This is a genomic window from Ornithinimicrobium pratense (assembly GCF_008843165.1).
Classification (GTDB): Bacteria; Actinomycetota; Actinomycetes; order Actinomycetales; family Dermatophilaceae; genus Ornithinicoccus; species Ornithinicoccus pratensis.
Genome location: NZ_CP044427.1, coordinates 2797595 through 2912020, shown reverse-complemented (window position 1 = coordinate 2912020; position 114426 = coordinate 2797595). Strand labels below are relative to the sequence as shown.

Here is a 114426-nt window from a genome sequence, read left to right as displayed (position 1 = left end):
GGGGCCCAGATCATGAGCCCGGGCCTGGAGGGCTACGTGAGCCAGAACGTCGGTGAGTGGACCGGGATCTACCTCGACAGCCAGCTCGTCGCGGCGTTCGTCATCGAGGAGATGGAGCTGCTGGGGGACTGCCCGAACGACCGTGCCGAGCCGGAGAACGGCTACTTCCTCGCACTGCAGATCGCGGCCGAGACCGGCGCGGACATGGAGGAACAGGGCCTGGCCCAGTTCCCCCTGACCGCCCAGGACTTCCAGGTCCGGCTGCGCGACGGGGGCCTGGTGGAGGGGCTGCTCGGCAACGCCGCCGACTGCCTCCCGGAGGACGAGCGCCTCCCGGAGGCGCTCGGGCCGGGGGAGGAGGCCAGCGGTGTCGTCGTGCTGGACGTGCCTCTGGACTTCGAGGCGGTCGTGCTGGAAGGCCGGCGCTACGCGTTGTCCGGTGCCTGGGAGTGGCCGAGGTCGCAGACCTCAACGCAGTAACGGCCCCAGCCAGCGCTCGGCCTCCGGCACCGTCCAGCCCTTGCGCCGGGCATAGTCCTCGACCTGGTCCTGACCGATCCGGCCCACCGCGAAGTAGCGCGCCTCCGGGTGGCCGATGATCAGCCCGGAGACCGCGCTGTTGGGCCACATCGCGCCGTGCTCGGTCAGCCGCAGGGCAGCCGACGCCTCCGCGTCCAGCAGCTGCCACAGGGTGAACTTCTCCGTGTGGTCCGGCTGCGCGGGGTATCCCGGCGCGGGCCGGATGCCGTCATAGCGTTCCTTGATCAGGTCCGCCATCGGCAGGTCCTCCTGCGGGGCGTAGCCCCACAGCCGTGTGCGCACCTCGCGGTGCGCCCACTCGGCGAAGGCCTCAGCCAGGCGGTCCGCCAACACCTGGACCATGATCGCGCCGTAGTCGTCGTGCTCGGCTCGCAGCCCGTCGGCCAGCTCCTCCGCGCCGTGAATCGAGACCGCGAACGCCCCGACGTGGTCGCGGGCCCGCCCCTGCTCGTCCGGCGCGGCCACGAAGTCGGCCAGCGCCGCATACCCGCCCTGGCGGCGCTCCCGCTGCTGCCGGAGGGTATGCAGCACGGTCGCCGTGCCCTCTACCTCCAGGACGATGTCGTCCCCTTCGCGCCGGGCGGGCCACAGCCCCACCACGCCCCGGGCCCGGAGCAGCTGCTCGTCCAAGATCCGCCCCAGCCAGCGCTGCCCGTCCTCCCAGGTCGCGCGTGCCTGCTCACCGACCTTCGGGTCCTCCAGGATCCGCGGGTAGGACCCGCGCAGCTCCCACGCGGAGAAGAACGGGGTCCAGTCCACAACCCCAACCAGCTCGCTTAGCGTGGGCTCCAGGACCTGCGTGCCCAGCAGCGCCGGAGATGTCGCCACCGGCTCGGCCACTGCGCGGCTGTCCTGGCGGGCCTGCTCCAGGGGCACCAGCTGCACCTCCTTGGCGCCGTGCCGCTTGCGCAGCTCGGCGTAGGTCCCGGTGACGCGGTCGCGCAGCTTCTCCTCGTGGTGGATGGCGTCGGAGACGACCCCGACGGCGCGAGAGGCGTCGACGACGTGCACCACCGTGCCCTCGTAGGCCGGGTCGATCTTGACCGCGGTGTGCGCGGCTGACGTGGTCGCGCCACCGATGAGCAACGGGGTGCGCAGCCCGCGCCGCTGCATCTCGCTGGCCAGGGTGACCATCTCGTCCAGGCTCGGGGTGATCAGCCCGGACACCCCGACGATGTCCGCGCCCAGCTGGTCGGCGGCCTCCAGCAGCTTCTCTGCCGGGACCATGACGCCTAGGTCGGTGACCTCATAACCGTTGCAACCCAGCACGACCCCGACGATGTTCTTGCCGATGTCATGGACGTCGCCCTTGACGGTGGCCAGGACGATCCGTCCCTTGGTCCGCCCTCCGGTGGCGGCGGCGTCGGCCTCCAGGTAGGGCGTCAGGTGGGCGACCGCCTTCTTCATCACCCGCGCCGACTTCACCACCTGGGGCAGGAACATCTTCCCGGCGCCGAAGAGGTCGCCGACCACGTCCATCCCGGCCATGAGAGGGCCCTCGATGACCTGTAGCGGGGAGCCCAGCTCCTGGTAGGCCTGCTCGGCGTCCTCGACGACATAGGCGTCGATGCCGTGGACCAGCGCGTGCCGCAGCCGCTCGGTGACCGGGGCCTCGCGCCAGGTGAGCTTGGCCGCAGCAGCGGCGGCCCCGGCGGCCGAGCCGCCGGAGGAGTCGCCGGCGGCCTTGATCCGCTCTGCCAGCTCGATCAGCCGCTCGGTCGCATCCTCTCGGCGGGCCAGGATGACGTCCTCGACGGCCTGCCGCAGCTCGGGCTCGATGTCCTCGTAGACGCCCAGCATGCCGGCGTTGACGATGCCCATGTCCAGCCCGGCACGGATCGCGTGCAGGAGGAAGACGGTGTGCATCGCCTCCCGCACGGTGTTGTTGCCGCGGAAGGAGAAGGAGACGTTGGAGATCCCGCCGGAGACCAGCGCGCCCGGCAGGTGCTCCTTGATCCACCGGGTGGCTTGGATGAAGTCCAGGGCGTAGCGGTCGTGCTCGCTCATCCCGGTCGCCACGGTCAGGACGTTGGGGTCGAAGATGACGTCGTGGGCGGGGAAGGGGTCAGGCAGCCGGGTCGAGGCCTCGGTCAGCAGGCGGAAAGCCCTCTCGCACACCGTGATCCGCCGCTCGTAGGTGTCGGCCTGGCCGGTCTCGTCGAAGGCCATGACGACCACAGCCGCGCCGTAACGGCGCACCACCGCCGCCCGGCGCAGGAACTCCTCCTCGCCGTCCTTGAGCGACAGCGAGTTCACCACGCCCTTGCCCTGCAGACAGCGCAGCCCGGCCTCGAGCACCTCCCACCGGGAGGAGTCGACCATCACCGGCACCCGGGCGACGTCCGGCTCGACCGCCAGCAGGTTGAGGAAGTGGGTCATCGTCGCCGGCCCGTCCAGCATCCCTTCGTCGACGTTGACGTCGACCAGCTGCGCCCCGGCCTCCACCTGCTGGCGCGCGATCGCCACGGCGGCGTCCCAGTCGCCCTCCAGCACGGCCCGGGAGAAGCGGGGGCTGCCGGTGATGTTGGTGCGTTCACCGATGTTGACGAAGTTGACGTCGGGGGTGAGGGTGAAGGCCTCCAGCCCCGAGGTACGCAGATATGGGGTGGGCTCCACGGGGACACGCGGGGCCACCGTCTCCACGGCCTCGGCGATGGCCCGGATGTGCTCGGGGGTGGTGCCGCAGCAGCCGCCGACAATGTTGAGCAGCCCTTCCCGGGCCATCTCACTCAGGACCTGCGCCATCTCCTCCGGTGTGTCGTCATACCCCCGAAGGCGTTGGGCAGCCCTGCGTTGGGATGCACCGAGGTGAGCGTGCCGGCGGTCGCGGCTGCCCCGAGCTCGCGCAGGTGCGGGCGCATGGCCTCGGCGCCCAGTGCGCAGTTCAGCCCCACCGAGAGCAGGGGGGCGTGCTCGGTGGAGACGGCGAAGGCCTCAGGCGTCTGTCCCGACAGGGTCCGCCCGGAGGCGTCGGTGATGGTGCCGGAGAGCAGCACCGGGACCGGAGTCGCGCCGGTGCCGGCCCGCCGCTGCTGCACGTCGGCGATCGCGTGCAGGGCCGCCTTGGCGTTGAGCGTGTCGAAGACCGTCTCGACCAGGAGCAGGTCGGCGCCGCCCTCCAGCAGGGCCTCGGTCTGCTCGGCGTACGCCTCCCGCAGCTGCTCGTAGGTGACGGTCCGCAGCTCCGGGCGCTCGACGTCGGGGGAGAGGGAGGCGGTGCGGTTGGTCGGGCCCAGCGATCCGGCCACCCAGCGCGGGCGGCCGGTGGCGGCGGCGACCTCGTCGGCCACCTGCCGCGCGACCCGGGCTGCGGCCAGGTTCATCTCCCGCACCAGCGCCTCGGTGCCGTAGTCGGCCTGGGCGATCGAGGTGGCCGAGAAGGAGTTGGTGGTGAGGATGTCGGCGCCGGCCTCCAGGTAGGCCCGATGCACCCCCGCGATGACCTCGGGCCGGGTCAGCCCGAGCAGGTCGAAGTTGCCCCGCAGCGCGGTGCCCCGGTGCGCCTCCCACTGCGGCCCCTCGCCGTGGAAGTCTTCCTCGGTCAGCCCCTCCTGCTGCAGCATTGACCCGTACCCGCCGTCCAGGACGAGGATCCTTCGGTGTGCTGCGGCACGCAGCGCATGCTCCGAGGAAGATGCTTCGGCAGGGGCGGTCACAGGCGGCACCCGTCCACTGTAGGTGGCGAGCTGATCGGCACCAATCTGCGCGGTGGGTTCAGCGACCGGGTGTGTCCTGCTCGAGGCCGCCGTCCGGACCGGGCGCCTCGGGCAGCTCGCTGGCCCGGACCAGCCGCAGGGAGGTGACGAAGACCAGGCCGCCCAGGACATTCAGCGGGACGACGTACCAGAACCAGCCCAGCCAGTCGGCATAGCTCACCGCGGCCCCGGCGTGGATGGCGCCAAAGATGAGGATGGAGTCCAGCACCGAGTGGAAGAGGCTCAGCCCGGCCAGGAGGAAGCCGGCGGAGAAGGCGGCCACGACCTTGACCCCGTCGGAGTCGGTGCCCTGCTGCATCCTCGTCAGCACGGTGATGACGAAACCGCCGAGAAGCGACAGGGCGACGGCCTGCAGGTCCAGGGGTGCGTCGACGAAGTGCCGGGCGGTCTCGGCCAGCAGGTCGGAGAACTCGGGGAAGGCCTGGACCACCAACCACATGAAGACCCACCCACCGGCAAGGTTGGTCAGCAGGGTCACCCCCCATAGCCGCATCAGCTGCAGCACGGTGCCACGGCCAGCGAAGATGGCCATGATCGGCAGCAGGAAGCCCTCGGTGAACAGCTCGCTGTGCGCGAGGTAGAGGGCGACGAAGCCGATGCCGAAGGCCAGCCCGGCCAGCAGGTGGCTGCCGGTCCCGTGCAGCACCGCCAGGTAGGCCAGGATGCCCAGCCCGATCTCGAGCCCGCCAAAAATACCGGTTGTCAGCAGCGCCCGCCAGGTGCGGTGCAGCCGGTCCGCACCCTTCTCGGCGCTGCCCTCGAAGGACTCCACGACCTCGGGCTCGGGCCGGTCGGCAGCCGGGTCGACGTGGCCGTCCCGATCTTGCGCAACGACGTCGTCGGTCGGACGGGAGCCGCCCTCGCTCATGATGCCTCCTGGGTGCCGGTGGGCCCATGCTAGGTCCGGGACGGCCGCGGGCCCCCCTGCCGGATGGCGGCGGGCTTCTCGGAGTGGTCGAGGGACGATCCTGCTGGGACACTGATCCGGACATGACGAACGCCGACACCGCCGAGCCCCGTCCCCTCACCGCCACCTACCGGCTGCAGCTGCACGCCGAATTCACCTGCGCCGACGCGCTGGAGGTCGTGCCCTACATCCACGCCCTGGGGGTCAGCCACGTCTATCTCTCCCCGGTGCTGACGGCCGTCCCCGGCTCCGAGCACGGCTACGACGTGGTCGACCACACCGAGATCAACCCCGAGATCGGGGGCCAGGAGGCGCTGGAGGAGCTGGCCGCCGCCTGCCACGAGCGCGGGATGGGCCTGATCGTCGACGTCGTGCCCAACCACATGGCGATGGTCGCGCCGTTCTGGCGCAACGCCCCGCTGTGGGAGGTGCTGCGGGAGGGCCGCACCGCGCCCCGGGCGCACTGGTTCGACATCGACTGGGACCACCTGTCCGGCCGCCTGGGGCTGCCCGTGCTCGGGGACACCCTGACCGAGGTGGTCGCCCGCGGGGAGATCAGCCTCGACACCGGCCGGGAGGACGAGGGCCCCGCCGCCGGAAAGCCGGTGGTGCGCTACCACGAGCACGTGCTGCCGCTGGCTCCCGGGACCGAGCAACTCGCGCAGGAGCACCCGGACGGGCCGGAGAGCCGGGCCGCCCTCACCGTTGTGCTCGACGCTCAGCACTGGCTGCTCGGGTCCTGGCTCGAGGGGGGTGAGCTGCTCAACTACCGCCGCTTCTTCGAGGTCGACGGACTGATCGGGGTGCGGGTGGAGGAGCCCGACGTCTTCGCCGAGACCCACGAGCTGTTGCTCGACCTGCACCACCGCGGCGTCGTCGACGGCTTCCGCATCGACCACCCCGACGGCCTCGCCGACCCGACCGGCTACCTGGAGCAGCTGCGTGCCCACCTGCGGGCCGGCACGCCGGTGTGGGTGGAGAAGATCCTCGAGGGTAACGAGCGGCTGCCCAAGGGGTGGGCATGCGAGGGCACGACGGGGTATGACGCGAACGCAGCCCTGTCCGCCGCACTGGTCGACCCGACGACGACCGACGTCGTCACCAACGCCTGGGTGGCCACGGGCGGTGAGCCGGACATCCACGTGGAGATCGAGCGGTGCAAGCGGCTGGCCGTCGACCGGCTGCTCGTGCCCGAGGTCAGCCGGCTCATGCGCAGGGCGCGCGAGGCGCTGCCCCACCACGACCCAGACCGGCTGTGCGAGGCGCTGACCGAGCTGCTGGTCTCGGTCCACGCCTACCGCGCCTACGTCCGCCCCGGCGCCCCGCCCTCCGCCCACGACGAGGCGATGGCGGCCCCACTGCGCGAGGGGCTGGCCCGGGCGGTCGCCGCCCGGGAGGACCTGCGGCCCGAGCTGGAGGCGCTGGTCGGCGTGCTGCTCTACCCCCAGGGCTGCGTGAGCGACCCCGCCGCGGCGATCGACCTGTGCGTCCGCTTCCAGCAGACGACCGGCCCGGTCATGGCCAAGGGGATCGAGGACACCGCCTTCTACCGCTGGCACCGGCTCGTCGCCCTGAACGAGGTCGGGGCAGACCCTTCGGTGGGGCTCACCCCGGACGGCGGCGTGGACCTCCTGCACGCCTGGGCCCGGCACCAGGCGGAGCACTGGCCGCTGGGGATGACCACCTTGTCCACCCACGACACCAAGCGCAGCGAGGGGGTACGGGCCCGGATCCTGGCCGTGGCCGGTGACTGGGAGGCCTGGAGCAGGCTGGCCAACCTCGGTCGGGACGCCGCGGAGCAGCATGGGGTCGACCCGCCCACGGCGCACCTCATCTGGCAGACCCTGGTCGGTGCCGGCCGGGTCAGCGAGGAACGGCTGGGTGACTACCTCACCAAGGCGATGCGGGAGGCCAAGCAGCACAGCACCTGGGTGGAACCGGACGTGGACTACGAGGCACGGGTGCTTGCCCTGGCCGGCGAGATGGTCTCCGAGGGTGAGGTGGCTGAGGCCATCGGGGCGGCGATCCGGGACAACGAGCTGACCATCCGCACCCTCATGCTGGCGCAGAAGTTGCTCCAGCTCACCCTGCCCGGCGTGCCCGACACCTACCAGAGCGCCGGCCGGGTCGACCTGTCGCTGGTCGACCCGGACAACCGCCGCCCCGTCGACTATGACGAGATGGTGGAGCGGCTGGAGCGGCTCGACTCGACCGGGTGGCCGACGGACCTGGACGACGAGGTGCTCTGGGTCACGACCCGGGCCCTGCGGCTGCGGTCGTGGTTGCCGCAGGCCTACGGCCCCGGCGCCGACTATCAGCCCGTTGAAGCCGGCCCGCACGTCCTGGGCTTCGTGCGGGGCGGGGTCGCCGCCACCTTGACGATCCGGGCCCCGCGCGCGCTGGGCGCGGCGGGCGGGCTGGGCGAGACCCGGGTCCCGCTGCCCGCGGACACCTGGATCGATGCCCTCACCGGCGCCGAGCACCACATCCAGGACGAGGGCGGCGGCACCGGCTCGGTGCTGGCCGCCGACGTCTTCACCGACCGCCCCGTCGCCCTGCTGGTGCGGGCCCACGACCTTCGGGAGGGTGGACGATGAGCCACGGATCCGTTCACGCCGGGGCGGGCAGCCACCGGTTCACCCTCTGGGCGCCGGAGGCCGAGGCGGTCGACCTGCTGCTGGGCGCCGATCCGGAGGCAGCAGAGCACATCGCGATGTCCCGGACCGAGGGCGGGTGGTGGGCGGTCGAGGCGGACCCCACGCCGCACGACGGGCGCTACGCCTACAGCGTGGACGGCGGCATCCCCGTGCCGGACCCGCGCTCACGCCGCCAGCCCGACGGGGTGCACGCCCCCAGCCAGCTGGTAGACACCGCCGCCTTCACCTGGAGCGACCAGGACTGGGCCGGGGTCACGCTGGAGGGTGCCGCGGTCTACGAGCTGCACGTCGGGACCTTCACCCAGGAGGGGACCTTCGAGGCGGCCATCGAGCGGCTGGACCACCTGGTCGACCTGGGGGTCAGCGTCGTCGAGCTGATGCCCGTCGCCGCCTTCCCGGGCGAGCACGGCTGGGGTTACGACGGTGTCGCGCTCTACGCCGTCCACGAGCCCTACGGCGGCCCCGAGGGCCTGGCCCGCTTCGTCGACGCCGCCCACGCCAAGGGTCTGGCCGTCTGGCTCGACGTGGTGCACAACCACCTGGGGCCCAGCGGTAACTACCTGGGTCTGGTCGGGCCCTATTTCACCGACCAGCACCACACGCCCTGGGGCCAGGCGGTCAACCTCGACGCCCCGCACAGCGACGGTGTGCGTGCCTTCCTGCTCGGCAACGTCCGACACTGGCTGGAGGACTTCCACCTGGACGGCCTGCGCCTGGACGCCGTGCACGCGCTGCGCGACGACCGCGCCACCCATGTCCTGGAGGAGATGTCCGCGCTGGCCGACGAGATCGGTGAGCGCACCGGCATACCCCGCACCCTGGTGGCCGAGTCCGACCGCAACGACCCCGCCACGGTGGCCCCGCGCGGCCAGGGGGGATCGGGTGGCCTGGGGCTGCACGGGCAGTGGGCCGACGACGTGCACCACGCGCTGCACGTCCTGCTCACCGGTGAGACCCAGGGCTACTACGCCGACTTCGCCGACCCCGACGCGCTGGGCAAGGTGCTGGCCCGCACCCCGTTCTTCCACGACGGGACCTTCTCCACCTTCCGCGGGCGGGTCCACGGGCGGTCGGTGGACCCGGCGACCACGCCCGGGTGGCGGTATGTCGTCTCCCTCCAGACCCACGACCAGGTCGGCAACCGGGCCATGGGCGACCGCCTCCACCACGGGAGCAGCGCCGGCCGGCACGCCGTCGGGGCGGCGCTGCTACTCACCTCGCCCTACACGCCCATGCTCTTCATGGGTGAGGAGTGGGGAGCCAGCACGCCGTGGCAGTACTTCACCGACCACGAGGAGGAGGAGCTGGCTGAGTCGATCCGGAAGGGTCGGCAGGCCGAGTTCGCCGAGCACGGCTGGGGAGGAACGGTGCCAGACCCGCAGGACTCGGCCACCGTCGAGGCCTCCACCCTGCGCTGGGCGGAGGTCGACTCACCGGGGCATGCCGAGGTGCTGGCGTTCTACCGCGACCTGCTTCGCCTGCGGCGCGAGGAGCCCGGCCTCCGGTCCACCCCGTTGGGCCAGGGCTCGCTGACCAGGGAGGCCCTCACCGGAGGGGACGGTGCCGAGGGCGGGGAGCTGCTGACCGTGACCCGGGGCGAGGTGCAGATGGTGGCCCTGCTCGGGGGTGGGAACACGCACGAGGTCGCGCACGGTCCCGGGGCACGGGTCCTGGCCAGCTTCGGTGGCGTCGAGCAGGCGTCCGGCGCTCTGCGGCTGCCGCCAGACAGCGTCGCCGTGCTGCGCGTGGGTGAGAGATGACACGATGACCGCGGCCCACCACCAGGTCCACCAGGAGAGCCACGACGACACCCAGCACGCGGGAGGTGCAGCATGAGCGAGGAGCACCGCCGTCGTCCCTTTCACCGGCCGACCCTGCGGCCGACCGAGCTGCTCGAGGGCGTCGCCGGCGGGGTGGACCCGCTGGAGGCGGCGGAGACGGCGCACCGCACCGCCGAGCTGGTGATCGGACGCGGCCGCGAGGAGGGACGTGATGACCCCGAGCTGACCCGGCGGTTGATCCGACTGGTCGAGGAGCTCGGGTTATCCACCGTGGCCGAGATGTGGGCCGACCGGCCGGCCCGCACATTGCCCGGCGCCCTCTGGCGGCTCTACCTGCTGCACGAGTGGGTCCGGCGCCAGCCCGAGGACGTCGGCCGGCAGTTCTCCTCCGGCGCCGCACACGCGGAGGTCTACCGCGCGATCGCGGGTCTCGTCGAGCCCCCGCAGCCGGAGGACCTGCGCCGGCTCACCGAGGAGATCCTCAGCGGGGTCTTCACCGGCGACCTGGCGATCGCGCTCGAACGTGCCTCGGCCTTCTGCCAAGTGATGGCGGTGGGTCTGGTCGACCCCTCGGCCGCCGAGGTGGCCCACGACCAGGTTAGGCGGGCCGCCCGGCTGCGTGACACCGCCGACGACCTCACCGCCTGCGCCCGGCTCTGGCGCCTGGGCGAGCTGCACTGAGCGCCCGCCGCAGCCGGCGCTGAGCACGCCCGCAGGCACCCCCTACTGACCGGGCGTCACCGCGGGATCTGAGCACGCCGCCACCCCGCGTGGGCGGACTGACGCGGCAGGCCGGGGGAATACCTTCCGGGAGGTTCTGGTTAACTCCCAGTGCGTGCCGGGCCGCGGCAGCCCCGGGCTCCAAAATACGCCGCTACGAGCGGCCTCGCGCCGAGAGGCGCTCCCGGTCCGGCACGCACTTTCTTTCCCCAGGCCGTGCCGTTCGCCCCGGCGCCATCATGACGGCGCCATCGTGATCGGCGCCATCATGATCGGCGCCATCGTGATCGGCGCCATCGTGATCGCCCTGCTCCGGCTCACCAGGACCGGGGCCGACCGCCTCAGCTGGGACGGTGCCGCTCGACCGCGACGACGCGGGCGTCCTCGCCCCGGCCGGCCATGGTGCACGCCAAAATCTCGCCCTTGTCCATCGCCGCGTCCCGCAACCGCCGCAGCATCCGGTGCTCGCTGTTGTCGAGGTGCACGTGGGCGCGGTCGGCCAGCCGGGTGAGCAGCGTGGGCAGCACCGGGCCGTGGGTGCACAGGGCTGTGGCCTCGCCGCGGGCCAGCACCCTGTCCAGGTGCTTGTCGACCTTGCTGCGGTCGGCCGCGAAGCCTTCTTCGGACAGGCCCTTCCTGGTGCTCACCTCGACGCCCGTCTCCCTGCTGAAAGGCAGCACGCTGTCGGTGCAGCGCACGGCAGGGCTGGACAGGACCAGCTGGGGTGCGTAGGCGGCCAGGACGGCGGCCATGCGACCCTGGGCCCGGCGGGTGCCGGACTTGCTCAGTGGCCGCAGCTCGTCAGGCCCGGACCAGTCGTCGCGGGAGAGGGCGTGCGCGTGGCGGACGACAAGCAGGGGCCAGGCGTCCAGCAGACCGGCCGTATGGCGGGCGACGACCCGCTCGAGCAGCTCCCGGTCGCGCTGGTAGGTCAGCCGTGCGGCTGCGCGCTCGGGCGTGAGCCATTCCACCTGGTCGACCTCGTGCTCCAGCTGGCCCGTGCCCCCGGCCACTTCCGCCGTCCAGTAGCTGACCAGCTTGGTGCCCCCGCTGCGGAGGGGGTAACGCACCTGGGGCAGGGGTGCCACGAGACGGACCCGCAGCCCGGTCTCCTCCCACGTCTCCCGCACGGCAGCGGAGACGAAGTCCTCGCCGTGGTCCAGCTTGCCCTTGGGCCAGGACCAGTCGTCGTACTTGGGCCGGTGCACCACGGCCACCTCCAGGGTGCCCGGGCGCAGCCGTACCGGGATCACCCCGGCCGCACGCACCTCCCCCCGGGGGCTCACGCCTCCGTGATCCCAGCGGCGTACATGACGTCCACCGCTGAGCGCTCGAAGCCCAGCCGGTGGTAGGTGGCGATCGCGGCCGGGTTGTCCCCGTCGACGTAGAGGGTCGCGGTCCGGACACCGCAGGCACGCAGGTGCTGCAGGCCGAGCAGGGTGACCGCCTTGCCGAGCCCGCGGCCCTGGTAGTCCGGGTCCACGCCGACCACGTAGACCTCCCCGGTCGAGGGGTCCTCGGGCTCGACCTTGGTCCAGTGGAAGGCGGCGATGCGGGCCCGCCCGTCGGGCTCGGGCGCGGTGGTGTCCTCGATGATGAGGAAGCCGTGCGGGTCGAACCACGGCTCGCGCTGCCGGTCGGCGAGGTCGGACTGGGTCATCCGGCCCTGCTCGGCGTGGTCGGCGAAGGCCCGGGCGTTGACCCCCAGCCAGGTCCCTTCGTCCGCCCCGACCTGGAAGGGGCGGACCGCGAAGCCCTCGGGCAGTGCTACCTGCTCGGGCAGGTCAGACCATTCCCCGGCCAGCGGGCGCGACATCTGCCACAGCTCGCGGACCACGGACAGCTGACGCGAGGTGTAGAGCCGGCGGGCGTCCTGGAGGTCGCCATGCGACCACAGGCGCGCCTGTGGCCAACGCAGCAGGACGTGATCCAGCAGCGCACCACCGAGGCCCTGCCGGCGATGTGCGGGGTCGATCACCAGCTCGGCGGAAGGTGCCTGCGGGTCACCGAGGTCGACGTAGCCGTAGCCGAGCACGACCGGGTTCTCACCGGGGCCGGGCTCCAGCGGGCTGCCGCTAGAGCGTGGGTCTGCCTCGATGACGAGCAGGTGGACCCCGCTGGGCGAGCGGTCGTGGTCCTCGGGCAACCGCTGGGCCTGCAGGATGGTCTGTTCAGACAGCGGCCGGACGCCGTCGTGGTGGCTGGCCCGCACCGCAAGGGCGAGCACGTTCCCAGACAGGTTCCCAGGGAGCGCAGACAACTCTTCGACGACGATGTTGGGGCCGGGCATGGTGCCAGTCTGGCATGCAGGTCACCGCGGCGCGCCGCGTGGCGGGCTGAACCGATAGCCGACGCCGCGGATGGTGCCGATGAGCGTCTCGCGCTCCGGTCCGAGCTTGGCCCGCAGCCTGCGGACGTGCACGTCCACCGTGCGGGTGCCGCCGTAGTAGTCCGACCCCCACACGTGCTGCAGGAGCTGGTGCCGGGTCAGCACCCGACCCGGGTGGCTGACGAGGTAGCGCAGCAGCTCGAACTCCTTGAACGTCAGGTCCAGCACCCGACCGCCGGCCCGCACGGTCCAGCTGGCCTCGTCCACGACGATGTCAGCGACCCGGATGGTCTCGGGCTCATCCGCTTCTGGCTGCGCGGCCGGCGCTGATCCACCGGCCCGGCTGCCCCGGGAGAGGGCGAGCCGCAGGCGGGCCGCGACCTCGGCCGGTGCAGCACCCGCGAGGACCAGATCCTCCATCGGCCACTGCTCGTCCACCACGGCCAGCGCACCCTCACCCACGACCGCCACCACCGGCAGGCCCAGCTCCATGGCGGCCACGGTGCGCAGCGTGGCCCGGGCCCGGACCAGATCGTGCACAGCGTCCACGAGCACCAGCTGGCAGGCGGGGCGGGAGAGCAGCACGGCCGGGTCGGGTCCCACCACGCTGACCCGGTGCGGCAGGAGGGCGAGCCCGGGCAGCACCTCGATGGCCGAGGTGTCCTCGGCCGTGCGTGGGGTGAGCAGGACCAGGTCGGCCACGACAAAAGTGTGACAGACGCCTGCCCGCAGTCGGTGGGGCAAGATGGAGGTATGCCGCACGCCACCCGTCACCGTGTCCAGCTGACGCTGGAGGTGCTGGCCGTGGCGCTGACGCTCGGGATCGCCGCGGCGGCGTCCCCCGTGCTGCTGGCGGTCGGTCTGGCGGCCTGTGCGAGTGTCATCGCCTGGGGTTGGGCGGGGGCGTTGGCGCTGCCCACGCCGAGGGGCACCTTCGGGGTGCTGGCCCTGGGCGGCCTCGCGCTGCTCGCGGCGGTGGTGGGCCGCGACGCCTCCCCGTGGCTGGGCTGGCTTCCGGCCGCGGCGGCGCTGTCGATGATCGCTGCCTTCCTGCACCAGCTGTTGCGGCGGGACGGCCGGCCGCGCGTGGTGGAGTCGGTCAGCGCGGTGGTGCTGGCCCTGGCGGTCGTCGGCACGGGGGTGTTGCTGGTTCCCGCCAGTCGCACCGACCTCGGGATCGCACTGGTGGTGGGCGCCCTGGCCGCGGCGGCCGCATCCGCCCTCACCGACCTGCTCGGCTCGCTGCCCGCTGCCCGCCCGTGGCTGACGCCGGTGGCGCTCCTCGCCGGGGCCGGGGCGGCCTCCGCTGCCGCCTGGCTGCTGGGGGCCCCCGTGCTGGTCTGGGTCCTGGTCGGCGTGGCCAGCGCCGCGCTCAGCCACGCGGCCCGGGCCGTGCTGGGGCACCTGCCGACGATGGCCCACCCCCGGCCGCGTCTGGTGGCGGCGATTGCCTCGGTGCTGGCTGTCGGGCTCGTGCCCTACCTGGTGGCCCTCACCTTCGTGCCGGGGGCGCTGCCCGGCTGAGCCGGCCGCTGAGCACCGGTCGTCCTGCACTCGGCTGCGCAGCCGGACCCCGTGGCCGCATGCCTGCGGCTGCCGGTGCGCCTACCATGGGGCGGTGCCTATCGAGATCGACCCCACCATGCACCCCGACTGCGCCCCCCTGGCCTGGATGCTCGGCTCCTGGGCCGGCGCGGGGGTGGTCGGCTACCCCTCGATCGAGTCGCGCAACTTTGGCCAGGAGATCGACGTCACCCATGACGGGCGGCCGTTCTTCATGTGGACCTCCCGCGCCTGGATCCTGGACGCGCAGGGCAACAAGGAGCGGCCGGCCGCGGTGGAGACGGGCTTCTGGCGGCCCCAACCCGACGGTGAGGTCGAGCTGCTGCTGACCCACCCGACCGGCATCGTGGAGATGTACTACGGGCGGACCAGCCCGGCCAAGGTCGAGGTGGCGACCGACGGGGTGATCCGCAGCCCGCACGCCAAGGAGTACAACGCCGCGTCCCGGCTCTATGGCTACGTCAACGGCAACATGATGTGGGTGATGGACATGGCCGCCACCGGCCACGCCATGCAGTCCCACCTCTCCGCCGAGCTGCGCCGGGTCTAACCCGGGTCGCAGCCGGGTCTGACCTCGGGCACCCGCCGGGGTTCACTCGCGCCACCCCGCCGGGCGGGGCGGCATGCCCAAGGGTGGTCAGCCGCCGAAACCCTGCCGCGGCGAAACGTCGTCGACGTAGGAGTCCATCGTGTCGTTCTGCAGGTGCTGGGCAAGCACCTGCATCTGCTCGGGTGCCATGACCACGATCGAGCCGGCCACCGGGTGCATGTCGATGCCGCTCCACGGCCCGGTCCAGAAGTGGATGTCGTCGCCGCGCACATTGCGCATGGCGAAGGCCAGGTCGCGCATGTCGCCGACCCGCAGGTCCGCATCGACGGTGAGGTTGGTGGTGGCGGCGTCGACGAAACCGGCCAGCCGGCCCGGGTTGGTCAGGGTCTCGCGGGACAGGGCCTTGTTCATCACCCCCTTGACGAACTGCATCTGCCGCTCGCCGCGGGAGATGTCACCCTGGGACAGGCTGTAGCGCTCGCGCACGAAGCGCAGACCCTGCTCGCCGTCCATCCGGTGGGTGCCGACGTCGAACCCGCCGCCGGCCTCGGTGACCTGCACCTGCACCCCGCCGATCGAGTCCGTCATCTCCTTGAAACTCTCGAAGTCGGTGATCGCGACGTGGTCGATCGGCACGCCGACGAGGGGCTGGATGGTCTGCACCAGCAGCGGTGCCCCGCCGTAGGCGTAGGCGGCGTTGATCTTGGAGGAGCCGCCGGTCCCGGCGATCGGCACGAACAGGTCGCGGGGGAAGTGGACCAGGTCCACCCGTGTCCGGTCGTGGTTGACGTGGGCCAGGATGATGACGTCCGAGCGACCCCGCTCGAGGGCCAGGTCACGGCTGTCGGTGCCGATGATGAGGAAGTTCAAGGCGTCCCCGGCGGTCTCGGGGCGGGCCGGGTTGGTGGTGGGGACCGTGCTTCCGTCCTCGACCGACAGCTCTTCGCCGTCCTCGCCGACGATCGGCGGGAGGCCCTCGTCGTTCTCGACCCCGTCCTCGACCTCGACCCCTCCGTCCTGCCCGGCGTCCTCGTCACCAGGCCGGTGTCCGCCGAACTGGTCGGGGGAGAGGGTGATCTGGGAGTTGTCGTCGGCCTTGAGCTCCTCGTGGACGATGTTGTTCTCCACGGTGCGCTGCAGGAAAAAGGCGAAGCCGACCAGACTGGCGACCCCGAGAAGAGCCAGGACAGCCACACCGACCACCAGGGTCCGCAACGGTCGCCGCCGACGGGTGTCTGCAGGCCGGTCGGTGCGGCTGTCCTGGTCTTGATGCGCCATAATCAGCGATTCTACGGTCGGATGGTGGGCGTTCCCTGCACGCGGGCTACCGTGGGATGAAACCACGCACCACCTCAAGGACCACCGAGAGAGGACGCCATGAGCACCCTGCTGGATCGCCCCGGGGCCGTCGACGGCAGCGGGATCGACGCCGGTGTCGCGGCCCACTACGGCAATCCGCACCGCGAGCAGCGCCTGCTGCAGGAGGGCCTGGCCGTCGTCGACCTCTCCCACCGGGGCGTGGTCACGATCACCGGCCCGGATCGGTTGAACTGGCTGCACTCGCTGACCACCCAGCACCTGACCGACTTGCCGCCCCGCACCGGGGTGGAGACGCTCATCCTCTCGCCCAAGGGGCACGTGGAGCACGCGCTCCACGTCGTCGACGACGGCACCACCACCTGGCTGACGACCGAGCCGGGAGCGGCCGAGGTGGTCAGCGGCTGGCTGGACTCGATGCGGTTCATGCTGCGGGTCGAGGTGGCCGACGTCTCTTCGGAGTACGCGGTGCTGGGTGAGCCGATCGCCGCCGAGTCCGTCGAGGGCGAACCCCTCGCCTGGGTCGACCCGTGGCCCCGGACCGTCGGGGACACGCACGCCTACGGACCCCAGGGTGAGGCGCACCCCGGGCACGGCCGGGCCTGGCGCGAGCTGATCGTGCCCCGGTCGGACCTGGAGGCCGCGGTCGGTGACCGTCCGCTGGCCGGCACCTGGGCCGCCGAGGCGCTGCGCGTCGCCGCCTGGCGGCCCCGCGGCGACGTGGACACCGACCACCGCTCGATCCCGCACGAGCTCGACTGGCTGCGCACGGCCGTGCACCTGCAGAAGGGGTGCTACCGCGGCCAGGAGACCGTCGCCCGGGTCAAGAACCTCGGCCGCCCGCCGCGCCGCGTCGTCTTCCTCCACCTCGACGGGTCCGGGCACGTCAGCCCCGAGCCCGGCACCGAGCTGGTCCCCTCGGACGGTGGTCGCGCGGTCGGCACGCTGAGGAGCGTCGCCCGCCACTACGAGGACGGCCCGATCGCCCTGGCGCTGGTGAAGTTCACCACGGACCCGTCCGCCGTGCTGCTCGCCGGTGACGTGTCGGCCTCCCAGACGACGATCGTGCCGGTCAGCGCCGAGCGACCCGCCCAGCGTCCCCGCATCCCCCGCGCCTGAGCCACCGGCCCTCGGTGCGGCGGGGCCGGCTCGGACTGGCAGGATTCCGGACATGGCATCCACGTTGATCACCGTCGCGCCCACCGGGGCGGAGACGGCCAAGACCGACTTCCCCCAGCTGCCGACCACCCTCGAGGAGGTCGTCGAGACGGCGGTCGCGTGCGAGCAGGCCGGGGCCGGCCTCATCCACGTGCATGTGCGTGACCCGGAGGCGGGTCACACGCCCACGCTGGACCCGACACGCCTGAAGGACACGGTCCAGGCACTGCGGGAGGCGACCGACCTGGTCATCCAGCTCTCCACCGGCGGCTCGGTGCGCGATCCGCTGGAGTCTCGGCTCACCGTGCTCGACGCCGAGCCCGACTCCTGCTCCCTGACCTGCGGGACGGTCAACTTCGGCGACGACGTCTTCCTCAACCCCTACCCGTTCATGAGCGACCTCTACGTGCAGGCCCAGGAGCGGGAGGTCGTGCCCGAGTTCGAGCTCTTCGACCTCGGCCACGTCGCCGCCCTGCGCCGGCTCATCGACCAGCACGGCCTGCCCTACGGCGGCCAGGTCCACGTCGACTTCGTCACCGGCATGCCCGGCGGCATGCCTGGCACCGTCGCGGCGCTGGCGGCGGGCGTGCAGGCCCTGCCCGAGGAGGTCACCAGCTGGTCGGCCACCGGGATCGGACGCGCGCACCTGCCGATCGCCGCCGCCGCGCTGGCGATGGGGGGCCACCTGCGGGTGGGGATGGAGGACAACCTGATGTATGCCCGCGGGCAGCAGGTGCAGCACAACGCCGAGCTCGTGGAGCGGGCGGCCGGCTTGGCCACGACTATGCAGCGCCCGCCGATGTCGACGCAGGGCGTCCGCGCGCTGCTCGGGGTCAAGGACCGGAGGACCCGATGAGCGAGCAGACGATGTCGCACTCCCCGCTGACGCAGGCCCCAGTCGTCGCCGAGGTGGTCCGCAACGGTTTCGTGGAGTCCGTCCACCACGGCGTGCTCGCCCTGACCGCGGCCGACGGCAGCACCTCCCTGGCGGTGGGGCCGGTCGACGCGCCGGTGTTGCCCCGCTCCTCGCTCAAGCCGCTCCAGGCGGTCGCGATGCTGCGCGCCGGTGCCCAGCTGGAGGGAGAGCTGCTCGCCCTGGCCTGCGCCAGCCACTCGGGCGAGCCCTTCCACCTGGAGGGCGCCCGCCGCATCCTGGCTTCGGTCGGGCTGGCGGACTCCGCGCTGCAGAACACCCCCAGCAGCCCGATCGACGACGTCGAGCGCGCCCGGTGGGTGCGCGAGGGTCGGACCGACTCCAGCCTGGGCCAGAACTGTTCCGGCAAGCACGCCGGCATGCTCGCCGCCTGTCGCGCCGCCGGTTGGGACACCACGACCTACCTGGACCCCGAGCATCCCCTGCAGCGGCTCATCATCGAGGTGGTCGAGGAGCTGACCGGCGACCGGGTCAGCGCACTGACCGTCGACGGCTGTGGTGCCCCCGCGCTGGGCGTCTCCACGGCCGGGCTGGCGCGCGCCTTCGGCACCCTGGCCGCCGCGGACCCCGACACCCCCGAGGGCCGGGTCGCCGCAGCGGTCCACGCGCACCCGGCCTGGCTGGGCGGCACCGGCCGCGACGTCACCGCGCTCATCCAGGCCGTGCCGGGCCTGATCGCCAAGGACGGGGCGGAGTCGGTCTACGCGGTCGGCCTGGCCGACGGTCGCGGGCTGGCGGTGAAGATCACCGACGGCGCCGAGCGGGCCCGGGTGGTCGTCACCACGGCAACCCTCCGCGCGGCCGGGGTGGAGACCCTGGCCCCGGGCGTCGCCGACGCGCTCGACCAGCTCGACGCCCGCGCCGTCGTGCGCGGACACGGCCAGCCGGTCGGCGCGGTGCGCGCCGTCGTGCCGGGCCTGGCGGGTATGCCGTCGGCAGGCTGCCCGTGAGGGCGGTCCTGCAGCGCGTCATCCGCGCCAGCGTGAGCGTCGAGGGTGAGGTCGTGGGAGCAATCGACCGGCCCGGCCTGCTCGCCCTGGTGGCGGCCACCCACGACGACGGCCCGAGCGACGTGGCGACCATGGCCCGCAAGATCGCCGAGCTGCGCATCCTGCCCGAGGAGCGGTCGGTCGCCGAGGCGGAGGGTGCGGTGCTCGTCGTCAGCCAGTTCACCCTCTACGGCAGCACCCGCAAGGGCCGCCGGCCGTCCTGGACCGCGGCCGCCCCTGGCGAGGTGGCTGAGCCGCTGGTCGACGCGGTCGTCGCCGACCTGCGCGGCCGCGGGATCGAGGTCGCGACCGGTGTGTTCGGCGCGATGATGCAGGTGGAACTGGTCAACGACGGGCCGTTCACGGTGATCGTCGACACCTGAGGCTCGCGGTCGTCGAGCTCAGCCTCTGGCGTAGTCGTCCTGCAGACGCTCGATGTCGTCCTCGTCAAAGTGCCCGAACCCCAGCTCCAGGACGCGCACGCTCGACCCGCCCGGGTTGGTCAGCCGGTGAGGGGCACCCAGCGGCACCCAGGCCACCTCGCCCCGGCGCATCGTCCAGGTGAGCCCGTCGACGCTCGCCTGCACGCCCTCGTCCAGGGCCTGCCACAGCTCCGCCCGGTGCTCGTGGCGCTGCAGGGAGAGCCGCTGACCGGGCGCGATGGTGATGACCTTGACGGTGGTCGGCTCGTTGAGGCAGAACCGCTCGAACCGGCCCCAGGGACGCTCGACGACGACGGCCTGCTCACGGCGGTCCTGCTCAACCACCGGTTCCGTGTTGGTCGCCATGGTCCCTCTCTCGGCTGGTCCTGTCGCTGCTGACGCGGGGCGCGCCCGCTCGATGGTGCGCGGGTCACGGCGGCGCGGGGGCGCTGCGCGCCCCACTATGCCATCCGGGGGCGGTCCTGTCGGGGCGTGGCGACGTGAGCCCGCCCCCGTGCACGCGTGGGCCGCGGTCGGTTCACCAGGGCCCGTACGGACCCATGTGGCTCCCCCCGCCGCGGCCCTGCACCGCGCGCACCGCGGGCTTGACGTCGGTGTGGTAGACCGCCGCGGCGATGATGGCGGCGAGGTTGAAGATGTTCAGCGGCGCGAAGATCGAGACGAAGCCGATCGCGGTCGCCACCCCGGTGAGCAGCAGCCAGAACTGCTTGCTGCGCTTGCTGGCCGCGGGAAAGGCATCGGCCCGCACCCGGAGGCAGTCGACCAGCGCCCAGGCCATGAGCGCGAAGGCGACGACGCCCAGCACGAGCGTCACGGTGTTCTGGGCGGAGATCAGGACCGGCGACATCCCACCAGCGTACGTGCCGAGCCTGGGCGTCTCCTCGGGAACCGGCGGGAGTCAGGTCAGGCCGTGCGGCGCGACGGCGGCCCAGTCGAGGGTCAGCTCCCCGAAGCGCCACCGGGCCGGCCCACCCCGCACCGGCCAGCCGGCGGAGCGCAGATCACGCGCGGTCGCGACGAAGCGTTGGCGCGCGCCGTAGGAGGCGAGCGGGGCGTTGCGTGCCCAGGCGTCGTCCAGGGCCCGCATCAGCTCGTGCACCCGCTCGCCGGGCACATTGCGGTGGATCAGCACCTTGGGCAGGCGCTCGGCGACCACGGAGGGGGTGTTCAGGCCGGCCAGCCGCCAGGCCAGGGTGAGCGAGCGCGGGGCCGGTGCGGCGTCCGGCCCCCGGCGGACGTCGACCCACGCCGCCAGCCGCCCGGGCTCGTCGCAGGTGCCCTCGACCAGCGCGCCGCCGGGCGCGAGCCGAGACACCACCCGGGCCCACGCCGCGGGCACGTCGTCCTCGGCATACTGCCGCAGCACGTTGAAAGCCCGTACCACCGTGGGTGCCCCGCCGCTGCCGGCAGGCAGCGGCACCTCGAACCCCCCGAGCACGAAGTCCACGCGCGGCGGGTCGGCGTAGGGCAGTCCGCGGGCGACCCGCTCGGGGTCGATCTCCACGCCGACGACGCGGATGTCCTCGCGCACCGCGCGCAGCCGCTGAGCCAGCTCCAGGACGGTCACGGGCGAGGCGCCGTAGCCCAGGTCGATCACCACGGGCGGCTCGGCCGGGGCCCGCAGCTCGTGGCGCAGGGCCGCCGCGATCCACCGGTCGACGCGCCTCAGCCGGTTGGGGTTGGTGGTGCCGCGGGTGATCTCGCCGACCGGGGCGAAGCGGCGGCGCGGGGCGGGGCTGGGCACGCCTCCAGGGTATGAGGCTGGCACGCCCGCAGGGTATGAGGTGCCGACCCGGCGGGCGGTCCTGGCCACCGTGCCAGACTGGCCGGATGAGCAGCAACGACCGCCGTGCAGGGCTCCCGGTCCGGGTCCTCATGGTCTCGCTGCACACCTCGCCGTTGCTGACGCCCGGGACGGGAGACGCCGGTGGGCTGAACGTCTACGTCCTGCAGACCGCCCTGCACCTCGCCCGGCGGGGGGTGGCCGTGGACGTCGCGACCCGGGCCACCGCACCGGAGGAGGTCGGCACGGTCCGCCCCGCCCCAGGCGTCGAGGTCCACCACCTCCCAGCCGGTCCCCTCGCCCCGGTCCCGAAGCAGGACCTGTCCGCGCACGTCGACGCCTTCGCCGAGGAACTGGCCCCGCTCCGCGCCCGGGTGGCGGCTGACGGTGGAGTGGTGCACAGCCACTACTGGCTCTCGGGGGCGGCGGCCCTGCGCGCCGCCGAGCTCACCGCCGTCGAGAGGCGCCCGCCGCTCGTGCACACCATGCACACGATGGCCCGGGTGAAGAACCAGCGACTGGCGCAGGGTGAGCGGCCCGAGCCTGCGGCGCGGGTCCGCGGCGAGGACGAGCTGGTCACGCGCGCGGACCTGCTCGTGGTCAACACCGCCGACGAGAGGGACGCTCTCGTGGCCCTGCACGGCGCCGACCCCGGCCGGGTGCGGATCGTCCCCCCGGGCGTGGACCTGGAGACCTTCCGGCCTGGCCCGCAGGAGTCGGCCCGCGCCGAGCTCGGCCTGCCGGCCGAGGCGCTCCTGCTGCTCTTCGTCGGCCGGATCCAGCCGCTCAAGGCCCCGGACGTGCTGCTGCGGGCCGCCGGCGAGCTGGTCCGCCGTGACCCCCAGCTGCGGAACCGGCTGCTGGTCAGCGTCCTGGGCGGGCCGTCCGGCTCGGGCCTGGCCCGCCCGAGAGCGCTCGCCGCGCTGGCGGAGGAGGAGGGCCTGGGAGGGGTCGTGCGCTTCGGCGAGACCCTGCCGCGCGCGGAGCTCGCCCGGTGGTACCGCGCCGCCGACCTGCTCGTGGTCCCCTCCCACCACGAGTCCTTCGGCCTGGTCGCGATCGAGGCGCTCGCCAGCGGGACGCCCGTGGTCGCGGCCCGTGTCGGCGGTCTGCCGCACGCCGTCGGCGAGGTCGGGGTGCTCGTGGACGGGCACGACCCCCACGACTGGGCGGATGCCCTGGCTGCGGCGCTGGCCCGCCTGGAGGTGGAGGGTGCGCGCTGGCCGGCCCGGGCGGTCGAGCACGCGCAGGGCTTCTCCTGGGAGCGCACCGTCGACGGACTGCTCGACGTCTACCGCACCGCGGCCTCTGCCCGGCATCATCCCGACCACCCTCTGCCCGACCACCCTCTGCCCGACCATCCTCTGCCCGACCGCCTGCCCTAGGAGCACTGATGAGCTCACACACCACATACCTGGCCCGGCTGCGCGAGCACCTGGACGCGCTCGAGGTGCCCTGGGAGCAGGGCGCGCACGAGGGGGAGACGGTGGCGACGCTGCCGGGGGAGCGCAAGCTGCGCACCGTGGTCTCCCTGCTGCTGGGGGAGCGGGCGCTGGAGCTGCGCGCCTTCGTCATCCGCAACCCGGACGAGAACCACGAGGCGTTCTACCGCCACCTGCTGCGGCGGACCCTGCGGCTGCCCGGGCTGGGGTATGCCGTCGACGCCAGCGGCGACGTCTACCTCACCGGCCGGGTGCCGCTGGCGGGGCTGAACGAGATGAGCCTGGACGAGCTGCTCGGCGGGGTGCTGACCGCCTGCGACGAGCCGTTCAACGACCTGTTGCGCCTGGGCTTCTGGACCTCGATCCAGCGCGAATGGGCCTGGCGGGTCGACCGGGGCGAGACCACCGCCAACCTGGAGGTCTTCCGCGCCGAGCTGGAGGAGCAGACGCCTTCCGGGGCACCCGATAGTGTGAAGCCATGAGCACGGCTGCCTACACCCTCATCCTGCTCCGCCACGGCGAGAGCGAGTGGAACCAGAAGAACCTGTTCACCGGTTGGGTGGACGTCGACCTGACGGAGAAGGGTCACGCCGAGGCACGGCGGGCCGGCGAGCTGCTCACCCAGGAGGGGTTGGCGCCGGACGTGCTGCACACCTCTCTGCTCCGACGGGCGATCACCACCGCCAACAGCGCCCTGGACGTGGCCGACCGGCACTGGATCCCGGTGAAGCGGTCCTGGCGTCTCAACGAGCGGCACTACGGCGCGCTGCAGGGTCTGGACAAGGCCGAGACCCGGGAGAAGTACGGCGAGGACCAGTTCATGCTGTGGCGCCGTTCCTTCGACACCCCGCCGCCGGAGATCGAGGACGACAGCGAGTACTCCGAGGCGGGCGACCCGCGCTACGCCGAACTCGGCGAGGACCTGCCGCGCACCGAGTGCCTCAAGGACGTCATCGCTCGGATGCTGCCCTACTGGGACAGCGACATCGTGCCCGACCTGCAGGCCGGGAGCACGGTGCTGGTCGCCGCCCACGGCAACAGCCTGCGGGCCCTGGTCAAGCACCTGGACGGCGTCAGCGACGAGGACATCGTCGGGTTGAACATCCCCACCGGCATCCCGCTGCTCTACGAGCTCGACGCCGACCTGCGCCCCGTGGAGCGCGGCGGGCGCTACCTTGACCCCGAGGCCGCCGCCGAGGCGATCCAGCAGGTGGCCAACCAGGGCAAGAAGTAGCGCCCCGCCCTGGGGGTTGCGGTGGGTGCTGCGTCAGCCGCGCCGGCGCAGCAGCCGCCGGCGCGGGCTTAGACGGCCTCGAACTTGTAGCCCAGGCCGCGCACGGTGACGATGTGCTGCGGCTTGGACGGGTGCGGCTCGACCTTGGCGCGCAGCCGCTTGATGTGCACGTCGAGGGTCTTGGTGTCGCCGACGTAGTCGCTGCCCCAGACGCGGTCGATGAGCTGGCCGCGGGTCAGCACCCGGCCGGTGTTGCGCAGCAGCATCTCCAGCAGCTCGAACTCCTTCAGCGGCAGGGTGACCGGCACCCCGTCGACCCGGACGGTATGCCGTTCAACGTCCATCCGGACAGGGCCGGACTCGATCGTGGAGGGCAACAGCTCCTCGGGCTCGGCCAGCCGGCGTAGTACCGCCTTGATCCGGGCCAGGAGCTCACGACCGGAGTAGGGCTTGGTGACGTAGTCGTCGGCGCCGATCTCCAGCCCGACCACCTTGTCGACCTCGGAGTCCTTGGCGGTCAGCATGATGACCGGGACGTTGGAGCGCTGACGCAGGGCTCGGCAGACGTCGACCCCCGACAGGCCCGGCAGCATCAGGTCCAGCAGGACCAGGTCGGCGCCGTTGCGGTCGAACTCGGCGAGCGCGTCGGGCCCGGTGGCGGTGACGGCGACGTCATATCCCTCCTTCTCCAGCAGGTAGGACAAGGGGTCGGAGAAGGACTCCTCGTCCTCGACGACCAGGATGCGGGTCATGGGCTCACCTTTCGGGCAGGGCTGTTGTCGTGCAGGGTCAGGGGCTCGGTGATGATGTCGGGGGCGAGGGTCAGGTGTCGGCCCGGGCCGTCGGCGGGGGAGCCGATCGGCCGGTCGTCGCCGACGACCGCGGGCAGGCGCAGGGTGAAGGTCGAGCCCTGGCCCTCTTGGCTCCAAAGGGTGACCTCACCGCCGTGGTTGGCGCAGATGTGCTTGACGATGGACAAACCCAGCCCCGTGCCGCCGGTGAGGCGGGAGCGGGCTGTGTCGACCCGGTAGAAGCGCTCGAAGACCCGTTCCTGGTCTTCCGCGGAGATGCCGCGCCCCTCGTCGGAGACCGAGACCTCGACCACGTCGTCCACACGCCGGGTCACCACCCCGACCTTGGTGCCGTCCTCGGAGTAGTTGATGGCGTTAGTCACCAGGTTGCGGATGGCGGTGGTCACCAACTCTGGGTCGCCGTAGACCCGCAGCTGCGCCGGGTCACCGGTCGGGGTGGCGACCACCTCGCGCAGGCCCGCGACGAGGCGCGTGTGCTCGACCGCCTCAGCGGCGCAGGCCGCGACGTCGACGATGACCATGTCCGCCAGCGGGTCGGTGGTCTGCAGCCGGGACAGGTCGATGATCTCGCTGACCAGGCGGGTCAGCCGCTCGGTCTCCAAGGTCATCCGACCGGCGAACCGGGCCACCGCCTGCGGGTCGTCGGCAGCGTCCTGCACGGCCTCGGCCAGCAGCTGCAGCCCGCCGACGGGGGTCTTGAGCTCATGGCTGACGTTGACCACGAAGTCGCGGCGGACCTCCTCGACGCGCCGCGCCTGCGTGCGGTCCTCGACCAGCAGGAGCACGTGCTCCTCGGCGAGGGGGGCGACCCGAACGGCCAGCAGGATTCGCCCGCCCGCGATGGGGCTGAGCGGGAGCTCGAACTCGGCCTGCCGGATGATGCCGTCGCGCAGAGTCTGGGCCGCGAGTCGGCGCAGCTGCTCGTGCGCCAGCCGGTCGCGGCGCACCAGGCCGTAGGCCAGGGCGTTGGAGCTGACGGTCTGGACCCGCCCCTCCCGGTCCAGCACGACGCCGCCGGACCGCAGCACGGTGAGGACGTCCTCAACCCCCTCGGGCACGCGCGGCCCGGCCTCGGACGGCTCTTCCTCCGCCGCCGGCGCGGACGCCGTCCTGCCGAGGCGGTGCGACAGCCACCACGCCAGGCCGGTCAGGAGGGCCCCCAGGACGCCACCCAGGAGGCCTGCAGCGAAGGGGGTCACGGGGATAGCCTAGGCCGCGGGGAACGCCGGTCCGGTGCAGGTGGACGCGAGGTGCGGCGCAGGTGGCGCGAAGTTCATCCCACCGTCGCCTCACGTTCATGAGAGCCTGGGACTCTCTGAGACTGGCGTCCCCTGCCCCGGGTGCGACCCAGATCGACCCCGGAGGGGAAGCAGGCGTGTTGCGCAGTCACTACCAGGAAGAGCTCGGACACATCAACGAGCAGCTGGTGCAGATGAGTGGCCTGGCGGCCACCGCCCTGGAGCGGGCGACTCGCTCGCTCATGGACGCTGACCTCGACCTGGCCCAGGCGGTCATCTCCGACGACGCCTTCCTGGACGCGCTGCGCCGCGATGTCGACAACCGCGCGATCGACATGCTGGCCCGTCAGCAGCCGGTCGCCACCGACCTGCGACAGATGGTGACCACCCTGCGGATGAGCTCGGACCTGGAGCGAGCGGGGGACCTGGCCCGGCACGTGGCCAAGCTGGCGCGGCTGCGCTACCCCGCCCCTGCCCTGGACGAGCAGCTGCGCCCGATCTTCGTGGAGATGTCGACCATCGCCATCCAGATGGTGCGCCGGGCCGGCGAGATCGTCGCAGCCAGCGATGCGCACGGCGCGGCCGAGCTGATGGGCGCGGACGACACGATGGACCGGCTGCACCGGGAGGTGTTCCGGATCCTGCTGGACCCCTCGACCTCGATGTCGGCGCAGGCGACCGTCGACGCCACCCTGCTTTCGCGCTACTACGAGCGCTTCGCCGACCATGCGGTCTCGGTCGCACTGCGCGTGGTCTACCTGGTGACGGGGGTCTGGGCCGACGAGCAGCTGCCCGGGGCGCACGAGCACTTCCTCAGCGACGTCCCCCGGCCACACCACTAGGCGGCCGCGGGCGGCGGAATCGAGTTGTCGCCGCCCGCCCGGCTACGCCCCGCGTCGCTGGCTCAGTGGTCGGCTTCGCCGGCGGGACGCGGCTCCACGGTGCCGCCCGCGTCGTCGGCGAACTGCTCGTACGGGCCCTGGGGCAGCAGCACGGGGGCGTGGGCGGTCAACGTCTCCCCGGTGGTGACGATGCGGATCTCCATGCCCTGGCCGGAGGGGCCGTCCACCGCCGGGATGGTGACGGGCTCGCCGGGACCCTCGGTGGTGTAGCCGTCCAGGCGGACCACGCCGCCCGGGTCGATCTCCACCTGCGGGCTGAGGTCGTTGCCGGCGGCGGTGATCGTGACGGTCACCGGCTCAGCGGTGCGGTTGGACACCGAGCCGAGCACGACGCCGGGTGCGCCTTCTCCGTGGCTGATCACCAGCAGGTTGCGCACGTCCACGGACTCCCCGTCGATCTCCACCCCGTCGGCCGGGGAGTAGCGGATCATGGACGTGGTGGGGGAGGTCAGCGAGCAGGCGGACAGCCCCAGTGCGGCGAAGGCGGCGGTCAGCACAGCGGCACGGCGGCGGGCGCGGGAGGCGGGTGCAGTCGTCACGGGGCACAGCCTACCGGGCGGGCCTGCCGGAGGCTTCGCGGAGGCGTCGGCGAGCCCTCTGACCTGCGACGGGGCGGGCTCCGGGCGAGGAGCCGAGATGCGTGCCCGGGCGGTGCACGGCATACCGGAAACCCTTTGTCAAGCCCCTGACCTGCACAAATGTCAATCGTGTTATTCCGTGACCTGCGCCACGCGTGGTAAACTCGAGGTCCGCGAAAGGGGCAATTAACAAGATGATGTTCAAGGTCGGAGAGACGGTTGTGTACCCCCACCACGGGGCCGCTCTCATCGAAGAAATGAAGACCCGGACCATCAAGGGCGAGGAGAAGCTCTACCTCAAGCTCAAGGTCGCCCAGGGAGATCTCACCATCGAGGTGCCCGCTGAGAACTGCGACCTGGTCGGTGTGCGTGACGTCGTGGGCAAGGAGGGCCTGGACAAGGTCTTCGCCGTGCTGCGCGCCGAGCACACCGAGGAGCCGACCAACTGGTCGCGCCGGTACAAGGCCAACCTGGAGAAGCTCGCCTCCGGCGATGTCATCAAGGTGGCCGAGGTGGTGCGTGACCTGTGGCGCCGGGACAAGGACCGTGGTCTGTCCACCGGCGAGAAGCGCCTGCTGTCCAAGGCCCGGCAGATCCTGGTCTCCGAGCTCGCGCTCGCCGAGAAGACCAACGAGGACACCGCCGAGGCCACCCTGGACGAGGTCCTCGCCTCCTGAGCACGGAACCGGCGCCGCCCGCCACGTCCTCGTCGGGTGTCGGGCTGGTCCTCGTCGCCGCGGGCCAGGGCACCCGTCTGGGTGCTGGCTTGCCCAAGGCGCTCGTGCCCCTGGGCCACGGCCCGCAGCAGGCACCGATCGTCGTCCACGCCCTGCACGCCGCCCTGGCCTGCAGGGCGTTGACGTCGGTGGTGGTGGTCGCCCCACCGGACCCCGAGGGTATGCAGCAGCTCACCACGGCCGTCCGCGCTGCGGTCGCCGCAGCCTTCCCCGACAGGACACGCGACAAGGCCCGACAGGACACGCCAACAGGTTCGACAGGACACGTAGAAAGTCCCGACCGGACACGCGAAAGGCACCCACGGGACACGCCGGGGGTCAGCATCCAGGTCGTCGCCGGTGGAGCGGAACGCTCCGACTCCGTGCGCCTGGGCCTTCGCGCATTGCCCCTCGGGGTGTCGGTCGTGCTCGTCCACGACGCGGCCCGCGCGCTGACCCCCGTCGGGGTCTTCGACCGGGTGGTCGAAGCCGTGCGCTCCGGCCGCGCCGCCGTCACCCCGGCGCTGCCGGTCAGTGACACCGTCAAGCAGGTCGTCCTCGGCCCTGACGGCCTGGCCACGGTCGTGACCACCCTCGACCGGTTCACGTTGCGCGCCGTCCAGACCCCGCAGGGCTTTTCCCGCCCGACGCTGGAGCGGGCCCATGAGGAGTTCGAGCGGTCGGGTCCGGGGGTGGGTGGTGTCGCGAACGCCACCGACGACTGCAGCTTGGTCGAAGCGTGCGGCGGCCAGGTCACCGTGGTCGAAGGCTCGCCGCGGGCGCTGAAGATCACCACCCCCCACGACCTCGAGCAGGCCGCGGGTTGGCTGGCGCAGGCCGCGTCCACGAGCGCGGCCGGGACGGCCGCCGCCGCCCCCGACGGCGAGGAGGTCTCGTCATGACCGATCTGCCCCGCACCGGGATCGGTGTCGACGTCCACGCCTGGGCGCCCGAGGGGGACAGTCGCGCACTCTGGCTCGGCTGCCTGGAGTGGCCGGGAGAGCGTGGGATCGAGGGTCACTCCGACGGCGATGTCGCCGCGCACGCCGCCTGCAACGCCCTGCTGTCCGCAGCCGGGCTCGGTGACCTGGGCGCGGTCTTCGGCACCGGACGACCCGAGCTGGCCGGCGCCTCCGGGTCGCGGCTGCTCGAGCACGTCGCCAGCCTGCTGCAGGCGCAGGGCTGGACGATCGGCAACGTCGCAGTGCAGGTGGTGGCGCCCCGGCCCAAGATCGGGCCGCGCCGCGGGGAGATGGAGGCGGCGATGTCCGCTGCCCTCGGGGGTGCAGCCGTCTCGGTCAGCGCCGCTACCACCGACAGCCTGGGGTTTGTCGGCCGCGTCGAAGGGCTGGCCGGCCTGGCGACGGCGCTGGTCGCGCGCAGCTGAGTCTCGCCGGGCCGCAACCCCTTCGCCCTACTCCGGCTGGCCCTCCTGCGGCTGGCCCTCCTGCGGCTGGCTCTCCTGCGGCTGGCCCTCCTGCGGCTGGCCTGCCTGCGGGCCCAGAAGCCGCTCGCGGACGCGCCGGCGCAGCACCTTGCCCAGCTGGCTGCGGGGCAGGTCCTCCAGCAGGTGCACGGCGCGGGGCACGGCATACCGGGAGACGCGCCCGTGCAGCCACTCGCGCAGCGCAGCCAGGTCCACCGCTGCCCCCTGCTCGAGGACAAGAGCGGCGACGACGTGCTCGCCCAGCGAGGTGTCCGGCAGCCCGACCACGGCCACGTCAACAACGCCGGGCATGCCCCGGACAGCCTCCTCGACCTGGGTAGGGTAGATGTTGAAACCGCCGGAGATGATCAGCTCCTTGCGGCGGTCGGCCAGGGCCACGAAGCCGTCGTCCGGGTCACGCCGGACCAGGTCACCCGTACGCAGCCAGCCACCGGGCAGCAGGACCTCCGCGCTCTCCTCCGGCGCGTCGAGGTAGCCGCCGAACACCTGCGGGCCGTGGACGAGCAGCTCGCCCACCTCCCCGTCGGGCACGTCGGGCGCGTCGGGGTCCTCCTCGACCAGGTCGGGATCGACGACGCGGATCCGGGTGCCGGGGAACGGGACGCCGAGCGTGCCAGGTCGACGCTCGGGCCCGAACGGGTTGCCCAGTGCCACGGGAGAGCACTCGGTCATGCCGTAGCCCTCGATCACCAGGCCGCCCGTCGCCTCCTCCCAGCGCTGGGCGACCTTCGGGTCGAGCGACATCGCCCCCGAGATCGCGTAGCGCAGGGGGCGCAGGAGCGTGGGGTCCGCCGCGGTGGCCGCTGCGGCGAGCCGGTCCAGCATCGGCGGGACGCCGGCGAGGAAGGTCCAGGGCCGACGCCGGATCGAGGCCACCACCATGTCCACGTCGAAGTTGGGCAGCACCACCTGGGTGGCGCCCTTGGACACGGCAAAGGTCAGCGAGAGCGTCATCCCGAAGGCGTGGAAGAAGGGCAGGACCGCACCGAAGGTCTCCTCGCCCTCCCTCAGGCCTGGCACCCACTGCTGGCCCTGGGCGACGTTGGCCATGAGGTTGGCCTGGGTCAGCGGCACCAGCTTGGGGGTGCCGGTGGTGCCGCCCGTGGGCAGCAGGACCGCCACGTCGCCGGGGGAGGGGGTATGCAGCACGTCCTCTGCTGTCCTCGCCGCTGGCTCGGACCGAGTCGTCGAGAGCCTTGCCGTCGCACGGTTCACCCTTGGCCTGCTCGTCGACCGGCTCGCCGCGGCGACGCTGCGGTCCCATGAACCCACGCCCGGCGGGACGGTTGCGCGCAGCTGGGCCCGCTTGGCCCGGGCAGCCTTGAGCGGCAGCCGCAGCAGCAGGCGGGTTCGGCGCGGCATACCCGCGGTCAGGTCGACGGCGAGCACGGTAGAGCCGCTGCCCCCGCCTCCGCCCTCCAGCACGGCGGCCAGCGAGTGTTCCCAGGCGAGCACCACCCTGGCCCCGTGCATCCGCAGCTGGGCGCGGATCTCCTCCGGGGCCGCGAGCGGGTTGTGCTCGGCGACGGTAGCTCCCAGGGAGGTGATCGCGTAGAAGGCGACGACGTGCTGGGGGCTGTTGGGCAGGATGACCGCCACCCGGTCGCCTGGCCCGACCCCGTGCTCGCGCAGGACCTGGGCCGCGGCGCTGACCTGTGCCGCGAGCTCGGCGTAGGTCAGCTCGGCACCCAGGAAGTCGATCGCGACCCGGTCCGGCCAGCGTCGGGCAGCGTGGGACAACAGCTCGGTGGTCGACCCGGCTGGCGTCACGGTCAACGGGATGAGGGGCTCTGCGCTCGTCACCTCCCCAACCTACGCTGCCGTAGGTTCGTGGGCGACCGGGTATGTCACAGGTGTGCTCCCACTCACGCATGTGCAGGAACGGTGTGTCACCTGCGTGCTCCCACTCACGGATGTGCAGGAACGGTGTGTCACCTGCGTGCTCCCACTCACGGATGTGACGCCCCGTTCGTGCACCAGAGTGCCGACCATGTGGGATGCCCTCCCTGCCCTCCCTGCCCTCCATGCCCTCCAGGCCCTTCAGGATCGGTCGGGGCATCACTGCCCGCTCTGGGCAGGACCGCGGGGAGGCGCCGGGACGACCCGGACGGCGGGCATGGGGGACGCGGGGCCCAGTGCCACCGTCTGGCGGAGCCGGGTCAGGAAGCGGCGGGGCTGGGAGTACAGCGTCCAGGGGGTGACGCCGAGCAGCCGTGCGCCCACTGCCACGTAGGCCGAGTCCTTCTCCACCGTGCCGGCCCAGCGGTCACCACCCTGGTCGTCAACCCCCTGGTGGTGCTGCCGGGAGTGCACCTGGATCACCAGCCCAAGATCGGGGAAGAAGCCGTCCGGGTATCCGACGAGCTCTCTGTCCGAGACCCGTTCCAACCGGATGTTCGTGAGCATCTGCGGCAGGTCCGGCTCGAGGTCCACGACCCGTCGCAACGCCGCCTCGGGGCGTGACCACGCCCCACCCAGAAACCCCGCCAGGCCCACGCCGATCCCGGCCACCTTGCGGTGCGGCCGCTGCCACAGCTCCAGCTCCATCTCCTGGGCGGTGCAGAGCCCCCGCTGAAGCACCGCGATCGCCAGGGCCTCCAGATCCTGGGCCGCCACTGCCTCGTAGACCGCGGCATCGGCGAGGGCCCGTGCTGCCGGGGCCGCCTGGACGATCCCCATTTTCTGGACCCCGGGGACCTCCCGGGCCGAACGGACCACGCTGGCGATCCCGTGACGTCTGGCTCGGCCGGTCGCCGGGACAACGTAGACGAAGCGCAGCCTGCCCGGCACGCGAAGTCCGAGCAGCCGCAGAGCCGAGGTCCCGGACAGGATCGCCCGCGGTCCAGCCCACAGCGTCGCCGCGATGAGCTGGGTCGTGGCGTCCACGGGCCCACGGTGCGCGGCGACGACAGACGGGAAGGGGCACTGCCAGACGGTGCTCCTCGCGTGCCGGATCTGCCCCTCGCTCCATCCCGCCTGGCGCAGCTGGCGATAGGTGGCCAGACCGTGCTGGCCCACGATGCTGGGGAAGTCGGGTCGCGGCTGCGGGGCCCCACCGTGGGAGGTGCGTGGCGCAGTGCCCAGCAGATCGCTCATGCCCCCAGCGTCCTGCAGGTGGCTTGCTCCTCGCCCTGATCCAGGGGCTGCCCTGTGGACAACGACGGTGGTGCAGGAACGGAGTGACACATAGGTCACGCTGGCGACGGATGTGACACCCCGCTTCTGCACATGCGTGGTCAGAGAGCCTGGACCCCCCTGGAGCGCACCCCCACGCGCCTGGAGGGAACGGTCCGCCTACGGTGGAGGCAACACCTGCACACCTGCCCAGGAGGGTCCTTCATGTCCCAGATCGTCAAGGGCGTCATCGCCCGCAGCAAGGATGCCGACGTCGAGGTCGTCGACATCGTCGTGCCAGCCCCTGGTCCGGGGGAGGCGGTGGTCAAGGTCGAGGCCTGCGGCGTCTGCCACACCGACCTGCACTACCGTCAGGGCGGCATCAACGACGAGTTCCCCTTCCTCCTCGGCCACGAGGCCGCAGGGACGGTCGAGGCCGTGGGGGAGGGCGTGACGGAGGTCGAGCCCGGTGACTTCGTCATCCTCAACTGGCGCGCCGTGTGCGGCCAGTGCCGGGCCTGTGCCAAGGGCAAGCCGTGGTACTGCTTCGCCACCCACAACGCCACCCAGAAGATGACCCTGGCCGAGGGCGACCCGATGGCCGGGGCCGAGCTGAGCCCGGCCCTGGGGATCGGCGCGTTCATCGAGAAGACGCTGGTCGCCGCCGGCCAGTGCACCAAGGTCGACCGTGAGGCCTCCGCCGTCGCGGCTGGCCTCCTCGGCTGCGGCGTGATGGCCGGCTTCGGTGCAGCAGTCAACACCGGCGCCGTCACCCGCGGCGACTCGGTGGCCGTCATCGGCTGCGGCGGGGTCGGCGACGCCGCCGTGGCCGGGGCCGCGATCGCCGGTGCCACGACGATCATCGCCGTCGACATCGACGACCGGAAGCTGGAGACGGCCAAGCGCTTTGGCGCCACCCACACCGTCAACAGCAAGGAGAACGACCCGGTCGAGGCCATCCAGGCCCTCACCGGTGGGCACGGCGCCGACGTCGTGGTCGAGGCGGTAGGCCGCCCGGAGACCTACAAGCAGGCCTTCTACGCCCGCGACCTGGCCGGCACCGTCGTGCTCGTCGGGGTGCCGACCCCCGACCTGGAGGTCACCCTGCCCCTGGCCGACGTCTTCGGCCGCGGCGGGGCGCTGAAGTCCAGCTGGTACGGCGACTGCCTGCCTTCCCGCGACTTCCCGATGCTCATCGACCTCTACCGCCAGGGCCGGTTCGATCTCGACGGCTTCGTCACCGAGACAATCGGGCTCGGCGACGTCGAGTCGGCCTTCACGAAGATGCACGGCGGCGACGTGCTGCGTAGCGTCGTGGTTATCGACAGCCAGACCGAGGCGCCCGCGGGCGCTCCCGAGACGGAGGAGAGCAAGGCATGAACGTGCGGATCGACCATGGCATCACCACCGGCGCCTTCGAGCTGGACGGCGGCACCTGGGAGGTGGACAACAACATCTGGGTGCTGGGCAACGACGAGGAGTGCGTGATCATCGACGCTCCCCATGACGCGCAGAAGATCGCCGACATCGCTGCGGACCGCAAGGTGGTCGGGATCCTGCTCACCCACGCCCACAGCGACCACGTCGACGCGGTCTTCGACCTGCAGGAGTGGGTGGACGGCCCCATCTACCTGCACCCCGACGACAAGCCGGTCTGGGAGCTCACCCACCCGGGCCGCACCTGGGACGAGGACCTGGCCGACGGGATGACGATCGAGGTCGCGGGGCAGAGCCTGCACGTGCTGCATACCCCCGGTCACTCCCCGGGTGCCTGCTCCTTCTACGTCCCGGGCATGGCGACGGTGTTCACCGGTGACACCCTCTTCGAGGGCGGGCCGGGCGCGACCGGCCGCTCGTTCAGCAACTTCGACACCATCATCGAGTCGATCACCGACAAGCTGCTGGCCCTGCCCGAGGAGACGGTGGTGCGCACCGGCCACGGCGGCAGCACCACGATCGGGGACGAGGCGCCGCAGCGTCAGGAGTGGATCGACCGGGGCAGCTGACCGGTATGCCGTAGGACGGGGGCGGGTGATCACCCGCCCCCTTCCCGTCTCCTGAACCTTCTCCGACCATGGCGCGACTACCTGACGAAGGTGCTCCGCCGGAGCGCCCCAGAAGGGCAGGGGAAGATCATGAGAAAGACCGTGGGGACGACCCGGAGGGCGGCGGCCACGCTGACTGCGCTCGTCATGCTGGGCGGGGCCGTGCCCGCCGCGGCCGCGGTGCCGACCGGTGCGGCGAGCGCCTCGGTCGGCGCAGCGGGCATCAGCTGCGGGGTGACCTGGGGGTCACTGGAGAAGGCGCGCAGCGACAGCCATGTCGGCGACGGGACGATCAGCAACGTCCGCTCGGGGCGGCATGCCTGTTTCGACCGCGTGGTCGTGGATATCGCCGGGATCGCGGCCGGCAAGGTCGGCCACCGGGTGCGCTACGTCGACACGGTCACGCAGCCTGGGTCCGGCCAGCCCGTGCCGCTGGCCGGTGGGGCGCGGCTGCAGGTGGATGTGACCGTGCCGGCCTACGACTCCTCCGGCCGCCCGACCTACTCACCCAAGGACCGGAGCAAGGTGGTCGACGTCACCGGCTACGACACGCTGCGGCAGGTCGCGGTCGCCGGGTCGTTCGAGGGCCAGACCACCTTCGGTGTGGGCGTGCGCGCCCGGCTGCCGATGCGGGTCTTCGTGCTCGATGGCCCCGGGAGCGGCTCGCGCCTGGTCATCGACGTCGCGCACAAGTGGTGACGGCGCGCAGCTGAGCCAGGATCCCGGCGGCGGCGGATCGTCCGCCGCCGCCGGTGGTCCGGGGCCTAGAAGACCGGCTTGCCGCCGGTCACCCCGAGCACCGTGCCGGAGACATAGCTGGCGTCGCGCGGCGAGGCCAGGAAGACAAAGGCTGGGGCCACCTCCGAGGGTTGGCCGGCCCGCCCCAGCGGGGTGTCGGCGCCGAACTCCTCCATCGCCTCGGCGGGCTTGGTGGCCGGCTGCAGGGGCGTCCAGATCGGTCCAGGGGCGACCGCGTTCACCCGGATGCCCCTGGGGCCGACCTCGGCCGCGAGGTTGACGGTGAAGTTGTTGATGGCCGCCTTGGTCGCCGCGTAGTCCAGCAGCGTGGTCGAGGGCTCCCAGGCCTGGATCGAGCTGACGTTGATGATGCTGGCGCCCTTGCCGAGGTGCGGCAGGGCGGCTCGGGTCATCCACATCAGCGCGTAGAGGTTGGTCTTGAAGATCCGGTCCATCCGCTCCGAGCTCATCTGCTCCAGGCCCTCGTCCCGGGCCCACTGGGCGCCAGCGTTGTTGACCAGCACGTCCAGCCCACCCAGCTCCTGCACCGACTTCTCGACAACCTGCTCGCAGGTTGCCTCCGCCGTGAGGTCACCGGGGCACAGCACCGCGGTGCGCCCGGCCGCGCGGACCAGCTCGGCGGTGGACTCGGCGTCCTCCTGCTCATCCGGCAGGTAGGACAGGGCGACATCCGCACCCTCACGGGCGAAGGCGATCGCGACCGCGCGGCCGATACCGGAGTCGCCACCGGTGACCAGGGCGCGCAGGCCCTCGAGCTTGCCGCTGCCCTTGTAGGTCTCCTCCCCGTGGTCGGGCACAGGGTCCATCGCGCTCGTGCTGCCGGGCGGCTCCTGCTCCTGTGCGGGGAAGCCACCCTGGTCGTTCGTCATGCTCTCGGCGCGCTGGCCGACGGTCGACTCGGTCATCGATCTCGCCTCTCTGCTGCAGGGGTGGGGACGTCCACCACGCTAGGCGGGCCGCAGGTGGGCTGCCAGGTGAAGGCGGGCCGGGCTGAGGCGGCGGTCGGGCGTGGAAGAGGCGGAGATGGCGTGAGGGCACAGGCTCACCGCCCCTCGGCGGTCAGCACCTCCACCAGCGCACCCAGCAAGGACGGGTCGAGAGGGAGTGAGGTCAGCTCGCCCACCAACCCGGCGCGGGGGGCCGACAGGTCGGACCGGGTGAGCAGACGCCATACCTCGTCCTTGGTGGCGTGCTCGACCTCCGCGGCGTCGAGGATGGCGAAGCAGGTGCTGAGCTCATGCTGCTCGGGCTCGGACCCCCTCAGGTCGATGCTCACCTGCTCACCGACGGGGATGTCCGCGTGGACGCTCGCGGGAGAGCCAGAGCCGGCCACCCGCACGGTCCAGGTCCGCTTCGCCGGCAGCGCGGTCAGGTCACCCTCGGCGGGGCCAACCGTCAGGGTCCCGCCGCGCAGCCGCAGCGGCGTCCGGGCCACCCGCCGGGTCGGTTCGGGTCCGTCGTCGTCCTCGACCAGCAGGTGCTCGCCGTCGGCGCCGGGGTAGACCTGCAGGTCCAGCGCGATCGGTAGCGGGACGCCGTTGCCGACCTCGTCCTCCGCGACCAGCGGCAGCACGGTGCCGGCGGCGGCGAAGACCGCGGTGTGCGCCAGGTCCCGGTAGGCCGCCACCGTGCGCCCGTGGTCCCCAGCCTCGTAGCGCCGGCCGGTCTCCAGGTCGAACCAGGCGCCCGGCGGCAGCCACAGGTCGACCCGGGCCAGGCCGGTGCGCCGGTCGCGGGGCTGCACGACCGGCGCGCAGAGCAGGTCGGCGCCGAAGAAGTAGGTGGCGCGGTGCGCGTAGGCCTCCTCGCGTGCGGGATGGCGGTGGTAGACCGGCTCGACGAGCGGGACGCCCTCGGCGCTGGCCCGTTCGGCCATCGTGGCCAGGTAGGGCAGCAGCCGATGCCGCAGCCGCAGCGCCGCACCCATCAAGGCCTCGGCCTCCGGGCCGAACCGCCACGGCTCCTTGCCCTGGAAGGGGCTGGCCGTCGCGTGCAGCCGGTTGACCGGCGACCACACCCCGAGCTGCCCCCAGCGCACCGCCAGCTCCACGTCCTTGACCCCGCCCCAGTGCCCGCCGATGTCGTGGCTCCACCAGCCGTAGCCGATGTTCGCCGCGGTGGCGGTGAACTCGGGCTGGAAGCGCAGGCTGTCCCAGCTGATCACCGTGTCGCCGGAGAAGCCGATCGGCGTGCGGTGGCTGCCCGGCCCGGCATAACGGCTGAAGACCACCGGTCGGCGGCCGGTCGCGGCGAGCTCGGCGAAGTGCACCTCGTTGAGCGCCCGCAGCGGGTCCAGGCCCGGCAGCCGGGAGTAGGGGCCGGACTGCCAGTCGATCCACCAGAAGTCCACCCCCTGCTCCTCCAGCGGGTGCGCCACGTGGTCGAAGAAGGCCCGCAGCCAGGCGGGGTCGGTGACGTCGAAGGCCAAGGGCGCCTCGGTGGCCGGGTCCACGCCGAGGGCCCGCGCCATCGTCGGGTATGCGGTCTCGAACGCCCGCACCCCGTCCGCCGGGTGGTCGTTGAGGGTGACCTTCAAGCCGCGGTCGTGCAGCTCGGCCAGGAACGCCCCGGGGTCCGGGAAAAGCCGGGGGTCCCAGGTGTAGCCGGTCCAGCCGCTGCCGAACCGGCTGTCGAACTGGCTGTCGGTGATGTGCCAGTCCATGTCCAGCACCGCGACCGAGAACGGCAGCCGGTCGGCGGCGAACCGGTCCAGCAGGGCGGAGTACTCCTGCGCGGAGTAGGGGTGGTAGCGGCTCCACCAGTTGCCCAGCACGTAGCGCGGCACCCGCGGCACGGGGCCGGTCAATCGGTAGAAGTCGCGGAGCGCGCCGCGGAAGTCCAGCCCGTGGGCAAAGACGTAGAGGTCGACCGCACCCTCCTCCCGGGGCTTCAGGTCGGCGACTCCGGGACCGGTGCGGACCAGGCTGGCCGAGTCGTCCAGCACCTCGTAACCGTCCCGGGAGATCACGCCCGGCTCCAGCGGGCTGCGCCCGTCGACCTCGTCCAGGGTGCGGGCGGTGCCGCCCAGCCGGCTCTTGGGGCGCACGGGCACGCCATACCGCCACACCGAGTGGTAGGTGGTCACGCCGCCCCTGACCTGCAGCGAGAGGCCGGAGGGGGTTGGTGGCCCGCCGTCGTAGACCAGCTCGAAGCCGTCGGTGACGACCTCTACGCCGCTGCCCACCGGGGTTACCGTGGCCGGCACCGGCCCCAAGTCACGGTCGAGGACCACCTGTGTCGGCTCGTCGGTGAAGGCGCCGGACGGCGACCACTCCAAGCGCACCAGGTGAGGGGTGAGGACGCTCAGGCGGGCATGGTCGGACTCGTGGACGACGGGCATGCCCACCACGCTAGGCGGCCCGGGGCACGGGCCGCAGTGCAAGGAGACGGTGCGACCGCCTGGCCGGGTGGCTCAGCTGGAGCCGGCGCCTGCCGCAGCGGTGACCGCCACCATGGCGGCGGCTGCAGCCTCCTCGACGGCCTTGGCGACCGCCTCGGGGGCCCAGCGGCCCTTGAGGACCTCCTTGCCCCGACGCTTGACATCCCGGTTGGTCATGCCCGGTCGCAGGTCCTCGGGCACCACGGTGTGCAGGGCGCCTACGGCGTGCAGCAGGGAGATCAACGCCCCGGTGCGGGAGTCCGCGTCCCGGGCCCCGGTCAGCACCTGGGCCAGGTCGATCAGCACGGCCTGCCTCGGGCCGTCGACGACCACCGGCCAGCGGGTCCACAGGGTCAGGCCGATGACCGAGACCGGCTCGGGCCGGATGAGCTCCTGGGTGGCCAGGCTCTCCAGGACGGGCTCGAGGAGGTGCTTGCCGACCTTGTCGAGGACGTCCTTCGGTTTCTTGCCCTCGAGCTTGGCGAAGCGGACCAGGGCGTCGTCGAGGAGGTAGTCACCGGTCGGCCCGGGGTCGTGCACCCGGAGCTTCTTGCCATCGACGGCCAGGCGCTCCAGGACCGCCAGCTCGGTGAGGAAGGCCCCTGCCAGGACCAGGTTGCGGCTGGTGCCCAGCAGGTTGCGCCCCTCCACGCTCGTCCCGACGAGCACCAGTTCCTGGGCGATATGCATACCCACAGGGTAGGCCGTGGCACCGGCCCCCGCCCCTCACCTGAGGCGGCGTGCTGGGACAGGCAGGGTCTTGCACCGCATGCAGCCTCGTCAACGCGGTGTGCGGTGCAGGACGTTGTCTGTCTGCTGCAGCCGCTGGGGACGCCGCGACCAACTGCACGTGCAGGGACGTTGTCTGTCTGCTGCAGCCGGTGGGGACACCGCGACCAACTGCACGTGCAGGGACGTTGTCTGACTGCTGCAGCCGGTGGGGACACCCCGACCAACTGCACGTCACCCCGTCGTGGCGGCCCGGGCCTCCGCGCGGGCGATGGCGGCCAGGATGCGCTGACGGACCAGGTGCGGTCTGGCCAGGTCCGCCCACCGGAGTCTGACCACCTCATAGCCCAGTGCCCGCATCCGGTCCTCGCGGTCCTTCTCGGCCAGCAGCGTGCCGGGGCCGGTGTACTTCCCGGTCCCGTCGAACTCGATCAGCACGTCCCAGCGGTCCAGCTTCAGGTCCGCCAGACCCACCAGGACCGCACCGTCGCGCACGGGGAACTGGAGGGTGGTCGGGCCGAACCCGAGGAGGCGCAGCAGCCAACGGCTCCGGCTCTCACCGGCAGACTCGCTGCGGCCGTCCGAGAACTCGGCGACGAGCCGGACCACCGGAGTGCCTGGTCCCCAGGTGAGGGTCAGCGCCGACGCGATCTGTCGGTGGGCCGCTGCCGTCGCGGGCCCGTCCGAGCGGCCGACCTCGTCCTTGTCCCGCAGCCGTGCCTCGTGCAGCACGCCGTCGAGGGCGACCAGACCGGCCTCCTCACCATGCGTGGCCGCGACCTGCAGGGCAGCCAGCACCGGCCGCATCACCCGGAGGCCCTCGACGGCCACGACCCAGCTGGGATCGACCGGGCTGTGCACCCAGACCGTGTCGTCACGGCGACCTCGCAGCCCGTCGGTCCGGACGAGATGGACCAGCCCGTCCTCACCGAAATAGGGGAGCCCATGGACCATGAGGGCGCTCTCGTGGCTGAGCGCATGGACCGCTGCGTCCCGGGCTCCGTCGGTCGCCGGGGCGAGGCTGAACCCGACCGCCCTCGCCTCCAGCGCCCGCCTGGCCCACGGCGTGGCATCGACCAGTTCGGCAGCCAGGACCACGGCGTCCCTGCGGACGCTGACCAGCTCTCGGCGACGCACCATCGCCTCCACAGTCCGGCGCGAGAACCCGGCTTCCTGCAGCTGGCGTCGGCTACCTGCCCCGCCCTGCGCCTCGAGCAACGAGATGATCCCCTCCGCAGACATGGTTCGAGTCTGCCGGGGCGCGCAGCCCGGGGTCCGAGCTTGTCCACAGCCAGGATTGTCCACAGCCAGGACAGGCAACGTTCTGCACCGCCTGCAGCGTTGACGACGTGGTCTGTGGTGCAGGACCTTGCCCGTCCCGGGGAGAGGGGCGATCTGCGGGGTGGCGGGCGGCGCGGCATACCCCCGGTAGCCTTGACCGGGTGAGCCTGCACCTGTATGACACCGCCTCCCGCGAGCTGCGGCCCTTCGAGCCGCTCGAGCCCGGTCGCGTCGGGATCTACATCTGTGGCCTCACCACCCAGGGCAGCCCGCACATCGGGCACGTCCGGTTCGCGGTCGCCTTCGACATCCTGCGCCGCTGGCTGGAGCGGGGACACGGCTACGACGTGACCCTGGTCCGCAATGTCACCGACATCGACGACAAGATCCTGGCCAAGTCCGAAGAGGCCGGCCAGCCCTGGTGGGCCTGGTCCTACCTGCACGAGCGGGAGACCACGCGCGCGCTGGAGCTGCTCGGCGTCCTGCCGCCGACCTACGAGCCGCGGGCGACCGGCCACATCACCGAGCAGGTCGAGCTCATCCAGGTCCTGATCGAGAAGGGCCACGCCTACGCCGCCGAGGACGGCTCTGGCGACGTCTACTTCGACGTCCGCTCCTGGCCGGCCTATGGCGAGCTGACCCGGCAGAGGCTCGACGACATGGAGCCAGCCGGTGACGCCGACCCGCGTGGCAAGCGCGACCCGCGCGACTTCGCCCTCTGGAAGGGGCACAAGGCGGGCGAGCCGGAGACCGCGTCCTGGCCGACCCCCTACGGCCGCGGCCGCCCCGGCTGGCACCTGGAGTGCTCGGCGATGGCGCGCAAGTACCTCGGGGACGCCTTCGACATCCACGGCGGCGGCGTCGACCTGCGCTTCCCGCACCACGAGAACGAGCAGGCCCAGTCGCGTGCCGCCGGCCTCGACTTCGCGGGCTTCTGGCTGCACAACGCCTGGGTCACGGTCAAGGGCGCCAAGATGGGCAAGTCGCTCGGCAACGCGCTCGCGGTGACCGAGCTGACCAAGACCGTCCGCCCACTGGTGCTGCGCTACTACCTCGGCGCCGCGCACTACCGCTCCACGATCGAGTATGGCGAGGGCTCGCTCGACGAGGCGCTCGCGGCGGTGGAACGGATCGAGGGGTATGTGGCGCGCGCCCTGGAGGTCGCCGGGGCCTCGGCGGAGCAGGTGGTGCAGGAGGCGCATGCGCTCCCGGTGGAGGAGGCCTTCCCGGCGCAGTTCCGGGCGGCGCTGGACGATGACGTCAACGTGCCTGAGGCACTGGCCGTAGTCTTCGGCGCGGTGCGCGAGGGGAACAAGGCGCTGGAGAGCGGCGGGGAGCAGGCTGCGGTGCGGCATACGCTGCAGCAGCTGGTCGCCATGCTCGACGTGCTCGGCGTCAACCCCCTGGACCCGCGGTGGGGCGGCGCGGACGAGGGAGGCCAGGCGGGCGAGGTGCTGGCCGCCCTGGTGCAGGAGCGGCTCGCGGCGCGGACACAGGCGCGGGCCGACAAGGACTTCGCGGCGGCGGACGCCATTCGCGACCAGCTGACCGCGCTCGGCGTGGTCATCGAGGACACCCCGGCCGGCGCCCGCTGGTCGCTGGGCTGAGGAGACGGAAGCGACATGGCAGGCAACCAGCAGCGACGTGCGGCACGCACGAGCAACAAGAAGGGCATGACCGTCGGCTCCGGCGGGCAGCGCCGCAAGCAGCTCAAGGGCCGGGGCCCGACGCCCAAGGCCGAGGAGCGGGTGGGGCATCCGGCCGCCCGCCGGGCAGCGCGGACCACGAAGGACGGCGGGGGGCGGCAGCCGGCCCGACGCTCCGGGCCGGGCCGCGGCGCGGCGACCGAGGTGGTCGTGGGACGCAACAGCGTGCTCGAGGCGCTGCGGACCGGTGTCCCGGGCACGGCGTTGCACGTCGGCACCCGGATGGAGAGCGACGACCGGGTCAAGGAGGCGATCACGCTGGCGACCGAGGCCGGGATCGCGCTGCTGGAGACCCCGCGCGGGGAGCTGGACCGGATCACCGACGGCGCGGTGCACCAGGGGCTCGCGCTGACCGTGCCGCCCTACGACTACGCCCACCCCGATGACCTGCTCTCCCAGCAGCTGCCCGGGGTGCCGCTCATCGTCGCGCTCGACGGCATCACCGACCCGCGCAACCTGGGCGCCATCATCCGGTCGGCCGGCGCCTTCGGCGGACACGGCGTGGTGGTGCCGGCCCGCCGCTCGGCCGGCGTGACCGCGGCGGCCTGGAAGACCTCCGCCGGCGCCGCGGCCCGGATCCGAGTGGCGCAGGCGACCAACCTGACCCGGACCTTGGAGGACTACCGCAAGGCCGGCTTCTTCGTCATCGGCTTGGACGCCGACGGCGACGTGGAATTGCCCGGTCTGGCGCTGGCCGACCAGCCGCTGGTCGTCGTCATCGGCTCCGAGGGCAAGGGCCTGTCCCGCCTGGTGCGGGAGACCTGCGACCAAATCGTCTCGATCCCGATGGCCGGCGTGACCGAGTCACTCAACGCCGGGATCGCCGCGGCCGTGACGCTCTACGAGATCGCCCGGGCTCGGGCTCGGCGCTGACGAACGCGGGTCTGCGACGTCAGTCGACGGGACCGCGGCGGGAGGCGCTGCCCGTCCCGTGGTAGCAGCGCGACCGGGTCGCTCAGTCGGGGTAGGTCGGGGCGAGGTCCGCCACGGCGGCGACGGTGACGTCGTCCAGCTTCCAGTCCAGGTCGCGGATGTCCTCGGTGACCTGGTGCAACTGGGCGAGGTCGACCTCCCCGCCGCGGGGGATGACCCGCACCTCCACGTGGAAGACGTGGCCCATGTCCCGCACCCGGGTGCGGTGCGCGGCGACCCAGGGTCGGGAGTCGAGGTAGTCCTCGATCCTGTGGACCAGCGGGTGCTCCTGGGTGTCGTCGACGGTGCGGGCGGTGGTGTCGGTGAGCCCGGCGACCGCGGCCCGGACGTTGGTCACGCCGTCCTTGAGGATCGACATCGAGATCACCAGAGCCGCGGCGGCATCGGCCCACCACAGCCCCACACCGATGCCGAGGATCCCGACGATGCCGGCGCCGGCCGTCATCCAGTCCGCCTTGTTCATGTCAGCGTCGGCATGCAGGACCTTGTCGTGCAGCTGCTCGGCAAGCGGCTTCTTCATCCTGCCCAGGATGATCGGGCCGATGCCGCTGTAGGCCAGCGCCGCGATCATCAGCCAGCCGGCCCACACCGTGTGGCCCAGGACCTGCATGGTGCCCACAGGGGGGTGCTCCCGGCTCAGCAGCCCGGAGGCGGACTCCCAGGACAACAGCAGCCCCATGAAGAGCAGGGCGACGGCCGAGACGAGGTGGCCGACGGCCACGGCGCGGTGCCGGCCGTAGGGATGCTTGCGGTCCGGCTTGCGGGCCGCCACGCGGGCCCCGACCAGGAAGCACAGGGGCGGGATGAGGGCCAGCAGGTCCTCCACCCAGGCGGCCCGCATCGCCTGCGAGTTGCCCATGACCAGGTAGATGACCGTCACCACCGAGAGCATGTAGCCGATGGTGAAGATCTCCAGCCGTCGGGCCCTGCGCAGGATCCGCTGTTGCTCCTCGGGCAGTTCGGTGCCGCCGAAGAAGGTGCCGTGGCGGGTGCCGCCGGCGCTCACGGCTGCTCCCCGTCCAGGTAGCGCTCCAATGCGCTGAGCAGGGCATTCTCCCCCGGGACGACCGCCATGACGTGGTCGGTCTCCTCCCCATCCTCGACGGTCACCAGGTAGGGCCTGGTCAGGGCCACGTCGGTCCCCCATGGCGACTCCGCGGTGAGCCCGCCAACAACGACATCCAGCTCACCTTCCTCCAGCGCCCGCATCAGGCTCTCCTCGCCCCCGACCACCCAGGTCGGCTCGGCGGACAGTGACTGTGCGAAGCCGGTGACCAGGTCGATCTCAGTCCCGGCCGGGGGCTCGTCGATCCCGTCCGGCAGCGTCGTGAACGGCGGCTGGGGCGAGACGCCCACGCTCAGCTCGCCGGAGGAGCGGATGGATTCCAGCGTGCCGTCGGGATCGGCCGGGATGTCGAGGGCACAGCCGGCCAGCAACAGCGGGCCAAGCAGGGTCGACACGAGGGAGGTGCTTCGCGCGGACATGGCGGCAGTATGACCCGAGGGTCACCTCCTGCGCACACTCCCCCCAAAGGGTGCACCCGGTGCGCCCCGGCAGGGGTCGGACGGCATACCTTTGCTGGTCAGGGACGCACAGGCCGCGCCCGGATCGGGATCTCCTCGGTGTCCACGCCGAGCACGGCGGCCTCGTCCGGCTTGCCCGGCAGCACGGTCTGCACGTAGTCCTGCACCGCGTCCTCGATCAGGGTGTCGTGGCCGGCCCGCTCGGACAGGTACCACCGGTGCTCGAGGATCTCGTGGAAGAACTCGGCCGGCTCAAGCTTGCCCCGCAGCTCAGGGGGCACCGACCTGGTGACCGGCTCGTAGATCTGGGTCACCCAGTCGTGGGCGACCAGGCTCTCGTCGTCCCCCTGGCGCTCGGTGGCGGCCCGGTAGGAGTCGAGGTCGTTGAGCAGGCGCCGGGCCTGGTTCTCCTCCACGTCCAGGCCGGTGAGGCGCATGAGCCTGCGGGAGTGGTGCCCGGCGTCGACGATGCGGGGCTGGATGCGCAGGGAGGCACCGTCCACGTCGGTCGTCATCTCCAGCTCATCGACGTCGAAGCCGAGGTTGTTGAGGCGCCGGATCCGTTCCTCCACGCGCCACCGGTCGCCCTGCTCGAAGCGCTCCTCGCTGGTCAGCTCCCGCCAGAGCAGGTCGTAGCGGAACATGATCCGGTTGGCGATCTCCACCGGGTCCTCACCCTCGTCGAGCAGCCCGGCGGCCTCCAGGTCCATCAGCTCCCCGGCGATGTTGCCGTGCGCGATGGTCAGGTCGTGCTGGCGCTGGCCGTCGGAGAGCTGGGGGTGGATCTCCGCGGTCTCGGCGTCGACGAGGTAGGCAGCGAAGTCGCCGGCGTCGCGGCGGAAGAGGGTGTTGGACAGCGAGACATCCCCCCAGAAGCAGCCGGCCAGGTGCAGTCGCACCAGCAGCACCGCCAGCGCGTCCAGGGTGCGGCGGGCGGTGTCGGGGCGCATCCGCTGGCTGAAGACCGCGCGGTAGGGCAGGGAGAAGCGCAGGTGCTGGGTGACCAGGCAGGAGTCCAGCGGTTGTCCGGCGGCACCGGTGCGCCCGGAGACCACCGCCAGGGGCTTGACGGCGGGCAGGTCCATGCGGCGCAGCGTGCGCAGGGTCTGGAACTCGCGCCGGGCCAGGTGCTCGGTGATCTCCTTGATCGCGACCACCCTGCCCGAGAGCCGCACGAAGCGGACCACGTGCCGGCTGATGCCGCGGGGCAACGCGGCCAGATGGCTGTCCGGCCAGTCCTCCAGCGGCTGGCTCCAGGGCAGGTCCAGCATCGCCGGGTCGGGGTTGATGGCGCTGATGTCAAGCGGCATACAGACCAGAGTAGGTCCGTTCACGCACTCACCGGCCGAGATCGTGCTCTGCCCCAGGAAAGATCACGGGGGCAGCACGATGTCGGCCGGTGAGTTGAGCCGGTCTGGGATCAGTTGCTCAGGCGCTCGCCGGTCTCGGCGTGGAAGACGTGGATGTGGTCACCCTTGGGCTGGAAGTGGACGACCTCGCCCTTCTTCGGCGGGGTGCGGCCGTCGACGCGCGCGATGAACGGCTTGTCCACGGCGCCGTGACCAGGCAGCTGGCCGTAGATGTAGGCGTCGGCGCCCAGCTCCTCGACCACGTCGATCTCGATCGGCAGGCCGCGGCCGGAGTCGGAGAGCTCGACGTCCTCGGGCCGCACGCCCAGGACCACGTCGCCGCCGGCGTCGACCAGCCAGTCGCGCTGGACCGGGTGGGTGTAGTCACCGAGCTTGAGGCCGCCGTCGGTGACCGGCACCGTCATGAGGTTCATCGCGGGGGAGCCGATGAAGCCGGCGACGAAGACGTTGTTGGGGTGGTCGTACATCCGGCGCGGGCTGTCGACCTGCTGCAGGATGCCGTCCTTGAGCACCGCCACGCGGTCACCCATCGTCATCGCCTCGACCTGGTCGTGGGTGACGTAGACGGTGGTGACCCCGAGCCGGCGCTGCAGCGAGGCGATCTGGGTGCGGGTCTGCACCCGCAGCTTGGCGTCCAGGTTGGACAGCGGCTCGTCCATCAGGAAGACCTGCGGCTGGCGGACGATGGCGCGGCCCATGGCCACGCGCTGGCGCTGACCACCGGAGAGGGCCTTGGGCTTGCGCTCCAGGTAGTCGGTCAGGTCCAGGATCTTGGCTGCCTCCTCGACCCGCTCGCGGATCTCGGACTTGGGCTTGCCGGCGATCTTCAGCGCGAAGCCCATGTTGTCGGCCACGCTCATGTGCGGGTAGAGCGCGTAGTTCTGGAAGACCATGGCCACGTCGCGGTCCTTGGGCGGCATGTGGGTGACGTCGCGGTCGCCGATGAGGATGCGACCGTCGTTCACCTCCTCCAGCCCGGCGAGCATGCGCAGCGAGGTCGACTTGCCGCAGCCCGAGGGCCCGACGAGCACGAGGAACTCCCCGTCCGCGATCTCGATGTTGAGCTTGTCCACCGAGGGGGTCTCGGCCCCGGGGTAGATGCGTGTGGCCTCATCGAAGGTCACCGTTGCCATGATCCATCTCCTTCACCGGCAGGTACGTGCCGGACGATCCGTCGTAAAGGACCCACCCGCGGGTGCGCGTGGAGGTGTCGCTTGCGGCGACGTCGAGGTATGGCGTTCCCGGCGCCGTTGCAGGTGACGGATCTCACCGTAGCACCCACCGCAAGAGGCGTTGCAAGAACTTGCAAGAGACTGCAACCACGTCCATACTGAGGCAATCATCCGGCAACCGGCAGTAAGGATCGGTTGCTCAGCGGGGCCCCCTGCACCATCGGGTGCCGCCCCCGGTTCGAAGGAGAACGCATGAAGCGCACCACCGGCGTGATCGCCTCAGCTGCCGTCGCAGCCCTGCTGCTGGCCGCCTGCGGCGACACGGACACGGACACGGAGGAGACTCCGGCCGCAGCCGAGGAGACGGCCACCGAGACCGAGGCCACTGAGAACGAGGCCACCGAGACCGAGGCCCCCGCCGCCGAGGACGAGGAGACCACCGAGGACGCGGCTCCTGAGGATGAGGCGACCACCGAGGACGCGGGTGAGGAGCCGGCCGCCAGCGACGGCACCAGCCTGGTGATCTGGGCCGACGACCTGCGGTCCGCCGCGCTCGAGGACGTCGCCGCGACCTTCGAGGAGGAGACCGGCGTGCCGGTCACCCTGCAGGTCGTGGCCAACGAGAACCTGCGCGAGCAGTTCGGCGACGCGGTCAGCGCCGGTGCCGGCCCGGACATCGCCGTCGGTGCCCACGACTGGCTCGGCGAGCTGGTCCAGAACAACGTCGTCGCCCCGGTCCAGCTGTCCTCCGACCTGGTCGGTCAGTTCTCCCCGGAGAGCGTCGAGGGCTTCACCTTCGAGGGTCAGACCTACGGCGTCCCCTACTCCGTGGAGTCCCTCGCCCTGATCCGCAACGTGGAGATGGCGCCGGAGGAGCCGGCGACCTTCGAGGAGCTCGTCGCGACCGGTCAGCAGCTGGTCGAGGACGGTGAGGCCGAGCTGGTCATGGCACAGGAAGTGGGCCAGGAGGGCAACGCCTACAACATGTACCCCTACCTGGCGGCCTACGGCGGCGGCATTTTCCCGCTGCTGGACGAGGGTGGTTTCGACGGCAGCCAGGCCATCCTGGACAGCGAGGAGACCCTGCAGGGCGCGGAGAAGATCGCCTGGCTGGCCGAGCAGGACGCCCTGACCGTCAACCTGGACGGGTCCAACACCATCCCGCAGTTCGTCGAGGGCAACACCGCCTTCCTCGTCTCCGGCCCGTGGGCGATCCAGCAGGCCACCGACGCCGGGATCGACTACGCGATCAGCCCCCTGCCCGACTTCGAGGACGGCGGCGACCCCTCCCCGTTCCTGGGCGTCAACGGCTTCTACGTCTCGGCCAACTCGCAGAACCCGCAGATTGCCCAGACCTTCGTGCAGGAGTACGTCTCCCGCGTGGACGTCCAGGTTGCGCTGTTCGAGGCTGGCGACCGCCCGCCGGCGCTGACCGCAGCCTACGACGAGGTCGCGGCGGCCAACGAGGACATCGAGGCCTGGGGACTGGCTGCCGAGGGTGGCACCCCGATGCCGAACATCCCCGCGATGAACGCCGTGTGGGGCCCGCTGGGCATCGCCACCGCCGCCATCGTCAACGGCCAGGACCCGGCCGAGCAGATGGACACCGCGCAGGCCGAGGTCGAGACGGCGCTCTGAGCTTCGAGCTGGACCGCTGACCGCAGCGGGCGGGTGGGCACCCACCCCGGGTGCCCACCCGCCCGCCGGTCTGCCCCGGCATACCTGCTTCCTTCCTCATCAGGAGACATCGATGTCACAGTCCGTCATCGACCCACCGGGCAGCACCGGCGAGCCCCCGGCTCCCGGCACCGGCGACGGGGTCCGCACACCCGCCGGGGTGCACGCCGCCAGGTGGGCGCTGATTGCCGCCGCCCTGCTGGGCCTGGGGTATGCCGCGCAGCAGGCCATCGAGGCCGGCTCCTGGCTGATCGTCACCGTGGTGGCCTTCATCGCGATGTCGATCCTGGTGGTCTACTCCACCCAGCGGTTCATCCCCGCCAAGTACCTGCTGCCCGGCCTGATCCTGCTGGTGCTCTTCCAGATCTGGCCGATCGTCTACACCGCCGCCACCGCCTTCACCAACTACGGCGACGGGCACACCCTGTCCAAGGACGAGGCAATCGTGGCCGCCCAGGCGCAGTCCGTGCGCCAGGACCCCGACGCACCGCGCTACGGGATGTCGGTGGCCGTGCCGGAGGGGGAGCCGATCGAGACCGGCGAGCTGTCCTTCCTGCTCACCGCCACCCCCACCGCCGACGCGGAGGAGCTGGAGGAGGGCGCCGAGGAGACCGGTGACACGGGGGAGAACGTCACCGCCGACGGCTACCAGCTGTTCGTCGGCACCGAGGAGGGCCTGGAGCCGCTCGCCGCCGAGGGGGTCAGCGTGCGGGCCAACGGCACGGTCGAGACCGCGCCCGGCTACCGGGTGCTCAACCTGCTGGAGGCCAACCAGCGCTCCCGGGAGGTCACCGACCTCGCGGTGCCCGTCGGAGAGAGCGGCTCGGCTGTCAAGGCCGCCACCACCTCGCAGGCCTTCGTCGGGCAGCCGACGATGGTCTACGACGAAGAGGCCGACACGATGACCAACGCCGAGGGCAAGGTCTATGTCGCCAGCGAGACCGGCAACTTCGTGCCCGAAGACGGTGAGGGCGCAGCGTTGCCGGCCGGCTGGACCGTCAACGTCGGCTTCGACAACTTCCTCACCATCTTCACCGACCCCGCCTTCCGGGGCGGCTTCCTGAAGATCTTCGCCTGGAACCTGGCCTTCCCGATCATCTCGGTGGCGAGCACCTTCGTCTTGGGCATGCTGCTGGCGATCCTGTTCAACGACCCGAGGTTGAAGGGCAAGGGCATCTACCGCTCGCTGCTGGTGCTGCCCTACGCGTTGCCGGTCTTCGTGACCGGTCTGATCTGGGCCGCCATGTTCAACCAGCAGTTCGGGCTGATCAACGACATGACCGGGCTCAACGTGAACTGGCTCGGTGACCCGTGGGCGGCCCGGCTGGCGCTGATCATCACCAACCTGTGGCTGGGCTTTCCCTACATGTTCTTGATCTGCACAGGGGCGCTCCAGTCGATCCCCACGGACGTCAAGGAGGCGGCCGCGGTGGACGGCGCCGGGCCGCTGCGGACGCTGGTCTCGGTGACCATGCCGCTGCTGCTGGTCGCGGTCGGGCCGTTGCTCATCGCCAGCTTCGCCTTCAACTTCAACAACTTCACGCTGATCTACCTGGTCACCGACGGTGGGCCGTTCGTCGACGGCAACAGCCTGGTGGGCAGCACCGACCTGCTAATCAACTTCTCCTACCGGATCGCGTTGGAGTCGGGCAACCCCAACATCGGGCTCGCCTCGGCGGTCAGCATCGTGATCTTCATGCTGGTCGGCGCCATCAGCTACGTCGGCTTCCGCCAGTCCAAGGCTCTGGAAGAGGTGAACTGACATGACTCAGTCCACGACCGCCGCCAACACCGCCGCCGCGATGGCCCCCCGCCCGCGCCGGCCGAAGCGGCACACCAGCACCTCGACCGTGACCAGGCCCCGGTCCGGCGTGTGGTGGCGGCACGCGCTCGCGCTGGTCGCGGTGGCCTGGGCGCTGTTCCCGGTGCTCTACATCCTGTCCGCCGCGCTGAACCCGGTCGGCACCCTCAGCGCGACCTCGCCGCTGCCGCAGACCTTCTCGACCAAGAACTTCACCGACCTGTTCAACTCCGGGACGTTCCCGTTCTGGACCTGGTTCCGCAACAGCCTCATCGTCGCCGGCGTGGGCACAATCTTCCAGGTCTTCATCGGGGCGATGGCTGCCTACGCCTTCTCCCGGCTGCGGTGGGCCGGTCGACGCCCCGGTCTGATGGCCCTGCTGCTGGCCCAGATGTTCCCGGTGATGCTGGCCTTCCCGGCGCTCTACATCATGTTCCTGCGCATCGGTGACGTCATCCCGCAGATCGGCCTGAACACCATCTGGGGCCTGCTGCTGGTCTACCTGGGCGGCGCGATGGGCTCCAACGTCTGGCTGCTCAAGGGCTACTTCGACACGGTGCCCAAGGAGATGGACGAGGCGGCCAAGATGGACGGCGCGGGGCACGCGCGAATCTTCTTCACCATGACCCTGCGCCTGGTCGCGCCGATCCTGGCCACCGTCGGGATCCTGGCCTTCGTCACCCTCTGGGGCGAGTTCATGCTGGCCAGCATCTTCCTGCTCGACCAGGACCAGCGCACCCTCGGCATCGGCCTGTACTCGCTGAACATGGCCGACCGCAACACCTACTTCGGGATGTTCGCTGCAGGCGCGCTCATCGCCTCGATCCCGCCGGTGCTGGTCTACCTGAGCCTGCAGAGGCAGCTCATCGGCGGGCTCACCTCCGGCTCGGTGAAGTGAGCACCGTGAGCGCTGCCACACCCCGGCTGGCCGACCTCGCGTCCTATGCCGGGGTCAGCGAGGCGACCGTGAGCAGGGTGCTCAACGACAAGCCCGGGGTCGCGGCCGCCACCCGGCAGTCGGTGCTCACCGCCATCGACGTGCTGGGCTACGAGCGGCCCAGCAAGCTGCGGCGCAGCAGCGCCGGCCTCATCGGGCTGGTCGTGCCCGAGCTGACCAACCCGGTCTTCCCGATGTTCGCCCAGATCGTCGAGACCCAGCTCGCCGGAGCTGGTTACACCCCGGTGCTGTGCACGCAGACCCCGGGCGGGGTGCACGAGGACGAGTACGTCCAGATGCTCCTGGACCGGGGCGTCTCCGGGATCGTCTTCGTCAGCGGCCAGCACGCCGACACCCGCGCCGGCACCCAGCGGTATGCCGAGCTGCGTGAGCGCGGCCTGCCGATGGTGCTCATCAACGGCTACCGGGAGGACGTCGACGCGACCTTCGTCAGCCATGACGACCGGGCCGCGATGCAACTGGCGGTGCGCCACCTGCGTGACCTGGGGCACACCCGGGTCGGCTTCGCCACCGGCCCGGCCCGCTACGTCCCGGTACAGCGGCGCGCCGAAGCCTTCCATGAGCTGATGGCCGACGTGCCTGGCTTCGACGGTGACGAGATGGTCAGCACCACGCTGTTCACCGTCGAGGGCGGCGCCGCTGCCGGCAAGCAGCTCATCGAGGCGGGCGCGACCGCGATCATCGCCGGCTCGGACGTGATGGCGCTGGGCGTGCTGCGCGCCGCGGACCAGCTCGGCTGCGCCGTCCCCGGCGAGCTGTCCGTCATCGGCAGCGACGACGTGCCCTTCATCGGGTTCGTCGACCCGCCGCTGACCACCCTGCGGATGAACGTCAACGCGATGGCGGAGGTTGCGGTGGGGGCGGTGCTCGGCGAGATCGCGGGCGAGGAGGTCGAGCACCGGGAGTACCTCTTCGCCCCAGAGCTCATCCTCCGCGGCTCGACGGCCCCGCCGGGTTGAGGCCGTCGCGGGCAACCGCCGGCGCGGGTAACCGCCGGCGCGGGCCCGCTCAACGGCGGGCGTCCAGCAGCGCCTGGAAGACCTCCACCAGCTCGTGCTCGTCGGCGACCCGGTGCTGCGCGGCGGTCTCGCCGTCGCCGACCCGGACGGTCAGCCGGCGGGCGGCCCGCTCCTCGCGGTCGTTGGCGGCCAGCGCGGCGAAACCGTGCTCGTCGGTGACGTCGTCCCCGGCGTAGAAGACGGCGTCCACCCCGAGGTCCTCGGCCAGCCCGAGCAGCGCCGCGCCCTTGCCGACGTGGGCGACGGCGAGCTCGACGACCTCCTTGCCGGGGGTGGCCACCAGCGCGGTATGCCGTGCCCCCAGGGCGGACGCCGCGTCCAGGGCGGCGGGTCCGGCCACGGGGTCCATCCGGCGGGTGTGCACCACCCGGCCGGCGGGCTTGTGCTCGACCCAGGCGCCGGGGTGGTCCTCGACCAGGGTGGCCAGCTCGTCATCGAGCGCGGCCAGCAACGCCTGCTGCGCCTCGGTGAGCGCGAGCCCTTCGCGGTGCCGGGAGTCTTCCGCGCCGTGCGAGCCGAGCAGCACCATCTCCGGCGTCGCGCCGGAGAGCACGGCGAGGTCGCGCAGCGCACGTCCGCTCACCAGGGAGACCGTCACCCCGGGCAGGGCGGCGAGCTCGGTGAGGCGCTCCATACCCCCCTCGACCGGGCGGGAGTCGCTGGGGTCCGGCACCAGCGGGGCCAGGGCTCCGTCGAAGTCGGTGGCGACCAGCAGCGTCGGACGGCCGGCGAAGGCCTCCACGGCGGCGAGCAGATCGGGGGAGAGGGGCATCAGGACTCCTGGAGGCGGGACGAGCTCTTGGCGGGGCGGTCGGGTGCGGCGGCGAGGGCGGAGAGGAACTCCCCGGCCCAGGTCTGGACGTCGTGGTTGTGCACCCTGCGGCGCAGCGCGGACATCCGCCGACGCTTGGCGGCCGGGTTGTCGCGGATCGCGCGCAGGATGGTCTCCTTGAGCCCGGCAATGTCGTGCGGGTTGCACATGTAGGCCTGGCGCAGCTCCATGGCGGCCCCGGTGAACTCCGAGAGCACCAGCGCGCCGCCGCCGTCGTGCCGGGCGGTGACGTATTCCTTGGCGACCAGGTTCATCCCGTCGCGCAGGGGAGTGACCAGCATGACGTCGGCCACCTGGAAGAAGGCGGCGATCTCCTCGCGGCCGAAGGACTGGTGCAGGTAGTGGACCGCGGTGTCGCCCAGGTGGGAGAAGTCGCCGTTGATGCGGCCGACCGTGCCCTCGATCTCCTCGCGCAGCAGCCGGTAGGCTTCGACCCGTTCGCGGCTGGGGGTCGCGATCTGGACGAAGACGACGTCCGGCGGGGCGATCTCCCCGTCCTCCAGCAGCTCACCGATGGCGCGCAGCCGGTGCCGGATGCCCTTGGTGTAGTCGAGCCGGTCCACGCCGAGCAGGACCACCTTGGGGTTGCCCAGCGAGGCGCGGATCTCGGTGACCCGGTCCTGGACCTCGGGGCTCCCGGCCAGCTCGCGCAGGCCCTGGGCGTCGATGGAGATCGGCACCGCGGCTGCCCGGACCCGTCGGGGTGCGGCACCCAGCTGTGCGTCGTCCGCGCCCGCCCAGGTCACGACGTCGCCCTTGGCGGTGGCGCGCAGCACGGAGCGGCAGGCGCGCATGAAGTTGCGGGCGTCATCGGCGCGCTGGAAGCCCAGGAAGTCGGCCCCCAGCAGGCCGCGCAGGATGGCGGCGCGCCAGGGCAACTGGGAGAACAGCTCCACGGGAGGGAAGGGGATGTGGTTGAACCAGCCGATGCGCAGGTCCGGACGCCGGTCGCGCAGCAGCGCCGGCACCAGCTGCAGCTGGTAGTCATGGACCCACACGGTTGCGCCCTCGGCTGCGACCTCTGCGACGGCCTCGGCGAAGCGCTCGTTGACCCGTCGGTAGGCGTGCCACCAGGAGCGGTGGAAGGTGGGCGGGACGATGACGTCGTGGTAGATCGGCCACAGGGTGTCGTTGGAGAAGCCCTCGTAGTAGTCGGCGACCTCCTCCGTCGACAGGGGCACCGGGCACAGCCGCAGCGCACCGTCGTCGAACGGCTCCGGCGCCTCACCGGCGAAGCCCGCCCACCCGACCCAGGCGGCCTCGCGATCCTGCATGACCGACTCCATGGCGGTGACCAGGCCACCGGGGCTGGTGCGCCACTCGACGCTGCCGTCGGGGTGCACGTGCCGGTCGACCGGCAGCCGGTTGGCGGCGACGACGAAGTCGAAACCCGAGCTGCTGGATGCGGGAACCATCTGACCCCTTCGTTCGTCAGGCTCTGGAGCGAATCTGCCTTGCCCACCCTAGAGGTAGGCCGCTCCGGGTGACGGCTCGCCCGTCACCTTCTCACCCCCGACTCATGGAGAGCGCATACCGTGGAGCCCGTGACCACCGAGCTGCCCCGATCCTCCCGCCCGGCAGTGGGCGGGACCCGGCCGGTGCCCATGCCGGGGACGGGTGAGCCGGGGGAGGGGCAGTACGCCGCGGACGGGCGCGCGGCCGCTGAGTACGCCAGGGAGCGCCCCACCGAGCAACCCACCCAGCACCCCACCGAGCCGGTGTCGGTCGTGGTGCCGCGCCGGCTGGGCCGCTATGAACTGCTCGAGCGAGTCGGTGAGGGAGGCATGGGAGTGGTCTGGCGGGCCGCGGACCGGCGCCACCCCGGCCGCGAGGTCGCGATCAAGGTGCTGCGGCCGCACATCGCCCACGACGAGGGGGCTCGTGAGCGGTTGCGCCGGGAGGTGCACACGCTGGCCCGGGTGCATCACCCACAGGTCGCGGCAGTCCTCGACGCCGACGTGGACGGGCCCGCGCCCTACATCGTCACCGACTTCGTGCCCGGCCCGCCCCTGGACGCAGTGGTGGACGAGGAGGGCCCGCTGCACGGCGAGGAGCTGCTGGGTGTGGCCCGGGGGCTGGCCAGCGCGCTGCACGCGATCCACGAGGTGGGGATCGTGCACCGCGACCTCAAGCCCGGCAATGTGCTGCTCGTGGGGGAGCCCGGGGCGCGGGAGCCGGTCGTCATCGACTTCGGCATCGCCCAGCTCGCCGACGACGTGCGGCTGACCTCGACGGGGCTGGTCATGGGCACCCCGGGCTACCTGTCGCCGGAGATCGCCGAGGGGGGAGCGGTCAGCCGGGCTACCGACTGGTGGGGCTGGGCGGCCACCTTGGCGTATGCCGCCTCGGGCCACCCGCCCTTCGGTCGGGGGCCGATCACCGTTGTCCTGGACCGCGTGTCCCGCGGGCGGCTGCAGCTGGACGGTGTCGACCCGGGGTTGCGTCCCCTGCTCGCCGCGGCCCTGGACCCGGACCCGGCCCGGCGCCCCACGGAGGACCAGGTGCTGGATGGCCTGGAGCGGTATGCCCGGCACGAGGACGTGACCGGGGCGTTGCCGGTCCTCCCCCCGGATCCCGAGTGGGGGGCCGGTGCGGACCAGACCCACCTGCACGAGCTGACCGACCCGACCCAAGTCGCGCCGCAGCGGACCGTCGCCCGGACCCGGAGGACCCCGGTGTCGCGGCCGTACGAGGAGGAATCCCGGGCACAGGACCCCGGCCCCGGCTGGCGCGAACCCGCACCACGGCCGGAGCACTATGGCCCGGCCGGACACGAGGGGTATCACGACGGGTATGCCGAGGATCCCTACGGCTTTGCGGAGGATCCCTACGGCCCGGAGCAGCCTGAGCTCGACCCGCGCATCGGGCGGCGGGCCCGGACCGGGACGTTGACGGCGATGCTTGCGGCCTTCGTCGGGCTGGCCGCCGTGGTCCCGCTGGTGGCGTGGGGGTTATATGCCCTGTGGGCCGTGGGCGCCCGCACCGTGGACCGCACCGTGACCGGGCTGGTCCTGCGCCGCCACCGGGCAGGCAAGCGAGCGACCGACGTGCCGGTCACCGTGCTGGCCTCCCCGGTCCACCTGGTGGTGGCCACGGTGTCCACCGCGTTCTCGCTCCTGCTGCCGGTGGCCATGGCTGCGGTCGTCGCGCTCGTCTTCTCCGGGTTGGTGACGAGCACGGAGCTGCTCGCCGGCGTCGGGCCGGAGCAGCCCCTGTCGATGGCCGTCGGGGCACTCGTCGGTGGTGGGCTGAGCTGGTGGGGCCTGGCCAGCACCTCACTGCGCCGCGGATCGCGCACCACGGTCCGCGCCACCGTCCCCGAGGGTGCGGCCACGGTCGTCCTGGTGGTGGGGTGCCTGGTCGGTGCCGCCGTGCTGGGGTTCGCTGCCTACCAGGGTGGTGACCGCGTCTCCTGGTGGCCGCTCCCTCCGGGCACCACACTGCTCGACCTGGTCCCCTTCACCCTGCCCTGACCACCGGTGCCCATGGCACCGCCGAGGCGGGCACGGTATACCGCCGATAGCGCACCCAAGTGATGATCTGGGGGAAGGCGCGACGTGACCCTGGTCACATTCGCTTCCCCGCAGCGGCGGTGATGGCCTAGTTTGGTGCGGGCGTCAGTCCCAGACGCCTCACGCATCACACATCTTCGCCGGAAGGACCTCCATGGCCCGCCCCGCTCAACATCGCGCCCCTGCGACCCGCGCCCGTTCCGTCGTCCGCCGGGCAGGCTATCTCGGCCTGGCCAGCGCTGCCTCCCTCGCCACCGTGGGCCTGACCGCCCCTGCCGCCTCGGCCCACAACCACAATGTGTGGGACCGCGTCGCCCAGTGTGAGTCCACTGGCAACTGGCACATCAACACCGGAAACGGCTACTACGGGGGCCTGCAGTTCTACCAGCCCACCTGGGTCGGCTTCGGCGGCCAGGAGTTCGCGGCCTACGCCCACCAGGCCACCAAGCTGCAGCAGATCCAGGTCGCCCAGCGGGTCCTGCAGGTGCAGGGCCCGGGCGCCTGGCCGGTGTGCTCGGTGCGCGCCGGACTGACGCTGCAGAACGGCAGCCAGCCCTACCCGGGCACCGAGGACCCGGCGCCGCCGACCCCGCCGCCGGGTGAGACGGGCACCTGGTGGGTGTCCGCCGGTGCCGGTGCGAACATCCGCTCCGGGCCCGGCACCCACTTCGCCGTCGTCGGCAGCGCCGCCCGCGGCACCCAGGTCGTCGGCACCGCCAGCAACGGCTGGGTCAGGATCTCTGACGGCCGCGGCTGGGTCAGCCTGACCACGCTGACCACCAGCAACCCGGGGACACCGACCCCGCCGCCGGCGCCGCCGACCCCGCCGCCGTCCGACCCGACCCCGCCGCCGGGGGAGACCGGCACCTGGCAGGTGTCCGCGAGCGTCGGCGCCAACATCCGCTCCGGCCCGGGCCTGAACCATCGCGTCGTCGGTGGCGCGGCCCGCGGCACCCAGGTCACCGGCGCGGCCAGCAACGGCTGGGTCAAGCTCTCCGACGGCCGTGGCTGGATCAGCCTGACCACGCTCGCCCCCGTCGGGTCCCCCACGCCGCCGCCGTCCCCGGCCCCGCCCGGCGAGGCCTCCACCTACCGGGTCTCCGCTCCCGGCGGCGCCAACATCCGCTCCGGCCCGGGCACCAACCACTCGGTGATCGGCGGCGCCGGCCACGGCACGCAGCTGCGTGGCACGCCGCAGAGCAACGGCTGGATCAAGCTGGCCGACCGCAACGGCTTCGTCTACAGCGGGATCGTCAGCAAGGTCGGCTGACCCTCTCCGATCGTGCGCCTGAGGCCCGGCACCCGCTCCTGTTGCGGATGCCGGGCCTCAGCCTCGGCGCAGGTAGCATCGCAGTCGCCGGCCCTGCGGTCGGTTCCGCTGGCGTGGCGCAATTGGTAGCGCACCTGTCTTGTAAACAGGTGGTTGAGGGTTCGAGTCCCTTCGCCAGCTCTCGTTCTGACCAGGCATTGTAGGCCGCTGACCTGCAAGTATGCCGGATCCACCGCGTTCGCGGCCGTGGTCACGCGTTGACAGAAGTGAGCACAAAGCCCCACTCTTGTTGCACGTATGTTGCACGCTGTTGCACGAGATGGGGTGGCCGATGGCGACGAGACGAGGCTTCGGGGCACTGCGCCGGCTGCCGAGCAAGCGGTGGCAGGCGAGCTACACCGGGCCAGACCTGCAGCGGCATACCGCGCCGCACACCTTCTCCTCGAAGGGTGACGCCGAGGCCTGGCTGGGCCAGGAGTGGGCGCTGGCCAACCGTGACGACTGGGTCGCCCCCATGCGTCGGGCCGAGATTGCAAAGCGGCTGGCGCCGCCCACCTTCGACGAGTACGCCCGGCAGTGGCTGGCCGACCGGTCCCTCAAACCGCGGACCCGGGAGGGCTACCAGCATCTGCTGCGGCGATACCTGGAGCCGGCGTTCGGTGAGCTTCTCGTCCCCGACCTCACGCCGGCTCTCGTGCGTCGGTGGTGGGCCGGACTGTCACCGAAGCACCCGACGGTCAACGCCCGCGCCTACGCGCTGCTTCGAGCCATCCTCAGCACCGCCGTCACCGACGAGCTCCTCGCCAGCAACCCCTGCCGGGTGCGGTCCGCGTCCAACCCCCCGACCAAGAAGGAGATCCACCCGGCGACGCTTCCCGAACTGGACGTGCTCGTGAAGAAGATGCCGGACCAGCTCGGTGCCGTTGTCCTACTCTGCGCCTGGTGCGCACTCCGGGTGGGGGAGGTGCTTGAGCTGCGCCGGCGCGACCTCGACCTGAACCGTGGTGTCGTCAAGGTCACCCGGGCGGTGACATGGGTGAAGGGCCAGCCGATCGTCGGCACACCGAAGTCGGCCGCCGGGACTCGAGAGGTGAGCGTGCCGCCGCACATCGTCCCCGCCCTGGAGCAGCACCTGGAAAAGCACGTCCGGTCCGAAGCGAATGCGCTGCTTTTTCCTTCCATGCGCGACAACCAGCGTCATCTGCAGCCGACGGTGCTGCACACGGCCTGGCGCAAGGCACGAGCCGCTGCCGGCCGCGAGGACCTCAGGATCCACGACCTGCGGCACACTGGCGCCACCATGGCCGCGATGACCGGAGCCACCCTCGCCGAGCTGCAGGCTCGCCTCGGACATTCGACTGTCGCTGCCGCACTGCGCTACCAGCACGCCGCCCAGGGCCGCGACGCCGAGATCGCCGCCAAGCTGTCCGACCTCGCCCGCCAGCCCGAACTATGAACGCGCCGCAGCCGATCTGGTCGCGCAGAGGGCACGACAGGGGCGACGGTGGACCCGTCGGCGTGGCCTAGCGCTGTCCCCCCCTTGGCCCGCGGGCCTGACGGCGCCATACTCCCAAGCACCCGCCATCCTCGAAATCTTCTGCGCGTGTCGTCTGCTCCCCTCTCGACTCCGAGAGTCGGATTCACCTTGACCAAAGAGCACGTGTGCCGCCCGAGGGGCGCCACGCTGAGGTTTGCAACGGTAGGCACAGAAGCGGACCGGCTCTGAGAGAATCGGTCGGTGCCGCTGAGGGTCAGCGTTGGGAGGAGGTGCGCCGTGGAACGCTTCTCGTCGGATGACGTGTGGCCCGAGCACCCGAAGCCTCACTGGAGGGAGACCCTGCGGTACGCCCAGACCCACGGATGGTCTCTCGAGTCTGGAGGTCATTGGGGGACCATCTTCTGCCCGACCCGCGAGTGCTTCAAGCCCATTTACGCAACGGGGACGGGCGGGGAGACGGTCGCGAAGGACACGAAAAAGTTGGTTGACCGATGCCCGCACTACACAGGTCCGCCGGGGGTGCTGGCCGGAGCGGAACTGAAGTTGAATCAAGCGGAGCGGTTGATCACAGCGGCGGAGGCCCTGTACGAGCGGGACGAGACGGACAAGGCGTTCGAGCTCCTGGCCGGGGCCGACGAGCTCCTCAACGACGGCGAGATGGATGAGGCGACCTGGGATGAGGCAGGACGCCTGATTGATGCGCGCGACGCACTTGAGGCCGAGGCTGCGGCTGCCTTCGTCGAGGCTGCGGTAGAGCCCATCGAGGCGCCCCTCGCCGTTGCGCTCGCAGATGAGAGAGTCGATGATGCGAGGCGAGATCTGCGGACCAAGCACTTGCCCACCGACCGCGTCCGGGAGCTGCGCGATCAGGCCAACGCGCTGAGGCGCCGCACAGACGCGCTCCGTGCCCGGATCGTTACCTGATCTGACTGGGCGCCCCTAGAGGAACGCGGCACAGTGTGCGACAGTTAGCAGGGTCGGTTGTCATGTGTCAACCGTTCGGGTCTAGGATGTGCGGATCGCCGTGCAGATGGGAGGAGACGTCATGACGACAGCTGTGCGACTTCGGGTCACTGGGGTGGACCTTCACAGTGAAGCGACTAACGATCTGATCGCACGTTACTTCCCCGACTACTCGTGGGCCTCGGTCGATGGCCAAGTCACCGTGACCATCTTTGTACCAGGTGGCGACGTGGTGGGACATGTTGTCGAGGCCGCGAACGAGATCAAGAATCGACTCCCCGACGCCAAAATTACTCGAGTCCACCGTGACTTCGTAACGATGAGCGACGTCGCAGCACGTGTGGGCTTGTCACGAGAGGCCATCCGTAAGTGGACCCACCGCAAGGGCGACGACGCGTTTCCTGCGCCAGTTGACACTGTGGGCGGCCCGCCGTCCGGGGCTGTGAAGATCTGGGATTGGGCCGAGGTTGTGCCGTGGCTCGAGAAGGTCTACGGACTCGCCATGGACGAAAACCTTCCGGACCATCTAACTATCGCCCACATCGACGCGTGTTTGGCCAATGTTCGGGACTTCCTTGACCGAGACTGGCAGCAGGTGGGGTCGCAGACCGCACGCGGGGCGCGCGTAGCCCTGCTGGCGCCGCGTACGTCAATCATGAGCACGGTCATCTTCGGATTCGCGCAGGAAGACTTAAGCGTAGGCAAGTGCTCTTTGCGCGACCCATTCGATTGGACGCCATCCCCGGCCGCTTGGCGTTCGAGGGACTATGTCTAAGGCAGCCGAGCCTGGCACTGATAGCATTGCCGAAATGGAAGATCTCGTTCCGCGAACGCGCATTCGGGACGTGCTTGTTCAGCGTATCGATGGGGAGCTGCGGCGCACACCCCCCGCCGACGTGGATGTGCGTCTAACGACGACTCCCCCGTGGTACCACGTTGAGGCGGCCGAAGGGGTCATCTTGGTGCGGTTCGCCAACAGGGCCGAATACGTGTTGCCTGAAGCGGAGGAAGAGGAGCCGGTGCTGGTTGGCTACCTAGAGGTTGCCCACATGGTCGAGATCGAGCTGGAAGGCGACGCCGTCCCCTCCGATGAGTCGATCGAATATTTCATACAGCAGAACGTGCTGTTCATGGCGTACCCATATTTCCGAACGGCACTGCATCGCCTGCCCGGTGAGTTCGGACTGCCCGCTGTGGTCATGCCGTTCTTGCGTCGGGAGCCTAACTCCGCGCCTTAACGGGTCAGTGCACTGCTGCTTGCGGTTCACCTTGTCCCCGGGCTACGACCTCTGACTTCTGGGCGCCCGGCCTCTGCTTGGCAGCGATAGTTTCCCGTAGTTGTCGAGCCGATGCATGACCGGACCTGTTTGACAGTCGCCCGCCCAGACCGGTTAGGGGTTCAGGTGGGCCGCCTCCGGTGCAGCTTGTTGCCTCGATCGGAGAAGGAGATTGGGACCCAGGGACAGCGCAGGTTCGAGCGCGGCGAACCGCCGCTTGACAGAACCAGAACTTGGGATGTCTCCGCTGTAGGACGGGCGTCAATGGTCGGTGGCAGCGCGGGCGAGGGTGCGACTGCTGCGCCCCTGAGTCGTCGGAGTTCGAGGAAGTCATCGGCCCTGCGGTCGAGCGTTACTCCTGGACGCTCCTCGCCCGTTGCCAGTCGATTTTCCGGGCCTGTTCGGTTGTTCCGACTCCTCCGGGCCGTCTCGAGCAGGAGTAGAATTCTTCTGGCTGCGGCCCGTTCCCTTGGTCAAGGTTCTTCGCGTCGGTCGGGCGCCTTAGGGTGGCGAGAAACTCCGGCCGTGGCGTCACGAGTGTCCTCAGAGACCTCAAAGTCAAGGCCATCCCGATCAGGCAGACGCCCAACGACACCAGCGCGATTACCGCGTACAGCTGGCCCGCCCCCGCGAATACCCAGCCCACTCCCCAGAAGGCTCCGCTGAAGCCGAATCCGACAACAGCCACGCCGAGAGATAGGACAGCCACCCACAGTCGACACGTGCGACCTGTCGTACCTGCAGTGGGGAGCTGAAAGTGCCGTCAAGGACCGCGCCCATCGCGAGGTTGCGCGCGTCAATCTCCTGCGTCAGCTCATCCAGTGTGAGGTAGAAGAACGCCCAGCCACCTAACACCAGCACGGCAAGCAGCAGCGCTGCTGTCACCTCCCGGGGTGAACCCAGGTCGCCGAGAAGGGTGGCCCCAAGAACCCCCGCCGCGATCACCAGCAGCAACCCGAGGATCAGCACGGCTCGCGAACCTGGAGTGGCCTTGGGCTCGACCTGATGGGCAATGAGCTCCGCGGCAGCCCGCTCGTGCAGGGCGCGCACGATGGGCTGCGCACTGCCTGCGTGGCGTCAGCGATCTGTCGCCACTGCGCTTCATCGCGCCGCAGGCGGACCACCGGCCCGACAGTCCTAGACGCTGTCCACAATGCCAGGGCCGTGGTGGTCACCGCAGTCAGCACACCAACTAGGGCAGTAATGTTGTCGGTCGAATCCACGAACGCCTCTCCTATCGCCGAATTGGGTTATCCGTCACATTCCTATCAACTATCGTGCCTGATAATGCAGCGCGGCTCGCCTCTCGGTGATGTGGCTGGAGCGATGACCGAGTCAGTCACGGCCGTTCCACAGCGCCGGTAACCGGAGGCCACCCGCGGAACGGTTCACCGTCCCTCGTGACCTGCGCATCGTCGCTGGGCCTGGCGTCTTCAAGTCCACACACTCGAGCGTCCCCGCCAAACGTGACTTCGCTGAATGACGTGGAGCCGGCGAACGTTGCAGGGCGGAACGTGGCGCTTTTCAAAAACTTTGCACCGTCAGATCGAACGTCGCTAGAGAAGATGGCCCAGGCAAACGTAGTTCGTCTTGAGCAGGCTACCTTCTTTAGCCGACCAAACCGGAGAACGTCCCACCGTTGAACCCAGCGCGTGCGGAGAGCGTGGCACCGTCGAGCATGGTATAGACACGGGAGAACCTTGGGCCGCTAACCCGACGTGCTTTTGGAATCCGGTACGCGTCATCGTCCTGCGGGCCGTCGAGCCAGGTGTCGGCCATGTTCGCGACGGCCCGGTCATGCCAACTGAGACTGTCCGCTAACCGATCACGCTCATTCATGGGCCGATGATGCCAGCATCGGTGCCCTGGAACGCCAAGCCTCAGCGGCCTGCCGCGGTTGAATCCGCGGTTTGTCGCCGCGGGTGCGAGTCCTCGCCCTTGTCCTCCTCACCATCGCCACCGCCGTCGTCGTCACCGACAGCCGGATCAGCCTGTCGCACCTCCCGCGGCCGTCAGCTTGTCATCCCCGCACCACGCCAACGTTTCCTGCGTGCTCAGCCCCTCCTCCTCGATTAAGGAACGCAGCGCCCGCCCTGCCCACCTGCTCACAGTCACGCACCACCGCGTCCCGCTCAGTTGAAGCCACGGCCACCACCTCGCGCTCCACTTCGACAACCGCCGCTCCCTGCTTCGCCTGCTCCTGGCGCACCTTCGCCCGAGCCCGCCGAGCACGCGCCCGCGTCTGCTGCCTCACCAACTGTTGAGGTGCTGTTGCCAGGCGGTGTTCTCGTCGTTGAAGATGCGGTAGCGAGTGCAGCCGTGCGGGACGCCGACCCAGTGGTTGGCGAGTGGGCGTAGGGCCAGTTTGGTATGCGCGGTGAAGGACGTCTGGCCACGCCGGATCGTGGGCTACTCCATCGCCGAGCGGATGCCCTCGGCCCTGGCTGTCGACGCACTCGAGATGGCCACCGCCCGCCGCGGCCGTGACACCGTCGCCGGCTGCGTGGTCAACGGAGATCGGGGCAGCCAGTTCCGTTCGCGCCCCGTCGTCGCGGTCCTGCATGCAAAACACGACCTGTACCGGGCCCATGTCTCCCGAGGGTGTTCCGTCGACCGACGCGTTCAACCCACGACGTCCTACCCCTGCTTCGCTGCGCTCAACACCATCACACATCTTGCACCGACGGGGTTGAGTATATCGTTGGCACGAATCAGGGTGACAAGAAGCGAGCCATCGGAGGCTCTCATGGAGATCGAGCCGAGCAAGGTCCCTAGTGGTAGGGACGCACCCTCCATGTCCCGCGAGCCGGGGCAGAAGGTTGTCTGCGGATGGTGTCGCGCACAGGTCCCTATCCCGCCTCGGGGGCGGGTGCCGAAGTGGTGCTCCAGTTCCTGCCGACACCGCGCTTGGGAGCAACGTCGTGCCGCCGACGCGGGGCTTGCGGCTGTCGAGGTCGTCGACCGCGTCGTGGAGGTCGTCAGGGTCGAGAAGGTCGTCGAGGAGCGTCGGGTGGGGGTGCCGGTGGTGCAATCACCCCGGTCTGCTCGCGAGTGGGTCATGGTGCTGAACCGACTGGAGTGGGCACTGGGCAGCAACCGCATGGATCTGACGGACCTCGCAGAGATTGAGTCCTCGCTGTCCCGGGTACTGACGGCCTACCGGGCCCGCAGCGACAGGCTGCACCGCCGCGAACGGCGCAGGTAGCTGCCGCCAGGTCGCCGCCTCGGCGGGGCCGATCTTGCATCGTTCAGGGGGTATCGTCCCGCCCGGCCCGACGTCGCTCGATCAGGCGAACCATCCCACCACCTCCCCGGAAAATGGACTCAGCCGCGGCGACCATCGCGCCCGTCGGGTCATGTCGCCCCAATATGGCGTGACTCGCTCAAGGGCGGAAGGCGAGGCTCGCGTTGTCCATCTCACCCTCGTGAACGGGGGTTCGCCGCGCTCGACCGCGGCCAGCAACCGGCCGTGGTCGGCGTCGAGCTGACGGCGTCCGAGCGGGAGAGTCGGCACCTGGCCCGATCGCCGAGGGGGTCGCTGCTGAGGGGACATTATTTCGTGCCAACGATATACCATACTGGTGGACGGCGATATTCCACTTGGCACATATAGGGCTGGATTCGCCACTCCGGTCCTATCCGCAACCTCAGGCTGGGCGCCGTCTGGGTAGACTCGCGGCGTGCTGAGTGAACAGAGAGCAGGATTGCGACCCGCCACCTCTGACGAGGGACCCCACCGTCAACTCGACCAGAGGGCCCCTGCGGCTCTGTGGGGCCAGTTGGTAGCGCGCGTCTTCGGGCGGGAGAACGTCGAAGAGGGCATCAGCCAGGTCTCACCAGCCTCATCGAGGGCGGTCTTCCTTGTGGGTATGGCACAAGAGCGCGATCCGCAGACCTCACTGGCACCCGGTAGGCGCCTTGAGCCGGTGCACCTTCACGGCGTCGAGGACACCAGTGTCCATCTCACGTTGCCTACCGCTCGGGGCGCGGAACTGGTGCAGCTGGGGTGGGCCGAGCCGCACCAGTACGCGGACTTCGACACCGAGTTCATGATCTACGGGCCGCGGAACGAGCAGGAGCTAGAGCAGGTGCTCTCCGTGATCGAGGAAAGTTTGGCCTTCGCCAGCGACGAGGAGGATCTTCGTCACTGACGCAGGCACGGCACCCTCTCCCCGGTGGTCGAGGTTCCGCTGCAGGAGGCAACCAGCGTTCTTGAGTTCGACGTTACTTACTGCTGCAGGGCTCGGTCTCGTAGTGCGGTGTAGGTGCTCCAGTCCCGTGCGGCGAGGGCGGCCCAGCGGGTCGCGGTCGTGGGCGAGAGACCGAGGATCTCGGCCAGGATCGGAGTGGGCATGGTCGAGGCGAGCTGGAACATGGCAGCGTTGCGGGCGGCCAGGGGTTGGATGCCGCGGGCGACGAGCTGGCTGCGGATGTTCTCGGTGACCAGGTGCTTGCCGGGTATGCCGCCGGGGAAGAGCCAGGTGTCGGGGCGGCTGGCGTAGGAGGCCTGCCCGCGGCGAGTGAGGTGGGTGCGCACGAGATGGTCGAGGGGGTCGGGCAGCTCGATGGGGTAGGTGTCGAACGTGGCCCGGGTGATGCCGGCGGCGGTGACGGTGATCTGGTCGACGCGCATGCGGCACACGCGGGCCAGGGGTTGGGCGTAGAGCAGGACGAAGAGGCCAGCGATGCGGGTGTAGAGGCGGATCGTGTCGTCGTGCAGGAGCAGCTGGACGTGCCTCCACCTGTCCTCGTCGGGGAGGGTGACGGCCGGTTGCAGGTCGGGCCGTTTGGGCGGGGACAGTTCCCGGCCCAGGTCGGTGGCCTCGCACCAGGTCAGAAACGGTCGCAGCGCGGTGACGCGGGCACGGTGCTGCTCGGCGTACCGGTCCAGGTCGTCCTGGGTGAGGTCAGCCAGGTCCATGCGGTGTTCGGTCAGCCACCCCAGAAAACGGGCGGTGACGACGATGGTGGCACGGGCGGCCGAGATCGCTCCGTGGGTCAAGGTCCCGCGCTGTTCCTCGCGGCGCAGTCGCCGCAGGACCTGCCAGCGGGCGAACCGGTTGAGCACTTCTGCGTGTTCGTCCGGAAGCGTGCTCAGGAGCTGGTTCAGCCATGGGGTGACGCGCTCGAGTTCGGCGTGGAAGGGCGGCAGGACCCCGAGGGCGGCGAGGAGGTCGCGCAGGTAGTTGTGGGTCTTGTCCGCGGGCATGGCCTCGAAGGTGGCGTGGGAGATCTCGATGTCGCCGCGGGCCATCGCGGCCAGGACGGACGGGCCGGTGGAGCGGGTGAACCAGTAGAGGGTGGTCTGTGGCCGTGGTCCGCAGACCAGGGCCTCGTGCACCGGCCGGAGCTGGGGGTGGATGCCACCGTCGGGGCCGGACAGCAGCGCTGTGGCCTTCTCCTTCAGGGCGCAGTGCCCGCACAGCCTGCCCCACGGGGAGTCTTCCCGCCCGCAGTCGGTGCAGGCGTAGACGGCCTCGTTGCCGGTGCAGGTCGCGCACGACGGCCGGCGGTCGCCGTCGTAGAACGCCAGCACCCTGATGTTCGCGCAGCCGGGGCAGGCCTGGGCGGTCCGGGCGAAGCGTAGGGTGCAGCGCTGGCAGACCGGTTGCTCCAGGACGATCCGGGTGCAGCGTTCGTGTCGGCCACAGTGTGCGCAGTCCTGGCGCGGCAGCCGCGCCCGTGGGCTCATCCGTCCTCGGGCGGGCGGCGGACCCGGGCCCGGATCGGGCGCAGGTCACCGATCCCCGGACCGCTGTCCCCGGTCCCTGTCTTGGTGGTCTGGTCCTCGACGACGGTGGGGACCAACAGGTCGTTGGGTTCGCAGTCCAGGATGTCGCACAGGGCGGCCAGGACCTCCATGTTCAGCCGTTGCGGAGTGCGGGCCACCAGTCGATACACGTGCTCGCGGGACAGGTGCACGCCGCGTTCGGCCAGCAGCGGGACGAGGTCGGAGGTCTGGTACATGCCGTGGGTGGCCATCACCTGGCGCAGGTGCCATCCCATGGCGGTGCGGACGGTCATGACGGGTCCTCCTGATCGGTGGGTGCGTAGACGCGGGCCAGTGCGGCCTTCAGCGTCTTGTCCTTGAAGTCGTTGCTGACCGAGGCGTAGATCGCGGTGGTCGATGCGTAGGCGTGCCCGACCTGCTCCTGGACGAAGCGTTCGGGGTAGCCGAACTCGATCAAGTGGGTCACGTAGGAGTGGCGCAGGCAGTGCAGCGACAGCGCAGGGTCAAGGCCTACCTGCTCGCGCACGTCGGCGAAGCGGGCGTCCAGGTGGCGCAGCGAGACCCTCGAGAGCCGCTCGGTCACCCACAGGGCCGGCTGGCCGGGTGCCTTGAACAACGGCCGTGCCTGCTCCACCCACTGGCGCATGCCCTCGATGGCCCAGTCGAACTCCGGCACCGCCAGGACGGTGCGGCGGCGCGGGACACCACCGCGGACGGCCTTGCCGTACCGGACGTGGACCGAGCCGTAGGTGCCCCAACGGGGCACGTGCGGGTTGGGTCGCAGGTCGGCCACGTCCAGGCGGCACAGCTCGTTACGACGCAGCCCGAACGCGTAGGCCGTCTTGAAGATCTGCGCGTCCCGCAACGCGCTCAGGGCACCCTTGCGGCCCGAGGACGCGGCCCGTTCCACCTGGCCGTCCAGGTGGTCGAAGAGATCCTGCAGCTCTCCGTACGTCAGCGGGCGCCGTGCCGGGCGGCCCTCGTACTCGTTCAGGTGTGCCACCGTGTTCCACTCGTGGCAGACCTGGGAGGGCACGGCGGCAAACCGGTCGCGGCACTCCTTCAGCCAGCCGTAACGGGCGTCGGTGACGTAGTCGCAGAACATCCGTAAGGCCAGGTGGTACCCGCGGATCGTGGAGGGTGCTCGGGCACCGGGTCCGCTGGCCAAGGAGACGGTGAAGTCCTCCACGTCACCCGGTCCCCACGCCCACGGGTAGGAGTCGGCGAACTCGGTAAACCGGCGCACCAGTCGCGCTCGGTCGGTGACCGTCTTGCTCCCCAGAAGCCGGGACTGCTGCTGACGTCCCCACCCGGTCAGCATGGCCTCGAAGACGGCGCTCTCCTCGTTCAGATGAGCGATCCCAGCGACGAGGAGCAGTCCTGCCGAGCCGGGCACGTCGACCATCAGGACCGCCAATCGCCGTTGCCGTAGAAGTCATATTGTTGCTTCTGACGTTACACCATGGACTGCGTCCCTGGTCGGCGCACCATGCAGGGACTCGAGCCCGGACTACGAATCCGCAGACCACCCTGCTCATGTGACATCTGGCGCGATAATGCTCGCTTGGACCGGCAATGCCAGAGGTGTGTGGGACATGAGCGGGGCGGTTTCGGTCAGACTCAGGGTCGGTCTCGGTCAGCCTCAGGGATGGTCTGGGTCATGCTCAGGCCGGTCGGTCTGCGTGGTGCGTGTTCGGCACGGCTGGTCGGGAGGGTGAGTCGATGTGGTGCGTCCCTGAGGTCGGGTTGTGCATTTGGGCGTGGCGGGTGCTGGCGTCGGCTTTGGCACTGGGCCACCGGAATCATGCTCGAGCCATTGGATGATTGCCCTGGAGTCGCTGCGCCTGGGCCACTGCTTCGTGGTGGACACTCGGCGTGCTGCGCGACGGGTCAATGGCGCTCGGCGTCGGTTGCGAAGCCCTCGAGCTGCGGCAGCTGCTCTTCCGGCATCGTCTCCTGGAACAGTGTGATCTGGAGGTCGCCGGGCGCGTCGAGCCGGGAGTTCAGCGACTGCCACGGCGTCAGCACCGGCTCGGCGACGACGCGTGCTCCCGCGGACTCCAGGCGACGGGTCATCCCCTTGGAGTCGGTGACCTCGAAGGCCAGGCGGATGCGCTGGCTCTCTTGACCGTCGGCCTCGATCTCGTCGATGGCCTTCTTGTGGCCGGGGGAGGCGATCTCCAGCGTGGCTCGGCCTGCCTCGAGGATCGACACCCGGTCGTCGGCGCCCTGGGCGTAGGCGATCCGCTCGGGCAGGCCGAGCAAGTCGCGGTAGAAGCGCACCGCGGCGTCGAAGTCCTCGGCCTCGACAACGACACGGAGCTGCAGCACGGGCTGGTTCTCATCGTCCATGTCAGCATCCTCCACCGGCCGGCGAGCGGACGGCAGTTGCCCCGTCACCGGACGTCGTCCTGTTGCGGTCCATAATCCGTCGTGGACCCAACTCCTGCCGGGAAGCCCACGCAAGAAGCCTCCTCAACCGGCCGAAAGACTGCATATCCGGCTTGGTCGTGTTCCTCCCCCTCGGCTGCCATGACCAGCTCGTGGGGCGGCGGGGGAGGAGGGCCTTGTGCCTCGCGACCAGCGGCAAATGAGCGCGTCACCACCGAGTTGGGCAACACGCGCTGTGCCGGTTGCTCGCCGACCGCTTCACGCCTGCGTGGCGGCCCGGTGGTTCTGTGTCAGCGCGAAAAGAGTCTCAGCCGGCCGCGTCACATGTCCACTCGCCGAGGCTGCGAGACACGTGACGCAACCCGCGCTCCTTGGCTTGACGATTTCCGACCTCGCATGAGGTAAGGTTTCGTCAAGCAACCTCACCGCAAGGAGCCATTGCCATGACTGCAGTCGCGATCGACCACGTCGCCGAGGGCCGCCTCCAGCAACTCGGTCTCAGTGCAGACCTGCTCGTACGGGCGCTTCTGCGCGCCGATGCCGAGGCCAAGATGACAACCGGTCTTGAGCCGCCCACTGCGGAGGGGACAACCAGATACGGCAAGACCGTGCGCTACGTGCGCGAGGAACTAGTGCCTCTGGGCTGGAAGCCAGACAACGCGAAGAACTTCTGCCGAACGATCCACCCCAGCGGTTCGTTCTCGATCGTGACCAGTTCGGGCGACGAGTTCACCGGTGTCCATGTGCCGGGCATGAAGCCATCGACAAAGTACCCCAAGGGCGACCTGACAGCTCTGGCGGTCAAGCAGAACGCAGACCAGGGCGTGCTCGACCTCGGTGACGCTTACGCGCTTCGCGCGCTCGACCCGGCAGACCTGGAGAACGTCTGGTTCCTCCTCCAGCGGGTGACCGACGAGACTATCTACGCCGAACTGTCGCTACCGACGTCGATCGAGAAGGGGGTCATAGTCGACTGGGAAGAGCGAATCCTCCTTCCGCAAGTCTCGCGCCAAGACCCGCCCCTGACTATGGCGATCGAAGAGCCCCCGTCCGACGATGGCGACGCTTACAACGTCGAAGTCGCGCTGCGTTAGCCAAGTAGGAACAGAGTCCGTGTTAAACCCAACGCGATTGGCGGCCGCCCGAAAGCGCCGAGGCTGGACCTTGACGAAGCTGGCAGGCGAGACTGGCCTGAGCCGAGTGAGTCTGTCGGCTTACGAAAATCAGCACCAGGACCCAACACCCCAGACCCTGGCGACCCTGGCGGAAGCGCTTGGCGTCGAGGAGGCGTTCTTGACCGCCGACGATCTGGACGAGATCCCGGTCGAGTCAGTCAGTTTTCGAGCTCTAAGCAAAATGACGGCACGCACCCGTGATCGCGGACTGAGCTCCGGACGCATCGCCATTCTCATCAACGAGTGGATCGAGCAGAGGTTCGCGCTCCCTGAGCCCGACGTCCCCACCTTGACTGGGCGAGATCCTGAGCTGGCGGCGCAGGAGGTTCGAGCCCGCTGGGGGCTGGGGGAGCAGCCCATTGGCAACATGGTTCACCTTCTGGAGGCCCATGGCATCCGGGTCTTCTCGCTAACCAATGACACGAATGACCTAGATGCGTACTGCGTGAACTGGCACGGCCAGCCGTTCATCCTGCTCAGTCGAGAGAAGTCGGGGGAGCGGCGTCGGTTCAACGCTGCTCACGAGTTAGGGCACCTGGTCCTTCACGGTGAAGACAAGATCCCCAACGGACCCGACGCGGAGGCTGAGGCGAACAGATTCGCCGCGGCGTTCTTGATGCCGAGGGCTGGTGTGCTCGCGCAAGGACTTACCAACGCCACGGCGCCCCAGGTCCTCGAAGCCAAGAAGCGTTGGAGAGTCGCCGCGATGGCTATGGCACACCGCGCGAACGAACTGGGGCTGATGACGGAGTGGGCATACCGCAGTCTCTGCATCGACCTGTCGCGCCTTGGCTACCGTCGTGGTGAGCCACATGGCATTGCACACGAATCGTCGATGCTGCTCACTAAGGTCATGCAGCAGTTACGCGCCAGTCAGAGCGGCCTAGGGACGATCGCAGCCGATCTGGGTCTGCACCCTGCCGAAGTCCAGGCCTACATGATGGGCCTGACGCCGCTGGCGGTCGACGGCCGGTTGGGCGGTCGCACCACCGGTCGCCAAGGTCACTTGCGAGTAGTCGAGAACGGATAAGGAACCGTGCCCCGGCCTGGCCGGCATCACCGCGGCATCTTCTGACCAGCAATAACGACCCCTTCGCGTGAGCCGGTGCTTCGGAAAGCAAGCTGGGATCCCGAACCAGTTAGTCCGTGTCCACATCAACTCGCGCGGACACTTTGTCGGCTGGCCGGATTCAGGGGGGTGCCTGTCCAAACCACCACGCCTGGCTGAACCGGCGAGCCATCCGCGGCTACTCTGCGCGAGCGTTAAGAGGGACCACCAGTGCCGCGTTGCTCCAGCACCCGCCCTCCCAAGGCGGCCAAGCCGAGCACCACGATGCCGCCAGCGCCCATGACGACCTTGCCGAGCACGCTGTCCAAGAAGCGCTTGTTCTCGCTGTCCTTGATGAACTGCTGGCGGCCGGTCTCTTGGATCTGCTCCACGAGCCAGCGCCGCTGCTCCCAGGGCAGCTCCCCCTTATCTAGTTCTGCCTTCAGGATCGTTCGGATGTCCCCGTACGCATCGTGGACGTGGTCGCCGCTCCGTTCGTTCGTCTTCAGGGTGGACTCGTATGCGGTCTCCACAGCGCCTACGACCTCTACTGCGAAGTCCTTGAAGCTCGGAAACTGTTCAACGACCTTCAGCGCCACCTCCGTGTCCATGTCCGGCATCATGGCGACGAAGCGCAGCAACTTGTCCTTCGACAGCTCCCGCCAGGTCTCGATGCCCAGCTCCCGCTTGATCTCCAACTCGCTGCTGTAGCCCATGCTCGTCTGTCCCTCCTGGTCTTCGCGAATCGTAGACCGTTGGGCGGATCTCCTCTGCGATCACGTCGCCGGAGCCGCTCGGCGCAACAGGCTCGGTCGGCATCTTATGTTCGCTCTGACCGCCACGCCTCCCACGCCACCCGGGCACGGTTCCGGCAGACCGAGATACCCTCACCGCACGAGCGACGTGCGGCAATTACGGAGGTCTATCGTCGTGCCCAGTCGAGTGGCTCAGATCGCCTCGAACACCATGGTGGCCTGGACTCGGTCACCACCCCCGAAGCCCTTGCTGCCGGAGGACGCCGTGCTGATGGTGTGAAGTCGGTAGCCTTTCGCCGCCTGCTGGTTGATGGCCTTTTCCAGCTCGGTGAGGTTGCCCGAGCCGGTTCCCAGGAGCTTCTCCTTTAGAACGACCTGCAGAACAACGTAGTTCGGACCTTGCGCCACAATTCCTCCAAGACTCACTAGCGATGGCCGCACTGTAACCCAACTGTGGTCGCCGGCGCGCCCTGCTGGACACACTCTCCTGCGCGGCAGGGGGTCGCGCGTCCCGCGCGTTCGGCGTTAGATGAGTGCGCAGGGGCGGCGCCCCAGCGGCCTACTCTCGGCCACTCTCTGGAATTTGAGCGGCAGGATCGGCGCCAGGACTGCGATGTGCCTGTTACCGATCACGTCAAGGACGGGGGTCGCACCAAAGAGGCAGCAGTCGCGATCGACAGTTAACCCTGCTTCAAAGTGAGGTAGCGGTCCGTGCGTCCGATGAGCGCCAACGGGTCACCGTTCCCGACGGTGAACGAGACCACGTCACCCTCCTCGACCTCCGCCTGCAGAGTCGGGGAGCCAACCCAGTCGATGCGGGCCCCGATTGAAATGTCACCGGCGGGCACAGGCCATTCAATCGTCTCCCGGTTGCCGATCCGCCCTACCTCAATGCCATCGATGAGAATCCGAAACTTGCGCCCTCGGTTGGCCCACGGGCTGTTCTCTCTGCGAACGCGGACAACCCCACCCATGCTGACCTACTTCCCTAGAGTCTCGTCGAGTACCGGGTGGGTGCCACCGCGGCGCATCCATCTGTGGCCGCTTCGTAGCAGCACGCTTTGGCCGGTAGGTCAACCTAACTCATGGCGGCATGTGCGGATGCGGTGCTAGTGACGTTGGTCAGGTGCGCGAGCAGGCGGCCCGGTCGAGGTGCGAGGCATGGGAGCGCCACGAGCGACTCCATCGAATGTCAGTCAGTTGAGATGCACAATCATCAGCTTTGAGAAAGTTCTTTGCGCGTCGCAAGATCAAGTTCCTCAACGAACTCGCAACACACGTCAGCGCAGGTAGCCACTGACATCGCACTTAGAACCAATCTGCCTTCGTTCAGCGGAACTCCGACCAGGATCGCCTTTCCGGCCTCTTGCGCTTTTTGCATGCGGGTGAGTCCTCCAGAACCGTGAGCGATACCATTTCTAACCCATATGGCTGCGTCTAGTCTCGCCCAAGATGAAAGTTCAGTAATCCTGACGCCAAAAACCCCGGCTAAGGCTTCCTTCCTGGCAAGCCACGTATTGTATGCCTTGTTTGCTTCTTTCTTAAGGAGGTACTGTATTCCAACGTCAACCTCACGGGACGCCTTCTCGAATAGCGCACTAAGAATGCCGTCAGCATAGAATTCTGTATAACCGAGAAGAGTCATCCAGGTGCCCATCCCGAGTACATTCTCTTCCTGGCCCGTCACGCGGCCGTCTCTAACTAGTTCTTGATATAAACCAGCAGACTGACGGAGCTGCAACAGGGTGCGCTCTGTCAGTGCCAAGCGCACGTGCCTTACCATCAAGCACCCGCCAGCGTGCGCAGCAGTGGGTCATGGGCAAAGGCCTTCTGGCGTTGTGATCTATTCGCGGGGGTTCCCAACTCGCGCGCCGCCTCAGCGTAGTAAACATGCAGACACTCGGGCGCACTGTGTTGGGCTTTGAGCAGGTTCTCCATGGATATCTCGCCCGATGCGGCAAGGGCCCATATCGCATAGGCTCGAAGGGGTGCATCCGACCAGTGCATGGCGCAGTTTTGCAACCACTTGACCCTAGACTCACGGTTTCGCTTGAGATCGAGTATGCGAGCTCCGGAGTAGGCGTGCACGATCCACATCTTCTGCCAGTCGTTGGTGGCCGTTTTGTCCGCAAGTTCGTCCAGTACAGCGGCGAGCCTGGTTTTGGCCACGCGGGCCCTGCTGAGTCGCAGTACATACTTCAGAGCAGCGGGGGTCAACTCGGCCAAGTAACGGACCAGGATTGGAACCTTCTCAAGAGCGCGATCATCGCGCGCTCGTGCTAACCCAGCTAGGGCCCTCCGCAAGAGCCTCACCTCCGCCGGACCAGCACCCCGGAGATCTATGGCGTTATCGTCATCGCCCGGCCATTCGGTAACCCTTTCGATCAAACGGGCAGCCGCGTCAGCATCCTGCGTGAAGTCGTCTGTATAGTCACCGACGACATCCTCTACTTCTTGTCTTGCCAGTACAACTCCGGTTTCACCGACCGCAAGGCCCATAACTTCCATGTAATAGGTCGAAAAGGATGGGATTGTTGTCTTGGCTTCATTAAGCGTCAAACTGGCTCTACGCAAACAAGCGTCAAGATCCTCTAGTCCCCTGAGCGCGTCCATGTAGCCTCTAGCAGTCACCCTAAAGTCGTCGTTGAAGCGCCACACCTCGTGGCCTCGGCGGAGCATCTCCCTTTCGACCGCGTCTATGTATATCTCCGAAAGGACGTCGGATGACGCGTGCAGTTGCGGGAGACCGACAGGGCGTCCTTGTAGTTCTCCCAAGAATTCGATGAGGTGTTGCGCGGCCTCGTAGTCAGCCCCAAGAATGATGAGCTGCTCATGTAGAAGCTCATGATCAACATGTCGATAGAAAGCCACAACGTCTGACTTCAAGACGTATTTGATGGGCGAGGACCAAGGCAAAAGCGTGCCGAAATCTATTTTCCCACTGGTGAATTCTGGCTCTGGGACGAGAGACTCACCGTGTTTGACTGGGGCTAAGGAGAACTGCAGCCAATCCTCCGGGCTCCGCCGAAGCGGCGGTATGTCTTGTGTGACTAGTTTAGTGAGAGCACCATAAGCCACGCGCTCAGGTAAGCCGATGAGCGGCAGAGGGCGCAGTCCGTGCCTTGACTTCCGGGCCGATACCTCGGCCACAGGATGCACGACCATGCCGCTGCCTAGACGAGAATGAGTCACCTTCGACAGGACTGTGGGAAAGTTGGTCACTTGAGACCACCACTCCGGTTCTGGAGGAAGCAAGTTGCGTAGGGCTCCCGCCTCGTCAGACGCGGCCGATTCAAGCTGCAACTGGTCCAAGAGACGTGGTGAGAGTGGTCGCATGACGGGATGGTAACGACAATCGGCCAGATTCGGTCAGTTGGTTGCACTGACGTGGAGTGATCGCGTGACTAGTCGCTTCGGCTGATACAAGACGGGCCAGCGACATGTCGATGGTCAAAGGCCCGCTCATCGGCGGAGTCGTGATGTCACGCACCTCGGCGTGAGAGCGATGTCACGCATGTGGCGGGTGCTGCGGCGGGCAGCATATTCGTCGACGGTGAGCAGTGGCGTCGTGGCGTCCATGACGGTCCCGCAGTAGCTGGAAAGCGCTGGAAGCCCCGTGCTGCCGCATGGGCGCACCGGGTCCTGGGCTCCAAACCGAGGGAGGTCGCTATGTGCATGTCTCCGGCCACCAGGGTGTTCCCGTCGATGGCAGACAACTCGGCCGTGAACTGGATGGATGACTGCTTCGCGTCTTGAGTGGCGTTGCCGACGTCGGCGAGCGAGGAACGACACTCGCGCGGGCAAGTCGCGGTGCGGGAACCATTGAGGGGCATCCGTTTGCGACAGTCGGAGAGCCGGACGGACACCGGGGGCACTGGATCCGCCTGGACCAGGCGCTGTACCACGACGCCGGGGTTGGGCCCGGGGACACCGGCGACCCGACTGGCCAGAGCCTGACGTGCCTTATGACCTAAAGGCTGCCCTGGACGATGCCCCCGCACGACTCCGGGGAGCTGGTGGGAGGACCTCACGGCAATGGCCCGGTGGGAGTGGGTCCGCTGGATCCAAGCAACGAGGAACCCGGCAACTCGGCGGCGCCGGGTGGAGGCCAGCGTTTCGAAGCTGGACGGTGGGAAGCGGCGGCCCTGGTGCTTCGACCGGTCATCGTGCGCTGCCCCTGCCCTGGCCAGGAGCGGGAAGCTGCGCAGTCCGTCCCTGTACGCCGCTGGTCCCCGTGCGCGCGCCGTACGGTCAGAATCGGACTGGGGTGGCCATCACTGATGCACGTATGTTGCACGGGACGCCCCACACGACGCTGTTACGTGCGATATCCGCAGGTCAACCCGTTTCCCCTGGGTGTCTTGTAAACAGGTGGTCGATGGTTCGAGTCCCTTCGCCAGCTCTCCTCATGACCAGGCTGCCCAGCGGTGGAGCCCGCGGCAGATCAGCCGGCATCTGCGCGCCCGGGTTCCCCGACGATCCCGCCATGCGGTTGTGCCACGAGACATTTCCCCAGCCCGGATCCGCGTTGTTGCGGCCCTCGCCGCTGCGCCGCACCGCCGTTCTCCTGCCAAGAAGTGTGAAACGGACACATGCCCAGAGAGGGGAAAGGTCGCACTCACACTTCAACCTCGTGGAGAGGGCGGTCGTCAGCCGCGCGTCAACGTATATGTGCCGTCGCGAGCTACTGCGCTGACCTGCCAGCCCTCAGCCATCAAAGGCTGCAGGGTGTCGCGCACCGCCCCGCGCCAGGCGATCCCCGCCTCCGGGGAGCGCCGACGTAGATCCTCTATGTCCGGGTGAACACGCAGGCGGAGTACGCCCTCGCTATCCACGCGCTGTGGGCCGTGGATCGCCGGATACTCGTCGTCGCCGACGTCCAGGAGCAGCAATTCTGGGGTGGTGTCCCCTGTGGGGGGATTCCGGTCCGGTTGAGGCACCGGCTCGTCAAGATGCCAACGGGCGAGTAGTCGGTCGCTGCCCTGCCCGGAGTTGCGACCATCGCGCATCTCGCCGTAAAACTGCGGCAGATACTCCACGAAGCGCGCGCCCAGCCGGTTGCGGTTGAAGCCGGCGTTGCGGACGACGAGCGGGTCAAAGGTCCACTCGATGAGCCGGACACCTCGGTCCAGGCACCAGCTTCGTTGATGCAACTTGAGCGCCAGCCCCAGCCCACGCCCGGTTGACCCGCTCAGCACACCCGTGATGTGCGAGTGGAACAGGTGAAGGCCAGGGGTACCGAAGAAGCCGATGCTCACCCCGACCAAGTCCGCTGCCCTGTAGGCCCCGACGACGTAGTTGCCGGCGTGGACGAGCGCCGTGAGCGTGTGCTGACTCACCGGCGGCGGATCGTGCGGACCGATGCCCCAGACCTGGCCCAGCAGCTTCGGGGCCGCAACCAGGTCATGCACAGTGGTCATCTCTCGGATATCCACCCCGGCCTGCTCTGCCGCGTCTCGGGCGACGAACTCATGGGTCCGCTGTGCGGCGTCGTCGTCGTGATGTACCTCGTCGTTTTCTATGCCGGAAGGACGCTGTCTCATCCCGCTCAACCCTCCTCCCGCTGCGCGCCTGTGCAGCCGTCGGCCACCAAAGCGGCCAGCAGCGCCAGACGGGCCGGGATCTCGTCGGCCAGGGTGTGCTCGTGCTCGGCGTGAGCGCCAGCTCCGGCGGCCCCCAGTCCGTCGAGGGTGCGTTTCCCTGCGGCGGCCGTGAAATTGCCGTCTGAGGCACCACCAACCTCGGTGGAGGTGGGCTTCGGCACGCCGAGCCGGCCGGCCAGATCGGTGGCCCTGTCAAACAGCTCGGCCGAGGCCGACCGCTCGAAGGGGAGCCGACCGATCTGGCCGTGCACGATGAGGCGGGCTCCATCTACGGACGGCTGCAGCCGTCTGATCTCGGCGTCAACCCGCTCCAGCTCGTCCCGGGTAGCCGCACGGACGTCGACCCAGGTCTCGGCTTGGGCCGGCACCGTGTTGCGGGCGGTGCCGCCGCGCGTCAGCGTCGGGGTTACCGTGGTGCCCCGCGACACGTCGGACAGAGCGGCCACGTCCGCGAGGAGGCCACCCAGCGCCAAGGCGGCGTTGACGCCCTGCTCCGGCTCCAGCCCCGCGTGCGCGGCACGCCCGAGGACTTCGAGTCGGTAGCTTCCGGTGCCCTTGCGGGCCAGCTTGAGCGCACCTTCGGCGGCGGCCTCCATGACCAGGACGGCCCTGGCGTCGGCCGCCTCAGCCAGGATCAACGACTCCGAGGTCGTCGATCCCACCTCCTCGTCCCCGGTCACCACGATGGTCACCCCGTCGAGATCGCACCCGGCCTCCTGCAGCATGGCGCAGGCGTGGATGGACATGGCCACGCCGGTGAGCATGTCGAAGACGCCTGGCCCGCGTAGGACACCGTCCTTGTGGCTGAACGGGATCCGGTCAAGCGTACCGACGGGCCACACGGTGTCCTGGTGATTGAGCAGCAGGACCCTGGTGGGGCCGGTGCCAAGGCGGAGCCTCAGATGTGTCACACCGTCCACCACCAGAACCTCTGGGCGCCGCCCGAGCCGTTCCTCAATGATCCCGGCGACCACCTCGGCCCCGCGGGCGACCGCCTCGAGGTCCTCCGAGGGGGATTCGACCTCCACCATCCGGCGTATGTCGTCGATCACGGTGCGCTGTCGCGCCTTGGCCTCATCGGTCAGCCAGGTCAGGTCGTCGCTCATGAGATCCTACTTAGTTCGTCTCGTCCTGCGGGTCCCGGGCGGCCGTCGCACGTCAACCGTCCCTACGGGCGTTGTAGAAGATGTCACCCGACAGCGGCACGAACTCGTAGCCGCTGATGTCGGAGCGCAGGCCAGTCGCGGTCCACTTATCACCGAACTTCACCATGGGGAGGTAGTCGTAGAAGGCCTGCTGCAGGTCCGCAGCCGCCTCCTGCGCCTCGGCCTCGTCCGCGGCGTTGCCGAAGGCCTCCGTCGCAGCGCTGATCTCGTCGCTGTCCGTCCAACCCGGCCAGCTCGGGGACAGGAAGACGTAGACGACGGGCACGGTCACCGGGGCGAAACCCGTGATGAAGATCTCGTAGGCGTTCTCGTTGGAGCGGTCCTGCAGCACGGTGGCCCAGTCGGTGACCACCAGCTCGGCGGACATCCCTGCGTCCTCCAACTGCTGCTGGAGCGGGACGGCGTTGTTGTAGTGGTCGGCATACTCGCGGCTGGTGAGGATGCGGATGGTCTCGCCGTCGTAGCCGGCCTCTTCCAGCAGCTCATCAACCACAGCCTGGTCCTCGTTGTGGTACAACTCCTGCCCGGCGTCGGAGTACCACGGGGAGTCCTCGCTCATGAGTGCCGGGTTCAGGTTGTAATACTCGTCGGAGACGAAGGCGGCCTGCTGGATCGCCTCAGGGTCGATGGCCGCGAGCACGGCCTTGCGCATGTTCACATCGGACATCAGGCCGGCCCGCTTGTTGAAGACGGCCCCGTTGAAGCCCTGTGGGCCGGACACGAGTTGAATGTTGTCGTCTCTCTCCAGCATCTCGGCGTTGTCGAGAGGCAGAGCGTTGGCCGCGTCGTACTCTCCCGACTGCAGACCCGACATCCGGGTCGAGGCGTCGGTCACGATGTTGAAGGTGATCGTGTCGAATGAGGGCTCCTTGGCGCCCGCGGTTCCTGCCGTCTCTCCCTCCGGGGACTGGTAGTCCTCGAACCGCTCCAGACGCACGAACTGGTCGGTCCGCCACTCGTCCAGCTTGTAGGGGCCCGTACCGATGTACTCCTCGACAGAGTCCAGGCCCGCCTCCTCGGCGATGCTGGCCGGCATGATCATCGGCAGCTGCCCCTGCTCGGCAAGGAGCTGCGGCGCGATGCCCGTCGGGGAGTCCAGAGTGATGGTGATGGTCAACTCGTCCGTCGCTTCGATGGTCGCCTGCTCGTGGAAGTAGAGCTGGCCCACGCCCGTGGACTCGGCCCATCGCTTCAGGGACGCGACAGCATCTTCGGCGGTGACGGGGTCGCCGTTGTGGAAGGTGAGCCCTTCCCGCAGGGCGATGGTCAGCTCTGTGGCGTCGTCAGACATCTCAAAGCTCTCGGCGAGCACGGGCTGGACCGCACCGTCTGCGTCCGTGGTCAGCAGCGGCTCAAAAAAGTTGCGGCTAATGTCGCGTGCCGAGGTCGCTGTGGTGACGATCGGGTCGAGGGTGGGCGGCTGGGCGTTCCAGGCGATGCTGAAGTCACCGCCGCCCCCGCCCCCGGCGGTGGCTGACCCGTTGTCCCCGGCGCCTCCCTCCCCGACATCGGTGGTGCCGCCCCCAGCGCAGGCAGCGAGGGACAGGGTCAGGACCGCCCCGGTGGCGATCGCTCTCTTGAAGGTCATGATGTGTTCCTTTCTCCATCAGAAGTTGGTGGGGCGAGTAGAGGTCGGCCCGGTCGGGCGGCGCACAGTTCGCCGTCCTGGATGAGCGGAGTTCCGGCGACGAAGACGTCTGTGATGCCGTGGGTCGCCCGGACCGGGGCAAACTCGGTATGGGGGTCGAGTTCCCCGAGGTTGATCACGACGACGTCGGCGTCTGCGCCCACGGCCAGGTGACCCTTGGCGGTCATCGCTGGCAGCGCGGGGCGCAGGATGCGAGCCGGGATGACGGAGCAGCGGGTGATGACTTCGCTCAGACTGAGCAGCCCGGTGTCCCGGTGCAGCCACGAGATCGCCCTGGTGAAGCAGGCCAGACTGCGGGGGTGGACGGTGTAGCCGTTCGGCACCGGCCATTCGTCCAATTCGGTCGCGTCGCCCGTGCGGCCGTGCTCGTCGTCTCCCGGACCGCTCAGCGACTGGACCGGCATGGCGTCCGAGGCGAAGGCAGCACCCGCTAGCACCAAGGCCTCTTTCAGGTCCTGGCTCCGGGCCGGGTCGTCCTCGTCGTAGTAGCGGATGGCACACAGCGCGCCAGGGTCAAGGGTGCGTAGCTCCACCAACCGGTCCAGGGTTGCCACCTGCTCGCCTGACTGGATCACGGTGATGGACGTGGGGCTCAGGCCCGACGACGCAAGGCGGTCGGGATGGAGGAACTCCGCCCCGAGCACGGTCGAGGCGATGCCGTAAGGGTAGGACTCGGTGGTGACCGGCAGTCCCTCGGCAACAGCCTCGGCCAGAAGAGCAGCGGATTCCTGAACCGAGGCCGCGCTAGAACTGACGAAGTGGCAGAGGTGGACCTGCACGCCGGTGTCGCGACTGAGCCCGATGAGTTCGCGCACCGCTGTCGCGGGCGAGTCGTCCTCGCTCCGCAGTCCCCGCATGTGGACGAAGAGGGGACATCCGCGGCGCACAGCGAGCTCAGCGATGGCGTAGAGCTCCTCGCTGGACGTGGCCGAGGCGTAACCGAGGAGCATGCCGATGCCCAGGGCACCGGCCTCCAGCTGCTCCTTGACCAGGTCGACGATGCGGGCGATCTGGTCTGTAGTGGCGGCCTGCCGCCACCGGGCCCGGTCCTGCAGGGTGGACCAGCTGTCCAGCGGCAGCGGGGGCCAGGCAGCGACGGTGTCGTCGTCAAGCTCTTCCAGCACGATGATCCGCGCGTGCAGCCAGCCGGCCGAGAAGCCGTAGTGCAACGGCCTCCCCTGGGCGGCTGCCCAGGCCAGGGAGGCCTGGACGGGTGTTGCACCGGACTCCAGCTCCAGGCTGGTCGTCACCCCGTCGAAGGCCTGCAACCGGTGGCCAGTGAGGTTCTGGGCGTGGCTGTGCAGGTCGATGAAGCCGGGCACCACGAGCTTTCCGGTAGCGTCGATCACCGTGGCCGCCTCGGGGAGGTCGGAGCCGACGTAGGTGATGCGGCCACCGGTCATGCCCACGTTCAGCTGGGCATCGATCTCGTTCTCGGGGTCGACCAGCCGGCCGCCAGAAATAAGGGTGTCGCAACTTTGGTCAGTCATCGTGATGGTCGCTCCTCTCCGAGAGCCTCAGGCGATCGCGGGGAAGGGATCGCGCTCCGTGGTCAAGTCTTGGGTGGATACGACATCGCTCGTCCCGCACAGGTCTTCGACGAACTGCGCGATCCGCAGCAAGGCGGCTTCCTGGCGGTTCCGGCCCACGATCTGGAGTCCGATCGGGAGCCCGTCCTCGGTGAACCCGACGGGTACGGAAACGGAGGGGTGGCCGGTCATGGTGATGGAGGACAGTAGGGTCATCCACTCCAGGTAGTCGCGCATCTCGCGGCCCTCGATCTGACTCGGGTAGCGTTGCTCGACGGGGAAGGGCGCGACTTGGACGGTGGGGAGCAGAAGCGCGTCGTAGTGCTCCAGCAGCCTGCGCATCCGGTGGAAGGCCTCTCCCTGGTCGACAAGGGCCTGGGCCACCTGGGGACCGGTGGCCTCGCGCCCGACCTGGATGTCCCCACGGGCATCCTCCTTGAGCCGGCCCGGGTGCGCCTCGTCCACGGAACCGAGGTTGGCCAGCATCTGTATCCCACGCAGGGTCCGGAAGGCCGAGGCCGCCTGGCGAAGGTCTGGGTAGTCCTCCACGACGGCCGCGCCGGACCCGGCTATCCGGTCGACCACCTCGCCCAGGACCCTGCGGACCCGGAGGTCGACCGGTACCAGTCCACCCAGGTCCGGGGTCCAGGCGAGATGCAGAGAGGCCGCCTCCGTCGGGCCAGTGAGGTCCAGATACCCTCCCGGTGCGCCGGCGCACGTCAGCGGATCCCGGCCGTCCCCACCGGCAAGGACCGACATGAGGAGTGCGACGTCACGCACGGTGCGCCCCATGGGCCCCTTGACCGAGAGGGTGCCGAAGGGATAGGAACTGGGCACGTTGGGAACGCTCCCGAGCGAGGGGCGCAGGGCTGTGACATTGCAGAAGGACGCCGGATTTCGCAGGGATCCACCGGTGTCGCTGCCGTCGGCGATCGGGAGCATACGAGCCGCCAGCGCGGCTGCCGCCCCGCCCGAGCTGCCGCCCGCCGAGCAGTTCAGGTCGTAGGGGTTGCGGGTCAGGCCATACACGCTGTTGAAGGTGTGCGAGCCGAGGCTGAACTCCGGGGTGTTCGTCTTGCCCACGACGACCGCGCCCGCGGCCCGCATCCGGGCCACGACGACGTGATCCTCGGTGGCGACACGGTCGGCGAAGACCAGGCTGCCCTGGGTGTGGCGGAAGCCCGCCGCCGGGATCATGTCCTTCACGGCGACCGGCAACCCGGCCAGGGGCAACGCTTCCAGCTCATGCCGTGGAAGCGAGGACAGCTCCCGCGCCCGGTCCAGCGCCTGCTCGGGGCGCAGGTCAACGATGGCGTTGACCGCAGGGTTCACCGCCTCGATGCGGTTCAGGTGGGCAGTCGTCACCTCCACCGGATCCAACCGGCCGGAGCGCACGGCCGCGGCCAGCTCCCAGGCGTCGGCGTGGATGATCTCGTCCTCGGTCACGCCGAACGACCGTCCTGATCGATCGTGAACGACGAGGTGGTCAGCGCGTCGAGCCGATCCCCTCGAACCGTGTAGCCCAGACCGGGCCCGGAGGGGACCGTGATGTAGCCGCGATCCATCGTGACCTCGGGCTCGATGACGTCCTCGGCCCAGTAGCGCGCGGACGGCGCGGTGTCGCCAGGAAGGGTGAAGCCGGCAGAGGCGGCGATCGCCACGTTGTGAGCGCGTCCCACACCGGTCTCCAGCATCCCGCCGCACCAGACGTCCACGCCGTGCTCACGGCACAGCGCTTCGACGCGCTTGGCATCGGTCAGACCGCCCACGCGTCCGATCTTGATATTGATGATCTGACACGACTCGAGCTCGATCGCGTGCCGGGCATCGTCGATGCTGTGCACGGACTCGTCCAGACAGACAGGGGTGGAGATCTGCGCCTGGAGATGACGGTGGTCCACGATGTCGTCGTGCGCGAGCGGCTGCTCGATCATCATCAGGTCCAGATCGTCCATCGCCTGGAACAGCTTGAGGTCATCGAGGGTGTAGGCGGAGTTCGCGTCCGCCATCATGGGGACGTCCGGGAACTCGCGCCGTACCGCCCGCAACATGTCGAGATCCCGACCAGGGGTGATCTTGAGTTTGACCCGTCGGTACCCGGCGTCCACGGCGGTGCCCACCGCTTCGATCAGCTCGGCGTCGGTCTCCTTCACGCCGATGCTGAGCCCGACCTCGACCCGTTCCCTGGGGGCATCATCCAGGGCCGACGCCAACGGGACATCCTGGTGCCGCGCCCAGAGGTCCCACACCGCCCCCTCCGCCGCCGCCTTGGCCATGTTGTTGCGCCGGATCGGGCGAAGGATCTCGGACACCTCGTCCGGGTGACCGATCTCGCGTCCAACCAGGAGAGGCAGCAGGACCTCCTGCAGCATGAGGTTGCAGCCGGTGGTGAACTCCTCGGAGTAAAACGGCTGGCCCCCCGCCACGCACTCGCCATACCCGACGCGGTCGCCGCTGCGCGCCTCCACGATGAGCAGGTCTCGGTGTGTCTGGGTCCCGAAGCTCGTCGTGAAGGGGGTCTGCATCTCCATGGTCATGCGGCGGACCGTGAAGGATTCGAGTAGCACTGGTCACTCCTTGCGTGGTGGTGAGGCTGGGCGGTGGGCGGTCTCGTGATGCTTCTCGACGCGCTCCTGGCGCTCGCGGGGATGCCGGATAGGCACCGACGACAGCAGCTTCTGGGTGTACTCGTGCTGGGGGTGCTCGTAGAGGGCCTGGGCGTCGTTCTCCTCGACGAGCTGGCCCTTGTACATCACGCCGACCCGGTCGGCGAGGTAGCGCACGACGCTCATGTCGTGGCTGATGAACAGGTAGGTCAGGCCACGGTCCCGCTGCAGCCCCCGTAGCAGGTTCAGGACCTGGGCCTGGATAGAGACGTCGAGGGCAGACACCGGCTCGTCGCAGATCAGCACCTGGGGGTGCACCATCAGTGCCCGGGCGATCCCGATCCGCTGGCGCTGGCCGCCGGAGAACTCATGCGGGAAGCGTTGGGCGTGCTCCATGGTGAAACCCACGGCCTCCAGCGACTCCGCGACGCGGTTCTTGATCTTCGTTCGGTCCTTTTCCCCCACGATGAGCATGGCTTCAGTCAAGATGGCCCCGACCCGGCGGCGGGGATTGAGGGAGGAGTGCGGATCCTGGAAGATCATCTGGATCTCGCGCCGCAGCTTCCAGGCGTCCTTGTGCGTCGTGTCGAGCGTCTCGCCCCCGAGGCTGATAGTGCCGTCGGTCGGGGTGATCAGGCCCTGCAGCAGCCGTCCGGTCGTGGACTTTCCCGATCCGGACTCCCCGACCAAGCCGTAGGTCTGCCCCGCGTAGAGATCCAGATCGACGTGGTCCACGGCGGTGACGGCGCCCTTGCGGAGACCAAGCAGCGAGCGGGTGACGAACTCCTTGACCAGGCCCCGCGCCGACAGCAGGGGGACCTCCTGCCCGGTGGCTGTCATGCCCGTCCTCCTCTAGTGGCCTCGGCCTGCCAGCCGACCTCCGCGGCCAGCGCAGGGATCTCTTCCGCGCGCCGGCACCGGACCCGGTGGCCATCGGCAAGAGTGGTCAGCTCGATCGGCTGCTCCCGGCACGCGTCTTCGACGAACGGGCAACGGTCGGCGAAGCGGCATCCGGTAGGGACCTGCGTCAAGGTAGGCACCGTGCCGCTGATTGTCGGCAGGTCCTGGGTGTTGTCGGTCTCGACCGACGGTGTCGAGGCCAGCAGGCCCCGCGTGTAGGGGTGCGCCGGCTCGTCGAAGAGGGTGGTGACGTCGGTCTCCTCGATGACCTGGCCCAGGTACATCACCACGACGCGGTCGCAGATCTCGGCCACGACGCCCAGGTCGTGGGTGATGAAGATGGTGCCGGTGTCGAACTCCGTTCGCAAGTCCTCCATCAGCTGGAGGATCTGGGCCTGAGTGGTCACGTCCAGTGCGGTCGTGGGCTCGTCGGCGATGAGCAGGTCAGGGCGGCAGCTGAGGGCCATCGCGATGACGACGCGCTGACGCTGACCGCCCGAGAGCTGGTGCGGGTACTGCTTCAACCGCATCTTCGGCTCAGGGATGCCGGTGAGGGTCAGCATCTCCAGTGCACGATCGGCTGCTGCCTTCTTGCCGATCTTGTCGTGGGCCCGGATCGCCTCGACCAGCTGGTTGCCGATCGTGTACACGGGGTTGAGCGAGGACATCGGGTCCTGGAAGATCATCCCCAGCCGACCGCCGCGGTAGGGGCGCATACGTTCGTCGGCGAGTGAGAGCAGGTCCACGTCACCGTCGAAGACGATCTCGCCCTCATACACGGTCGTATCCTCGTCAAGCAGGCGCATGATCGACTCGGCGGTCACCGACTTGCCGCATCCGGACTCGCCCACGATGCCCAGGACCTCCCCGCGGGCCACGGTGAAAGACACCCCGTCCACGGCGGTCACCATGCCGTCCTCGGTCACGAAACTTGTCCGGAGGTCGGTCACCTCGAGGACGTTGCGGTTCTCCTTCATCGGGCGCCACCTCCGTCGGCGCGACGCGCCGCGACCTTGGTGCCCTGCCGGGCCGCCTTGGCGCGTCGGGCCTGGGCCTTGCGATTCAGACCGCCCTTGCCGCGGTATGTCGGGTCCAGCAGGTCGCGCAGTCCGTCACCGAGCAGGTTGATCGACAGGATTGTGCCCATGATGAACAGCCCGGGGAAGAGCGTCATCCACCACGCCGTGTAGATCACGCTCCTGCCGTCCAGGAGGATGTTCCCCCAGGAAGGCGCGGGCGGAGGGACCCCGGCACCGAGAAAGCTGAGCGCCGCCTCGGTGATGATGGAGTCGGCGAAGACGAAGGTGGCCTGCACCATGAGCGGGGAGATCACGTTGGGGGCCATGTTCAGCCAGACGATGCGGGTCGTGGACGCGCCTTGGGCGTGCAGCGCCTCGACGAACGTCTGTTCCTTGACGACCAAGGCCGAGGAGCGCACGATGCGCGCGACGTAGGGCGTGAAGACGATCGTGAGGGCGATCACCACGTTAGAGGTTTGCTGACCCATCGCCGCCATGATGGCGATCGCTAGGAGGATGGCGGGGAAGGCCATCAGCCCGTCCGCCACCCGCATGAGGACCATGTCCGCGACCCGGTTATAAGCGGCGTACAAGCCGATCCCACACCCCAAGATCGCGGTGCAGGCGGCGGTGAGGGCACCCACCATCATTGACACCCGCGCGCCCTCGACCACCCGGCTGAAGACGTCGCGGCCGTAGTTGTCGGTCCCGAACCAGTGCTCGGCCGACGGTGGCTGCAACCGGTTGGCAACGTCGATGGCATACGGGGACGGGGTGATGAGTGGGCCCACGACTGCTACCAGCGCCACGATCGCCAGGATGACGCCCCCCGTGAGGGCCAGCTGGTGCGCCGCGAAACGGCGCATGAAACGGGACCGACCCGAGCGCCGCTTGCCCGGCACCAGAGAGGTGCCCGGCTGAACCTCCGCCTGGCCCAGCTGTGAGACGGTCATCAGGAGTCACCCCCCGAGAAGCGAACCCGCGGGTCCAGGACGCTGTAAAGAATGTCGATCAGGAAGTTCACGAGCACATAGGACACCGCAATCATGAGCACCAGACCCTGGATCACGACCAGGTCACGCCGCTCGACCGAGTTGACGATGAGCGAGCCGATCCCGGGGATGTTGAAGACCGTCTCAGTCACGGCCGCGCCGGCGATGAGAGTGCCGAGGGTCTGACCGATGGTGGTGATGATGGGCAGGGCGGCGTTGCGCAGTGCGTGCTTGTACAGCCGCACCTTGCGCTTGAGGCCCTTGGCCTTGGCCGTCTTCATGTAGTTCTGGGAGAAGGTGTCGAGCATCGCGGTCCGCGTCATCCGCGCGATGAGCGCTGCCTGCATCGCCCCCAGCGCGACGGCCGGCATGGCGATGTAGCGCAGGAACTCTCCCATGCCCTGCTCCGGCGGCGCGTACCCGGCGACCGGCAGCCAGCCGAGAGTGACGCCGAAGATCAGCATCAGGAAGAGAGCCAACAGGAAGGACGGTATGGAGATGCCGAGGAGTGCGCCCACCATCACGGTGCGGTCCGTGTTGGTCCCCTGCGATCGGGCAGCCAGGATCCCCGCGGGGACGCCGATGATCACGGCCAGGGTCTGAGCGATGATCGCTAGGTTCAGCGTCGGGCCCAATGCGGACAGCAGCACCTCGGTGACCGGCGCGTTGAAGAAGAGCGACGTCCCAAGGTCCCCCTGGAAGGCTGCCCCGAGCCAGGTGAAGAACTGCATGACGACCGGCTGGGTGAGGCCGAGCTCCTCACGCAGGGCATCGACGCGCTCCTGGCTGGCGTCCGGTCCGAGTATCACTGCGGCGGCGTCGCCCGGCATGATGTGCATCAGCCCAAACGTGATCACGGCGACCACGGCCAGAACAGGAACGAGCGCAAGCACACGTTTGAGGATGTAGCCGCCCATCGTTCCTCCTCGCAGCGGTGGGGAGTGGTGCGGAACAGTCTTGGGTTGGATCAAACCCGAGGTCAAGGAGTTTCGGCGCTATCGTTAGATTCAGACATGATTCGTGCCGGATCTGAATCTACAGAGAGGGGAGGTGTCTGAAAGTGCGCTCTCTGGACGGACGTATCATCGACGCTTTGCACATCGACGGCCGAGCGTCGTGGGCTCGCATCGCTGAGGTCTTGGGGGAGAACGAGCGGACCGTGGCCCGCCGGGGAAGCGCGGTCCTGGCCTCAGGCACAGTCCGGGTCGTGGGGGTGTCGCTGCCCGCACCAGGTGTGGTCCTCCGGATCAACTGCGGTCTCGGACAGTCGCGTATGACCTCGGCCGCGCTTGGTGCCCTCGACCATTGCGGCTGGGCGCACGTGGTCAGCGGCAACGCGGACGTCGTGGCGGCGCTCAGCCTGCGTGCGGGCACAGAGGAGTCTCGCCACCTGATGGAGGAGCTGCCGGCGACCGCGGGCGCCCAGCGCATCGAGTCCTACCCGGTCATCGAGTACCTCCGCCTGGCCCGGTGGTGGAACCTCGGCATCCTGACGCCTGCAGAGCGGTCTGCGATGTGGGAGGGCCTGAGCTCGACCTACGCCGAGTACTTCGGTACCACCGCCGGCCTGGGCCCCTCCGACATGGCCATCGTGCGCGCTCTGCGCGAGGACGGCCGGATGACCTACGAGGAGCTCGGGCGCCGGGCCGGAGTCTCGGAGGTCACAGCCCGGCGCCGTGTGGACCAGCTGCGCGAGGACGGGGTCGTCGCGGTCCGGGCGGTCGCCGACCCTGCCGCCACGGGATTCCATGTGGAGGTCCTGATGTGGCTGGACGTCCCCCCCCGCCACGTCAAAGAGGTGGCCGCCGGGCTGCGGTCCGCGGACCACCTCAAGTTTGTGGCGCGCCTTGCGGGGCCATGGGACTTCATCGTGAAGACGCCGCTGGTCAGTCGCCTCGATGTCGACAACGTGCTCCCAGCCGAGGACTGGGTTTCCCACATCACCAGGACGGATGTGCACGTCGTGGTCCGGACGGACCGGCGTAGCTATATTCGCGTCCTTAAGTGACGGCGATCGTCCTCAGTGGTTCGAGGTGGGCTACGTGCCCACGCTGACGGGTTTGCCGCGAGGTTTGGGGCCGCGAGTTCTCGGCAGAGGTCCTCCGAACGAGACGTAGGATGTGTGTCCGGTAGACTCGGCGCGTGGCCGTGACGGATGACGCGATCAGCAGGATCAAGGACATGATCGTGGCAGGTGAGCTCACCCCCGGCGACCGGCTCCCGCCCGAGAAGGAACTGGGGGAGACGCTCGGCCTCTCGCGCAGCTCACTGCGCGAGGCGGTGAAGGCGCTCGAGGTCATCGGCGTGCTCGACGTGCGCCGTGGCGACGGCACCTACGTCACGAGCCTGCAGCCGAGCATCCTGCTTGAAGTGATGGCGTTCGTAGTCGACCTGCACCGCGACGACTTCGTGCTCCAGGCGCTCGAGGTGCGGAGGATGCTGGAGCCCCAGGCTGCGGCCGCCGCGGCCCGGCGGATCACCCCCGATCAGGTCGACGAGCTCATCGCCGCCCTCGCGGCCGTGCCCGCCGACGCGGAACTTGAGGTGCTCATCGAACACGACGTTGAGTTCCATCGGCGGATCGCCGAGTCGACCGGCAACACCTACCTCGTCGGACTGCTCGACTCGTTGTCGGGCACCACCCTGCGTGCGCGCATCTGGCGAGGCATCACCCAAAGCGGTTCGGTGGCGCGCACCATCGACGAGCATCGCGCCATCGCCAATGCGCTGAAACAGGGCGACGCCGCGCTTGCCCACGCTCTCATGACCGCGCACGTCGCCGGCGTCGAAGCCTGGCTGAAGGAGGCTCGCTGATGCGCATCGCCCTGCACTCGGAAATCCGCGAAGGTGCGATCGACGATTACCGCACACATCACGAGGTGATCCCCGACGAACTCGTGGCGACGTTCGCGCGGATCGGGATACAGGATTGGACGATCTGGCGCTCGGGGCGTCGGCTCTTTCACATGGTCGAGTGCGACGACTGGGACACGGTGCAGGAAGCACTCCGCCATGACCCGGCGGACGCGCGGTGGCAGGCGAACATTGGACGTTACGTCGAGCTGTTCCGCGGCGTCGATGGTGAGGAGGGCACTTCACCGCTGGAGCAGGTGTGGGATCTGCGCGCGCAGCGCGAATGGCAGCGAAGGTGATCCTCGACGCGCACGTGCACGTCTGGGACCCTGATCGGTTCCGTTACGACTGGCTCGGCGCGGCGGGGCTCGACCGGCCGTACCTGCCGGGTGCGCTTGAGGATGCCGCGGGCGAGGTGGATGAGTGGATCTTCGTCGAGGCGGACGCGGCTCCGGCGTCGGCATTCGACGAGACGCTGTGGGTGTCATCTCTGACGTGGCCGGGTCTACGCGCAATTGTCGCGGGCATCGACCTCGAATCCTGCGATCTGGCCGCCCGACTCGTCCGGCTGAGTGCCATCCCGCTCGTGCGAGGGGTGCGGCACGGCTTGCAGAACGCTCCGGCCGAGAGTTTCTGCTCTCCCCGCCTACGAGCCGGGCTTCGACAGGTCGCAGCAGCCGCTCTGCGATTTGACGCGTGCGTGCGCTGGCCGCAACTTCCCGATCTTGTCGAGCTTGTGCGCTCCGTCCCCGAGGCGGTCGTCGTGCTCGATCATGCGGGCAAGCCGCCGGTCGACGCAGGGCTCCACTCGGACGAGGGCCGCGCATGGGCGCGGTCGCTGACGGCGCTTGCGGCGGAGGGTGTGTTCGTGAAACTGTCCGGGCTCGGTGCTGAGGCGTCGTCACCTGAGGTGCTGCGCCGCAACGCTCCGGATCTCCTGCGGGCGGCAGTCGACGCCTTCGGCCCCGACCGTTGTATGTTCGGCAGTGACTCGCCGGTAAGTACGGGGGAGCGCACCGGCGTCGCCACCGCTGAATGGGTCACGCTCGTGCGCGAGACGGTGGGTGAGGGGGCGTGGCCGCTCGTGTCTCGCGAGGTGGCGCGGATGTTCTACGGCATCGACGGCTGAGGAGGAATGAGCCCCTCGGCCTCTAAGTCGCTCCACAGCGCTGCGGGGATCTGGGCCCTGAGGTATTCGACATTCTGCGCGAGGGAGGACCGACGTGCGGTGCCGATGGCGATCTGCCCGATCGCGGGGTGCCGAAGGGGAAACTGCAGAGCCGCGCAAGGAAGGGGCACGTCATGCCGCGTGCACACCGCGCGCAGGCGTTCGGTGCGCTCGACCAGATCGGCGGGCACGGCGCCGTAGTCGTAGTGCGCGCTCGCGGGGGTGGCCGCGGCGAGCAGCCCCGAGTTGAACACCCCGACGGCGATGATCCGGACACCGCGCTCGAGGCAGAGGGGCAGCAGTTCCTCGGCCGCGTGCTGTTCAAGCAGCGTGTAACGCCCAGCGATCATCACAACGTCGATGTCGCCCTCGCGGACGGCGCGCACGGCGGCCTCGACGCTGTTGACGCCGATGCCGACCTCACCGGTCACGCCCTCGTCACGCAGTGTCGCGAGGGCGGGGAGTCCCTCTCGCAGTCCGCGATCGAGGTCGTACACGTCGGGGTCGTGCAGCAAGAGCGTGTCGACACGGTCGAGGCCGAGGCGCTCAAGCGAGTCGGCGACGCTGCGCTCGATGCCGGAGCGGCTCGGATCGAAGCGTCGCACGGTGTCGGCGGGGACGGCGAACCCGTGTTCCATGTCGTCGGCGGGCCGGGGGTCGGTGCGGGGCTCCAAGATCCGTCCCACCTTGGTGGAAAGCTGGAACGACGCGCGCTCGCGCGTCCGAAGAAAGGCGCCGAGCCGGCGCTCGCTGAGCCCGAGCCCATAGTGCGGTGCCGTGTCGAACGAGCGGATGCCGGCATCCCACGCCGCCTCGAGTACGTCCTGCGCCTCGTCGTCCTCGACCGGTCGGTAGAGGTTACCGATCGAGGCGGCACCATAGACGACCCAGCCCATCACGCGGGCACCGGCACAGGGTGGCGGTAGGACTCGATCGATGCGGCGTGCATCTCCATGCCCGCGCCAGGGGCGGTGGGTGCGAGGTAGCGGCCGCCGGCCACCACGGTGGGGACGACGAAGTGCTCGTGAAGATGGTCGACGAACTCGATCAACCGGTCCTCCATCGTGCCGGACACCGCGACGAAGTCGAACATCGACAGGTGCTGCACCGCCTCACAGAGGCCCACGCCGCCCGCGTGCGGGCACACCCGAACGCCGAACTTCGCCGCGAGTAGCAAGTGGGCGATGTTCTCGTTGACACCACCCACGCGTGCCGCGTCGATCTGCAGCACCTGCAGCCCGCCGGCCTGAAGGAACTGCTTGACGATGACGCGGTTCTGAGCGTGCTCGCCCGTTGCCACCGGGATCGGTGCGACGGCGCGCGCGATCGCCGCGTGCCCGAGCACGTCGTCGGGGCTGGTGGGCTCCTCCACCCACGCCGGGCGGAACTCGCTCAGCACACCGATCCACTCGATCGCCGTGGCGACGTCCCAGCGTTGGTTCGCGTCGATCGCGATGGGGAAGTCAGGGCCGCAGACCTGGCGGGCGATGCGCATGCGGCGTACGTCGTCAGCGAGGTTGGCACCAACCTTGAGTTTGATCTGGGGGTAGCCATCGGCAATCGCCTCGCGGCACAAACGCGCCAGCTTCTCGTCGGAGTAGCCGAGCCAGCCGGGCGTGGTCGTGTAAGCGGGGTAACCCTCGCGCAGGATGATCGCCTCACGCTCAGCGCGACCCGCCGCCGTGGTCTCCAGCAGCGCCACGGCCTCGTCCCGAGTCAGGGCGTCGGAGAGATAGCGGTAGTCGACAAGGTCAGCGAGTTCCTCGGGGGTCATTCGCGCCAGGAGCTGCCACAGCGGGAGGGCGGCACGCTTGGCTTTCAGATCCCACAGTGCGTTGATGACGGCGCCGATAGCCATATGCATCACGCCCTTCTCGGGGCCGAGCCAGCGCAGCTGCGAGTCGTGCACCAGCAGGCGCCAGGTGGCGCCCATGTCGTCCAGCAGCTCCTCGATGTCACGACCGACGATGTGCCCGCGCAATGCCTCGATGGCTGCCACCTGGACGTCGTTGCCGCGTCCGATGGTGAAGGCCAGCGCGTGGCCTTCGAGCCCGTCGGAAGCGTCAGTGCCGAGCACGACGTAGGCGGCCGAGTAGTCGGGATCGCGGTTCATGGCGTCGGAGCCGTCGAGTGACGCGGACGTGGGGAATCGGATGTCAGCTGTCGCCAGGGACGTGATACTGTTCGGCACGCACTCAGTAAACATCAGATGTTTAGACCGGTCAAATGGGCCATGCCGCCCCCAGGGCCGCTGTCGCCCCATCGAGAGTTCAGATGTTAGGGAGAGGTATGAAGTTTGCACGTCTGGGAGAGTTGGGTCGTGAGACGCCGGTAGTGATGGTGAACGGCCGCTCTTTCGATCTGTCGTCTCTCACCGCAGACATAGACGGGGCCTTTCTCGACGCCGACCTCGAGCCGGTGGAGCGAGCGCTCGCCGACGGCGCCCTACCCGAGATCGAAGGCGCAGACGGGCTGCGGGTCGGCGCTCCCATCGCGCGGCCCAGCGCCATCGTGTGCGTCGGCATGAACTACGCCGCGCACGCCGCCGAGTCGGGCTCAGCGCCGCCGACCGACCTCGTGATCTTCCACAAGATGACAAACACGATCGGTGGCCCCGACGATGCGGTGCCCATTCCGCCGGGCAGCACGAAGACCGACTGGGAAGTCGAGCTCGGCGTCGTGATCGGCCATCGGGCCAGCTATGTATCTTCGCCGGAGGAGGCGCTCGGACACGTCGCCGGTTACGTGTCGGTCAACGATTTCTCCGAGCGCGAGTGGCAGCTGGAGCGCTCGGGCGGACAGTGGAGCAAGGGCAAGTCCTTCCCAGGCTTCTCTCCGGTAGGTCCATGGCTCGTCACCGCCGACGAGATCGATCCTGCGTCACTGCGCCTGCGCAGCTGGGTCAACGGCGAGCCGCGCCAGGACTCATCTACCACCGACCTCATCTTCGATGTGGGTGAAATCATCTACAGGCTCAGCCAGTTTCTCGTGCTCGAACCCGGCGATCTCATTATGACCGGCACTCCTGAGGGCGTGGCGCTGTCCGGCCGGTTCCCGTACCTGCGACCCGGCGACGTCGTGGAGGTCGAGATCGAAGGGCTGGGCCGCCAGCGGCAGGTGACCCGATGACCGGCGACACGGCGGCAGGCACCTTCGACGGCCTCCGCGCGATCGTGACCGGCGGTTCGTCCGGGATCGGGGCAGCGATCGTACGGCGCCTGCGCGCCGACGGCGCGCGCGTGGCGGTGTTCGATGTGCAGCCGGTCGAGGATTCTCCCCATAGTTATCGGGTCGACGTCGCGGACGACGCAAGCGTCGTTGCCGCCGTGGCAGAGGTCGGCGACAGTTTCGGCGGCATCGACATCCTCGTCAACAACGCCGGCATCGGCGCGCAGGGCACCGTCGCCGACAACTGTGACGAGGAGTGGCATCGGGTTTTTGACATCAACGTCGTCGGAACGGTGCGCGTGAGCCGGGCCGCTCTCCCGTGGCTGCGGAAGTCGTCCGCTGCCGCGATCGTCAATACGTGCTCCATCGCTTCGAGAGCTGGGCTTCCGAACCGCGCCCTTTACGGCGCGACCAAGGGGGCCCTCTACTCGCTCACGCTGCAGATGGCCGCCGACCACGTGCGGGAAGGCATTCGCGTCAACGGTGTGAGCCCCGGCACGGCGGCCACCCCGTGGGTTCAGCGCCTGCTCGATACCGCCGACGATCCAGCGGCCGAGCGCACGGCCCTCGACGCTCGTCAGCCGCACGGCCGGCTGGTCGAGGCCGACGAGGTCGCCGACGCCGTGGCCTACCTAGCTAGCCCTCGTGCCGCCTCGACCGTCGGCACGGTCATCGAGGTCGACGGCGGCATGTCAGGGCTGCGTCTGCGCCCACAAGAGTGATCCTGGCCGCCCACCCGTCGGACAACGCATGACGCGCTGCGTGATCAGGAGGATGTACTCGGGCATCACGTTCGCCCACCGCGCGTTTCCCCGATCCTGCGCTCGGCCTTCGCCGCCATGCCCTTGCTCGGGATCGGCTCGTTGGTGTGGAAATCCCTGAATGAAGCTGGTGAAAGCGCAGGCGCGCGCGCGAGTCATCTGTCCATACGCGCGCCTCGCGGAGCAGGTTCTGAGCCGTCACCGCTGGACCTTCGCCATGGCGAAGATCACCCACTGCTAGTCCCACACAGATGCGCGCAGTTCATCGCGCGGAGCACAGGAGCATAAAGTGTCGACATTCGACTATTCCGCCGCCATCTCGAGCGCCGCCACCGCGAACCACGCTCGGGCCGAAGAGATGATGGCCCTGCGTCGCGATCTGCACCGCCATCCCGAGCGGCGCCTCCGTCTCCCGCGCACGCGGCAGGCTATCCTCGACGGCCTCGCGGGTCTGCCCTATGAGTTGCACTTCGGCGAGAGCCTTGACTCCATCATGGCCGTGCTGCCCGGTGACCTCGAGGGGCCGATGGTGCTGCTCCGCGGCGACATGGATGCCCTGCCCATCCAGGAACACTCGGGCGAGGAGTTCTCGTCAACGAACGACCTTATGCATGCCTGCGGCCACGACCTCCATGTCGCCGGCCTCGTCGGCGCTGGCCGGACCCTTGCAGAACTCGGCCCACTGCCGGGCACGGTCGTGCTGATGTTCCAGCCGGGTGAGGAGGACCCGGGCGGGGCGAAGATCATGGTTGCGGAGGGCTCGCTCGAGGCCGCCGGGCGCCTGCCCGATGCCGCGTTCGCCGTGCACGTCAATACCGACAAGCGCGGCGTCATCACCACGCGAGAGGGCGCCATGATGGCCAGCGTTACCGACCTTCGCATCCGCATCAACGGCCAGGGTGGGCACGGATCGCGCCCGCACATGGCGACCGACCCTATCTCGGTAGGCGCTGAGATCACTCTTGCGCTGCAGAACTACATCACGCGACGCATCAACATCTTCGACCCGGTGGTGATGAACGTCGGGCAGTTCCAGACCGAGGGCCCGCTGAACGCGATACCCTCAAGTGCCCACCTTGGTATCTCCGTGCGCACGTTCTCCGACGCCTCGCTCGCGCAGCTGCACGAGGAAGTGCCGCGCCTCGTGCACGGTATCGCCGGGGCCTACGGCTGCACGACGGAACTCGACTGGCACCTCAGCTGCCCCGTCACGATGAACGACGACGTCGCGGCGTCGACGGCGATCGCAGACCTGCGCGAGCTGTTCGGCGAGGAGCGCGTCGAGCGGGCCGCGAACCCCTGGTCCGGGTCTGAGGACTTCTCATACGTCCTGCAGAGGATCCCCGGGGCCCTGCTCATGCTCGGCGCCTGCCCGCCCGAGCTTGACCCCGCCACCGCGCCGAACAACCACTCCGACCGGGTGCGGTTCGACGACAGCGTGCTGCCCGACCAGGCGACAATCCTCACCACGCTCACGCTCGGCGCCATGCGCAGGCTCAGCGCGAACGCTTCGGCGTGAGTTTGACCGCCCGCACCACATCCGGCGGCACGACGCCTCGACCCCTCGGGCCAGCGGGTACCGGTTTCGACGCATGGCCTCTCGACCCCGGCATCCTTCACCTGAACCACGGCTCGTACGGCGCGGTGCCCCGTATCGCGCTCGCCGCGCAGCAAGGCCTGCGGGACGAGATGGAAGCCGACCCGGTCGGCTGGTTCATCACGCTGCCGGCGCGGATGGCCGCCGCCCGGGCCGAGCTCGCGCCGTTCCTCGGACTGGAGGCCGAGGGGTTCGCCTTCGTCCCGAACGCCAGCGCCGGCGCGAGTGCGGTCTTCGGCTCGCTTCCGCACGAGCCTGGGGGCGAAATCGTCGTGACCGATCACGGCTACGGCGCCGTCACGATGGGTGCCGAACGACTCGCGCGCCACTGGGGCGGCAAGGTTGTCACCGCCGCGGTGCCGCTGGACGCAGATGAGCACGAGGCCGCCGAGCGGATCATCTCCACCTTCTCGCCTCGCACGCGCCTTGTGCTGATCGACCAGATCACGTCGCCGACCGCGCGGCGGCTCCCGGTCGAGCGGGTCGCGTGCGCGGCTGCGGAACGCGGCATCCGCGTGCTCGTCGACGGTGCCCACGCGCCGGGTCTGATCGGGCGACCGGTGCCCGAGGCCAAGGTGACCTGGGTCGGCAACTTACACAAGTTCGCCTGTGCGCCCCGCGGCACCGCCGTCGTGGTGCCCACGAGCGACCTGCGCGACGACCTGCATCCAGTGATCGACTCATGGGGGGCCTCCCTGGGGTTTCCCGAACGCTTCGACCACCAGGGCACCGTCGACGGGACTGCCCCGCTCGCAGCGGTGCGCGCGGTCGATTTCATCAGCGAGACGTGGGGATGGCCTGCGGTGCGAGCGCACGCGGGCGCGATGGCGGCGTACGCCGTCCAACGCATCGCAGACGCCTTCGCCGCGGTGACCGGGGAGGACCATCACGTTCCCGTCGGGATGCCGGTCGATCAGATCCGCCTTGTGCGCCTGCCCGGCCCGCTGGCAACGACCCCTGCCTCGGCCCACCACGTGCGTGACCGGCTGAAGGCCGAGCATCGCTCCGCCACGGCACCTACCTCGTTCGGCGGCCGTGGGTACCTGCGTGTTGCCCCGCACGCATACACGAGCACTTCCCACGTCGACCAGTTCGTCGACCGGGTCGTACCGTCGCTCCTAGACTGGGCGCGCTCTGGCGGCGCGTGAGTCAGTCCGCGGCGTAGCCGTCGAGCAGGGGAGCCATCCGCGGCGCGACGAGCGCACGCATCGCCAGGGTGAGCGCGGTGCGCTCGACCCCCGCGATGGCCTGAATGCGCTCATTCACGCGGTACAGGTCGGCGGCGTCGTGGGCCGCGATCCGCACGAGAACGCTCCAGTCACCCGACGTGCCGAAGGCCTCGATCACCTCAGGGATGTCGGCGAGCCCGGTCGCCAGCTCGTCGCCGATCAGCGCCACGGCCTGCACTTGCACGAAGGCGGTGAGGGTGAGGCCGAGGGAGGCCGGGGGCACCCGTCGCTCGTACGGGCTCAGGATGGACTCCATCCGCGCGAGCCGCGTGTTGACCGTACCGCGCGCGAGGCGCGCCAGTTCGGCAATGCGAGTGACGCTCGCGCGCGGGTGCGCGCTGAGCACGCGCAGAATTCGCACGTCGATGTCATCCAGCCGCTCGTCGGCCACGGTCGCCTCCTCGTGTGCGTCGGGCGCGCGGAGTGATCCTAACGACTTATGTGAGCTCAGCGGAGGCTTCGGGGGTCAGGAGAATCTCGATCACCGGCACCGTATCGCCGGGCCGGCCCACGGGGAGCTTCAGCGTGAGGGTGCCCTCAGGCTGACCGCCCTGCTTGGTATGCACGGCTGCGGCCCCGGGCTTGAAGACGGCGGTGCGCACCTCAGCTCCGTCGTGGAGGAAACACACGTGGCGTACCTTGCCGGCGAGCCCCGCGAGGTGCACGTGCGCGTACGGCCACGACAACAGATGCAGGTAGAGGCGGTCGCCCCGCCGCGTGTAGCGCGCGTCCGGCGGTGCGGTCAGTGACGTGGCACCGGCGCCTACGATCGAACGGCGGTTGTACCTCATCCACTTAGCCAGGCCGGCCAGCACACCGGAGGCGAGGTCGTCGAGCTCGCCCCGTGCCGTGGGCCCGACGTTGAGCAGAAGGCCACCGCCCTTGGCGACGCTGTCGATGAGCAGGTTCAACACAATATCGGGCGATTTGGGACGAGGCTTCTCACGGAAGTAACCCCAGCTGCCGTCCATCGTCTGGCAACCGATCCACGGCACCTCCTTGCCGTCCACCTGCACCGGGGCGCTCGGCTGGTACTCCTCGGGGGTGACGAAGGCGCCCGGAAGGCCAGCACGGTCATTGACGATGATGCCGGGTTGCAGCTCATGCACCATCGCCAGCAGTTCGGGCGAGCCCCAGTCGGCAGCGCCCTTCCCATTCCAGATCCCCTCGTGCTCGCGGTTGTCGTACGAGTAGTCGAAGAAAAGGATGTCGATCTCGCCGTAACCCGTCAGGATCTCGCGCACCTGCTCGTGCATCACCGTGCGGTACTGCGCCATGTCGCGTGTGGCGTTGATGGCGTCACGGTCGGGGTGGTTGCGCAGGGGGTGCAGCGCATCGATCGGGAAGTGCTCGTGCGTCCAGTCCAGCAGAGAGAAGTAGAACCCGATCCGCAGGCCCTCGGCGCGGAAGGCGTCAACGAACTCGCGCAGGGTGTCGCTGCCGTAGGGCGTGTTCGTGACCTTGTAGTCGGTAGTCGCCGTGTCCCACATGCAGAAGCCGTCGTGATGCTTGGTCGTGATGACCGCATAGGTCATGCCGGCGGCCTTCGCCGCGCGGGCCCACGCACGCGGGTCGTACAGGTCGGGGTCGAAGAACTCGGCATACCTCGCGTACGTGGCTGGGTCGATCTCCTCCCGGTTCATGACCCATTCATGGCGCGCGGGGATGGCGTAGATCCCCCAGTGCACGAAGAGGCCCAGGCGGTTGTCGGTGAACCAGTCGGCGGTGGCACGTGCGGTGGGCATCAACTTTCGTCCTTCGATCGGTGGGTGTGTCCGCCACCATAAGTGATCCGACCAATCGGGCAACCCGCCCGAGAGTCCGAGCACGCAGGAGGAAACGGTCGAAGTGGGCCACGAGCGGGCAGCTTCGTCACGTCCAGTCAAAAACTTGCCACAAAGGAGGAGGAAAATGATCAATATGACTAATAGCAGCGACTTTGATCTACGTATCGGTCGCGGGCAGCGTGTCGTCTGGTTGCCTCCGGTGCATGGGGATGCAAGGATCGCTCCATCGAAACCGCTGTCTACCCTTCCGATGTGACACGGGGCGTCCGCGCGCGACGCCCCGTAACATCCGACGACCCAAGGGCGGTGGCGTGATGGTCGATGACGCCACCGCCATCCACCCGCGCCCGCCCGAGCGCGGGTGGATACGAGACCTACCCGGAGGCGATGTCCTCCGCCGAGGGGCCGCGGTGCACCCCACACCGAAGCTGTCGTCCTTCTGCGCGACGCGCAGGAACTCAAATCGGATCAGTCATCGGATCTCTGTCCTCAACGAGGACCGTTGGGTGGTGCTCTCGATGCGCGAGCCTCAGGCGCGGTACCTCGGAACGTCCGCATGGTGCGGGGTTGTCGCCCGAAGGTCACGATTTGGTTTCGGTCCGTCGGATCGGATAGTCATCGGATGAATCGATCCCTTAGCGTGAGCGAGCACCCGAGCCGCGCTCGCCGCGCCCGACCCCTTCCCGACTCATTAGGAGCATCCGTGATCACACCTTCCCGCCGGTCCCTCGGCGCCGCGGCCTTCATGGTCACGGCTGCGACCATCACCGGATGCAGCGCGCCAGGAGACGGTGGCTCGACCGCCGGGCCCGCCGAAGGCGGCACCCTCACTTACGCGCTCGACACCCCGCTGAACTCGCTCGACCCAAACCTGGCTGGCGCGGCGCAGGAAGGTCGCGTCCTGCGCCAGGTCGTCGACTCGCTCGTCTCGCTCGACGCCGATGGCGCCGTCCAGCCCTGGCTAGCGGAGGAGTGGGAGGTGTCGGACGATGGTGAGCAGTACGTCTTCACTCTTCGCGACGACGTCATGTTCAGTGACGACACTCCGTTGAACGCGGAGGCCGTGTGCTTCAACTTCGATCGCATCGCCGACCCGGCCAACGGGTCGCTCGGGGCTAAGCCAATGCTCGGCCCGTACGCCGGGTGCGAGGCCACCGAGGAGTTCACGGCGACGATCTCGCTCACCGAGCCGTTCGTGCCGTTCCTCAACTATGCCTCGTCGACGTTCCTCGGCATCGCCTCGCCCGCCGCGGTGGAGACCATGGGCGCGGCCGAGTTCGCGCAGGCGCCCGTCGGGTCGGGTCCGTTCGTCGTTGAGTCCTACACCCCGAACGACCGAGTCACGATGGTGCGCAACGAGGACTACCAGTGGGGTCCGGCAACCGCTGCCCACCAAGGCCCCGCCTACCTTGACAAGCTGGTCTTCCAGATCATCCCCGACGCCACCGTGCGCATCGGGTCGCTTCGCGCGGGTGAGGTCGACATGATCGGTGTGGTGCCGGAAACCGAGTTCACCGCGGTCGACGCCGACACCACGCTCGACCTGCTGAGCGAGCCACAGCCCGGCACCACCGCGCAACTGTTCCTCAACCAGTCTCAGCCCGGTCTGGACGACGTCAACGTGCGCAAGGCCATCCGCGCGGCCGTCGATTGGGAGACCGCCGTGCAGTCTCTGTACTTCGGCGCGTACGACTACGCGTGGGGCCTGCTGACCCCGGTGACCCCGGGTTACTCCGACTCGGCTGAGGGCGCGTATGAGTACGACCCCGAGCTCGCGGCCGAGCTGCTCGAGGAGGCCGGCTGGATCGAAGGAGCTGACGGCATCCGCGAGAAGAACGGCGAGCGTCTGGTCCTGCGCTACATCGAGTCGGACCCGAGCGTGCAGAAGAAGCAGGACTACGGCTCGTTCATCGCGGCCAACCTCGCCGACGTCGGCATCGAGGTCGACCTCGCGTTCCAGGCGAACGCGCCGCTGCAGGCGGACCGCCAGAACAGCAACTACGCGCTGGCGACGCTCAGCTATAGCAATGCGGACCCGAACGTGCTGGCGAACACCCTTCTCAGCTCGAACATCCCCACGCCCGAGCAGGCGACGTTCAACCTCAGTCACATTGAGGACTCCGAGTTGGACGCACTCCTGGCCGAGGGCCGCACCGAGACCGACGCAGACGCCCGTGCCGCAATCTATGAAGAGGTGCAGGACATTGTGATCGAGAACGCCTACACGATCGGGATGTACGTGCCCGTCTACACCATCGCCAGCAAGGCCGGCATCACGGGTTTGTCCTTCAGCATCGGCTACCCGATGCTGTACGACGTGCAACTGCCCTCGAGCTGATCCGCTCGAGGACCAACACCGCCACTGGAGACCGTGATGCCCCGCTATGTCGTGCGCCGCCTGCTTGCGGCGATCCCCACCCTGCTGGGCGTCACGGTCATTCTGTTCGTAGCGCTTCGGCTCCTGCCGGGTGACCCGGTCTCGGTCCTCATCGGCGTGTCCCAGGGCAGTGACGAGGTCGCCGACGCACTGCGCGAGCAGTTCGGCCTCGACGACCCGCCCTTCATCCAGTACCTGCACTTCCTCGGGTCGATCTTCACCGGCGACCTCGGTACGTCGTACGTCACGCGTCAGACCGTCGGGAGCATGATCGCCAGCCAGATCGCTCCCACGCTCATCCTCGCGTCGGCGGCGGCGCTCGTCTCCGCCGTCGTGGGGATCAGTCTCGGAGCACTCGCGGCTATCCAGCGCGACCGCTGGCCCGACACCCTCATCCGCGTGCTGAGCCTCGTGTTCACCGCCATGCCGAACTTTTGGCTGGGGCTGGTGTTCATCGTCATCTTCGCGTTCGGGCTGCGACTACTGCCGGCGACCGGAACGGACGGCCTGAAGTTCCTTATCCTGCCCGCGATCACCCTGGGTCTGTCCGCATCGGGCGTCATCGCCCGCGTGGTGCGCAACAGCCTGATCGAGACGATGGATGACAGCTTCGTGCTGGCGCTCTACGCGAAGGGCCTGCGCCCCCGGGTGGTCATGGTCAAGCACGTGCTGCGCAACGCGGTCATCCCCGCGGTCACGGTGCTGGGCCTCCAGCTCGGCGCACTGATAGCTGGCGCGGTCATCGTCGAGACAGTCTTCGCCCGGCGCGGGCTGGGGCAGGTGCTCGTGCAGGCGGTCGCCAACAACGACTTCCCGGTGATCCAAGGCGTAGTGCTCGTGATCGCCGTGATCTACATCGTCATCAACATCGTCGTCGACCTCTCCTATGCCTACATCGACCCGCGCGTGCGGAGCGCCGTGGTCGGGGCCCGACGGTGAGCACGGAGGAACTATGACCGTCCTTGCCGAGAACCTCACTACCGCGGACGCGGGACGCCGCTCGCTGTTTCGCGGCGCCTCTGCGGCACGCGTCGTGCTCATCCTCGCCGTGGCGTGGCTTGTCGCGATCCTTGCCTGCGTTCTCGTCCCGAACGTCATCGCACCGGGCGACCCGCTGCAAATCCAGCCCGACCGGATCCTTCAGGCGCCGGGAGCCACCCTGCTCGGCACCGACCAGTTCGGCCGCAGCGTCTTCGAACTGCTCGTGCACGGCGCCCGTATCTCGATCTTCATCGGGCTCGCGGCTACGGTGCTCTCTCTTATCATCGGGGGCAGCATCGGCATGATCGCCGGCTACTGGGGCGGCCGCCTCGACATGGTGATCGGTCGGCTCATCGACATCCTGATGTGTTTCCCCGGCATCCTGCTGGCCCTCGTGATCGCCGCCGCACTCGGGCCCAGCGTGCGGAACATCATTATCGCAGTCGGCGTCGGGAACATTCCGTCGTTCGCGCGGGTCATGCGCAGCCAGGTGATTTCGGTGAGGTCCCGGCTGTTCATCGAGGCGGCTCGCGCCACTGGGCTCTCGCACGGCAGGATTCTCCGCACCCATATCCTGCCCAACTCGCTGGCGCCCATCATCGTGCTAGCCACGATCGAGATCGGCTCGTCGATCGTGGCCGCCGCGGCTCTGAGTTTCCTCGGCGCCGGAGCCTCGAGCGGCATCCCCGACTGGGGGACGACGATCGCCCGCGGCCAGCCCTTCCTCAACGTCGCGTGGTGGATCACCACCATCTCCGGCGTCATCCTCACTCTGACCGTCATCGCGCTGAGCATTCTCGGCGACTGGCTTCGCGACCGTCTGGACACCGAATGAGCACCACACCTCTCCTCGAGCTCGACGGCGTGCGCGTCGAGGTGCGCAAGAACGGCCGCTCCATCGCGCTCGTGCGCGAAGGATCACTCGCCATCGGCGCGGGCGAGATCGTGTGCCTTGTCGGGGAGTCGGGCTCGGGCAAGTCGGTGCTGGCACGCACGATCATGGGGCTCACCCAGCGCGATCGCGCGATGAGCGTCTCGGGCTCGCTTCGCTACGACGGCCAGGAACTTATCGGTATGCCGGAGAACCGCTTCCGGGCCCTCCGCGGCACCGAGATGTCGATGATCTTCCAGGAGCCGATGAGCTCCCTAGACCCCGTCTACACCGTCGAGTCGCAGCTGCGTGAGTCGCTCGTGCGTGCTGGCGCCAAGGTCGAGGGCGGCATGCGCCCGCACATGGAACGACTGCTCGCCGACGTGGGCATCCGCGACGGCGACCGGGTACTGCGCAGCTATCCGTTCCAGCTGTCGGGTGGCATGTGCCAGCGCGTCATGATCGCGATGGGCCTGGCCGGAAAGCCCCGCCTCCTGATCGCCGATGAGCCGACGACGGCGCTCGATGTCACCATCCAGGCGCAGATCCTTGACCTCGTCGAGCACGTGCGCCGAGAGCGCGACATGTCGATGCTCCTAGTCACCCATGACATGGGTGTCGCGGCGCGCCTCGCCGACCGCATCGCGGTCATGTACGCCGGGCGCGTGGTCGAGTACGGCACCCCCCCGGAGATCTTCGACAGTGGCCAGCACCCGTATACACGTGGGCTGCTCGCGTGCATCCCGAGCCTCGCGGGCGAACGCCGCACCATCCTTCCCACCATCGGCGGGGCGGTGCCGCACCCCTCGCAGTTGCCCAGTGGCTGCGCCTTTCATCCACGATGTCCAATGGCCACCGCGAAGTGCGCCGAACTCGACCCGCCGTTGGCGCCGGTCGCCGGCCGCGACACTGCGTGTTGGCACCCCGGACAGGAACGTCACCTCCAGGACTGGAGCACCTCATGAGCCTCGACGCCCGCACCGCCTCCGCCGTGCCCGGGTCGTCAGATGCGCTCGTGAGCTTGCGGTCGGTGTCGAAGCACTACCGCATCTCGCAGACCAAGGCGCTGCGCACCCGGCACGCGACGCTCCGTGCCGTCGACGATGTGTCGCTCGACATCGCCCGTGGTGAGACGGTCGGACTGGTCGGCGAGTCCGGATCGGGCAAGTCAACCCTCGGGCGACTCGCCGTGCGCCTGCTCGAGGTCACCGAGGGGACCGTGCGTTTTGACGGCCAGGACATCACTCATCTGCCCGACCGCCGCCTGCGCCCGCTCCGGCGCAACATGCAGGTCGTCTTTCAGGATCCCGTGGGCTCGATCGACCCGCGGATGACGGTGGGCGAGGTCATAGGTGAACCGCTCGCCGTGTTCGAGGGCCTGCGCGGTCGCGCACGCAGAGAACGCGTCGCCGAGCTGCTCGAGCTCGTGGGTCTCGACCCCGCTCGGGCTGATTCGGGCGGGAAGTCGCTGTCCGGAGGTCAGCGGCAGCGCATCGGCATCGCCCGGGCGATCGCGGTGAACCCGGCCTTCATCCTCGCGGACGAGCCGGTCTCCGCCCTCGACGTGTCGGTGCAGGCGCAGATCTCGAACTTGCTGGTCGAGCTGCGCGAGCGTCTGTCGCTCACCTACCTCTTCATCGGGCACGGCCTGCCGATCGTCCGCCAGGTCGCACAACGGGTCGCTGTCATGTATCTCGGACGTATCGTCGAGATCGGCCCAACTGACGCGCTGTTCGCCAATCCCCTGCATCCGTACACGACTGCTCTCATCTCTGCCTCGCCCGAGGCCGGCACCGCCGATGCTCTCCGCGAGCGCGTCGTGCTCGCCGGTGACCCGCCAAGTGCGACCGACCTGCCGAGCGGCTGCCGGTTCCGGACGCGCTGCCCGATCGCCCGCGACATCTGCGCCGAAGTCCCCCCGCCGCGTATCGACCTGAAAGCGACCCACTCTGCCGAATGCCACTTCCCGGGCGAGTTCTCATGACTGGCACTCCGCGCGCACTCGTGCTCCAAGCCGTCGATGCCGTGCGCCCGCTTCTGGCGGAGGTCGTACATGCGCTGCACGCCGACCCTGAGCTCTCGTTCGCCGAGCACCGCGCCGTCGCCCGGTTGTCAGCAGTGCTGGAGGGGCAGGGGGTCGCGGTCGAGACGGGTGTGCACGATCTGTCGACCGCCTTCCGCGCGGTCGCCGGATCGGGGCCGTTCGAGGTCGTGCTGTGCGCCGAGTACGACGCACTGCCCGAGATCGGGCACGCGTGCGCGCACAACGTCATCGCAGCTGGCGCCCTGGGCGCCATGATCGCGCTTGCGCCGCTCGCCGACATGCTGGGCGTTCGTGTGGTGCTGCTTGGAACGCCCGCCGAGGAGCACGGCGCGGGCAAGCAGTTGATGCTTGAGCGCGGCGCCTGGGATACGGCAACCGTGTCGCTCATGGTCCACCCCTCCAGCGGCCCCGACCGCTGGCCCGACCGAGTTGACCGCAGTGCAGTGCATCGCCTGCGTGCGACATTCCGCGGTCGTGCGTCGCACGCCGCCGCCGCCCCCGAGAAGGGCGTCAACGCCGGCGACGCTGCTGCGCTCTCGCTCGTCGCGATCGGGATGCTGCGCCAGCAGGTCCCCGACGGGATGCGCCTGAGCGCGTTCATCCGCGAGGCCGGCGTCGCGACGAACATCATCCCCGCACTCTCCGTGGTCGACTTCGAGGTGCGCGGCCCCGACGTCGAGGCTGAAGCGGCGGTGGAGGCGCGCGTACGCGACTGCTTCCAAGGCGCGGCGATCGCGACCGGCTGCACGGTCGAGATCACCGAGACAGAACCGCTGTACGAGCAGGTAGAGCAGGATGCCGGTCTCACGCTCCTTTTCGCCGAGGCGATGGCCCAGATTGGTCGACCGCTCGACCCTGCCGACCAGCCCGTGCCTGGCGGCTCGACAGACATGGGCAACGTCTCGAGATATGTCCCGAGTCTGCATCCCACTGTCAGCATCCGCGGCACCGACGCGTCACTGCATACGGCCGAGTTCGCCGCCGCGGCGTCCACGTCGGAGGCGGTCGACGCTGCGGTCGACTCCGCGAAGGCCATGGCTCTCACGGTCGTCGCGCTCGCGGCCGACGCTCCGCTCCGCGAGCGCTACCTCGCCGCCCAGGTCTCGCGCCCCCCGTATGCCGCATCTCGCTGACCCTCAAGCGGAAAGGTGAAGAGCGGCGCCACGGCCGAACTGGGCTCCTGCCAGCCGGCCCACAGATATCGCGGGTCTTGGTGTGCCGCATAACCTGGCAACCGTCTGTCGGTGACACGAGGTCGCCGCCCGCGCGCAGGCCGGCGCCCCCGCTGGGCGAATGACTGGTTGATGAGTACTTGGAATTCACCGAGGCTCGTGTCCGATCGAACACGGATCGCGCAGGTGTACGACCTCAACCTGTTCTTCACCGTGGTGCCCAAACCCCCGCTGACCCTCACTACCTGCGACGTTCTGCCGCTGCCTTCTTGGAACCCACTGCCGATCTGCAGCAGAGGAGTCTCAGTCCGCAGCCGCTCCAGCTCGGCGCCCTCGTCGGATCCCGCGCACCAGGCGGATCATCCATCCTGGCCCGCTGAGCCGCGACCCACCGGCCCAGCAGCGCCTCGCCGACACCTGGTGGCACAGCGTGCCCTGCTGGGTCTGGCCGTGGCCGTGGCCCGTGCCTTGGTGCGGGCGGAAGGGGCTCAGTACGGTGGGCGGAGCGGTGACCGCCTGAAACCCTGATATAGGTGTGCCGCTCACTCCCGTCGGGTGTCGGCATCGCAGACCGAGCGGTCAGCCTCGGCCGGACTGCACATGCGGTCTTGCTCCTCCGTCCCTGCAGAGCGTGGTGGCGCAGCACAATTGGCGGGCTGGTGCCGATAGTCTCGCGTGGCGCGACATCTTCGTAGCGCCCGGCTCAGCCGGGCGTCAACGCCGCGACGGTGGGGCCGATGATGGCCACCGCCGGTGCTCCGAGCCCCGCCTGCTGGGCGGCCTGGGCGACCTGCTCCAGCGGCGCGGTCACCTGTCGCTGTGAGGGCAGGCCGCCGTCGGCGACGACGGCGGCGGGCGTGTCGCCGGGCAGCCCGCAGACGACGAGCCGCTCCGCGATCGCGGCCAGCGTCGCCACGCCCATGAGCACCACGATCGTCAGGCCGGCCCCGGCCAGGGCCGCCCAATCCACTTGGTTGCGGGGGTCGTCCGGACCGACGTGTCCAGAGACGACGACGAAGCCCGGCGTGACCGCGCGGTGGGTCACCGGCACGCCCGCCAGGCCGGGCACGGCGACCGCCGACGTCACCCCGGGGACAACCCGGACGGGGATCCCGGCACTCGCGCACGCGAGCCACTCCTCGCCCCCGCGGCCGAAGACGAAGCTGTCCCCGCCCTTGAGCCGCACGACCGTGGCGCCCTGCCGGGCACGGTCCACCAGGATCGCGTTGATCTGCTCCTGCGGGGTGAACTCCCCGCGCGGGATCTTGCCGACCGGCACCCGCTCGGCGTCGGCGGGGGCGAGGTCGAGGGCGCCCAAGGGCGCCAGCCGGTCGTAGACGACGACGTCGGCGGCGCGCAGCGCCTCGGCGCCGGCGAGCGTCAGCAGGCCGAGGGGACCGGGCCCACCGCCGACGAGCAGCACCTCGCCGCGCTGCCGTCCAGGCTGGGCGTCGCACCGGCCAGGTGCGTCGGCGTCGCCTCCGTGCAGGTGCGCGGTGTCCCGGATGACGACATCGAAGTCCGCAAGGTCTGTGGCGCCGGGGTCCGCCAGGGCCACTAGGCCGCGCCCCGCCAGGTCGCGCAGGCGCGCGTCGGGGGAGCCGGTGGCCACGGTGACCCGCAGGCCGCGGTCGAGCAGTGCGTGCACCGTCTCACTGGCCCGGGGGCCGGGTCGGGTGACCAGCGCCGACTCGGGTCGGCCGGGTAGGGGCCACCCCGCGGTGGGCTCGGTCTGCACTAGTCCTCCTGCGGAAGGTCGCGGGCGGGCGTGACCGCCCGGTCGGCCAGCACCGCACGCAGCTCGCGCAGCAGGCCGTCGATGGTCAGGGGGTCCCGCACGGCGATGCGCGCCCAGGTGGCGTCCAGGCCGGGAAAGGTGTCGCCGCGGCGCACGGCATACCCCCGGGCCCGGAGGGCCTCCCGGACGCCGCGGCCGACGCGGGCGAGCAGGAACGGCGCCTCGGAGGGCACCACCTCGACGCCCAGCGCCCCGAGCCCGGCGGCGAGGTGGCGCCGCCACGGCTCGAGCTCCAGGGCCAGCCGCCCGGCCTCGGCCAGCGCGGAGGGCGCGGCGGTGGCGACCATGGCGGCCAGTGCGGGGGTGCTCACTGACCACGGCGGCTGCTGCGCCGCGAGTCGCGCGACGAGGGCCGGGTCCCCGACGACGTAGCCGACCCGCAGGCCCGCCAGGCCCCAGGTCTTCGTCAGGCTGCGTAGGACGAGCACCTCCGGCATGGAGGGCGCGATCAGGCTCTCGCGCTCGCCGTCGACCACCTCGTCAAGGAAGGCCTCGTCGACGACGAGCACCCCGCCGGTGCGGGCGTGGAGGTCGCGCAGGGTTCGCGCGGGGTGCAGCACGCCCGTGGGGTTGGTCGGGTTGCCGACGAGGACCAGGTCGGCCTGTCCCACGGCCTGGGGGTGGAGCCGGAAGCCGTCGCCGGGGTCGAGCAGGTGCCGCTCCACGTCCAGCCCCGCCCGGCGCACGGCCGCCTCGGGCTCTGTGAACTGCGGGTGCACGACGAGCGCCCGAGCTCCAAGACCCGCCCGCGCGAGCAACGTGAAGGCCTCTGCGGCGCCCGCCGTCGGCAGCACCAGGTCCTCCGCCACGCCGTGCCGGCGCGCGAGGGCGGCCCGGGCGGGGGCAGGGTCCGGGTATGCCGCGAGCTGCCGCGTGGTGCTGGCGACGACCTCGGCCAGCCAGGCGGGCGGCTCGGGCAGGCGGACGTTGACGGCGAGGTCAACCAGGTCGGGGGCGGTCTCCCGGTCGCCGTGGTGCGTCAGGTCGGTGCCGTCGGTGGCCGCCGGGGCGAGGGCTTCCGCGACACCGCCCTGCACGACACCGGCTTCCGCGCCTCCGGTGGGGGCGGGTGAGGGGCGCGGGGGGAGGACACGGTCGGCGAGTCCGGCGTGGTCGTGCTCGGCGACGGCCTGCGTGAAGCTCCGCGCCAGATGTGGGTGCCCGGCCCAGTGGGTGTGCAGGTAGGCCGCGTGCACGGTGGCCCGGCCGGTGCCGGCGGGGTCGAGGGCGAAGCCGGACGGTCCGCGCTCGGACGTCCAGGCGGCCCCCGCTCCACGGCGGCCCGACTGCTGGCCGGACGCCGGGTCGGTGACCGTGCGGTGGAACTCATGGCCGGTCGCGGTCGTGCCGGCCGGGCCGAGCACGGAGTCGGTGGCGGTGCGGGCGCCCGCGTAGCCCAGCGTGAGCCGCGGCGCCATCGCCGCCGCGGCCGGCACGACCCCGGCGAACGGGTGGCCGTCGACCGACTCGGTCAGGTAGAGCAGGCCGGCGCATTCGGCGACCGTCGGCAGGCCGGCCGCTACGGCGTCGCGCAGGTCGGCGAGCAGGCCGGTGTTGGTCGACAGCGCCGCGGCGTGCACCTCCGGGAAGCCGCCGCCGAGGTAGAGCCCGGCGACGCCGGCCGGCAGCGCCCGGTCGACGGCGGGGTCGAGGGTGACGACGTCGCATCCCGCCGCGCGCAGGAGCTCCTCGGTCTCGGCATACCGGAACGTGAAGGCGCGACCTCCGGCGACGGCGACGACCGGGCGGCGACCACCCCGGCCGGCGACCGACCCGGCCTCCGGCGACCACGGTTCGGCGTCGAGCGGGGGAGCCGAACGGGCGATGTCGAGGACGGCGTCGAGGTCGATGTGACGGGCCGTCCGCTCCGCGAGCCGCTCCAGCGCGGCCGCGGCGTCCGCGCGCTCGGCGGCGGGGACGAGCCCCAGGTGCCGGGAGGGGGCGCTGATGGCGGCGTCACGTGGCAGCGCGCCGAGCACGGGCAGGCCCAGCTGCTCGACCCAGCGGGTGACCTCCGCCGCGTGCCCCGGCGAGCCGGTGCGGTTGAGGACGACCCCGGCGACCTGCACGCGCGGGTCGAAGGTCCGCAGGCCGTGGACGGTCGCAGCGACCGTCCCCGAGGCGTGGCCCGCGTCGACGACGAGCACGACCGGTGCACCCAGGAGCCGGGCGACGTGGGCTGTGGAGGACTCGCCGTCGGTCCCGTTGCGCCCGTCGAAGAGGCCCATGACCCCCTCCACCACGCTGAGGTCGGCGACCGTCGGCGTGCGCGCTGCGTGGACCAGCAGCCCCGGCACCCGCTCGGCACCCACGAGCCACGGGTCGAGGTTGCGTCCGGGGCGGCCGGTGGCGAGCGCGTGGTAGCCAGGGTCGATGTAGTCCGGTCCGACCTTGCCGGGGGCGACGGTGAGCCCGCGCGCGGTGAGGGCCGCCATCAGCCCGACCGACACGGTCGTCTTGCCCTGCCCCGAGGCCGGGGCGGCGACCACCACCCTGGGCAGGTCGGTGGGAGGCGCGGCGGGGGCCGCCGCTACCACTCGATGCCCCTCTGGCCCTTCTGTCCCCGGTCGAAGGGGTGGGCGAGCTTCGTCATCTCGGTCGCGACGTCGGCGGCCGCGAGCAGGTCCGGGTGGGGGTCGCGCCCGGTGATGACGACGTGCTGGTAGCCCGGCCGGTCCCGCAGGGTCTCCAGCACCTCCTCGATGTCGATCCACCCCCACTTCAGCGGGTAGGTGAACTCATCAAGCACGTAGAGCGCGTGCTGCTCGGCGGCCAGCCGGCGCCGGACCTCGGCCCAGCCCTCACGGGCGTCGGCGGCGTGGTCCTCCTCGGTGCCCGCCTTGCGCGACCAGGACCAGCCGGCGCCCATCTTGTGCCACTCCACCGGGCCGCCCTGGCCGGTGTCGCGGTGCACCTGGTCGAGGGCCATCAGGGCCGCCTCCTCGCCGATGCGCCACTTGGCGGACTTGACGAATTGGAAGACCCCGATCGACCAGCCCTGGTTCCACCCCCGCAGGGCCAGGCCGAAGGCGGCGGTGGACTTGCCCTTGCCCTCGCCGGCGTGGACGACGAGCAGTGGGCTGTGCCGGCGCTGCCGCGTGGTGCGGCCGTCGCCGGGGTTGACGGGGGGCTGTCCCTGTGCCATCAGGCGGCCTTTCGGTCGGTGACGATGTCGACGATGGAGCCGGCGGCGACCTGCTCCAGAGGCAGGTGCTCGGCGCCCATCCGGCGCGCGATGTCGGCGGCCAGTCCGAGGCGCACCGGCCCGGTCTCGCAGTCGATGAGGACGGTGTGGGTGCCGGGCCAGCGGTCGGCGACCTGCCGGGCCCGCGCGACCGCGTCCCGCCCGACGGTCGCGCGGCCGTCGGTGACGAGCACGATGAGGGCCCGCTGGTGCCGGTCGCGGATCCGCTCCCGGGCCACGACGCGGTGCGCCAGGACGAGCCCTTCGGCGAGCGGGGTGCGCCCGCCATGCCCCACCT

Annotated in this window: 101 protein-coding genes, 1 tRNA gene and 2 pseudogenes (2 of these 104 only partly in view); 52 read left to right on the top strand and 52 right to left on the bottom strand. The window is 69.8% G+C overall.

Translation table 11 applies throughout. The features are described 5' to 3' along the window. A protein-coding gene (locus FY030_RS13355) for a hypothetical protein (protein ID WP_158061972.1) crosses the window boundary here: on the top strand, positions 1-480 show its 3' portion. Its footprint begins 219 nt before the window's first position; 480 of the gene's 699 nt are visible here — the last part of the coding sequence; its start codon lies off the left edge, out of view; it ends in the stop codon at positions 478-480. On the opposite strand, the pseudogene metH reads toward FY030_RS13355, so the two are convergent. Both metH and FY030_RS13345 read right to left on the bottom strand, forming a co-directional pair. Next, a pseudogene (gene metH, locus FY030_RS13350) lies at positions 469-4103 on the bottom strand (methionine synthase). The gene FY030_RS13355 and the pseudogene metH overlap by 12 nt on opposite strands. A gap of 151 nt (positions 4104-4254) precedes the next feature. Then, complete coding sequence (locus FY030_RS13345; RefSeq protein ID WP_158061970.1) at positions 4255-5124, bottom strand: formate/nitrite transporter family protein; 870 nt, start codon at positions 5122-5124, stop codon at positions 4255-4257. Positions 5125-5246: 122 nt separating this feature from the next. Here FY030_RS13345 and treY point away from each other — a divergent pair, with 122 nt between their 5' ends. From treY to FY030_RS13330, 3 genes are all read left to right on the top strand, one after another. Continuing rightward, positions 5247-7760: a malto-oligosyltrehalose synthase gene (gene treY / locus FY030_RS13340; RefSeq protein WP_158061968.1), complete on the top strand. Its 2514-nt coding sequence runs from the start codon at positions 5247-5249 to the stop codon at positions 7758-7760. Beyond that, positions 7757-9580, top strand: coding sequence for a malto-oligosyltrehalose trehalohydrolase (treZ, locus tag FY030_RS13335; protein ID WP_158061966.1), 1824 nt, complete (start codon positions 7757-7759; stop codon positions 9578-9580). Before treY ends, treZ begins: the two co-directional genes overlap by 4 nt. A 72-nt stretch (positions 9581-9652) precedes the next feature. Beyond that, on the top strand, positions 9653-10282 hold the full coding sequence (locus tag FY030_RS13330) for a hypothetical protein (RefSeq protein WP_158061964.1): 630 nt from the start codon (positions 9653-9655) through the stop codon (positions 10280-10282). 380 nt (positions 10283-10662) lie between these two features. On the opposite strand, the gene FY030_RS13325 is transcribed toward FY030_RS13330, so the two are convergent. From FY030_RS13325 to FY030_RS13315, 3 genes are read right to left on the bottom strand one after another with little or no spacing between them, the layout of a single operon-like run. Next, positions 10663-11607, bottom strand: coding sequence for an NUDIX hydrolase (locus FY030_RS13325; protein WP_238348353.1), 945 nt, complete (start codon positions 11605-11607; stop codon positions 10663-10665). Further along, entirely contained in the window at positions 11604-12611 is a 1008-nt protein-coding gene (gene mshD, locus FY030_RS13320) for a mycothiol synthase (RefSeq protein WP_158061962.1), read from the bottom strand. Before mshD ends, FY030_RS13325 begins: the two co-directional genes overlap by 4 nt. Positions 12612-12632: 21 nt before the next feature. Then, the gene (locus tag FY030_RS13315; RefSeq protein ID WP_238348352.1) at positions 12633-13352 is read right to left on the bottom strand and encodes a winged helix-turn-helix domain-containing protein; all 720 of its coding nucleotides are present in this window, start codon (positions 13350-13352) and stop codon (positions 12633-12635) included. 51 nt (positions 13353-13403) lie between these two features. Between FY030_RS13315 and FY030_RS13310 the strand changes: the two genes are divergently transcribed. Further along, positions 13404-14174 carry a hypothetical protein gene (locus tag FY030_RS13310; RefSeq protein ID WP_158061961.1) on the top strand — a complete coding sequence of 257 codons (771 nt, stop codon included), beginning with the start codon at positions 13404-13406 and terminating at the stop codon, positions 14172-14174. A gap of 94 nt (positions 14175-14268) precedes the next feature. Then, positions 14269-14763, top strand: a complete 495-nt coding sequence (locus FY030_RS13305) for a heme-binding beta-barrel domain-containing protein (RefSeq protein WP_158061959.1) — start codon at positions 14269-14271, stop codon at positions 14761-14763. A gap of 87 nt (positions 14764-14850) precedes the next feature. Here FY030_RS13305 and FY030_RS13300 read toward each other — a convergent pair whose 3' ends face one another. Further along, complete coding sequence (locus FY030_RS13300; RefSeq protein ID WP_192498612.1) at positions 14851-16041, bottom strand: LCP family protein; 1191 nt, start codon at positions 16039-16041, stop codon at positions 14851-14853. 99 nt (positions 16042-16140) lie between these two features. Between FY030_RS13300 and ygfZ the strand changes: the two genes are divergently transcribed. The 4 genes from ygfZ to dtd are packed head-to-tail and all read left to right on the top strand — an operon-like array spanning position 16141 to position 19544. Continuing rightward, on the top strand, positions 16141-17199 hold the full coding sequence (gene ygfZ, locus FY030_RS13295; RefSeq protein ID WP_158061957.1) for a CAF17-like 4Fe-4S cluster assembly/insertion protein YgfZ: 1059 nt from the start codon (positions 16141-16143) through the stop codon (positions 17197-17199). A gap of 52 nt (positions 17200-17251) precedes the next feature. Further along, on the top strand, positions 17252-18094 hold the full coding sequence (locus tag FY030_RS13290; protein ID WP_158061955.1) for a beta-keto acid cleavage family enzyme: 843 nt from the start codon (positions 17252-17254) through the stop codon (positions 18092-18094). Further along, entirely contained in the window at positions 18091-19122 is a 1032-nt protein-coding gene (locus FY030_RS13285) for an asparaginase (protein ID WP_158061953.1), read from the top strand. Before FY030_RS13290 ends, FY030_RS13285 begins: the two co-directional genes overlap by 4 nt. Next, positions 19119-19544 (top strand): D-aminoacyl-tRNA deacylase, encoded by a 426-nt coding sequence (gene dtd, locus FY030_RS13280; protein ID WP_158061951.1) that lies wholly within the window; start codon positions 19119-19121, stop codon positions 19542-19544. The genes FY030_RS13285 and dtd overlap by 4 nt, the downstream gene beginning before the upstream one ends. Positions 19545-19562: 18 nt before the next feature. On the opposite strand, the gene FY030_RS13275 is transcribed toward dtd, so the two are convergent. The 3 genes from FY030_RS13275 to FY030_RS13265 all read right to left on the bottom strand — a co-directional run bounded on the left by FY030_RS13275 (position 19563) and on the right by FY030_RS13265 (position 21348). Beyond that, positions 19563-19949 carry a phosphomannose isomerase type II C-terminal cupin domain gene (locus FY030_RS13275; protein WP_158061950.1) on the bottom strand — a complete coding sequence of 129 codons (387 nt, stop codon included), beginning with the start codon at positions 19947-19949 and terminating at the stop codon, positions 19563-19565. Positions 19950-20121: 172 nt separating this feature from the next. Next, positions 20122-20451 carry a DUF2516 family protein gene (locus FY030_RS13270; protein WP_158061948.1) on the bottom strand — a complete coding sequence of 110 codons (330 nt, stop codon included), beginning with the start codon at positions 20449-20451 and terminating at the stop codon, positions 20122-20124. A 51-nt stretch (positions 20452-20502) separates the two neighbouring features. After that, complete coding sequence (locus FY030_RS13265; protein ID WP_158061947.1) at positions 20503-21348, bottom strand: class I SAM-dependent methyltransferase; 846 nt, start codon at positions 21346-21348, stop codon at positions 20503-20505. Positions 21349-21434: 86 nt separating this feature from the next. On the opposite strand from FY030_RS13265, the gene mshA reads away from it, so the two are divergent. Genes mshA through FY030_RS13250 form a run of 3 tightly spaced genes read left to right on the top strand, consistent with a single transcriptional unit; the run spans position 21435 to position 24063 of the window. After that, positions 21435-22772: a D-inositol-3-phosphate glycosyltransferase gene (mshA, locus tag FY030_RS13260; RefSeq protein ID WP_158061945.1), complete on the top strand. Its 1338-nt coding sequence runs from the start codon at positions 21435-21437 to the stop codon at positions 22770-22772. Positions 22773-22780: 8 nt separating this feature from the next. Next, positions 22781-23311 (top strand): YbjN domain-containing protein, encoded by a 531-nt coding sequence (locus FY030_RS13255; protein ID WP_158061943.1) that lies wholly within the window; start codon positions 22781-22783, stop codon positions 23309-23311. Then, positions 23308-24063 carry a phosphoglyceromutase gene (locus FY030_RS13250; RefSeq protein ID WP_158061942.1) on the top strand — a complete coding sequence of 252 codons (756 nt, stop codon included), beginning with the start codon at positions 23308-23310 and terminating at the stop codon, positions 24061-24063. The genes FY030_RS13255 and FY030_RS13250 overlap by 4 nt, the downstream gene beginning before the upstream one ends. A 68-nt stretch (positions 24064-24131) precedes the next feature. Here FY030_RS13250 and FY030_RS13245 read toward each other — a convergent pair whose 3' ends face one another. Together FY030_RS13245 and FY030_RS13240 are read right to left on the bottom strand one after the other, a co-directional pair. Then, on the bottom strand, positions 24132-24815 hold the full coding sequence (locus FY030_RS13245; RefSeq protein ID WP_158061940.1) for a response regulator transcription factor: 684 nt from the start codon (positions 24813-24815) through the stop codon (positions 24132-24134). After that, entirely contained in the window at positions 24812-26074 is a 1263-nt protein-coding gene (locus tag FY030_RS13240) for a sensor histidine kinase (RefSeq protein ID WP_158061938.1), read from the bottom strand. The genes FY030_RS13245 and FY030_RS13240 overlap by 4 nt, the downstream gene beginning before the upstream one ends. 179 nt (positions 26075-26253) lie before the next feature. Here FY030_RS13240 and phoU point away from each other — a divergent pair, with 179 nt between their 5' ends. Beyond that, the gene (gene phoU, locus FY030_RS13235) at positions 26254-26955 is read left to right on the top strand and encodes a phosphate signaling complex protein PhoU (protein ID WP_158061937.1); all 702 of its coding nucleotides are present in this window, start codon (positions 26254-26256) and stop codon (positions 26953-26955) included. Between the two features lie 62 nt (positions 26956-27017). Here the strand turns inward: phoU and FY030_RS13230 are convergent, their stop codons facing one another. After that, positions 27018-27554 carry a hypothetical protein gene (locus tag FY030_RS13230; RefSeq protein WP_158061935.1) on the bottom strand — a complete coding sequence of 179 codons (537 nt, stop codon included), beginning with the start codon at positions 27552-27554 and terminating at the stop codon, positions 27018-27020. Positions 27555-27787: 233 nt separating this feature from the next. Between FY030_RS13230 and FY030_RS13225 the strand changes: the two genes are divergently transcribed. The 3 genes from FY030_RS13225 to ispF all read left to right on the top strand — a co-directional run bounded on the left by FY030_RS13225 (position 27788) and on the right by ispF (position 29696). Next, entirely contained in the window at positions 27788-28270 is a 483-nt protein-coding gene (locus FY030_RS13225) for a CarD family transcriptional regulator (protein WP_158061934.1), read from the top strand. A gap of 89 nt (positions 28271-28359) precedes the next feature. Beyond that, on the top strand, positions 28360-29211 hold the full coding sequence (locus FY030_RS13220; protein ID WP_238348345.1) for an IspD/TarI family cytidylyltransferase: 852 nt from the start codon (positions 28360-28362) through the stop codon (positions 29209-29211). Further along, positions 29208-29696, top strand: coding sequence for a 2-C-methyl-D-erythritol 2,4-cyclodiphosphate synthase (gene ispF, locus FY030_RS13215; RefSeq protein ID WP_158061932.1), 489 nt, complete (start codon positions 29208-29210; stop codon positions 29694-29696). Before FY030_RS13220 ends, ispF begins: the two co-directional genes overlap by 4 nt. A 27-nt stretch (positions 29697-29723) precedes the next feature. On the opposite strand, the gene FY030_RS13210 is transcribed toward ispF, so the two are convergent. Beyond that, positions 29724-31559: an AMP-binding protein gene (locus FY030_RS13210; RefSeq protein WP_158061930.1), complete on the bottom strand. Its 1836-nt coding sequence runs from the start codon at positions 31557-31559 to the stop codon at positions 29724-29726. Positions 31560-31814: 255 nt separating this feature from the next. Continuing rightward, the gene (locus FY030_RS13205) at positions 31815-32852 is read right to left on the bottom strand and encodes a hypothetical protein (RefSeq protein WP_158061928.1); all 1038 of its coding nucleotides are present in this window, start codon (positions 32850-32852) and stop codon (positions 31815-31817) included. A gap of 243 nt (positions 32853-33095) precedes the next feature. On the opposite strand from FY030_RS13205, the gene FY030_RS13200 reads away from it, so the two are divergent. From FY030_RS13200 to FY030_RS13190, 3 genes are all read left to right on the top strand, one after another. Next, positions 33096-34250, top strand: a complete 1155-nt coding sequence (locus FY030_RS13200) for an S-(hydroxymethyl)mycothiol dehydrogenase (RefSeq protein WP_158061926.1) — start codon at positions 33096-33098, stop codon at positions 34248-34250. Beyond that, positions 34247-34876: an MBL fold metallo-hydrolase gene (locus FY030_RS13195; RefSeq protein WP_158061925.1), complete on the top strand. Its 630-nt coding sequence runs from the start codon at positions 34247-34249 to the stop codon at positions 34874-34876. Before FY030_RS13200 ends, FY030_RS13195 begins: the two co-directional genes overlap by 4 nt. 186 nt (positions 34877-35062) lie before the next feature. Continuing rightward, a complete protein-coding gene (locus FY030_RS13190) occupies positions 35063-35614 on the top strand; it encodes an AMIN-like domain-containing (lipo)protein (RefSeq protein ID WP_420371887.1) in 552 nt (183 codons plus the stop codon). Positions 35615-35679: 65 nt separating this feature from the next. Here the strand turns inward: FY030_RS13190 and FY030_RS13185 are convergent, their stop codons facing one another. From FY030_RS13185 to FY030_RS13170, 4 genes are all read right to left on the bottom strand, one after another. Continuing rightward, positions 35680-36579 carry an SDR family oxidoreductase gene (locus tag FY030_RS13185; RefSeq protein WP_158061924.1) on the bottom strand — a complete coding sequence of 300 codons (900 nt, stop codon included), beginning with the start codon at positions 36577-36579 and terminating at the stop codon, positions 35680-35682. 137 nt (positions 36580-36716) lie between these two features. Next, positions 36717-39014, bottom strand: a complete 2298-nt coding sequence (locus FY030_RS13180) for a glycoside hydrolase family 31 protein (protein ID WP_158061922.1) — start codon at positions 39012-39014, stop codon at positions 36717-36719. A gap of 72 nt (positions 39015-39086) precedes the next feature. Next, entirely contained in the window at positions 39087-39743 is a 657-nt protein-coding gene (locus tag FY030_RS13175; RefSeq protein WP_158061920.1) for a GOLPH3/VPS74 family protein, read from the bottom strand. A 273-nt stretch (positions 39744-40016) separates the two neighbouring features. Further along, positions 40017-41024: a hypothetical protein gene (locus tag FY030_RS13170; RefSeq protein ID WP_158061918.1), complete on the bottom strand. Its 1008-nt coding sequence runs from the start codon at positions 41022-41024 to the stop codon at positions 40017-40019. Between the two features lie 200 nt (positions 41025-41224). On the opposite strand from FY030_RS13170, the gene cysS reads away from it, so the two are divergent. Continuing rightward, on the top strand, positions 41225-42670 hold the full coding sequence (cysS, locus tag FY030_RS13165; protein ID WP_158061916.1) for a cysteine--tRNA ligase: 1446 nt from the start codon (positions 41225-41227) through the stop codon (positions 42668-42670). Positions 42671-42685: 15 nt separating this feature from the next. After that, positions 42686-43642: a 23S rRNA (guanosine(2251)-2'-O)-methyltransferase RlmB gene (gene rlmB / locus FY030_RS13160; RefSeq protein WP_158061915.1), complete on the top strand. Its 957-nt coding sequence runs from the start codon at positions 42686-42688 to the stop codon at positions 43640-43642. Positions 43643-43724: 82 nt separating this feature from the next. On the opposite strand, the gene FY030_RS13155 is transcribed toward rlmB, so the two are convergent. From FY030_RS13155 to FY030_RS13140, 4 genes are all read right to left on the bottom strand, one after another. Continuing rightward, positions 43725-44708 (bottom strand): cation diffusion facilitator family transporter, encoded by a 984-nt coding sequence (locus FY030_RS13155; RefSeq protein WP_238348340.1) that lies wholly within the window; start codon positions 44706-44708, stop codon positions 43725-43727. Beyond that, the gene (locus tag FY030_RS13150) at positions 44705-45187 is read right to left on the bottom strand and encodes a transporter substrate-binding domain-containing protein (RefSeq protein WP_158061913.1); all 483 of its coding nucleotides are present in this window, start codon (positions 45185-45187) and stop codon (positions 44705-44707) included. The genes FY030_RS13155 and FY030_RS13150 overlap by 4 nt, the downstream gene beginning before the upstream one ends. Positions 45188-45285: 98 nt before the next feature. After that, the gene (locus tag FY030_RS13145; RefSeq protein WP_158061912.1) at positions 45286-46536 is read right to left on the bottom strand and encodes a DUF4032 domain-containing protein; all 1251 of its coding nucleotides are present in this window, start codon (positions 46534-46536) and stop codon (positions 45286-45288) included. A gap of 110 nt (positions 46537-46646) precedes the next feature. Then, entirely contained in the window at positions 46647-47729 is a 1083-nt protein-coding gene (locus FY030_RS13140) for an ABC transporter ATP-binding protein (RefSeq protein ID WP_158061910.1), read from the bottom strand. Positions 47730-48020: 291 nt separating this feature from the next. Here FY030_RS13140 and FY030_RS13135 point away from each other — a divergent pair, with 291 nt between their 5' ends. The 4 genes from FY030_RS13135 (at position 48021) to FY030_RS13120 (ending at position 53163) form a co-directional block, all read left to right on the top strand. Then, complete coding sequence (locus FY030_RS13135; RefSeq protein WP_158061908.1) at positions 48021-49406, top strand: sugar ABC transporter substrate-binding protein; 1386 nt, start codon at positions 48021-48023, stop codon at positions 49404-49406. A gap of 112 nt (positions 49407-49518) precedes the next feature. Beyond that, the gene (locus tag FY030_RS13130) at positions 49519-51207 is read left to right on the top strand and encodes an ABC transporter permease subunit (RefSeq protein WP_158061907.1); all 1689 of its coding nucleotides are present in this window, start codon (positions 49519-49521) and stop codon (positions 51205-51207) included. A gap of 1 nt (position 51208) precedes the next feature. Next, positions 51209-52144: a sugar ABC transporter permease gene (locus tag FY030_RS13125; protein ID WP_158061905.1), complete on the top strand. Its 936-nt coding sequence runs from the start codon at positions 51209-51211 to the stop codon at positions 52142-52144. Between the two features lie 5 nt (positions 52145-52149). After that, positions 52150-53163, top strand: coding sequence for a LacI family DNA-binding transcriptional regulator (locus FY030_RS13120; RefSeq protein ID WP_158061904.1), 1014 nt, complete (start codon positions 52150-52152; stop codon positions 53161-53163). A 49-nt stretch (positions 53164-53212) separates the two neighbouring features. Here FY030_RS13120 and otsB read toward each other — a convergent pair whose 3' ends face one another. Together otsB and FY030_RS13110 are read right to left on the bottom strand one after the other, a co-directional pair. Continuing rightward, positions 53213-53995, bottom strand: a complete 783-nt coding sequence (gene otsB, locus FY030_RS13115; protein ID WP_158061902.1) for a trehalose-phosphatase — start codon at positions 53993-53995, stop codon at positions 53213-53215. After that, a complete protein-coding gene (locus FY030_RS13110) occupies positions 53995-55470 on the bottom strand; it encodes an alpha,alpha-trehalose-phosphate synthase (UDP-forming) (RefSeq protein ID WP_158061900.1) in 1476 nt (491 codons plus the stop codon). The genes otsB and FY030_RS13110 overlap by 1 nt, the downstream gene beginning before the upstream one ends. 129 nt (positions 55471-55599) lie before the next feature. Between FY030_RS13110 and FY030_RS13105 the strand changes: the two genes are divergently transcribed. The 7 genes from FY030_RS13105 to FY030_RS13075 all read left to right on the top strand — a co-directional run bounded on the left by FY030_RS13105 (position 55600) and on the right by FY030_RS13075 (position 62536). After that, positions 55600-57528, top strand: coding sequence for a serine/threonine-protein kinase (locus tag FY030_RS13105; RefSeq protein WP_158061899.1), 1929 nt, complete (start codon positions 55600-55602; stop codon positions 57526-57528). A gap of 193 nt (positions 57529-57721) precedes the next feature. Next, entirely contained in the window at positions 57722-58837 is a 1116-nt protein-coding gene (locus tag FY030_RS13100) for a transglycosylase family protein (RefSeq protein ID WP_158061897.1), read from the top strand. 107 nt (positions 58838-58944) lie between these two features. Further along, a tRNA-Thr gene (locus tag FY030_RS13095) sits at positions 58945-59017 on the top strand. A 151-nt stretch (positions 59018-59168) separates the two neighbouring features. After that, a complete protein-coding gene (locus tag FY030_RS13090; RefSeq protein WP_238348335.1) occupies positions 59169-60293 on the top strand; it encodes a tyrosine-type recombinase/integrase in 1125 nt (374 codons plus the stop codon). A gap of 282 nt (positions 60294-60575) precedes the next feature. After that, on the top strand, positions 60576-61259 hold the full coding sequence (locus FY030_RS13085; RefSeq protein ID WP_158061894.1) for a hypothetical protein: 684 nt from the start codon (positions 60576-60578) through the stop codon (positions 61257-61259). Positions 61260-61380: 121 nt separating this feature from the next. Further along, positions 61381-62073, top strand: coding sequence for a helix-turn-helix transcriptional regulator (locus FY030_RS13080; protein WP_158061893.1), 693 nt, complete (start codon positions 61381-61383; stop codon positions 62071-62073). A gap of 34 nt (positions 62074-62107) precedes the next feature. Continuing rightward, complete coding sequence (locus FY030_RS13075; RefSeq protein WP_158061892.1) at positions 62108-62536, top strand: hypothetical protein; 429 nt, start codon at positions 62108-62110, stop codon at positions 62534-62536. A 642-nt stretch (positions 62537-63178) separates the two neighbouring features. On the opposite strand, the gene FY030_RS13070 is transcribed toward FY030_RS13075, so the two are convergent. Continuing rightward, positions 63179-63625, bottom strand: a complete 447-nt coding sequence (locus FY030_RS13070; RefSeq protein WP_158061890.1) for a hypothetical protein — start codon at positions 63623-63625, stop codon at positions 63179-63181. Positions 63626-63914: 289 nt separating this feature from the next. Further along, the gene (locus tag FY030_RS17370; RefSeq protein ID WP_420371886.1) at positions 63915-64142 is read right to left on the bottom strand and encodes a pentapeptide repeat-containing protein; all 228 of its coding nucleotides are present in this window, start codon (positions 64140-64142) and stop codon (positions 63915-63917) included. 801 nt (positions 64143-64943) lie between these two features. Between FY030_RS17370 and FY030_RS16930 the strand changes: the two are divergent. Further along, a pseudogene (locus FY030_RS16930) lies at positions 64944-65153 on the top strand (IS3-like element ISAar45 family transposase); the annotation flags it as partial. A gap of 1291 nt (positions 65154-66444) precedes the next feature. After that, positions 66445-66726, top strand: coding sequence for a luciferase domain-containing protein (locus FY030_RS13060; RefSeq protein ID WP_238348329.1), 282 nt, complete (start codon positions 66445-66447; stop codon positions 66724-66726). A 77-nt stretch (positions 66727-66803) separates the two neighbouring features. Here FY030_RS13060 and FY030_RS13055 read toward each other — a convergent pair whose 3' ends face one another. The 4 genes from FY030_RS13055 to FY030_RS13040 form a co-directional block, all read right to left on the bottom strand. After that, positions 66804-68267 (bottom strand): hypothetical protein, encoded by a 1464-nt coding sequence (locus tag FY030_RS13055; protein WP_238348323.1) that lies wholly within the window; start codon positions 68265-68267, stop codon positions 66804-66806. Next, entirely contained in the window at positions 68264-68599 is a 336-nt protein-coding gene (locus tag FY030_RS13050; RefSeq protein WP_158061886.1) for a helix-turn-helix domain-containing protein, read from the bottom strand. Before FY030_RS13050 ends, FY030_RS13055 begins: the two co-directional genes overlap by 4 nt. Beyond that, complete coding sequence (locus tag FY030_RS13045) at positions 68596-69711, bottom strand: tyrosine-type recombinase/integrase (RefSeq protein WP_158061884.1); 1116 nt, start codon at positions 69709-69711, stop codon at positions 68596-68598. The genes FY030_RS13050 and FY030_RS13045 overlap by 4 nt, the downstream gene beginning before the upstream one ends. Positions 69712-70196: 485 nt before the next feature. After that, complete coding sequence (locus tag FY030_RS13040; RefSeq protein WP_158061882.1) at positions 70197-70658, bottom strand: VOC family protein; 462 nt, start codon at positions 70656-70658, stop codon at positions 70197-70199. A gap of 482 nt (positions 70659-71140) precedes the next feature. Here FY030_RS13040 and FY030_RS13035 point away from each other — a divergent pair, with 482 nt between their 5' ends. Continuing rightward, complete coding sequence (locus tag FY030_RS13035) at positions 71141-71791, top strand: hypothetical protein (protein WP_158061881.1); 651 nt, start codon at positions 71141-71143, stop codon at positions 71789-71791. After that, the gene (locus tag FY030_RS13030) at positions 71754-72902 is read left to right on the top strand and encodes a helix-turn-helix domain-containing protein (RefSeq protein ID WP_272950517.1); all 1149 of its coding nucleotides are present in this window, start codon (positions 71754-71756) and stop codon (positions 72900-72902) included. Before FY030_RS13035 ends, FY030_RS13030 begins: the two co-directional genes overlap by 38 nt. Before the next feature lie 233 nt (positions 72903-73135). Here FY030_RS13030 and FY030_RS13025 read toward each other — a convergent pair whose 3' ends face one another. From FY030_RS13025 to FY030_RS13010, 4 genes are all read right to left on the bottom strand, one after another. Then, entirely contained in the window at positions 73136-73636 is a 501-nt protein-coding gene (locus FY030_RS13025) for a hypothetical protein (RefSeq protein ID WP_158061879.1), read from the bottom strand. Between the two features lie 231 nt (positions 73637-73867). Further along, positions 73868-74083, bottom strand: a complete 216-nt coding sequence (locus FY030_RS13020; RefSeq protein ID WP_158061876.1) for a DUF4177 domain-containing protein — start codon at positions 74081-74083, stop codon at positions 73868-73870. An 808-nt stretch (positions 74084-74891) separates the two neighbouring features. Next, entirely contained in the window at positions 74892-75362 is a 471-nt protein-coding gene (locus FY030_RS13015; RefSeq protein WP_158061875.1) for a hypothetical protein, read from the bottom strand. 95 nt (positions 75363-75457) lie between these two features. Then, positions 75458-76840: an RNA-directed DNA polymerase gene (locus FY030_RS13010; protein ID WP_192498609.1), complete on the bottom strand. Its 1383-nt coding sequence runs from the start codon at positions 76838-76840 to the stop codon at positions 75458-75460. A gap of 870 nt (positions 76841-77710) precedes the next feature. Between FY030_RS13010 and FY030_RS17365 the strand changes: the two genes are divergently transcribed. Then, the gene (locus tag FY030_RS17365) at positions 77711-77956 is read left to right on the top strand and encodes a YdeI/OmpD-associated family protein (protein ID WP_158061873.1); all 246 of its coding nucleotides are present in this window, start codon (positions 77711-77713) and stop codon (positions 77954-77956) included. 368 nt (positions 77957-78324) lie between these two features. Here the strand turns inward: FY030_RS17365 and FY030_RS13000 are convergent, their stop codons facing one another. The 10 genes from FY030_RS13000 to FY030_RS12955 are packed head-to-tail and all read right to left on the bottom strand — an operon-like array spanning position 78325 to position 90055. Further along, positions 78325-79218 (bottom strand): GNAT family N-acetyltransferase, encoded by an 894-nt coding sequence (locus FY030_RS13000; protein WP_158061872.1) that lies wholly within the window; start codon positions 79216-79218, stop codon positions 78325-78327. A gap of 5 nt (positions 79219-79223) precedes the next feature. After that, a complete protein-coding gene (locus FY030_RS12995; RefSeq protein ID WP_158061871.1) occupies positions 79224-80384 on the bottom strand; it encodes a M20/M25/M40 family metallo-hydrolase in 1161 nt (386 codons plus the stop codon). 52 nt (positions 80385-80436) lie between these two features. Continuing rightward, positions 80437-82032, bottom strand: coding sequence for an ABC transporter substrate-binding protein (locus FY030_RS12990; protein WP_158061870.1), 1596 nt, complete (start codon positions 82030-82032; stop codon positions 80437-80439). Continuing rightward, positions 82029-83582 (bottom strand): amidohydrolase family protein, encoded by a 1554-nt coding sequence (locus FY030_RS12985; RefSeq protein WP_158061869.1) that lies wholly within the window; start codon positions 83580-83582, stop codon positions 82029-82031. The genes FY030_RS12990 and FY030_RS12985 overlap by 4 nt, the downstream gene beginning before the upstream one ends. A 27-nt stretch (positions 83583-83609) precedes the next feature. Further along, positions 83610-85067 (bottom strand): amidase, encoded by a 1458-nt coding sequence (locus tag FY030_RS12980; RefSeq protein WP_158061868.1) that lies wholly within the window; start codon positions 85065-85067, stop codon positions 83610-83612. Beyond that, positions 85064-86152: an o-succinylbenzoate synthase gene (menC, locus tag FY030_RS12975; RefSeq protein ID WP_272950559.1), complete on the bottom strand. Its 1089-nt coding sequence runs from the start codon at positions 86150-86152 to the stop codon at positions 85064-85066. Before menC ends, FY030_RS12980 begins: the two co-directional genes overlap by 4 nt. 39 nt (positions 86153-86191) lie before the next feature. Next, a complete protein-coding gene (locus tag FY030_RS12970; RefSeq protein ID WP_158061867.1) occupies positions 86192-87067 on the bottom strand; it encodes an ATP-binding cassette domain-containing protein in 876 nt (291 codons plus the stop codon). Further along, positions 87064-88104, bottom strand: coding sequence for an ABC transporter ATP-binding protein (locus FY030_RS12965; RefSeq protein ID WP_158061866.1), 1041 nt, complete (start codon positions 88102-88104; stop codon positions 87064-87066). Before FY030_RS12965 ends, FY030_RS12970 begins: the two co-directional genes overlap by 4 nt. Then, the gene (locus FY030_RS12960; protein WP_192498608.1) at positions 88101-89099 is read right to left on the bottom strand and encodes an ABC transporter permease; all 999 of its coding nucleotides are present in this window, start codon (positions 89097-89099) and stop codon (positions 88101-88103) included. Before FY030_RS12960 ends, FY030_RS12965 begins: the two co-directional genes overlap by 4 nt. Continuing rightward, positions 89099-90055, bottom strand: a complete 957-nt coding sequence (locus FY030_RS12955; protein WP_158061865.1) for an ABC transporter permease — start codon at positions 90053-90055, stop codon at positions 89099-89101. Before FY030_RS12955 ends, FY030_RS12960 begins: the two co-directional genes overlap by 1 nt. Positions 90056-90198: 143 nt before the next feature. On the opposite strand from FY030_RS12955, the gene FY030_RS12950 reads away from it, so the two are divergent. The 4 genes from FY030_RS12950 (at position 90199) to FY030_RS12935 (ending at position 93120) form a co-directional block, all read left to right on the top strand. Continuing rightward, positions 90199-91146 (top strand): AsnC family transcriptional regulator, encoded by a 948-nt coding sequence (locus FY030_RS12950; RefSeq protein WP_158061864.1) that lies wholly within the window; start codon positions 90199-90201, stop codon positions 91144-91146. Between the two features lie 134 nt (positions 91147-91280). Continuing rightward, complete coding sequence (locus FY030_RS12945) at positions 91281-91952, top strand: FadR/GntR family transcriptional regulator (protein WP_158061863.1); 672 nt, start codon at positions 91281-91283, stop codon at positions 91950-91952. After that, positions 91952-92290, top strand: coding sequence for an L-rhamnose mutarotase (locus FY030_RS12940; protein ID WP_158061862.1), 339 nt, complete (start codon positions 91952-91954; stop codon positions 92288-92290). The genes FY030_RS12945 and FY030_RS12940 overlap by 1 nt, the downstream gene beginning before the upstream one ends. Then, the gene (locus tag FY030_RS12935) at positions 92275-93120 is read left to right on the top strand and encodes an amidohydrolase family protein (protein WP_158061861.1); all 846 of its coding nucleotides are present in this window, start codon (positions 92275-92277) and stop codon (positions 93118-93120) included. Before FY030_RS12940 ends, FY030_RS12935 begins: the two co-directional genes overlap by 16 nt. Here FY030_RS12935 and FY030_RS12930 read toward each other — a convergent pair. Both FY030_RS12930 and FY030_RS12925 read right to left on the bottom strand, forming a co-directional pair. Then, a complete protein-coding gene (locus FY030_RS12930) occupies positions 93102-94055 on the bottom strand; it encodes an aldo/keto reductase (protein WP_158062830.1) in 954 nt (317 codons plus the stop codon). The two genes, FY030_RS12935 and FY030_RS12930, sit on opposite strands and share 19 nt — an antisense overlap. Beyond that, complete coding sequence (locus FY030_RS12925; protein WP_158061860.1) at positions 94055-95365, bottom strand: enolase C-terminal domain-like protein; 1311 nt, start codon at positions 95363-95365, stop codon at positions 94055-94057. Before FY030_RS12925 ends, FY030_RS12930 begins: the two co-directional genes overlap by 1 nt. 83 nt (positions 95366-95448) lie before the next feature. On the opposite strand from FY030_RS12925, the gene FY030_RS12920 reads away from it, so the two are divergent. The 4 genes from FY030_RS12920 to FY030_RS12905 all read left to right on the top strand — a co-directional run bounded on the left by FY030_RS12920 (position 95449) and on the right by FY030_RS12905 (position 99833). Further along, positions 95449-96288 carry a fumarylacetoacetate hydrolase family protein gene (locus FY030_RS12920; protein WP_158061859.1) on the top strand — a complete coding sequence of 280 codons (840 nt, stop codon included), beginning with the start codon at positions 95449-95451 and terminating at the stop codon, positions 96286-96288. After that, the gene (locus FY030_RS12915; RefSeq protein WP_158061858.1) at positions 96285-97049 is read left to right on the top strand and encodes an SDR family NAD(P)-dependent oxidoreductase; all 765 of its coding nucleotides are present in this window, start codon (positions 96285-96287) and stop codon (positions 97047-97049) included. The genes FY030_RS12920 and FY030_RS12915 overlap by 4 nt, the downstream gene beginning before the upstream one ends. Positions 97050-97377: 328 nt before the next feature. Next, positions 97378-98607 (top strand): M20 metallopeptidase family protein, encoded by a 1230-nt coding sequence (locus FY030_RS12910; RefSeq protein WP_202879704.1) that lies wholly within the window; start codon positions 97378-97380, stop codon positions 98605-98607. Further along, positions 98604-99833, top strand: coding sequence for an aminotransferase class V-fold PLP-dependent enzyme (locus tag FY030_RS12905; RefSeq protein ID WP_238348311.1), 1230 nt, complete (start codon positions 98604-98606; stop codon positions 99831-99833). The genes FY030_RS12910 and FY030_RS12905 overlap by 4 nt, the downstream gene beginning before the upstream one ends. Before the next feature lies 1 nt (position 99834). Here FY030_RS12905 and FY030_RS12900 read toward each other — a convergent pair whose 3' ends face one another. Further along, the gene (locus FY030_RS12900) at positions 99835-100305 is read right to left on the bottom strand and encodes an Lrp/AsnC family transcriptional regulator (RefSeq protein ID WP_158061857.1); all 471 of its coding nucleotides are present in this window, start codon (positions 100303-100305) and stop codon (positions 99835-99837) included. Between the two features lie 46 nt (positions 100306-100351). Then, on the bottom strand, positions 100352-101659 hold the full coding sequence (locus tag FY030_RS12895; protein WP_158061856.1) for an alpha-L-fucosidase: 1308 nt from the start codon (positions 101657-101659) through the stop codon (positions 100352-100354). 682 nt (positions 101660-102341) lie between these two features. Here FY030_RS12895 and FY030_RS12890 point away from each other — a divergent pair. Genes FY030_RS12890 through FY030_RS12865 form a run of 6 tightly spaced genes read left to right on the top strand, consistent with a single transcriptional unit; the run spans position 102342 to position 109107 of the window. Beyond that, positions 102342-104039 carry an ABC transporter substrate-binding protein gene (locus FY030_RS12890; protein ID WP_192498607.1) on the top strand — a complete coding sequence of 566 codons (1698 nt, stop codon included), beginning with the start codon at positions 102342-102344 and terminating at the stop codon, positions 104037-104039. A gap of 36 nt (positions 104040-104075) precedes the next feature. Beyond that, the gene (locus FY030_RS12885; protein ID WP_158061854.1) at positions 104076-105017 is read left to right on the top strand and encodes an ABC transporter permease; all 942 of its coding nucleotides are present in this window, start codon (positions 104076-104078) and stop codon (positions 105015-105017) included. Positions 105018-105030: 13 nt separating this feature from the next. Further along, positions 105031-105894, top strand: a complete 864-nt coding sequence (locus tag FY030_RS12880; protein ID WP_192498606.1) for an ABC transporter permease — start codon at positions 105031-105033, stop codon at positions 105892-105894. A gap of 29 nt (positions 105895-105923) precedes the next feature. Further along, the gene (locus FY030_RS12875) at positions 105924-106895 is read left to right on the top strand and encodes an ABC transporter ATP-binding protein (RefSeq protein WP_192498605.1); all 972 of its coding nucleotides are present in this window, start codon (positions 105924-105926) and stop codon (positions 106893-106895) included. Then, positions 106892-107914 carry an ABC transporter ATP-binding protein gene (locus FY030_RS12870; protein ID WP_158061851.1) on the top strand — a complete coding sequence of 341 codons (1023 nt, stop codon included), beginning with the start codon at positions 106892-106894 and terminating at the stop codon, positions 107912-107914. The genes FY030_RS12875 and FY030_RS12870 overlap by 4 nt, the downstream gene beginning before the upstream one ends. Next, positions 107911-109107 (top strand): M20 family metallopeptidase, encoded by a 1197-nt coding sequence (locus FY030_RS12865; RefSeq protein WP_192498604.1) that lies wholly within the window; start codon positions 107911-107913, stop codon positions 109105-109107. The genes FY030_RS12870 and FY030_RS12865 overlap by 4 nt, the downstream gene beginning before the upstream one ends. A gap of 742 nt (positions 109108-109849) precedes the next feature. Here FY030_RS12865 and cobA read toward each other — a convergent pair. The 4 genes in view from cobA to FY030_RS12850 are tightly spaced (at most 38 nt apart) and all read right to left on the bottom strand, a layout consistent with a single transcriptional unit that may run on beyond the window. Continuing rightward, positions 109850-110884, bottom strand: a complete 1035-nt coding sequence (gene cobA / locus FY030_RS12860) for a uroporphyrinogen-III C-methyltransferase (protein WP_202879703.1) — start codon at positions 110882-110884, stop codon at positions 109850-109852. Then, complete coding sequence (locus FY030_RS12855) at positions 110884-113436, bottom strand: bifunctional hydrogenobyrinic acid a,c-diamide synthase/histidinol phosphate aminotransferase CobBC (protein WP_238348304.1); 2553 nt, start codon at positions 113434-113436, stop codon at positions 110884-110886. Before FY030_RS12855 ends, cobA begins: the two co-directional genes overlap by 1 nt. 38 nt (positions 113437-113474) lie before the next feature. Beyond that, positions 113475-114089 (bottom strand): cob(I)yrinic acid a,c-diamide adenosyltransferase, encoded by a 615-nt coding sequence (gene cobO, locus FY030_RS16420; protein ID WP_192498602.1) that lies wholly within the window; start codon positions 114087-114089, stop codon positions 113475-113477. Beyond that, positions 114089-114426, bottom strand: the final stretch of a protein-coding gene (locus tag FY030_RS12850; RefSeq protein ID WP_158061848.1) for a magnesium chelatase subunit D family protein. The gene runs 1786 nt beyond the window's last position; the window shows 338 of its 2124 coding nt (coding positions 1787-2124); the start codon falls outside the window, past its right edge — the gene reads right to left on this strand; its stop codon occupies positions 114089-114091. Before FY030_RS12850 ends, cobO begins: the two co-directional genes overlap by 1 nt.

Excerpts from the sequence above, each read along its gene's own strand:
- FY030_RS12985 (WP_158061869.1), bottom strand. The coding sequence starts at position 83,582 with ATGACTGACCAAAGTTGCGACACCCTTATTTCTGGCGGCCGGCTGGTC.
- FY030_RS12915 (WP_158061858.1), top strand. The coding sequence starts at position 96,285 with ATGACCGGCGACACGGCGGCAGGCACCTTCGACGGCCTCCGCGCGATC.
- FY030_RS13000 (WP_158061872.1), bottom strand. The coding sequence starts at position 79,218 with ATGAGACAGCGTCCTTCCGGCATAGAAAACGACGAGGTACATCACGAC.
- FY030_RS13200 (WP_158061926.1), top strand. The coding sequence starts at position 33,096 with ATGTCCCAGATCGTCAAGGGCGTCATCGCCCGCAGCAAGGATGCCGAC.
- cobO (WP_192498602.1), bottom strand. The coding sequence starts at position 114,089 with ATGGCACAGGGACAGCCCCCCGTCAACCCCGGCGACGGCCGCACCACG.
- FY030_RS12870 (WP_158061851.1), top strand. The coding sequence starts at position 106,892 with ATGAGCCTCGACGCCCGCACCGCCTCCGCCGTGCCCGGGTCGTCAGAT.
- treY (WP_158061968.1), top strand. The coding sequence starts at position 5,247 with ATGACGAACGCCGACACCGCCGAGCCCCGTCCCCTCACCGCCACCTAC.
- otsB (WP_158061902.1), bottom strand. The coding sequence starts at position 53,995 with ATGCCCCTCTCCCCCGATCTGCTCGCCGCCGTGGAGGCCTTCGCCGGC.
- FY030_RS13150 (WP_158061913.1), bottom strand. The coding sequence starts at position 45,187 with ATGTCCGCGCGAAGCACCTCCCTCGTGTCGACCCTGCTTGGCCCGCTG.
- FY030_RS13110 (WP_158061900.1), bottom strand. The coding sequence starts at position 55,470 with ATGGTTCCCGCATCCAGCAGCTCGGGTTTCGACTTCGTCGTCGCCGCC.
- FY030_RS12935 (WP_158061861.1), top strand. The coding sequence starts at position 92,275 with ATGGCAGCGAAGGTGATCCTCGACGCGCACGTGCACGTCTGGGACCCT.
- FY030_RS13140 (WP_158061910.1), bottom strand. The coding sequence starts at position 47,729 with ATGGCAACGGTGACCTTCGATGAGGCCACACGCATCTACCCCGGGGCC.
- FY030_RS13145 (WP_158061912.1), bottom strand. The coding sequence starts at position 46,536 with ATGCCGCTTGACATCAGCGCCATCAACCCCGACCCGGCGATGCTGGAC.
- FY030_RS12970 (WP_158061867.1), bottom strand. The coding sequence starts at position 87,067 with ATGACAGCCACCGGGCAGGAGGTCCCCCTGCTGTCGGCGCGGGGCCTG.
- FY030_RS13010 (WP_192498609.1), bottom strand. The coding sequence starts at position 76,840 with ATGGTCGTGCATCCTGTGGCCGAGGTATCGGCCCGGAAGTCAAGGCAC.
- ygfZ (WP_158061957.1), top strand. The coding sequence starts at position 16,141 with ATGAGCACCCTGCTGGATCGCCCCGGGGCCGTCGACGGCAGCGGGATC.
- FY030_RS12925 (WP_158061860.1), bottom strand. The coding sequence starts at position 95,365 with ATGTTTACTGAGTGCGTGCCGAACAGTATCACGTCCCTGGCGACAGCT.
- FY030_RS13245 (WP_158061940.1), bottom strand. The coding sequence starts at position 24,815 with ATGACCCGCATCCTGGTCGTCGAGGACGAGGAGTCCTTCTCCGACCCC.
- FY030_RS13345 (WP_158061970.1), bottom strand. The coding sequence starts at position 5,124 with ATGAGCGAGGGCGGCTCCCGTCCGACCGACGACGTCGTTGCGCAAGAT.
- FY030_RS12920 (WP_158061859.1), top strand. The coding sequence starts at position 95,449 with ATGAAGTTTGCACGTCTGGGAGAGTTGGGTCGTGAGACGCCGGTAGTG.
- FY030_RS13125 (WP_158061905.1), top strand. The coding sequence starts at position 51,209 with ATGACTCAGTCCACGACCGCCGCCAACACCGCCGCCGCGATGGCCCCC.
- FY030_RS13040 (WP_158061882.1), bottom strand. The coding sequence starts at position 70,658 with ATGGACGATGAGAACCAGCCCGTGCTGCAGCTCCGTGTCGTTGTCGAG.
- FY030_RS12885 (WP_158061854.1), top strand. The coding sequence starts at position 104,076 with ATGCCCCGCTATGTCGTGCGCCGCCTGCTTGCGGCGATCCCCACCCTG.
- treZ (WP_158061966.1), top strand. The coding sequence starts at position 7,757 with ATGAGCCACGGATCCGTTCACGCCGGGGCGGGCAGCCACCGGTTCACC.
- menC (WP_272950559.1), bottom strand. The coding sequence starts at position 86,152 with ATGGAGATGCAGACCCCCTTCACGACGAGCTTCGGGACCCAGACACAC.
- FY030_RS12880 (WP_192498606.1), top strand. The coding sequence starts at position 105,031 with ATGACCGTCCTTGCCGAGAACCTCACTACCGCGGACGCGGGACGCCGC.
- FY030_RS13285 (WP_158061953.1), top strand. The coding sequence starts at position 18,091 with ATGAGCGAGCAGACGATGTCGCACTCCCCGCTGACGCAGGCCCCAGTC.
- FY030_RS13330 (WP_158061964.1), top strand. The coding sequence starts at position 9,653 with ATGAGCGAGGAGCACCGCCGTCGTCCCTTTCACCGGCCGACCCTGCGG.
- FY030_RS13225 (WP_158061934.1), top strand. The coding sequence starts at position 27,788 with ATGATGTTCAAGGTCGGAGAGACGGTTGTGTACCCCCACCACGGGGCC.
- FY030_RS13050 (WP_158061886.1), bottom strand. The coding sequence starts at position 68,599 with ATGACCGTCCGCACCGCCATGGGATGGCACCTGCGCCAGGTGATGGCC.
- FY030_RS13075 (WP_158061892.1), top strand. The coding sequence starts at position 62,108 with ATGGAAGATCTCGTTCCGCGAACGCGCATTCGGGACGTGCTTGTTCAG.
- FY030_RS12960 (WP_192498608.1), bottom strand. The coding sequence starts at position 89,099 with ATGACCGTCTCACAGCTGGGCCAGGCGGAGGTTCAGCCGGGCACCTCT.
- FY030_RS13205 (WP_158061928.1), bottom strand. The coding sequence starts at position 32,852 with ATGAGCGATCTGCTGGGCACTGCGCCACGCACCTCCCACGGTGGGGCC.
- mshA (WP_158061945.1), top strand. The coding sequence starts at position 21,435 with ATGAGCAGCAACGACCGCCGTGCAGGGCTCCCGGTCCGGGTCCTCATG.
- rlmB (WP_158061915.1), top strand. The coding sequence starts at position 42,686 with ATGGCAGGCAACCAGCAGCGACGTGCGGCACGCACGAGCAACAAGAAG.
- FY030_RS12930 (WP_158062830.1), bottom strand. The coding sequence starts at position 94,055 with ATGGGCTGGGTCGTCTATGGTGCCGCCTCGATCGGTAACCTCTACCGA.
- FY030_RS13195 (WP_158061925.1), top strand. The coding sequence starts at position 34,247 with ATGAACGTGCGGATCGACCATGGCATCACCACCGGCGCCTTCGAGCTG.
- mshD (WP_158061962.1), bottom strand. The coding sequence starts at position 12,611 with ATGCCCGGCCCCAACATCGTCGTCGAAGAGTTGTCTGCGCTCCCTGGG.
- FY030_RS13270 (WP_158061948.1), bottom strand. The coding sequence starts at position 20,451 with ATGTCGCCGGTCCTGATCTCCGCCCAGAACACCGTGACGCTCGTGCTG.
- FY030_RS13135 (WP_158061908.1), top strand. The coding sequence starts at position 48,021 with ATGAAGCGCACCACCGGCGTGATCGCCTCAGCTGCCGTCGCAGCCCTG.
- FY030_RS13300 (WP_192498612.1), bottom strand. The coding sequence starts at position 16,041 with ATGGCGCATCAAGACCAGGACAGCCGCACCGACCGGCCTGCAGACACC.
- FY030_RS13190 (WP_420371887.1), top strand. The coding sequence starts at position 35,063 with ATGCTGGGCGGGGCCGTGCCCGCCGCGGCCGCGGTGCCGACCGGTGCG.
- FY030_RS12865 (WP_192498604.1), top strand. The coding sequence starts at position 107,911 with ATGACTGGCACTCCGCGCGCACTCGTGCTCCAAGCCGTCGATGCCGTG.
- FY030_RS13130 (WP_158061907.1), top strand. The coding sequence starts at position 49,519 with ATGTCACAGTCCGTCATCGACCCACCGGGCAGCACCGGCGAGCCCCCG.
- ispF (WP_158061932.1), top strand. The coding sequence starts at position 29,208 with ATGACCGATCTGCCCCGCACCGGGATCGGTGTCGACGTCCACGCCTGG.
- FY030_RS12990 (WP_158061870.1), bottom strand. The coding sequence starts at position 82,032 with ATGACCTTCAAGAGAGCGATCGCCACCGGGGCGGTCCTGACCCTGTCC.
- FY030_RS13170 (WP_158061918.1), bottom strand. The coding sequence starts at position 41,024 with ATGTCTGCGGAGGGGATCATCTCGTTGCTCGAGGCGCAGGGCGGGGCA.
- FY030_RS12895 (WP_158061856.1), bottom strand. The coding sequence starts at position 101,659 with ATGCCCACCGCACGTGCCACCGCCGACTGGTTCACCGACAACCGCCTG.
- FY030_RS13275 (WP_158061950.1), bottom strand. The coding sequence starts at position 19,949 with ATGGCGACCAACACGGAACCGGTGGTTGAGCAGGACCGCCGTGAGCAG.
- FY030_RS13030 (WP_272950517.1), top strand. The coding sequence starts at position 71,754 with ATGGCGACGCTTACAACGTCGAAGTCGCGCTGCGTTAGCCAAGTAGGA.
- FY030_RS13080 (WP_158061893.1), top strand. The coding sequence starts at position 61,381 with ATGACGACAGCTGTGCGACTTCGGGTCACTGGGGTGGACCTTCACAGT.
- FY030_RS13060 (WP_238348329.1), top strand. The coding sequence starts at position 66,445 with ATGGCACAAGAGCGCGATCCGCAGACCTCACTGGCACCCGGTAGGCGC.
- FY030_RS13185 (WP_158061924.1), bottom strand. The coding sequence starts at position 36,579 with ATGACCGAGTCGACCGTCGGCCAGCGCGCCGAGAGCATGACGAACGAC.
- FY030_RS13055 (WP_238348323.1), bottom strand. The coding sequence starts at position 68,267 with ATGAGCCCACGGGCGCGGCTGCCGCGCCAGGACTGCGCACACTGTGGC.
- FY030_RS13290 (WP_158061955.1), top strand. The coding sequence starts at position 17,252 with ATGGCATCCACGTTGATCACCGTCGCGCCCACCGGGGCGGAGACGGCC.
- FY030_RS13035 (WP_158061881.1), top strand. The coding sequence starts at position 71,141 with ATGACTGCAGTCGCGATCGACCACGTCGCCGAGGGCCGCCTCCAGCAA.
- FY030_RS12965 (WP_158061866.1), bottom strand. The coding sequence starts at position 88,104 with ATGAAGGAGAACCGCAACGTCCTCGAGGTGACCGACCTCCGGACAAGT.
- FY030_RS13310 (WP_158061961.1), top strand. The coding sequence starts at position 13,404 with ATGCCGCACGCCACCCGTCACCGTGTCCAGCTGACGCTGGAGGTGCTG.
- FY030_RS17365 (WP_158061873.1), top strand. The coding sequence starts at position 77,711 with ATGGCCCGGTGGGAGTGGGTCCGCTGGATCCAAGCAACGAGGAACCCG.
- FY030_RS13250 (WP_158061942.1), top strand. The coding sequence starts at position 23,308 with ATGAGCACGGCTGCCTACACCCTCATCCTGCTCCGCCACGGCGAGAGC.
- FY030_RS13045 (WP_158061884.1), bottom strand. The coding sequence starts at position 69,711 with ATGGTCGACGTGCCCGGCTCGGCAGGACTGCTCCTCGTCGCTGGGATC.
- FY030_RS13090 (WP_238348335.1), top strand. The coding sequence starts at position 59,169 with ATGGCGACGAGACGAGGCTTCGGGGCACTGCGCCGGCTGCCGAGCAAG.
- FY030_RS13175 (WP_158061920.1), bottom strand. The coding sequence starts at position 39,743 with ATGCATATCGCCCAGGAACTGGTGCTCGTCGGGACGAGCGTGGAGGGG.
- FY030_RS12995 (WP_158061871.1), bottom strand. The coding sequence starts at position 80,384 with ATGAGCGACGACCTGACCTGGCTGACCGATGAGGCCAAGGCGCGACAG.
- FY030_RS12955 (WP_158061865.1), bottom strand. The coding sequence starts at position 90,055 with ATGGGCGGCTACATCCTCAAACGTGTGCTTGCGCTCGTTCCTGTTCTG.
- FY030_RS13100 (WP_158061897.1), top strand. The coding sequence starts at position 57,722 with ATGGCCCGCCCCGCTCAACATCGCGCCCCTGCGACCCGCGCCCGTTCC.
- FY030_RS13180 (WP_158061922.1), bottom strand. The coding sequence starts at position 39,014 with ATGCCCGTCGTCCACGAGTCCGACCATGCCCGCCTGAGCGTCCTCACC.
- FY030_RS12940 (WP_158061862.1), top strand. The coding sequence starts at position 91,952 with ATGCGCATCGCCCTGCACTCGGAAATCCGCGAAGGTGCGATCGACGAT.
- FY030_RS13255 (WP_158061943.1), top strand. The coding sequence starts at position 22,781 with ATGAGCTCACACACCACATACCTGGCCCGGCTGCGCGAGCACCTGGAC.
- FY030_RS13025 (WP_158061879.1), bottom strand. The coding sequence starts at position 73,636 with ATGGGCTACAGCAGCGAGTTGGAGATCAAGCGGGAGCTGGGCATCGAG.